103 protein-coding genes (2 of these 103 cut by a window edge) are annotated in these 115,343 nt (G+C 31.8%); 61 read left to right on the plus strand and 42 right to left on the minus strand.

Annotation, left to right across the window (positions count from 1 at the left end; all coding sequences use genetic code 11):
• From H8K90_RS08225 to H8K90_RS08260, 8 genes are all read right to left on the minus strand, one after another.
• Positions 1-242 carry the beginning of a serine hydrolase domain-containing protein gene (locus H8K90_RS08225; RefSeq protein WP_186845482.1) on the minus strand. It extends 886 nt beyond the left edge of the window, so 242 of the gene's 1,128 nt are visible here — the first part of the coding sequence; the start codon lies at positions 240-242; its stop codon lies beyond the left edge, outside the window.
• A 35-nt stretch (positions 243-277) separates the two neighbouring features.
• Positions 278-973: a hypothetical protein gene (locus tag H8K90_RS08230; RefSeq protein ID WP_246457626.1), complete on the minus strand. Its 696-nt coding sequence runs from the start codon at positions 971-973 to the stop codon at positions 278-280.
• Complete coding sequence (locus tag H8K90_RS08235) at positions 960-2,087, minus strand: serine hydrolase domain-containing protein (RefSeq protein WP_186845483.1); 1,128 nt, start codon at positions 2,085-2,087, stop codon at positions 960-962. Before H8K90_RS08235 ends, H8K90_RS08230 begins: the two co-directional genes overlap by 14 nt.
• Before the next feature lie 201 nt (positions 2,088-2,288).
• The gene (locus H8K90_RS08240; protein ID WP_186845484.1) at positions 2,289-2,954 is read right to left on the minus strand and encodes a hypothetical protein; all 666 of its coding nucleotides are present in this window, start codon (positions 2,952-2,954) and stop codon (positions 2,289-2,291) included.
• A 4-nt stretch (positions 2,955-2,958) separates the two neighbouring features.
• Positions 2,959-3,456, minus strand: a complete 498-nt coding sequence (locus H8K90_RS08245) for a sigma-70 family RNA polymerase sigma factor (RefSeq protein ID WP_186845485.1) — start codon at positions 3,454-3,456, stop codon at positions 2,959-2,961.
• A gap of 158 nt (positions 3,457-3,614) precedes the next feature.
• The gene (locus H8K90_RS08250; protein ID WP_186845486.1) at positions 3,615-5,402 is read right to left on the minus strand and encodes a tetratricopeptide repeat protein; all 1,788 of its coding nucleotides are present in this window, start codon (positions 5,400-5,402) and stop codon (positions 3,615-3,617) included.
• 60 nt (positions 5,403-5,462) lie between these two features.
• Positions 5,463-7,205 carry a patatin-like phospholipase family protein gene (locus tag H8K90_RS08255; protein WP_186845487.1) on the minus strand — a complete coding sequence of 581 codons (1,743 nt, stop codon included), beginning with the start codon at positions 7,203-7,205 and terminating at the stop codon, positions 5,463-5,465.
• A 159-nt stretch (positions 7,206-7,364) separates the two neighbouring features.
• Positions 7,365-7,973, minus strand: coding sequence for a peptidase associated/transthyretin-like domain-containing protein (locus tag H8K90_RS08260; RefSeq protein WP_186845488.1), 609 nt, complete (start codon positions 7,971-7,973; stop codon positions 7,365-7,367).
• Between the two features lie 542 nt (positions 7,974-8,515).
• Between H8K90_RS08260 and H8K90_RS08265 the strand changes: the two genes are divergently transcribed.
• From H8K90_RS08265 to H8K90_RS08290, 6 genes are all read left to right on the plus strand, one after another.
• Positions 8,516-8,968 carry a hypothetical protein gene (locus H8K90_RS08265; RefSeq protein ID WP_186845489.1) on the plus strand — a complete coding sequence of 151 codons (453 nt, stop codon included), beginning with the start codon at positions 8,516-8,518 and terminating at the stop codon, positions 8,966-8,968.
• A 271-nt stretch (positions 8,969-9,239) separates the two neighbouring features.
• Entirely contained in the window at positions 9,240-10,556 is a 1,317-nt protein-coding gene (locus H8K90_RS08270; RefSeq protein WP_186845490.1) for a hypothetical protein, read from the plus strand.
• Between the two features lie 117 nt (positions 10,557-10,673).
• Positions 10,674-12,125, plus strand: coding sequence for a T9SS type B sorting domain-containing protein (locus H8K90_RS08275; RefSeq protein ID WP_186845491.1), 1,452 nt, complete (start codon positions 10,674-10,676; stop codon positions 12,123-12,125).
• A gap of 1 nt (position 12,126) precedes the next feature.
• Positions 12,127-14,640: a PorP/SprF family type IX secretion system membrane protein gene (locus H8K90_RS08280; protein WP_186845492.1), complete on the plus strand. Its 2,514-nt coding sequence runs from the start codon at positions 12,127-12,129 to the stop codon at positions 14,638-14,640.
• Positions 14,641-14,711: 71 nt separating this feature from the next.
• Positions 14,712-22,925: a T9SS type B sorting domain-containing protein gene (locus H8K90_RS08285; RefSeq protein WP_186845493.1), complete on the plus strand. Its 8,214-nt coding sequence runs from the start codon at positions 14,712-14,714 to the stop codon at positions 22,923-22,925.
• Between the two features lie 28 nt (positions 22,926-22,953).
• Positions 22,954-23,937: a PorP/SprF family type IX secretion system membrane protein gene (locus tag H8K90_RS08290; RefSeq protein ID WP_186845494.1), complete on the plus strand. Its 984-nt coding sequence runs from the start codon at positions 22,954-22,956 to the stop codon at positions 23,935-23,937.
• Positions 23,938-23,942: 5 nt separating this feature from the next.
• Here H8K90_RS08290 and H8K90_RS08295 read toward each other — a convergent pair whose 3' ends face one another.
• Complete coding sequence (locus H8K90_RS08295; protein ID WP_186845495.1) at positions 23,943-24,809, minus strand: winged helix-turn-helix domain-containing protein; 867 nt, start codon at positions 24,807-24,809, stop codon at positions 23,943-23,945.
• Positions 24,810-24,941: 132 nt separating this feature from the next.
• Here H8K90_RS08295 and H8K90_RS08300 point away from each other — a divergent pair, with 132 nt between their 5' ends.
• From H8K90_RS08300 to H8K90_RS08320, 5 genes are all read left to right on the plus strand, one after another.
• Positions 24,942-25,517 carry a YceI family protein gene (locus H8K90_RS08300; RefSeq protein ID WP_186845496.1) on the plus strand — a complete coding sequence of 192 codons (576 nt, stop codon included), beginning with the start codon at positions 24,942-24,944 and terminating at the stop codon, positions 25,515-25,517.
• Positions 25,518-25,521: 4 nt separating this feature from the next.
• On the plus strand, positions 25,522-26,142 hold the full coding sequence (locus H8K90_RS08305; RefSeq protein WP_186845497.1) for a hypothetical protein: 621 nt from the start codon (positions 25,522-25,524) through the stop codon (positions 26,140-26,142).
• A 141-nt stretch (positions 26,143-26,283) separates the two neighbouring features.
• Positions 26,284-27,132 (plus strand): T9SS type A sorting domain-containing protein, encoded by an 849-nt coding sequence (locus H8K90_RS08310; RefSeq protein WP_186845498.1) that lies wholly within the window; start codon positions 26,284-26,286, stop codon positions 27,130-27,132.
• 159 nt (positions 27,133-27,291) lie between these two features.
• The gene (locus tag H8K90_RS08315; protein WP_222611339.1) at positions 27,292-28,089 is read left to right on the plus strand and encodes a DUF1853 family protein; all 798 of its coding nucleotides are present in this window, start codon (positions 27,292-27,294) and stop codon (positions 28,087-28,089) included.
• On the plus strand, positions 28,089-28,649 hold the full coding sequence (locus H8K90_RS08320) for a pseudouridine synthase (RefSeq protein ID WP_315970269.1): 561 nt from the start codon (positions 28,089-28,091) through the stop codon (positions 28,647-28,649). Before H8K90_RS08315 ends, H8K90_RS08320 begins: the two co-directional genes overlap by 1 nt.
• Here H8K90_RS08320 and H8K90_RS08325 read toward each other — a convergent pair.
• Both H8K90_RS08325 and H8K90_RS08330 read right to left on the minus strand, forming a co-directional pair.
• Complete coding sequence (locus H8K90_RS08325) at positions 28,639-29,382, minus strand: hypothetical protein (protein WP_186845500.1); 744 nt, start codon at positions 29,380-29,382, stop codon at positions 28,639-28,641. The two genes, H8K90_RS08320 and H8K90_RS08325, sit on opposite strands and share 11 nt — an antisense overlap.
• Positions 29,383-29,482: 100 nt before the next feature.
• A complete protein-coding gene (locus H8K90_RS08330; RefSeq protein ID WP_186845501.1) occupies positions 29,483-30,997 on the minus strand; it encodes a DEAD/DEAH box helicase in 1,515 nt (504 codons plus the stop codon).
• Between the two features lie 136 nt (positions 30,998-31,133).
• On the opposite strand from H8K90_RS08330, the gene H8K90_RS08335 reads away from it, so the two are divergent.
• A complete protein-coding gene (locus H8K90_RS08335; RefSeq protein WP_186845502.1) occupies positions 31,134-31,703 on the plus strand; it encodes an ExbD/TolR family protein in 570 nt (189 codons plus the stop codon).
• Here H8K90_RS08335 and H8K90_RS08340 read toward each other — a convergent pair.
• A complete protein-coding gene (locus H8K90_RS08340; RefSeq protein WP_186845503.1) occupies positions 31,696-32,112 on the minus strand; it encodes a 3D domain-containing protein in 417 nt (138 codons plus the stop codon). The two genes, H8K90_RS08335 and H8K90_RS08340, sit on opposite strands and share 8 nt — an antisense overlap.
• A gap of 529 nt (positions 32,113-32,641) precedes the next feature.
• Positions 32,642-34,960: a T9SS type A sorting domain-containing protein gene (locus H8K90_RS08345; protein ID WP_186845504.1), complete on the minus strand. Its 2,319-nt coding sequence runs from the start codon at positions 34,958-34,960 to the stop codon at positions 32,642-32,644.
• A gap of 181 nt (positions 34,961-35,141) precedes the next feature.
• Between H8K90_RS08345 and H8K90_RS08350 the strand changes: the two genes are divergently transcribed.
• Positions 35,142-36,440: a dipeptidase gene (locus tag H8K90_RS08350; RefSeq protein ID WP_186845505.1), complete on the plus strand. Its 1,299-nt coding sequence runs from the start codon at positions 35,142-35,144 to the stop codon at positions 36,438-36,440.
• 229 nt (positions 36,441-36,669) lie between these two features.
• Here the strand turns inward: H8K90_RS08350 and H8K90_RS08355 are convergent, their stop codons facing one another.
• On the minus strand, positions 36,670-38,670 hold the full coding sequence (locus H8K90_RS08355; RefSeq protein WP_186845506.1) for an alpha-ketoacid dehydrogenase subunit alpha/beta: 2,001 nt from the start codon (positions 38,668-38,670) through the stop codon (positions 36,670-36,672).
• A 149-nt stretch (positions 38,671-38,819) separates the two neighbouring features.
• On the opposite strand from H8K90_RS08355, the gene H8K90_RS08360 reads away from it, so the two are divergent.
• From H8K90_RS08360 to H8K90_RS08380, 5 genes are all read left to right on the plus strand, one after another.
• Positions 38,820-39,770 (plus strand): isopenicillin N synthase family dioxygenase, encoded by a 951-nt coding sequence (locus H8K90_RS08360; RefSeq protein WP_186845507.1) that lies wholly within the window; start codon positions 38,820-38,822, stop codon positions 39,768-39,770.
• A gap of 76 nt (positions 39,771-39,846) precedes the next feature.
• Complete coding sequence (locus tag H8K90_RS08365; RefSeq protein WP_186845508.1) at positions 39,847-40,176, plus strand: translation initiation factor; 330 nt, start codon at positions 39,847-39,849, stop codon at positions 40,174-40,176.
• 3 nt (positions 40,177-40,179) lie between these two features.
• Positions 40,180-41,121 (plus strand): DUF1835 domain-containing protein, encoded by a 942-nt coding sequence (locus H8K90_RS08370; protein WP_186845509.1) that lies wholly within the window; start codon positions 40,180-40,182, stop codon positions 41,119-41,121.
• Positions 41,111-41,983: a nucleoside phosphorylase gene (locus H8K90_RS08375; protein WP_186845510.1), complete on the plus strand. Its 873-nt coding sequence runs from the start codon at positions 41,111-41,113 to the stop codon at positions 41,981-41,983. The genes H8K90_RS08370 and H8K90_RS08375 overlap by 11 nt, the downstream gene beginning before the upstream one ends.
• 29 nt (positions 41,984-42,012) lie before the next feature.
• The gene (locus tag H8K90_RS08380; RefSeq protein WP_186845511.1) at positions 42,013-42,867 is read left to right on the plus strand and encodes a substrate-binding domain-containing protein; all 855 of its coding nucleotides are present in this window, start codon (positions 42,013-42,015) and stop codon (positions 42,865-42,867) included.
• 257 nt (positions 42,868-43,124) lie between these two features.
• On the opposite strand, the gene H8K90_RS08385 is transcribed toward H8K90_RS08380, so the two are convergent.
• Positions 43,125-43,805 (minus strand): uracil-DNA glycosylase, encoded by a 681-nt coding sequence (locus H8K90_RS08385; RefSeq protein WP_186845512.1) that lies wholly within the window; start codon positions 43,803-43,805, stop codon positions 43,125-43,127.
• A 106-nt stretch (positions 43,806-43,911) separates the two neighbouring features.
• Between H8K90_RS08385 and H8K90_RS08390 the strand changes: the two genes are divergently transcribed.
• Both H8K90_RS08390 and H8K90_RS08395 read left to right on the plus strand, forming a co-directional pair.
• Positions 43,912-46,083: an endonuclease MutS2 gene (locus H8K90_RS08390; protein WP_186845513.1), complete on the plus strand. Its 2,172-nt coding sequence runs from the start codon at positions 43,912-43,914 to the stop codon at positions 46,081-46,083.
• 41 nt (positions 46,084-46,124) lie between these two features.
• A complete protein-coding gene (locus H8K90_RS08395; protein WP_186845514.1) occupies positions 46,125-46,547 on the plus strand; it encodes a thiol-disulfide oxidoreductase DCC family protein in 423 nt (140 codons plus the stop codon).
• A 592-nt stretch (positions 46,548-47,139) separates the two neighbouring features.
• Here H8K90_RS08395 and H8K90_RS08400 read toward each other — a convergent pair.
• From H8K90_RS08400 to aroC, 7 genes are all read right to left on the minus strand, one after another.
• Positions 47,140-48,300, minus strand: a complete 1,161-nt coding sequence (locus H8K90_RS08400) for a flavohemoglobin expression-modulating QEGLA motif protein (protein ID WP_186845515.1) — start codon at positions 48,298-48,300, stop codon at positions 47,140-47,142.
• Positions 48,300-49,130 carry an N-formylglutamate amidohydrolase gene (locus H8K90_RS08405; RefSeq protein WP_186845516.1) on the minus strand — a complete coding sequence of 277 codons (831 nt, stop codon included), beginning with the start codon at positions 49,128-49,130 and terminating at the stop codon, positions 48,300-48,302. Before H8K90_RS08405 ends, H8K90_RS08400 begins: the two co-directional genes overlap by 1 nt.
• A gap of 1 nt (position 49,131) precedes the next feature.
• The gene (locus tag H8K90_RS08410; RefSeq protein WP_186845517.1) at positions 49,132-49,464 is read right to left on the minus strand and encodes a hypothetical protein; all 333 of its coding nucleotides are present in this window, start codon (positions 49,462-49,464) and stop codon (positions 49,132-49,134) included.
• Positions 49,465-49,466: 2 nt separating this feature from the next.
• Positions 49,467-50,282, minus strand: coding sequence for a sulfurtransferase (locus H8K90_RS08415; protein WP_186845518.1), 816 nt, complete (start codon positions 50,280-50,282; stop codon positions 49,467-49,469).
• Between the two features lie 9 nt (positions 50,283-50,291).
• Positions 50,292-51,329, minus strand: coding sequence for a glutathione synthase (gene gshB, locus H8K90_RS08420; RefSeq protein ID WP_186845519.1), 1,038 nt, complete (start codon positions 51,327-51,329; stop codon positions 50,292-50,294).
• Positions 51,330-51,393: 64 nt separating this feature from the next.
• Complete coding sequence (locus H8K90_RS08425) at positions 51,394-52,719, minus strand: dicarboxylate/amino acid:cation symporter (RefSeq protein WP_186845520.1); 1,326 nt, start codon at positions 52,717-52,719, stop codon at positions 51,394-51,396.
• A 57-nt stretch (positions 52,720-52,776) separates the two neighbouring features.
• Positions 52,777-53,847 carry a chorismate synthase gene (aroC, locus tag H8K90_RS08430; RefSeq protein ID WP_186845521.1) on the minus strand — a complete coding sequence of 357 codons (1,071 nt, stop codon included), beginning with the start codon at positions 53,845-53,847 and terminating at the stop codon, positions 52,777-52,779.
• Positions 53,848-54,056: 209 nt separating this feature from the next.
• Between aroC and H8K90_RS08435 the strand changes: the two genes are divergently transcribed.
• Positions 54,057-54,908 carry a UDP-2,3-diacylglucosamine diphosphatase gene (locus tag H8K90_RS08435; RefSeq protein ID WP_186845522.1) on the plus strand — a complete coding sequence of 284 codons (852 nt, stop codon included), beginning with the start codon at positions 54,057-54,059 and terminating at the stop codon, positions 54,906-54,908.
• Here the strand turns inward: H8K90_RS08435 and H8K90_RS08440 are convergent.
• Positions 54,905-57,835 (minus strand): FAD-binding and (Fe-S)-binding domain-containing protein, encoded by a 2,931-nt coding sequence (locus tag H8K90_RS08440; RefSeq protein WP_186845523.1) that lies wholly within the window; start codon positions 57,833-57,835, stop codon positions 54,905-54,907. The genes H8K90_RS08435 and H8K90_RS08440 overlap by 4 nt on opposite strands.
• A gap of 106 nt (positions 57,836-57,941) precedes the next feature.
• Here H8K90_RS08440 and H8K90_RS08445 point away from each other — a divergent pair, with 106 nt between their 5' ends.
• Complete coding sequence (locus tag H8K90_RS08445) at positions 57,942-58,418, plus strand: hypothetical protein (protein ID WP_186845524.1); 477 nt, start codon at positions 57,942-57,944, stop codon at positions 58,416-58,418.
• Positions 58,419-58,489: 71 nt separating this feature from the next.
• Positions 58,490-60,211, plus strand: a complete 1,722-nt coding sequence (locus H8K90_RS08450; RefSeq protein WP_186845525.1) for an FAD/NAD(P)-binding protein — start codon at positions 58,490-58,492, stop codon at positions 60,209-60,211.
• On the opposite strand, the gene H8K90_RS08455 is transcribed toward H8K90_RS08450, so the two are convergent.
• Positions 60,208-60,981, minus strand: coding sequence for a TIGR03915 family putative DNA repair protein (locus tag H8K90_RS08455; protein WP_186845526.1), 774 nt, complete (start codon positions 60,979-60,981; stop codon positions 60,208-60,210). The two genes, H8K90_RS08450 and H8K90_RS08455, sit on opposite strands and share 4 nt — an antisense overlap.
• Complete coding sequence (locus H8K90_RS08460; RefSeq protein ID WP_186845527.1) at positions 60,982-62,244, minus strand: putative DNA modification/repair radical SAM protein; 1,263 nt, start codon at positions 62,242-62,244, stop codon at positions 60,982-60,984.
• Between the two features lie 265 nt (positions 62,245-62,509).
• Here H8K90_RS08460 and H8K90_RS08465 point away from each other — a divergent pair, with 265 nt between their 5' ends.
• From H8K90_RS08465 to H8K90_RS08570, 22 genes are all read left to right on the plus strand, one after another.
• The gene (locus H8K90_RS08465; protein WP_186845528.1) at positions 62,510-63,019 is read left to right on the plus strand and encodes a DUF421 domain-containing protein; all 510 of its coding nucleotides are present in this window, start codon (positions 62,510-62,512) and stop codon (positions 63,017-63,019) included.
• A 58-nt stretch (positions 63,020-63,077) separates the two neighbouring features.
• Positions 63,078-64,160 (plus strand): glycine cleavage system aminomethyltransferase GcvT, encoded by a 1,083-nt coding sequence (gene gcvT / locus H8K90_RS08470; protein WP_186845529.1) that lies wholly within the window; start codon positions 63,078-63,080, stop codon positions 64,158-64,160.
• A gap of 22 nt (positions 64,161-64,182) precedes the next feature.
• Positions 64,183-65,013 (plus strand): sugar nucleotide-binding protein, encoded by an 831-nt coding sequence (locus H8K90_RS08475; protein ID WP_186845530.1) that lies wholly within the window; start codon positions 64,183-64,185, stop codon positions 65,011-65,013.
• A gap of 94 nt (positions 65,014-65,107) precedes the next feature.
• Positions 65,108-65,395, plus strand: a complete 288-nt coding sequence (locus H8K90_RS08480; protein ID WP_186845531.1) for a 4a-hydroxytetrahydrobiopterin dehydratase — start codon at positions 65,108-65,110, stop codon at positions 65,393-65,395.
• 117 nt (positions 65,396-65,512) lie between these two features.
• On the plus strand, positions 65,513-66,259 hold the full coding sequence (locus H8K90_RS08485) for a YebC/PmpR family DNA-binding transcriptional regulator (RefSeq protein WP_186845532.1): 747 nt from the start codon (positions 65,513-65,515) through the stop codon (positions 66,257-66,259).
• A 169-nt stretch (positions 66,260-66,428) separates the two neighbouring features.
• Complete coding sequence (locus H8K90_RS08490) at positions 66,429-67,205, plus strand: hypothetical protein (protein ID WP_186845533.1); 777 nt, start codon at positions 66,429-66,431, stop codon at positions 67,203-67,205.
• Positions 67,206-67,373: 168 nt separating this feature from the next.
• A complete protein-coding gene (locus H8K90_RS08495) occupies positions 67,374-67,982 on the plus strand; it encodes a hypothetical protein (protein WP_186845534.1) in 609 nt (202 codons plus the stop codon).
• A gap of 167 nt (positions 67,983-68,149) precedes the next feature.
• Positions 68,150-69,151 carry a DUF6438 domain-containing protein gene (locus H8K90_RS08500; protein WP_186845535.1) on the plus strand — a complete coding sequence of 334 codons (1,002 nt, stop codon included), beginning with the start codon at positions 68,150-68,152 and terminating at the stop codon, positions 69,149-69,151.
• A gap of 157 nt (positions 69,152-69,308) precedes the next feature.
• Positions 69,309-70,403 carry a GTP pyrophosphokinase gene (locus H8K90_RS08505; protein WP_186845536.1) on the plus strand — a complete coding sequence of 365 codons (1,095 nt, stop codon included), beginning with the start codon at positions 69,309-69,311 and terminating at the stop codon, positions 70,401-70,403.
• Positions 70,404-70,570: 167 nt separating this feature from the next.
• Positions 70,571-70,999 carry a hypothetical protein gene (locus H8K90_RS08510; RefSeq protein WP_186845537.1) on the plus strand — a complete coding sequence of 143 codons (429 nt, stop codon included), beginning with the start codon at positions 70,571-70,573 and terminating at the stop codon, positions 70,997-70,999.
• Between the two features lie 143 nt (positions 71,000-71,142).
• A complete protein-coding gene (locus H8K90_RS08515; protein WP_186845538.1) occupies positions 71,143-71,589 on the plus strand; it encodes a hypothetical protein in 447 nt (148 codons plus the stop codon).
• A 585-nt stretch (positions 71,590-72,174) separates the two neighbouring features.
• Positions 72,175-72,711, plus strand: a complete 537-nt coding sequence (locus tag H8K90_RS08520) for a DUF2199 domain-containing protein (protein WP_186845539.1) — start codon at positions 72,175-72,177, stop codon at positions 72,709-72,711.
• Between the two features lie 139 nt (positions 72,712-72,850).
• Positions 72,851-73,768: a polysaccharide deacetylase family protein gene (locus H8K90_RS08525; protein WP_186845540.1), complete on the plus strand. Its 918-nt coding sequence runs from the start codon at positions 72,851-72,853 to the stop codon at positions 73,766-73,768.
• 119 nt (positions 73,769-73,887) lie between these two features.
• Positions 73,888-74,571 carry a signal peptidase I gene (gene lepB, locus H8K90_RS08530; RefSeq protein ID WP_186845541.1) on the plus strand — a complete coding sequence of 228 codons (684 nt, stop codon included), beginning with the start codon at positions 73,888-73,890 and terminating at the stop codon, positions 74,569-74,571.
• 141 nt (positions 74,572-74,712) lie between these two features.
• On the plus strand, positions 74,713-75,297 hold the full coding sequence (locus tag H8K90_RS08535) for a hypothetical protein (protein WP_186845542.1): 585 nt from the start codon (positions 74,713-74,715) through the stop codon (positions 75,295-75,297).
• A gap of 816 nt (positions 75,298-76,113) precedes the next feature.
• Positions 76,114-76,872, plus strand: a complete 759-nt coding sequence (locus H8K90_RS08540) for a DUF6090 family protein (RefSeq protein ID WP_186845543.1) — start codon at positions 76,114-76,116, stop codon at positions 76,870-76,872.
• 65 nt (positions 76,873-76,937) lie between these two features.
• On the plus strand, positions 76,938-77,462 hold the full coding sequence (locus H8K90_RS08545; protein ID WP_186845544.1) for a RidA family protein: 525 nt from the start codon (positions 76,938-76,940) through the stop codon (positions 77,460-77,462).
• Between the two features lie 142 nt (positions 77,463-77,604).
• Positions 77,605-78,039: a hypothetical protein gene (locus H8K90_RS08550; protein ID WP_186845545.1), complete on the plus strand. Its 435-nt coding sequence runs from the start codon at positions 77,605-77,607 to the stop codon at positions 78,037-78,039.
• A 341-nt stretch (positions 78,040-78,380) separates the two neighbouring features.
• Positions 78,381-78,524, plus strand: a complete 144-nt coding sequence (locus tag H8K90_RS08555) for a hypothetical protein (protein ID WP_186845546.1) — start codon at positions 78,381-78,383, stop codon at positions 78,522-78,524.
• Between the two features lie 2 nt (positions 78,525-78,526).
• Positions 78,527-78,769, plus strand: a complete 243-nt coding sequence (locus H8K90_RS08560) for a BON domain-containing protein (protein WP_186845547.1) — start codon at positions 78,527-78,529, stop codon at positions 78,767-78,769.
• Positions 78,770-78,778: 9 nt separating this feature from the next.
• Complete coding sequence (locus H8K90_RS08565) at positions 78,779-79,006, plus strand: hypothetical protein (RefSeq protein WP_186845548.1); 228 nt, start codon at positions 78,779-78,781, stop codon at positions 79,004-79,006.
• Positions 78,993-79,235 carry a hypothetical protein gene (locus H8K90_RS08570; protein ID WP_186845549.1) on the plus strand — a complete coding sequence of 81 codons (243 nt, stop codon included), beginning with the start codon at positions 78,993-78,995 and terminating at the stop codon, positions 79,233-79,235. Before H8K90_RS08565 ends, H8K90_RS08570 begins: the two co-directional genes overlap by 14 nt.
• Positions 79,236-79,346: 111 nt before the next feature.
• Here H8K90_RS08570 and H8K90_RS08575 read toward each other — a convergent pair whose 3' ends face one another.
• The 4 genes from H8K90_RS08575 to H8K90_RS08590 all read right to left on the minus strand — a co-directional run bounded on the left by H8K90_RS08575 (position 79,347) and on the right by H8K90_RS08590 (position 81,231).
• Positions 79,347-79,523, minus strand: coding sequence for a hypothetical protein (locus H8K90_RS08575; RefSeq protein ID WP_186845550.1), 177 nt, complete (start codon positions 79,521-79,523; stop codon positions 79,347-79,349).
• A gap of 16 nt (positions 79,524-79,539) precedes the next feature.
• Positions 79,540-79,890, minus strand: coding sequence for a cupin domain-containing protein (locus tag H8K90_RS08580; protein ID WP_186845551.1), 351 nt, complete (start codon positions 79,888-79,890; stop codon positions 79,540-79,542).
• A 434-nt stretch (positions 79,891-80,324) separates the two neighbouring features.
• Entirely contained in the window at positions 80,325-80,570 is a 246-nt protein-coding gene (locus tag H8K90_RS08585; protein ID WP_114309659.1) for a hypothetical protein, read from the minus strand.
• 100 nt (positions 80,571-80,670) lie between these two features.
• Positions 80,671-81,231, minus strand: coding sequence for a helix-turn-helix domain-containing protein (locus H8K90_RS08590; RefSeq protein WP_186845552.1), 561 nt, complete (start codon positions 81,229-81,231; stop codon positions 80,671-80,673).
• Between the two features lie 244 nt (positions 81,232-81,475).
• On the opposite strand from H8K90_RS08590, the gene H8K90_RS08595 reads away from it, so the two are divergent.
• The 4 genes from H8K90_RS08595 (at position 81,476) to H8K90_RS08610 (ending at position 84,842) form a co-directional block, all read left to right on the plus strand.
• The gene (locus H8K90_RS08595; protein ID WP_186845553.1) at positions 81,476-82,651 is read left to right on the plus strand and encodes a DmpA family aminopeptidase; all 1,176 of its coding nucleotides are present in this window, start codon (positions 81,476-81,478) and stop codon (positions 82,649-82,651) included.
• A 238-nt stretch (positions 82,652-82,889) separates the two neighbouring features.
• Positions 82,890-83,384 carry a DUF6653 family protein gene (locus H8K90_RS08600; RefSeq protein WP_186845554.1) on the plus strand — a complete coding sequence of 165 codons (495 nt, stop codon included), beginning with the start codon at positions 82,890-82,892 and terminating at the stop codon, positions 83,382-83,384.
• A 386-nt stretch (positions 83,385-83,770) separates the two neighbouring features.
• Positions 83,771-84,400 carry a hypothetical protein gene (locus H8K90_RS08605; RefSeq protein WP_186845555.1) on the plus strand — a complete coding sequence of 210 codons (630 nt, stop codon included), beginning with the start codon at positions 83,771-83,773 and terminating at the stop codon, positions 84,398-84,400.
• A 91-nt stretch (positions 84,401-84,491) separates the two neighbouring features.
• A complete protein-coding gene (locus H8K90_RS08610; RefSeq protein ID WP_186845556.1) occupies positions 84,492-84,842 on the plus strand; it encodes a ribose-5-phosphate isomerase in 351 nt (116 codons plus the stop codon).
• Here the strand turns inward: H8K90_RS08610 and bshA are convergent.
• From bshA to H8K90_RS08660, 10 genes are all read right to left on the minus strand, one after another.
• A complete protein-coding gene (gene bshA / locus H8K90_RS08615; protein ID WP_186845557.1) occupies positions 84,839-85,975 on the minus strand; it encodes an N-acetyl-alpha-D-glucosaminyl L-malate synthase BshA in 1,137 nt (378 codons plus the stop codon). The genes H8K90_RS08610 and bshA overlap by 4 nt on opposite strands.
• Positions 85,976-86,122: 147 nt before the next feature.
• Positions 86,123-89,044 (minus strand): glycoside hydrolase family 3 N-terminal domain-containing protein, encoded by a 2,922-nt coding sequence (locus H8K90_RS08620; RefSeq protein ID WP_186845558.1) that lies wholly within the window; start codon positions 89,042-89,044, stop codon positions 86,123-86,125.
• Positions 89,045-89,165: 121 nt separating this feature from the next.
• The gene (gene serB, locus H8K90_RS08625; RefSeq protein WP_186845559.1) at positions 89,166-90,389 is read right to left on the minus strand and encodes a phosphoserine phosphatase SerB; all 1,224 of its coding nucleotides are present in this window, start codon (positions 90,387-90,389) and stop codon (positions 89,166-89,168) included.
• A gap of 113 nt (positions 90,390-90,502) precedes the next feature.
• Entirely contained in the window at positions 90,503-90,988 is a 486-nt protein-coding gene (locus tag H8K90_RS08630; protein WP_186845560.1) for an ABC transporter ATPase, read from the minus strand.
• A 34-nt stretch (positions 90,989-91,022) separates the two neighbouring features.
• A complete protein-coding gene (locus H8K90_RS08635) occupies positions 91,023-92,519 on the minus strand; it encodes a PH domain-containing protein (RefSeq protein WP_186845561.1) in 1,497 nt (498 codons plus the stop codon).
• On the minus strand, positions 92,506-93,027 hold the full coding sequence (locus H8K90_RS08640) for a PH domain-containing protein (RefSeq protein WP_186845562.1): 522 nt from the start codon (positions 93,025-93,027) through the stop codon (positions 92,506-92,508). The genes H8K90_RS08635 and H8K90_RS08640 overlap by 14 nt, the downstream gene beginning before the upstream one ends.
• 100 nt (positions 93,028-93,127) lie before the next feature.
• Positions 93,128-93,910, minus strand: coding sequence for a (Fe-S)-binding protein (locus H8K90_RS08645; protein WP_186846183.1), 783 nt, complete (start codon positions 93,908-93,910; stop codon positions 93,128-93,130).
• Positions 93,911-94,003: 93 nt separating this feature from the next.
• Positions 94,004-95,317, minus strand: a complete 1,314-nt coding sequence (locus H8K90_RS08650) for a (Fe-S)-binding protein (RefSeq protein WP_186845563.1) — start codon at positions 95,315-95,317, stop codon at positions 94,004-94,006.
• Between the two features lie 12 nt (positions 95,318-95,329).
• Complete coding sequence (locus H8K90_RS08655; RefSeq protein WP_186845564.1) at positions 95,330-96,271, minus strand: MlaD family protein; 942 nt, start codon at positions 96,269-96,271, stop codon at positions 95,330-95,332.
• Between the two features lie 54 nt (positions 96,272-96,325).
• The gene (locus tag H8K90_RS08660; protein ID WP_186845565.1) at positions 96,326-97,444 is read right to left on the minus strand and encodes an N-acetylmuramoyl-L-alanine amidase family protein; all 1,119 of its coding nucleotides are present in this window, start codon (positions 97,442-97,444) and stop codon (positions 96,326-96,328) included.
• Positions 97,445-97,553: 109 nt separating this feature from the next.
• On the opposite strand from H8K90_RS08660, the gene H8K90_RS08665 reads away from it, so the two are divergent.
• The 4 genes from H8K90_RS08665 (at position 97,554) to H8K90_RS08680 (ending at position 103,388) form a co-directional block, all read left to right on the plus strand.
• Positions 97,554-100,325: a putative LPS assembly protein LptD gene (locus tag H8K90_RS08665; RefSeq protein ID WP_186845566.1), complete on the plus strand. Its 2,772-nt coding sequence runs from the start codon at positions 97,554-97,556 to the stop codon at positions 100,323-100,325.
• 113 nt (positions 100,326-100,438) lie between these two features.
• Positions 100,439-100,819, plus strand: coding sequence for a RidA family protein (locus H8K90_RS08670; protein WP_186845567.1), 381 nt, complete (start codon positions 100,439-100,441; stop codon positions 100,817-100,819).
• 176 nt (positions 100,820-100,995) lie between these two features.
• A complete protein-coding gene (locus H8K90_RS08675) occupies positions 100,996-102,177 on the plus strand; it encodes an acyl-CoA dehydrogenase family protein (RefSeq protein WP_186845568.1) in 1,182 nt (393 codons plus the stop codon).
• A gap of 158 nt (positions 102,178-102,335) precedes the next feature.
• Positions 102,336-103,388 (plus strand): GNAT family N-acetyltransferase, encoded by a 1,053-nt coding sequence (locus H8K90_RS08680; RefSeq protein WP_186845569.1) that lies wholly within the window; start codon positions 102,336-102,338, stop codon positions 103,386-103,388.
• A gap of 298 nt (positions 103,389-103,686) precedes the next feature.
• On the opposite strand, the gene H8K90_RS08685 is transcribed toward H8K90_RS08680, so the two are convergent.
• Positions 103,687-104,556, minus strand: coding sequence for a tetratricopeptide repeat protein (locus tag H8K90_RS08685; protein ID WP_186845570.1), 870 nt, complete (start codon positions 104,554-104,556; stop codon positions 103,687-103,689).
• 171 nt (positions 104,557-104,727) lie between these two features.
• Between H8K90_RS08685 and H8K90_RS08690 the strand changes: the two genes are divergently transcribed.
• The 3 genes from H8K90_RS08690 (at position 104,728) to H8K90_RS08700 (ending at position 107,786) form a co-directional block, all read left to right on the plus strand.
• On the plus strand, positions 104,728-105,498 hold the full coding sequence (locus tag H8K90_RS08690) for a TIGR02757 family protein (protein WP_186845571.1): 771 nt from the start codon (positions 104,728-104,730) through the stop codon (positions 105,496-105,498).
• A gap of 294 nt (positions 105,499-105,792) precedes the next feature.
• Positions 105,793-107,280 (plus strand): S10 family peptidase, encoded by a 1,488-nt coding sequence (locus H8K90_RS08695; protein WP_186845572.1) that lies wholly within the window; start codon positions 105,793-105,795, stop codon positions 107,278-107,280.
• Between the two features lie 200 nt (positions 107,281-107,480).
• Positions 107,481-107,786, plus strand: a complete 306-nt coding sequence (locus H8K90_RS08700) for a GIY-YIG nuclease family protein (protein WP_186845573.1) — start codon at positions 107,481-107,483, stop codon at positions 107,784-107,786.
• Positions 107,787-108,004: 218 nt separating this feature from the next.
• Here the strand turns inward: H8K90_RS08700 and H8K90_RS08705 are convergent, their stop codons facing one another.
• A complete protein-coding gene (locus tag H8K90_RS08705; protein ID WP_186845574.1) occupies positions 108,005-109,897 on the minus strand; it encodes a M61 family metallopeptidase in 1,893 nt (630 codons plus the stop codon).
• Positions 109,898-109,981: 84 nt separating this feature from the next.
• Here H8K90_RS08705 and H8K90_RS08710 point away from each other — a divergent pair, with 84 nt between their 5' ends.
• From H8K90_RS08710 to H8K90_RS08730, 5 genes are all read left to right on the plus strand, one after another.
• Positions 109,982-110,989 carry a glycosyltransferase family 2 protein gene (locus H8K90_RS08710; RefSeq protein ID WP_186845575.1) on the plus strand — a complete coding sequence of 336 codons (1,008 nt, stop codon included), beginning with the start codon at positions 109,982-109,984 and terminating at the stop codon, positions 110,987-110,989.
• An 89-nt stretch (positions 110,990-111,078) separates the two neighbouring features.
• Positions 111,079-113,004, plus strand: a complete 1,926-nt coding sequence (locus tag H8K90_RS08715) for a BatA domain-containing protein (protein WP_186845576.1) — start codon at positions 111,079-111,081, stop codon at positions 113,002-113,004.
• Complete coding sequence (locus H8K90_RS08720) at positions 113,001-114,254, plus strand: dihydroorotase (protein WP_186845577.1); 1,254 nt, start codon at positions 113,001-113,003, stop codon at positions 114,252-114,254. The genes H8K90_RS08715 and H8K90_RS08720 overlap by 4 nt, the downstream gene beginning before the upstream one ends.
• The gene (locus H8K90_RS08725) at positions 114,254-114,586 is read left to right on the plus strand and encodes a hypothetical protein (RefSeq protein WP_186845578.1); all 333 of its coding nucleotides are present in this window, start codon (positions 114,254-114,256) and stop codon (positions 114,584-114,586) included. Before H8K90_RS08720 ends, H8K90_RS08725 begins: the two co-directional genes overlap by 1 nt.
• A 2-nt stretch (positions 114,587-114,588) precedes the next feature.
• Positions 114,589-115,233: an alpha/beta hydrolase gene (locus H8K90_RS08730; protein ID WP_186845579.1), complete on the plus strand. Its 645-nt coding sequence runs from the start codon at positions 114,589-114,591 to the stop codon at positions 115,231-115,233.
• Here the strand turns inward: H8K90_RS08730 and H8K90_RS08735 are convergent.
• Positions 115,230-115,343: the final stretch of a hydrolase gene (locus H8K90_RS08735; RefSeq protein WP_246457631.1), read on the minus strand. 393 nt of this gene lie beyond the right edge of the window; 114 of the gene's 507 nt are visible here — the last part of the coding sequence; the start codon falls outside the window, past its right edge; it ends in the stop codon at positions 115,230-115,232. The genes H8K90_RS08730 and H8K90_RS08735 overlap by 4 nt on opposite strands.

Raw genomic sequence — 115,343 nt, forward strand, 5'->3', positions numbered from 1 at the left:
GTAAACATTTTAGTAACACTAGCTGTATAAAATGGGCTATTGATATTAATACTATCTTCTTTACTTTTGGCAAGTTGCATATCAATATTTTGAGATTCAGAATACACATGTAGCAAACCACTTTTAATATATTCTTTTTCTAATTCGGCAGTAAATAACTTCTGTATTTCTTCAACTTTAGTTTGTTGACAATAACCGAAACATCCTGTTATTAGAATTATTATTAAGTAATTGATTTTCATTATATTAAAATACTTTATTTGAATTAATTATTGATTTAAAATTTAATCCCAATATAGAGGTTGGGTTCAAATAGAAAATGAGATTTCCACTTGTTGTCTAGTTGTTTAAATTCATCTGGAGTATTGGTGTCAATCATCCAATTTTGACAATGAAATTGGGGCTCAATAAAGAATTGTTTCTTTTTACCAAAAGCCAAATGATAACCAATATGATAAGAGGTATACAGTTTAAAACCATTGGCTATTTTTTTGTCATCGAGATCTAAATATGTTTTATACTGTGGTAATATTTCTAAAGACGCAAATAGTCCTTTCCATAACATGCGCTGGTACGAGATACCAATTCCTGTTTCTCTTAAATAACCTGGATAGAATTCGCTTTCAGAGTCTATTTTATCTAATAGTCCGTCCCACCATTGAATGCCCATAGGTTGAAATAAGCGCCAGGTAGCTAATTTTATCCCAATGATATTTTTAGCGTCTAATTCACGTTTTATGTGTAACTCGATATGTTGGGTATTAGTTCTTTCACCTCCTTTGCCAATATTTCCTAAAATGATAGCAGGAAAACTTACTCTATATTTAAGGTTTGTAGAAGTGTCATTTATGACCTTTTGATTGTTTTGACAAAAGCTGTTAGATGTTAATAATGTGAATATTATAATAATCGTTGCTAAACTTCTCATACGTTTATAAATTAATGATTGATGCTTATTTTTAAATAAATTCATATGTTAATAATTGCTGAATTATGGTATTGCGTTGTGCGCCTGTATCATCTTGTTTATTACTTAATAGTACAATGGTTGCATTGTATTCTGGTATAAAGCCAATCATACTCCAATAGCCGTTTATATCTCCACCGTGCCAATACAATGAGGTATTACCTTGCTGTGTAGTGAACCAACCTAGACCAAAATCGACATAGCCGCTTGGGACATCATCAGCCAATATCTCGGTTTTTTCAAGATATGTAAACCAATTGGTTTTAACGGCGTTAGTCCAAGTTTCCATATTTTTTGGTGTACTACTAAAATCTCCTACTCCAAAGGCAATGGTCATTGGGTAGGTGCTATAAATTTGACCTTCATTATAACCTTCGGCATGTATTTCACTATTAATATTATTATTGCCTCTATAGGTCTCTGTCATTTCTAAAGGAGTTAATATGTTTTGCTGAATGTAATCGTGGTAATCCATTTGAGTTAATTCTTCTATCAATAATGCCGCGATAAGAAAATTGGAATTGCTATACTGTTTACTGTAACCAGGAGTGAAATTGAGACCATTCTCAGAAATCATTTCGGCAATAACCATGTAAATGTCTTCTTCATCTAATGTTTCTCCTTGTTCGTAAGCTTCTTCAACTATAAACTGATAATCTGGAATACCAGATTGATGGGATAACAATTGCCTTATAGAAATCTGATCTCCGTTCGGAAATGCGTTGTCAAATTCATCTAAGGTTTGATTAAAGCTTGTAATTAACCCATCGCGTTTTAATTGCACGATAGCTGCTGCCGTTAAGGTTTTGGTGGCAGACCCAATTCTATATGCTAAATCATCATCTTGAGGTAGACCGGTACTTTCATTGGCTAACCCGAAACCTTGGCGCACGAGATCATTTCCATCCTTAGTTATAATAGCATACCCTTGAAAGTTAATTTCGGTTAATAAACTTTCAGCCGTTGTATAATTTAAAGAAGGAACATGGCTGTCATTGTCTTTAGAGCATGCTGATAAAAAGGTGATTAAGCACAGCGTACTTAAAACCGTAAAGCGGTGTACAGCTAATTTTGTGTTAATGATTTTTACCTTTTTGAAGGTTTGGTGAAATGATGTCATAGTTGTTCGTTTTTTAATTTGTTTAAAATATGTTGATAGTGCAAAGTTGATGTATAAGTGGTTTTTAATCGTCCGAGATTATAAATTAGAACGTTCGGAATCACAGCATTAAAGGTTTAATTTAATCCATAGGTATACGTTAAATACCTCAAATAAAAAGGTTGCGAACTATTCTTAAATACTTTAATATACAGGTCGTAATTAGATTTTGTTTTTTTTGAATTCTTGAATGGCATCAAGATATTGTAAGGCCTTGATAACTTGGCTACCATTGCCCTGTAGTAACCAGTTTAGCCATCTTTCGCTAAGGCGTTTTGGATGTAGTGCTCTCAATAAAAACAATGAAATGATTTCTAAAATAACGGTACTGATTCCAAAGGATATGAGCATATTAAAGTTGAGTAAAGACATCACATCGACATTAAAAATTACCTTAAAAAAGAACACAGCTATAAAAGGACCAAATGGTAATAACCAAGCTGCGATTCGTAAGTTTTGAATCACTGAGGTTTTTAGTTCAGCTAACGTTTTTTGAATTTTTATAACCGCTTCAGTATAATCTATAGAAAGTATTAAGTAAAGTTGTTTTAAAGCAACAATAACAAACCAAAATGAAAAGAAAGTAACCACAACACCCGAAAATGCAAAATACCATTGTTCAGAGTGATTTACTGCAAAATATATAGCATAGAACCCCAAAATAATGTAAAATACTAACGTACTTATAGGTAAAAATAGTAATCGATTAAGAGATGATTTTGCTTTACTTAATTTTAATTCTTTTAGTAAAGCTAAGTTTAGCGTTCTGTTTTCTTCTAAGAGGGCTTCGCTTTGTTTCCAAAGCTTTTGAATATCTAATTGTTCCATAATTTTATTGTTTAAATTTTTTCTTTAATTGTGTTTTAATTCGATTAATTTTTGTGCCTACATTGCTCACTGAAATTCCCATGGCTGAAGAAATTTCTTTATGGCTATTACCATCTAAATACATTATAAGAATAGCTTTATGTAAGGCATCAAATTCGTTAATAAATGTTCTTAATTGCGGTATGCGTTCATCGTATTCATTGGTTTCTCTTTCATCTATAACCACTATTTTTGATGGCATTGGTATCATGTGCTTTTGTCTTGTTTTAAGCTTGCGGTAGTACGATATAGCCACATTAAAAGCCACTTTGTACATCCAAGTTGTTACTTTAACATTATGGTCAAAATTTTTGTAGCCTTTTACAATTTGAAAGATGATTTCTTGCATGAGGTCTTCTTGCTCATTAATATGAGAACAATAGCTATTTACTACCTTGTAAATTATTCCTCTATTGGTTTCAATAATTTTTGATATATCAATGACATTTGTTGACTCATTCATAACTACGCTGCTTGTTATTTCATTAATCGTTCTCTCATAAAAAATATCACAGATTTTCTATAAAAAGTTTTCAAACTTAGAAATAAGGCAGTTGCAAATCGTTCTGATATATAATTCAGTACGACTTAAAAAGAATTAAGTAAATGGTTAGTTAACAGTTAGTTGTTTTGGGATTTTACCCATTGGCTAGGAGTTGTACCTTCCGTTTTTTTGAAGAACGTATTAAACACACTTTTAGAATTAAATCCGCTGTCGTAGGCCAATCCCAAGATGGTAATATGTTTAAATTCTGGTTTTATCGCAATGGTTTTAAAGTGGTTGATGCGATACTGATTGATAAAATCGTTGAAATTTTTATCGTATTCGGCATTTAAGAGCCAAGACAATTTATTAGGATGTAGTTTTATACTATTTCCAAGTTCTTTTAAGGATAGATTTGGATTTAAATACGCTTTCTGAATACTTAAAAAATGCTCTAAAGCTGATTTATACTTAATAATTTCGGTTGCGTCTAAGGGTTTGAATACTTCTTTTTGTTGTTCCTGTTGTATTTTCGATTTTATGTCATGGAAACCTGAAGAAATTGTTTGTTTTTCAATCAGCTGAAATCGTTTATGTTTTCTTAAAGGGTCTAAAAACGGATCTAATTGATAATTGATTAGTTGTCCGATTTTTAGTTTCATTTTTTCTTCAAAAATCTTTATCGATTCATCAATTTTACCTGTGTGGATTAAAAAATAGAACTGCCAAGGATAAATACTTTTAAAACTATCTTCAGTATTAATGGATATAGTATTAACCTCAATATTCACAGGTTCTTTATTAATTAAATCAAAAAGAATTTCACAAATTTTAGGATTTATAAGTTGCGGCATTGTTGCGACATATTTTGTGAATTTAGACCGATCATTTAAAAACATAAAACATGCTAATTTCGTCTCAACAGCTAAGCTAAAATTCGGGTCAATTCTTAAACATTCATTTAAGTAATTTATAGCTTTATCATATTCCCTATTAAGAAAATAAATATTGCCTTTTGTAAAATAATGATTAGGCGATAATGGACTAATTTCTATAGCTTTATTAATATTAGACAGAGCTTTGTCTAATTGGTTTGTTGCCATATAGATTTCAGCAATACCTTCATAAGCTATGGCGTAACTAGGATTTTTATTTAAAGTTTTTTTTAAGGATTCTAAGGCTTTTGTATAATTCCATTCATTCCAAAAACTTAAAGAAGATTCCGAAAAATAGCCTAAATAAGATGACGTGTTAATTTTTAAACCTTTATTTAAATAGTTTTTAGCCTTTTCCCAACCATCCTTTTTTTCAATAGCTCCCCAACTAGACAAAATCCCATACGACCTGCTTAGTGCAAAATAGGCATCATAAAAATTAGGATCAATCTCTATACTTTTCTCATAGCAGTATATGGCCTCTAAATAATCCTCTAGATCCCAATTGAGTTGGTAGGCCCTGCCTTTTAAATATAATTTATAGGCATTAATGTTTTTAGTTCCAATGATAGAAATGTGTTTAGAAATATCTAGATGACCAAAATTTTCTCGAATTTGTTCTGCAATAATTAGGCTTATTTCATCTTGAAGTTCAAAAATATCTTCTAATTTTCTATCGAAATTTTGAGACCAGACTTGAAAACCATCATTTGTACGTATTAATTGAATATTAATGCGGATTCTTTTATTAAATATTCTAATGCTGCCTTCTAAGACTGTAGCAACACCCAATTGATTACCAATATGCCTCACATCAGTATTTTTATTTTTAAAGGCGAATGAAGATGTTCTAGCAATTACTTTTAAACCTTTTACTTTAGTTAAGGCATTAATAATTTCTTCAGTAATACCATCGCAGAAATAGTTGTTGTCAATATCATTACTCATATTGACAAAGGGAAGTACTGCTATAGATTTTTGATTAATCAATCTTTAGTTTTGCTATATAAACGTAAAAATATAAAAAGTTGAAGTAAATCTTGTTTTGACTTACATTCCTCGTTTTTTAAAATCTTTTTCAATGGTATTTATTACCCATTTGGTCAATTTATTAGAAACTTTACCTATAACTATTCTTTTAGATAGCCACCACCAAAAACCAGAGAGCTTATTGTTTAGTTCAGCCTTAACAATGGCTTTTATTCTATTTTTTATCGGCTTTTCTAATTGGTAAAATGCTTTAGAGTTAAATTTTGGAAATTCTTGAATTTTATATTTGGTAGGATTGCTTTCATCATTTGGATCTAATTTACTCACATCTGGAATAATTGGCATATAAATTTTGCCATCTACTTCTCTACTAAATTTATCTATAGCTTCTTCACTGACGCCATAAAACAAATTATCTCGATCATTTGGATTACATTCAGTAAAGAAAATACCTCTTAGAAAGTTTTTTGCGTTTTTACGTCCCAAAAAGAAATCGTGCTTTCTAAACTCTATATCCAAAAAACCACCAAAACCACCAATAGCACCTGTTGCTAATGGTGGATGATCGGTTTCTTCATCAATTTGTCCGAGTTTGAGCTTTCTAGGAAATGCCATTAATTTAAACAATCCTGTGCCATAAGTATCACTTTGCTTGTTACGAGCTTGATTTAAAATTGTTGGAATTAAATTACCAACTATGTCCATTATACTGGTCTTTTCAAAATCTGGTGTAGAGTTGATAATTTCATCTTTAAAATTTGGAAATGGATCAATTAAAACCGTTCCATACTTTGGGTTATCTGCATCTTCAGGTCCGTGATTATCTGCTAAGCACCTTAAAACTTCATCAAAGGGTTCGTTATTAATGGTGCCACCATCAACTGCTGTAAATTGGAAATTTCCAGACGTTTCTGTATCAAACTCTACATCCATCTGAGCAGTAAAAGCTTTGCGCTTCTTCAAATTATTATGCACATATTCCATAGGAAACTCAGAATCGAAATAACGTGGTGCTAATCCAATTGGAAATGCACCAGTCGCTTTAGTTACTTTTATTAAAAAATCCTTATTTGATTTTGAATCTAGAGTAGATGACAAAGGTCTAAAAGGTAAAAATTCATTATAATCTATGGTGTCATGGTAATTAAGTTTAAAATGAGCTACAATATCATGATTACTTACACGATGACCTGGAGTAGAATCCATAAATTTAGATTTTATTCTACTCATTTTTACTTTATAATCTAAAGGTCTTAAACTGGTTACTGTCAGCAAAACTCTTAAATCTTTTGAAACATAATTAGGCAAATTAGTAGTACTAGTGGTATTTGGTAATTTATCGAATACCTCTTCAGCTATTCTGTCTATAGGCTCAGAGTTTAATAACGATGGTGCACCTTTCTCTTTTTTAAGATCAGTAGTAGAAAGCATTTTTTCAAAGGTTGTTTTTCCTACTCCCGTTCCATTATAAAGACTATCATCGTCATCTAAGAACACCCAACTATCATATAGGATGTTTCCTGTTTTAGTGTGCGCTACTTCTTTTATAGGTTTTAATTTACCAGCGCAAAGGGCCAAAGCAGTAATCATACTTACCATACCTCCAGCAGAAGCTCCACCTATGGCATCAATTACAACATTATGCTTTGGAATATTACTATTAGGATTATTGGCTTGTTCTTTTTTTGCAGATTCCCATTCTGCGAGTGCTTCTAAAATGTAATCCATAAAGCCAGCTGTATAAGCGCCCGCTGAAACTGCACCTGCCATTGTAAGCCCTAAATGAAATGTTTGTTTACTCATAATCAATAGATATTATAATACATTGAGGGAGGAACATCTAAAGGTAAACTTTTTTGAGAAAGCTACATGTATTCAAAAATTATTATTGTGTAATGTATTAAAATAAAAAAAGTCCTGAATGATTATTCAGGACTTTAAAATGTTTTATAAATAAATATTTTATTCTATGGTTTCAGTATTATTACTTAATACAATGTCTTTTTGAGCTACTAATAAACCATCTACCAGTTTTGGTTCTAAAATCCTTGTAAGATCACTCTTTTTTGCAATTCTCTTACGACAAGCTTTAGATAAAAGAGGATCTTCTTCAAAAAGAAAAGTTTCTAATTGATATACGTCTTTAGATGGCTCCTTTACCAATGGGTATATTTGTTGTAATTGATTATAACGTCTATCATTACCCGGAATAAATGTATAGATGGTGTATTTTCCATCAGCATCTGTCTTTACCCAACTTCTGTGAAAAACATAACGTTCATCACCAGCACGTCTTAAATCAAAATTGCCATCTTCATCAGGTTGTTCTATAAATAGGATAACATCTTTTGCTGGTGTTACACCATCACTCTGATAAATAGTACCTGTAAGTTTTATTTTATTAGATTTTGATCTATAATCTGGTATAGTATCTGTATTTGTAAGTAACTCTGCAGCACGATCATTAATAGGGTTATCATAATCCGAGACAGAATTGAATTCCTGAGCTACAATAGGATTTATTGCTGCAATAAAACAAACGATGCAAATAAATGTAATAAGATTTTTCATTAGGTTAAGCATTAAGATGATGACAAATTTCAACGAATTTTATCGTAATTCCTTAAAAATCACATCAATGCACTATTTCTACGATAAAAAGAGAATTGATTCAAATATTTCCGATGAAATACTATCAATTTTAATTACTTAACAATCTACACTATCGTTCAATTAGTAGTAAAACTTAAACACTGATTTGTTTATTAAAATATGAAGTACAAAATGATGTTAAATTTTAGTGTCTTATTTTGAAAGATTAGTTTAGCATTTTCTATTAAATTTTAGAAATTAATTGGATTTTTCTTCAATAATAAATTGAAAATTATAGGCAATTGTCGTTAAAATTTTGATGCAAATACTATAATTGAGGCACGAATTGATAAAAAGTATTTCGTCGGTAATATTTGCATTTTATCCAGCAAACACGCAGTTTATCCTTAAAATATGCATTTAATATGTATAATTGTTTTACAAAAAAGACCAGAATTTAATTGCTTTTTTTAATAAATTGTATAGATTTGTTCAACTAAGATTAATAAAAAAGAATAAACATGAAAACAAAATATGCTTTATTTAGTGCTGTTTTTTTTCTAATGATAAGTATGAGTTTTGCTCAAAAAAAGGACAAGTCTCAAAGCATTATTAGCGGCAAAGTAAATATATCTAAATATCATAATCGAGAAGAACTAAAAAGCATGAAAAAAGGTGACTTACTAGTTCTTTATATAGAACGAATAGAAGTCATTGTAAATATTTTACCTAACATTGCCTTTGCTACAAAACCTGGCGTTACTATGGAATCTTTAGGTATCCCAGAAACAAAAGAGAACAAAAAAGCATTAGAGGAAAATATTGAGGCTTCTGATGAATATTTTGATAGCACTATTGAATTTCAGAAAAAAATATTACCATATTCTGATACAACAGATTTAATTGCAGCTATTTTGTTTTATGAAGCAACTTTAAAATCATTACATACCTATGATGATTTTAAAAAGGAATAATTAAAATTTTACGTTGTTATATAATAAGAAACCTTGGCAAATATGTTGTCAAGGTTTTTTTTGCGTTTAGGTATTATTAATCAAGTTTTAAAGTATAATTTGATTAAGTGCATAATTTAGTACGATAAACGGTTGTATTATGTAGGAAAAATAATTGTAACATCATTATATCATGCATTTCGTCGATATTATTTGTGTTTCATAGGTATTATTTATATGTTTGAACTAATAGTTTAAAAACCCTTAATCTAAACTAACAAATTTAACTACTATGAAGAAAATTACTCTAACTACGTTTTTCATGTTTTTTGTGCTAGGAAGTATCTTTGCACAACAAGAAAAAGGAATCACTGGCTATAATAATTGGCTAAATTCTTGGACTGAGTTTAAACCTAATCAAGTTGATTATGGTGAAGCTACACAAATACTAAGTGGTGATATTACGGAAGACATAACTTTAACTAAAAGAAATATCTATCTTTTGTTAGGTGATGTTTTTGTAACAAATAGTTCTACTTTAACCATAGAACCAGGTACAGTAATTATCGGTGACTTTAAGACAAAAGGATCACTTACAATAAGTAGAGGTTCTAAAATAATTGCAGAAGGTACACAAACTGACCCTATTGTTTTTACTTCTAGCAGAAGCGATAAAAAGCAAGGTGATTGGGGCGGACTCTTTATTTTGGGAGATGCACCACTCAATACTTTTGGCAAAGTGTCTTCTCTAAACTACGGATTAAACCCATCTTCTACTGAGAGCATAAGCTATGGTGGCGATGATGTATATAGCGATTCAGGGACTCTAAAATATGTAAGAGTAGAATTTGCAGGAAAGAAAACTAAAGAGTTTGGAAATTTTAATGGAATTACTTTAGCTGGTGTTGGTTTAAAAACGACCATTTACAATGTAATGGTAAGTTATTGTCAAGGAAATTCATTTAATGTTCTAGGTGGTGAAGTTGTTTTAGACAAAGCCGTTTCATTTAGATCTAGTAGAAATGATTATGAGTTTAATTATGGAACACAAACCAATATAGTTAATTCTTTAGCTATAAGATCACCATATATTTCTAGTGCTGATGGATCGAGATGTATGTCTATAAACTCATACGATATAAAGGAAGATGCTGACACTAGCAAGAAAGAAACGTTTGTAAATGCAGAAAATCTTACTCTTGTTAACGTGAGTAATGATTTAAAAGGTGACATTCAAGTTGGTCTTGTACAAGAAGCTATATTTATAGGGCCAGATGTATCATTCAATATTCATAAGAGTGTAATTTCTGGTTTTAAGCCAGCGATTATTTTTGATGCACGTATTCCAATTAATAATGAAAACCTTGAAAAGATTAAAGTTACACGTTCTTATTTTAATAACTGTAAAGGAAACATCTTTAGAAAAGGCTACACCAATAATGACGATTTAGAAAGCTGGTACGGAAGTAGAATCTTTGATAATGTATATTCTAAAGGTCCAGACACTGAAACTTTCATCGATTATGGCAATAGTAAACTACCCGATTTTAGATTAAGAATCAATAAAATCATTGCTTCTAATGATTATTTTGATGATGACGATGACTAAAAATACTTTTTAACCAATTAATGTTTATAGCTAAATCAAGCCCCTACTCTTGAGTTAGCTATAAATGTTGTTTAACACCTTAAAAGCTTATAGAGTAAATTATTACACCCCAAACCAATGCTTAAACCTACTATAGCAAATAAAATACTTTTTGGATTATGTTTTCTTGCCCTTTTTGTGCAAGAACAACTTAGTGCACAGATTGTAATTGGTACTCCTAATCTTGGTTTCACTCAAGCTTGTGCAAGTGAATCTTTTAATACATATAGTACTACATTTATTTTTTCACCAGAATCTAGTGTAAATGCATCTAACCAGTTTACTGTAGAAATGTCTGATGCTGATGGTGATTTTTCAAATCCAACAATTGTATTTACTTCTGCTTCTGGCTCTATAACAACATCACCAGCTACTGTAGACTTTTCTATTCCTCTAGATACTGCTGGTGAAAACTACCGAATTAGAATTAAAAGTAGTTCTCCTGCAGCAACTAGTAGTCAATCAATTGCTTTTCCGGCTTATTATAAAAGTCAAGATTCACCATTCTCTATTAATAATTTAGTTTCTACTGGTGCGTATTGTACAGGAGGTAGTTATTTATTAACAATTGATAATCCAGGAACAGGATCTAACGACTCACCACTACTCTATCCAAACCTTACATTTAAGTGGTATAGAGAAACAAGTCCAACAACCTCTGTTTTTGTGGCTGACGGTCCAACTTTATCTGTAAGCGAAGAAGGCACTTATTTTGTTGAAACTAATTATGGAACCTGTACTTCTAACTCATTCTCAAACCGCGTAACAATTAGCGAAGCGGTTTCTGGAGAAGCCAATGCAACTATTGCTTCAAGTTTAGGAAATCCATATTGCCCAGAACAAGGTTTAACAACATTAACTACTATTGGAGGAATAACGTATCAATGGTATAAAGATGGTGTTATTATACCAGATGCAACAGATCAAATGTATCAAACTAACGAATCAGGAACTTTTTCTGTGCAAGTAGATTTAGGAGATTGTTCTGCGGCTGGATCTATTGATTTAGTAAGTGAATTGTTCGATAGTTCTATTGATGTTCCTGAGGTTAATTACATATTTGAAGACGAATCACTTATGGTTACAGTCACAACTACAGCAAGTAATCCTGAATTTGAATGGTATTTAGATAATACGCTAATTGTTGGCGCTTCTGACGACTTCTTTGAAGCTACAGAATTTGGAAATTATAAAGTTATTATAAGTGAAACTACTGGATGTGAAGCCTCAAAAACGTATGAATTTATTGTTGAAGAAGCTCAGGTTGTGGAAAAAATTCCAAATGTAATTAGTCCTAATGGAGATGGTATTAATGACACTTGGGAAATACCTATGCAATACGTTTCTGGAACAAATACTGAAGTAAAAATATTAAATGACCGTGGAAAAGTAATATTTCAAACCATGGATTATCAAAATAATTGGCCACAAAACCAATTAGAACTAACAAGTGTTAATTCACTCTACTACTATATTATAACAACAACAGATTTAAAAACAAGACAAGGTTCTATTACCATAGTTAAATAACATGAAAACACCTCTTTTGGCCATATTGCTCATTCTCTGTTCTATACAGATGGTCTTATCTCAACAAGACGATGGGGTCGTTTCATTAGATTTACCAGTACGAAACTCATTGGTGTTTAACCGTTATGCTATAAACCCAACATTTAGTTTTGTAAGAGAACAAAACAGATTCATTAGTATCAATAATAAACGAGAATGGGTTCAGTTTGATAATGCTCCAGAAACCTACTTGGCTAGTTACTCTGGTCGTTTTGCTGAAAATATTGGTGCAGGTTTAGCGGTTTTTCAACAAAATTATGGTGTATTAACAACGTTTGGTGGCTTACTTAATTTTGCTTACAACGCAAAATTAAATACAAATAGCAATCTTACGTTTGGTCTTAATATTGGAGCTTATAAGAGCGGTGTTAATACTGCCAATACAGTAACTAATTATTCCGATCCATCATTACAAAATGTACCATCAAATTTTTTAATCACAGTAAGTCCTGGAATTAACTATGGTTTAGAGTTTTTAGATTTTGGAGTTTCAGTGAATAATTTGGTTACTTATAATTTAGAAAATTCATTACTAATTGAAGATAATCCAAAACAAGGTATACAAGCACATGTAATGCATACAGGATATTTTAGTGGACGTGGTTTTTTTAGCGATACAAAATTTTCGGCCTTGATAAAATCAGAATTTAGAAAAGATGAAACCATAATTTCTGGACTTGCAATGCTTAATGTTCCTAAAGGATTATGGCTACAGTTAGGTTATAACAATGTATACGGAATTTCTGGTGGTATAGGTCTTAATTTAACCAAACAAATAGCCTTAGAGTATAATATAGAAAAAGCTCTTGGTGAGCTGGTAGAGTTTGGTTCATCACACGATATAACATTGGCTTACAGATTTATTCCAAGAAAAAGATATAAATATAGCGGTGACGAAGAGGTTGACGGATTGTTTACTAAAAAACTAAGTAAAAGACCAGTAGTTCAGCCAACAGCTGCAGAACTTGAAGGTATAAGAGCAAGAGCAGCAGAAAGAAAGGCTAAAGCTGAGCAAGACAAAGATGCCGAGGCAAAAGCGAAATTAGAAGCGGAAGAGAAAGCTAAAAAACAAGCAGAAGAACAAGCTAAAGTTTTAGCCGGGCAAAAAGCTAAAGAGGCAGCTGAAGCAGAGGCTAAAGCCGAGACTGAGAGATTAGCAAAAATAGAAGCCGAGGAAAAAGCTAAAAAGAGAGCAGAAACAAGAGCTAAAATAGAGGCTAGCCAAAAAGCAAAACGAGAAGCTGAAGCTAAGGCAAAAGCTGAACAAGCGGCACAAGCAAAACTATTGGCAGAACAAAAGGCAAAAGAAGATGCAGAACAAAAAGCTAAAGAAGAAGCAGAAACTAAAGCCAGATTATTAGCTGAACAACAAGCAAAAGAGGAAGCAGAAACACAAGCAAAATTATTAGCTGAACAAAAAGCAAAAGAGGAAGCAGAGGTACAAGCTAAGTTATTGGCAGAACTAAAAGCGAAAGAGGCTGCTGAACAAAAAGCTAAGGAAGAAGCCGAATTATTGGCACAACAACAAGCAAAAGCTGAAGCAGAAGCACAAGCAAAATTATTGGCAGAACAAAAAGCTAAGGAGGACAAAATTACAAATCCTACCGACGAGCTTGGTAAATCAATGAAAGCCATAGAAACGCAAACAGAAAACTTTAAGGCTACTCAAAACGAATTATTAAAACAATTTGATGCTATTGTAAATATTAAGGACAAAGACCTTAAAGATTTAAAAGAAGAAAATGATTTAAGTGATCAAGGTATTGCTGTACAACCGAAACCTTTTAAAAGTGTTACAGCTGAGAACAATAAGCTTAGAGCCATTAGATCTGATTTAGATAATGTAATTAAAACAAGAACTGATAAAATAGATGAATTAAAAGCACTTTATGAGCAAAGGACTAGAATTGCGAATACTGAATTAGATGAAGTAAACCTTTATTATAGAAACAAAATTGAGCGTTTATCAGAAGAACAATTAAAGGCAGTACAAGCAAGAGCTCAATTAGATTCTAAGTTAGAAACCATTAGAGTAGCTACAGAATTTGAAAAAAGAAGAAGAATAAAACGTGCGGCTTATGAAAATCAAGAAGATAGATATTCTCAAGATAGAGCAACATTAAAAAACATTAAACAAACAACAACATTAAGTTCTACACCTTTAAAGGCAGAAGATTTTGATTCTGGTGAAGCGTTAGGAAATAATATAAAAATATTAAAAAATATAAAAGATGTAGAAAGTGGTTATTACCTTGTTATAGCTGTGCATAGTAATATAGAAAAACGTAATGATTTTGTTACCAAAGTTGTTGCTTCAGGAAGATCTAATGTAGATTTCTTCTATGATGTAACTACAAGTAAATATTATATCTACTATGACAAATTTGATAGCATACAAAATGCTAACAATGCTTTAAAAACAAAAGGTGATAGACCATATAACCAAAAAATGTCGATAGTTAAGATTGAAAATTAATAGAAGTTAAGCCCCTTTTGTTTCTTGAAATGCCCCGAGTAGCGAAACAAAAAAATTAAAAATAAATAATCATGAAAAAACCTACTTTTTCTAGAATTGCAATCATTGTTGTATTACTCATTTTGGGACAACAAATGTTTGCCCAAAATCTTGTTCCGTTTTCACCTAGATATGACCAGGCCATTAAAGGAGATATTCTCTTAATTGGTAACAGTAATGTAGGATTACATGTTTCCAATCCTTATAATGGAAATGCAACCAATGATAATGCAAATGCAGCAGTATATGTAGATATAGATGGTGACCCTACTACATTCAATTCAAGTAGTGCGGATTTAGATGTCCCTAGTGATGAGAGTTGTTATCAAATTGTACATGCAAGTCTTTATTGGAGTGCAGTGGTTAATGGCTCAGAACCTATTTCTGATATAAAATTTAAAGTTCCTGGTGGTTCTTATATGGACATTACAGGTACAGAGATATATTATCAAAATGCAGGGAATAATAACAATTCAAACACCTATGCCTACCACCATGATGTTACAGATATATTAGCAGCATTACCAAATCCTGAAGGGACATATACTGTAGCTAATATTTCGAGTTTAGTTGGTCCAAAACCAAACTCTGAAGGGCTTTCAGCAGGATGGTCATTGTTTGTTGTTTATGAAGATCCTCTTTTACCAAGTAAGTACATTACATCATTTGATGGATTTACAAAAATCACCAGTACTATTAATGAAACTTTTCCTATTTCTGGTTTTAACACAATACCTACAGGTCCTGTTCGTGCAAAATTTGCTTTCAGTACCATTGAAGGAGATAGAGGCTATTCTGGTGATTATTTAGAATTAAATGGCACGCGTATTAGCGCAACTAATAATGCTGGTACTGTTATCAGACCAACTAATAACTTTTTTAATAGCTCAGTATCAGATATTAATCCTTTAACTAATACCTCAGAACTATTTACTACAAGAAACCCTACCAGTTCAAACACTTTGGGATTTGATGCTGGTATAATAAATATACCTAATCCTGGTAATACATTAATTGCAAATAATGCAACTTCAGCAGATATAAGTTTGGGTAGTAATTTAGATATTTATTACTACTATTTTAGCGCTTTTTCGATTGAAATTATTGCTCCAAATATTGTGTTGACTAAGATTGTAGAAGATGATATGGGTAACGATATTGGTGGAGAACTTGTAGGTTTGGGTGAACCTCTAAATTACATTATAGGCTTTCAAAATACTGGTAATGATAATGCAACAAATTTCACAATTAGAGATATTCTGCCAGTTAATATAATTTACAATCATCCAACTGATTTAGTTTTACCTGCTGGTGTTACAGTAGATAGTTACGACCCTGTTACTAGAGAACTCGTTTTTAATATAGATAACTCATTAGTAGAACAAAATGATCCAGTTTACGAAATTAGGATACATGCGCGAGTTGTAGATGAGTGTAATCAATTGGCAGATGCTTGTTCTAATATTATTAACAATCAAGCTTATGCAACATATCAAGGTACAATAAATCCGGATTTTACAATTACAGATGATCCAAGTTTAAGTAGTAATACTGGCTGTTTAATCTCTCCACAGGCTACTAACTTTTTAGCTGATTTAGATTGTACTTTTATTCAAGATGAAATTCTTTGTGGTGATACTATAGAATTAACGGCTGCTAATGGTTATGATTCTTATGCATGGTCAACCAGTCCTACTGGTACACCTGTAATAGGTAATACACAAACAATTACTGTTTCTTCAAGTGATACTTATTATTCTTATAATACAGCTATTGCACCATGTCAATCTATTGTACAACAATTTAATGTGCAACTTTTTAGTGGAGATATAGAAAATCCTGTAATCCCTTATGCAGATGAAGTGGTTACATGTCCTAACGATGGTAAGTTATTACCAAATATCTTTTTATGTGGAGCAAACGATTCTAGATTTATCGAAACCAATATATCAGATTCTACGTCAATGATTTGGGAGCAATTAGATGAGGCTAGTTGTGCTGCTGTATCAAATCAAGATTGTGCTAATGAAGATGCTGCATGTACATGGAATGAAGTTGGCACAGGTTCTAGCTTTTTAGCTGATTATGCTGGACAATTCCGTTTAACAATTAATTATCCAGGTGGTTGTTTTGTTCAGTTTTATTTTAATGTTTACGAAAATTTATTAGATGCAACTGTTGCTTCGACTGATATTATTTGTACTACAAATGGTAGTATTACAATTAATGGAGTTCCTAGTGGTTATGAATTTAGTATTGATGGTACTAACTACCAAGCAAGTAATGAATTCTCAGTAAGTACAGCAGGAACTTACACTGCATATATAAGACAAACAGGTGCGCCAACAAATCCATGTGTGTTTACGGTTCCTAATATTCAAATTACAGATAGAGATTTTACAGGTACTACTACAGTATCACAACCCTTATGTCATGGAGATAAAGGTGGTATTACCATAGCTGCAAATGATGCCGATCCGCAATATACATTTACATTACACGAAGGAGGTACTTTAGTTAATAGTGTTGGACCAATTGTTGACAATAACTATGCCTTTGATAATTTAAACCCAGGAACATATACAGCAACTTTAGAAACAGAGAATGGCTGTGTATTTTCAGAAGATATTACAATTACAGAACCGCCATTATTAACAGTTACTGCAGCAGTTACTGTTCCGTTAACTTGTAATGATGGTGAAATAACAGTTTATCCTGAAGGAGGAACTCCACCTTACTATTATTTTGTAAATAGTACAACAGATTTTCAGTCTGTACCACAAATAGTTGTTACCTCTGCTGGTATTTATGATATCACAGTAGTTGATGCCAATAACTGTAGTGCAAGTACTACGATTACAATAGATGAAATCCCTGAACCTGATTTTACAATTAATACTACCGATATTTTATGTGGTGGTTCTGGTGATACAGGATCATTGGCTATAAATGTTACTAATTCTTATGGAAGTGCTATAGAATATAGTATTGATGGTGGAACAACATTTTTCAATTCTAATGTTTTTACAGGACTTACAGCTGGTAATTATGATGTTGTACTTCAATACTCTATTGGTTCTTCAGATTGTACAACGGATGTTCAAACTGAAACTATTAATGAAAATGATGCTATTTCTGGAACTGCAGAATTAACAACAGCATTAACCTGTAATGGTGATGGTACTATTACTGTAACAGGCGTTGCAGGCGGTGATGCACCATACATGTATAGTATTGATGGAGCTACATTTCAGTCGAGTAATGTATTTACCGGATTAACTCAAGGAACTTATACTATAACAATTAGAGACGCTAACGATTGTACATCTATTACCAATGACGTTACTTTAGATGCTTTAGATCCACCTACAGACTTAGAATTTAATAGTTCGCCTATAACATGTCCAACAAATACATCGACAGTTACAATCACATCAACAACTGGTGGTACAGGTACTTTAGAATATCAAATTATAGCTCCAACTGGATCAACTACAGCATATCAAACTTCTAACGAATTTACTGGTTTAGAGCCTGGTACTTATACTTTTCAAGTAAGAGATGAGAATGATTGTAATTATGCGGAAACATTTACAATAGACCCTATTCCTACTCCAACTTTAAATGTAGTCTTAACAGAAGATTTAGATTGTACAGCATCCTCTGACGCTGTACTGACTGGTACAATAACTGGTCCGGCTCCATATACTTACGGAGTATCTATTGATGGTAGCGCATATTCAGCTCTTGGAACAACTGGTTCACCTTTTACTTATACCACAGGTACAGCAGGTGATTATCAGTTTGAAATTACAGATGCTAATGGCTGTACTGCTGAATCATCTATAATAACTGTTGAACCATTATCACCACCAGCGCTAAGTTTAGTTGTACAAAATCAACCAATTTTATGTAATGGTGATTCAAATGGTTCTATTGATATTACGATTGATAATACTGTTGGTACACCACCATTTTCAATCAATGTAAACAATGATACAACTAGTACAGATTACGGAACACAAACATCTGGTTTGCCAGCAGGAACTTACACTGTTACGCTTACGGACGCAAAATCATGTACTGCAACAGAAACAATTACTATTAATGAGCCAGATGCTATTTTAGTAGATTACGATGCTATAGATATTACATGTGGTGCAGGAGGTGTCTCACAGGGATCAGTAATTATCAATTCTGTATCTGGTGGTACAGCTCCATATAATTATTTTGTAACTGGCACAAATGGTTATTCAAATTCAGAATTAAATTCTACTGGTTCAACTTCTGTAAGTTTTGATGTTGTTGATTTTGGGTTATACCAAATCAATGTAGTAGATGCTAACGGTTGTTCTATATTAATACAAGATGTACTTGTTGCTTCACCTCCAACAGATTTAGATATTAATATTGTTTCTACTGTCGATTGTTCAACAGGCGGAACAGCTGAAGTTAGTGTAGGGTCTAGTTTAGCTAGTGCTGGTCCTTTTTGGTTTAGTATTTACCAAGGTCCAATTTCTGCCTATCCAAATCCACCAGGATCTTGGATTGCTGGAGATCCATTGACTTTATCTGCAGAATTTAATAATTTAACACCAGGTGTTTTATATACGTTTATAGTATATGATGAATCAACAAATTGTAGTTATTATGAACCAGCTACAACACCAATTCCAACAAATTCAACATTAACAGCTTCAGCTGTAAGTGCAAATAACATTACTTGTACTGGTAGTGATGATGGCAGTGTTTCATTTACTATAAACAGCGTTTATGGAACTTCGGTTGATGTAACTTATGAGATATTTGATTCTTTAACACTAAACACAACTGGTGTTACAGGCTCTAATACCGTACCAGCAAATAGCTCAATAACTGTAAATGATTTAGGGCCACTTCCTTTTGGTAATTACTTCGTTTCTATAAGAGAAACTTCTGGATCTAATTCTGGTTGTGGTGTTGTTACAACCCCTTTTAATATTACAGAATCTGCAATTTTATTAGACTTATCAGTTTCAATGGACCAAAATGCAAATTGTAATGCCGACTCTGGTGTTGTAAGCGCAATTGCTCAACATGGAACTGCACCTTATCAATATCAAATAACAACAACACCTGCAGCTCCTTCTGCAACAGATGCAAATTGGGCTTCAGCAAGTGTGTTTAATGTTGATGCTGGAGATTATTATGTTCATGTTATTGATGCTTATGGATGTATTATATCAAGTGGTCTAGTTGAGGTACCAATGGATGATTCACCAGTAATTTCTGCTGTACTAAATAATCAATGTACCGTTACAGAAGGTAACTACGAAATTGATGTTACTTTAGATTCAGCTGGTATCGCCCCATATAGTTATAGTATTGATGGTGGTGCTTTTCAAACACAATCAGCACCATTTACAATTTCAAACTTATATTCTGGAACCCATACTGTTGAAATAAGAGATGCCAATGGTTGTGGTAATATTGTTTCAGTAGATATTAATGCGCCAATATTAATCACACCAGATGTTACAACATTGCCTTCTTGTAATAACGACGATGGTGAAATAACGATGACCACTTCTGGAGGATCTGGTTCTTACACATATAGTATTTTGCCTAATCCTGCATCAATTAGTATAAGTGGTGATGTGATTTCTGGAGTCCCTTCAGGTTTATACACAATTACAATTACGGACACTGTTACTTCTTGTACTGAAGAGGTTACTGTAACATTACCTGAAGCTATAATTCCTACATTTACATTAATTCCTTCTGCAGTAACATGTTTTGGTGACAATAATGGATCTTTTGATATTAATATTACTAATTACACAGGTGCGTATACATACGAAGTATTTGATAGTTCTAATACATCTGTAACTGGTGTTGTAAATGCAAATACGTCTACAAACCCACATACCGTGACTGGTATGTTGGCTGGCACATACTCTGTAGTGATTACGGAAACTGATATACCATTCTGTTCTAATTCAGCAGATGTAGTAATAACCTCTCCATCTGAAGCTTTAGCGCTTACTATTTCAGAAACATCTAATGTAACATGTAATAATAATCAAGGTACAATAACTGCTGTTGCAACTGGTGGTTGGGGAGATTTTGAATACGAATTAACAGGGTCTGCTTCTGTTGTATATTCATCTAACAATACATTTACAGATTTAGCTGCTGGTATTTACACTGTTAATGTTAGAGATGCAGGTGGTTGTATCGTTTCAGAAAATATTACCTTAGAAGAGCCGACTCCAATTACGGCAACATTTACACCAAGTACATCGACATTATCTTGTTTTGGTGACCAAGATGCTAGTATAACAATTACGAATGTTGCAGGTGGTCAAGGTGCAAATTATGTGTATACTTTAAATACAATTTTACCAACACCAAGTACTTCTGGTCCTCAAACTTCTAATGTATTTACAGACTTAGGACCAGGAACATATTCAGTAACTATTAATGATGGTTTTGATTGTGAGTTAACATCAATAGAAATTGAAATTACTGAGCCAACTCCTATAGAAGCGAGTTTAGTTAGAGCAACTACGCAAACGTGTTTAGTTGAATCTACATTAACTTTAAGTGCTACTGGAGGTACTGGTACTTTCGTATACAGTGATAACCCTAGTTTTTCGACTGTTTTAGGAACATTTACTACTTCAACTACATTTTCAGTTTCAGACGGAACGTACTCATATTATGTAAGAGATGCTAATGGTTGTGTTGCTAATGTGTCTAATGAAATAACTGTAGAACCGCTAGAAGATTTATCACTAACACTTGAGGCCTCTAACCTAACTATTAACTGTGCTGGTGATAATAATGGCTCTATTTCTGCTAATGCACAAGGTGGCTTAGGGAACTATGTTTATACTTTACAGGATAGTTCTGGTAATGCAATTACTGCCACACAAAATACTCCAGGTTATTTTACAGAACTTGTTGCTGGTACATATGTTGTACAAGTAGAAAGTGGAGATTGTATTGAAGCATCTGATCCTATTGAAATTACAGAGCCTACTGCTCCAATAGATGCAACACTTAATGTAAATAATGTAACGTGTAGTGGAAACAATAATGGTTCTGTTGAGATTATTGCTTCTGGTGGTACAGGTGTAATTAAGTACGCTATTTCACCTCAATTAAATCAATTTTTTGATACAAATGTATTTGAAGATTTAGCACCAGGTGATTATGATGTTATTGTTCAAGATGTATTAGGTTGTTATTTAACTTTCAATTTTACTATTTCAGAACCAACACCTGTTATCCTTAGTATTGTTGCAAATTCAATATTCCCTGAAGTTTGTGAAGATGATGAGAATGGTGAATTTAGTATAGATATTTCTGGAGGAAATTTACCATACAGTGTAAGTTTAGATGATTATGAAGGTGTATATACAACTGGTGCAGCTACACAAACAGAATTTGATTTCACAGATTTATCTGGTGGCGATCATATTGTATATGTTAGAGATGCCCTAGGTTGTGAGTCTGAATGGAACATTACATTCCCAGAATCTGTAAGAATTAATCCAGAGATTACCGTAGAAAATATTTGTGACAATAATATACTAGGTAATATGGTTACTGTTAAGGTTGATGATTCTATCACAGATCCTACCGATTTAGATTATTCCTTAGATGGTGGACCTTATCAGGCTAGTAATGTGTTTACAGATGTTCCTGTTGGTAATGATCATTACATTGATGTTAGACATACTAATGGATGTATTAAAACAACAGAATTATTTGATATAGAAAGTTATGACCCTGTAGGATTAACACTGACCGAAGGTGGATTAAACGAGTTTATAGCCAATGCTTCTGGAGGAAGTGGAGAGTATCAATTTACTATGAATGGTGAAGATTATGGTGATGTAAATAGTTATATCATTACCGAATCTGGTCTATATACTGTTACCGTAACAGATAACAGCGGTTGTTTTGCAACAGCTCAAATTCAATTAGAATTTATTGATTTATGTATTCCTAATTGGTTTACACCAAATGGAACTACAAACACAACTTGGGCACCTGGTTGCGCTGATAATTATCCAAATCTTACATTCGACATCTTTGATAGATATGGACGTAAGGTAGCCGAGTACACCTACGGACAGGCTTGGGACGGTAGATATAATGGCACAGAATTACCAACAGGTGATTATTGGTATGTTGTTAGAACTAATGATGTAAATGTAGATAAAGAATTTGTTGGACACTTTACCCTTTACAGGTAAGATAAATAATCATTAAAAGATATTAAACATGAAAAAATTAACACTATATATACTTCTTTTGATTATGTCTTACGGCTATAGTCAAGAATTAAACTTACCTGTATTCACCCAATATCTGGCGGATAATGATTTTGTGATTTCCCCAACTTATGCTGGTATAGGCGATAATTTAAAAATTAGAGCCAACGGACTCACACAATGGGTTGGTATTAAAAATGCGCCCGACAATGCATCCATATATGGGGATTTTAGAATTTCTGATCGTTCTGGTGTTGGTATATCTGCTTACACTGATAAAAATGGTAATACACGTCAAAAGGGAGTGAAATTTTCGTTTGCACATCATTTAACGCTCGATTATAAGTCGAAACAATTTCTGTCTTTCGGAATTTCGTATAACATCAATAGTTTTAGAATAGAAATAGAAAACTTTAACTCTACTCCAAATGCTCCGGTTAACCCAACAGATGTTCCTGATGATAGGTCTACCTCTAACAATAATTTTGATTTTGGGTTTTTATACCGTTGGAAAGCATTTTATCTAAGTATGAATGCCAATAATATAATGAAAAAGGATATAGACCCAGAAAGAGGTGTAGAGCCTAATCAGCTTTTAAACTATCAAGTATATTCTGGGCTTGTACTAAAAAGTAATGATAATAAGGATGTAGAATTTGAGCCTTCTGTTTTTTTCCAAATGTTTGATAGTGATAAGCGATCTAGTACTGATGTTAACTTTAAATATCGAAAATTTAATAGAAAAGGTGATTATTATTGGGTTGGTGGTTCTTATCGTTTTCTTAATGATCAATTCTTTAAACCACTTAATTTAGGACCAATGGCTGGTATTACATTTAATAAATTATACTTTGCTTATTCGTATCAGTTAACGTTTAATGATTTATCTGGATTTAATTCGGGTACACATATGGTAACTGTAGGTTTAGACTTTTTACAAGGTGCTAGTAATTGTGCTTGTACAAAAGGTACGAGTCAGAGTTATTATAGATAAAATACTTAGTCAACCTCTAATTTATAACCAACTCCATGCACGTTGGTGAGTTTAATAGAGGTATCTGCTTTTAATTTTTTACGGAGTTTAGAAATATAAGTATCTAAACTTCTGCCTACAAAAACTCCATTATCTTCCCAAACACGTTTGGTTAACTCATCACGTTTAATAATTTGATTTGGATTGGCTACAAATAGCGCTAAAAGTTCACATTCTTTCTTAGATAAAGCAATTTCCTCAGCTTCTTTTACAAGTTTATTTTGATCGGGATAAAAATAGAAGCTTCCTATTTTTTCACTTGGTACAATTTCTGGTGGTGCTTTTTTAGAATTTTTGGTTTTAATTTTTAAAAAGAATATTAATGAAGCTAAGACTAAAAGTATAATTGTTTTAAATACAACATCATTTATGGATGCTACTTCTACCTTATTTATAAATTTTACATCAATAAGATAACAAGCTTCTGGTAAATATCTACTACCGCATGGAATAATAGTACTTTCCTTTTCAGCACTCATTTGGTAACTGTAAGCCACTTCCCTATCATTACATTGTAAAACTTCTACTAGATAATACTCTGGTAAATTAGATATTTCAATACTTTCTTTTACAATAGACACTAAAGTACTAGGCTCAAAAGACAAAGTCTTACTGAATGCAATTTGAAATTTATTAGTTTCTAATTCAATTATAGGTAATATTAAAGAAGTAGAATCTTGATTAGACAATAACAATTTATGTCCTGCATCTCTTAAGGCAATTTTGGTGCGTTTAGAAAGGTCAACGTTTTGCTTTGTTGTACATGATAAGCCCAATACGATTATTATAAATAGTAGGGCTCTGCCAAATGTGTTAATAATAGCTTGTTTCATAATTTCCGTAAATAACACACAATTCTATGACATTTTACAACTGTTGACACTTCTTTTACATTTTTTTGACACTCTTTGAAATTGCTCTATCTAGTTTTATCAGCATAAAAATTAATCATAAAATTAATCACAATGAAAAAACGAACATTATTAGCATTGATTGCATTAGTATTAATTGCCAACTCTTACGCTCAAAAAAAGGAAATTGAAAATCTAGAAATAGATATTAAAAAGAGTGAATTGAAATGGTCTGGAGAATATGCCTTTTATTTTGGTGGCCATAATGGCACCATAAGTTTTAAGGAAGGATATTTTATAAAATCTAACAATGTTATTACAGGTGGAGAATTTATAATTGATATGAATTCTATAATGTGCGATGATATTGAAGACAATGAGGCAAATGAAAGTCTTGTAAATCATTTGAAAAACGAAGATTTTTTTAATGTAAAAGAGTTTAAAACCGCTAAGTTGGTTATAACTAGTGTAGATTACCACAATGACACACAAATGAAAGTAAATGCAAACCTTACTATAAAAGGTATAACTTTACCAGTGAATTTTCAGGCAGAAGTTAATTATGAAAAGCAACAAATGACCTCAAAATTTAAAATAGATCGACAACGTTGGGGAATTGATTATAACAGTAAATTGAGAGATGGTGCAATTTCCGATGGTATTGGCTTTGAAGTAATTTTAAGTTTATAATCTTATGAAGAACATTATAATTATTGTAATGCTACTACTCCATTCTGTAGTAGCATTTTCTCAAGATGAAAATCGTTTAGAAATTTTAGAAGCTGACAGTACTTGGCTAAAAGAAATTATAAAATTTCCTTTAAGCTTTGCTGAAGATATTAAATATAAAGGTTACGAAGATTTACGCTTTGCTAAGAATTGGAGTCAACCAGAAGGCACAGAGTTTTTTACCTATGCATTTGTTTGGAACATAAATCTTTCTGACAAACCCACAGTGGAAATGATAGAATCAAATACAAAACTATATTACGATGGTTTAATGTCTGCTGTAAATAAAGATAAGGATTTAACTATACCTAAGAGTGTTACAACTTTTAATCTCATTGATGATATAGATGAAAAGTTGCCTTTTTTTTCTGGTGAAATGAAAGTTTATGATTCGTTTTTTACAAAAAAAGTAATTACACTATTTGCACGTGTAGAAAGTATTTATTGCGAAAAACAAAATAAATATTTATTGTTATTTAGGGTATCATCTTTAGAATTTAATAAAGACATTTGGAATGTATTAAATAATATAACACTTAGCGGAGATGCTTGCGAAGTAAATACTTTTGAAGTATCAAATGATTGATGTTTCTAAATATTATTGTTGCTTCATTATCAGTCTTTTAAACGTATAAAATTGCTAAAACTTCTCAACTCAAAGAGTTTATATTCTATTAATCGATTAATAGATTCATTTTTTATTTAAATGCTTAGTTTTATTTTTATTATGAAAGCACTTAAAATTATATCGTTTTTAAATATTTATCTCTCAGTTGTTTTTTTTGGAGCAAGTTTAGGTAATATAAACTCTTATTCTCCTCTAGATCAAAACGGTAAATATGTAACAAGCCATTATACCAATTTAGGTATAACATCTCAAGCTCACTTTGGGTATTTAAAATTAGAATTAAGTTCTAGTTCCTCAAGCTACAGTACCGATTTTTATTTTAACAGTAATGCATCAATAGGTTTAGATCCAGGTTATGATTCTGCAATTTTTGAAGGAAATTTACCAGATTTGGCTATATATTCATATCTCGTTCAAAATAATGATGGTACCACTTTTGCCATTCAATCATTAAGTGATGCAGATATGCAAAATGTTAATATTCCATTAGGTATTAATGCTAGTCAAGGTGAAGAAGTTACCATAAGTATATTTGAAACAGATTTACCCGAATCTATTGATATATATTTAGAAGATACATTAACAAATGAGGTTACATTACTAAATTCTAATGATTACGTTTTTACACCAGCAAATGATATAAGCGGAGAAGGTCGGTTTTTTATAAATTTTCAAGGTGAATCACTAAATATCGAAGAGCCATCATTAACAGATCTTATTATAGCATTTAATTCTAAAGACAAGTCAATTGTTATTAAAGGTCAATTGAAAAGTGAAACTATAATTAAGCTTTTTGATTTAAATGGTAGAATGTTAATTCATGAATCTTTAAACACAACGAGTACACTTCAATCTATCGATGTTACAAGTTTAAGTACAGACATTTACATATTAGAGCTAGTCTCTAGTACAAATGAAAGACGTACTCAAAAATTAATTATAAGATAGTAGGTATAGACAAAGCATAATGCCTATATTTTGGATAATATCTGATTTTACTTAAATAATTAGTGCCTTTTATAAGGTGATATAGCATTAATTTTTTTACTTTTTACGTGTATCTAACGTAAAGCACCATTTGTGCCTCGTTTAACGTGAATTTTAAAAATGAAGCAAAGATTTTTAGGTTATTTAAACACTCCTTTTATAAGTGGAAGCAATAATATTTATGGATTAAAACCATATCTTTTTAAGAATCGAAAAAATTACACATTTACAAATACGTTATTTAATAATCAGCGCTTAGGAAAATTAGTAGAGCAATTTGTATATTTTCAATTACAACAAGATGATAATGTTGAAATTTTAGATACCAACGTTCAGATTAAAGATAACAAACAAACGGTTGGAGAGTTGGATGCTTTATTATTGAGTGAAGGTAAGCCTATTCATTTAGAAGTTATCTATAAATTTTACCTTTATGATACAATTCATAATTATGAAGAACCACTAGCCTATTGGATTGGTCCAAATAGAAAAGACACTTTACTTTATAAATTAGATAAGCTAAAAGACAAGCAATTTCCATTATTATACAATGAATTAACCCAATCGTATTTACAAAAACACAAACTATGTCTTAAGACAATTTCTCAGCAACTATTTTTTAAGGCACAATTGTTTATGCCATATGACCTTCAGGATTTAGATATAACTCCTCTGAATAAAGATTGTATTGCTGGCACTTATGTTTCAATTCATAATATTTCAATATTAAAAGACTTTAAATTTTATGTACCTAAAAAGTTAGATTGGTTAATAGAACCAAACAATGATGTTGACTGGTTAGATTTTTATGTAGCAAAATCTATTATTAAAAATCAAATTGATGAAAATAAATCGCCTTTAGTTTGGTTAAAGATTAGCACTACTGAAATAAAAAAATGCTTTATAACATTTTGGTAGTGAAACAGCAATACTATAAAATATATAAGCCTTACGGTTATTTAAGTCAGTTTGTAAATCATCAAAACAAAAGAAGAAATAAAAAACTTTTAAGCGAGCTTTATGATTTATCAGTGAATGTAATGGCTGTTGGTCGTTTAGACGAAAAATCTGAAGGTCTACTATTATTAACTACTGATGGAAAGTTTAGTAATTATATAACTAGTTCTAAAATTGAAAAAGAATACCATGTTATGGTAGATGGTTTAATTACTGATGAAGCTATTTTAAAATTGCAAAGTGGTGTTGAAATTTCTGTAAATAGTAAACCTTATATAACAAAACGTTGCGACGTAAAAATTATTAGAAACACGTCTCATATTATAGATCGCTTTGTTAGAGATGAAAGACATGGAAAAACATCATGGTTGTCTATAATAATCACTGAAGGTAAATTTAGACAAGTACGTAAAATGACAGCTAAAGTAGGTTTCCCAACATTGAGATTAGTGAGGGTAAGAATTGGAGATTATAAACTAGATACAATGGAGCCTAGTAATATTTTGCCAATTAATTATTAGAAGCAGAATCGTCTTTATCTTCTTCTTTCGCTGTTTTTTCTTTTATAACTACTTTTTCATTATGAAAGATAATAGTTGCTTTTACACCTGTAAGTAGGTTCCATTCTTTAGAAGAAATTACTTTACCCTTATCATCATACACAATAAACTCTGCAGTGTTAGGACCAGATTCTCCTTGGTTTAATGCAATAATATCTACAGTATTTTTTCCTTCAGCTAAGTTAACTTCAACACGTCTGTAATTACTTTTTAGTAACAAATTGTGTTTTACAATGTAGCCATTAAGCATTATTTGTACACGGTCTCCATCTGGATATTCGTGATCTCTACATACAATATTAACAAATTTAGTGTCTACACGATGTTCTCCTAAAAACTGATCGGACATAGTTTTAATTATGCCACCTTTAGCAGCTTCTTTTTTCCAACGTTTTTCGTAAATTTCACTAGGACTTTTTAAACCATCATCATCAATCATAGAAAATGGTTTTTCAGATTCTTTAATAACAAATTTCTTCTTTTCGTTATTAGTATCTTCACTTTTCTTATCTGCCTCTTTAATTGGTTTGGGAGCAACTTTTATTTTTACTAGTGCTGAGTCTTTTTTCTTTTTAGACGGTTCTGCCGGAATTCTAACAGATTTACTCTCTTTATCCTTAACCTTTTTCTGGGCAAAAACCACGCTACTGCAAAGTATGCAGAACAATACTAATATGATTTTAAAGGTTTTCACTTTTATCTAAATAAGTTTTGTTTAACGAGTAATATAAGATACAAAAATCGTACCTATTTCAAAATAAACGTATAAAAATCTAAATCCTTACAAAAAAACGTTAAAACTTACCATTAAAACTAATACGCAATTTTCGGTTATATTCTTCAAAAAGCCAATCTTTATAGTTTTGAGTACTATTCATAATACAATAACAATACTGCTTAATACGATATGCTATTTCATCTTGAAGGTCTTTTATTAACTCTCTTGCATCATAAACATCTTCACTATTTTCTATACATATCTGCGAGTGTTGTTCTATGGAACGCTCTATAACGGTAAAGGATTTTTTTCCTAAACTAATAACATCTTTATAAACTGCTTTTACATCAAAATCTAAGGACTTTGACTTTTTAAACTTAGCTTTTATAGTATCTGGCATGGTATAAACAAAATCGCGTTCTAAAGCTTCATCATCTACCATGTTTTCTAAATAGAAATCTGGATATTTAAAAATATGCTCCCAATCTACTGGCTGATTCCAAGGGCCGAACCTAGCAACATTGTTTCCTAAATCTATAACCTGAAAAGTATTTCTATCTTTATATATACGACTACCACGACCAATCATTTGAAAGTATAAGGTTAATGATCGTGTTGCTCTATTTAATATAATAGATTCAACTGAGGGCTCATCAAAGCCAGTTGTTAAAATACTCACAGAAGATAAAACAGCATCTGGAGTTTTATTAAACCATTCTAAAATTTCTTTTCGCTCTTGTTTACTTGCTGTGTTATCTAGATGCTGTACATTGTATCCTGCCTTTTTAAAGGTGTAATACACTTCTTTTGAGGTGTAGATACCATTATTAAAAATTAGCGTTTTCTTACCCTTTGCTAACTCTTCATAAGCTAATAAAAGCTTAGACTGCATTAAACTATTTGTGTATAAAGCTTCAGACGATTTAACAGTATAATCACCATTTATACCAATCTTTAAAGATGTTAATCCAACATCATAATGATAAATGTCTGCATTTGCCAAAAAACCATTTTTAATTAATGTAGAGATATCATCACCAACAATAAGCTTATTATAATTATCCTTCATCGGTAGCTTAATATTACTACTCAATGGTGTTGCTGTAACTCCTAAAATAAAGGTTTGCTCAAAAAACTTAAACAATTTTCTGAATGAATTATAGTGTGCCTCATCGATAATAACTAATCCTACATCTTTAAGCTCAAAGTCCTTGTCAGAAAGTCTATTGTTTAATGTTTCTACCATTGCTACAAAGCATTGATATTCGTCTTGATCTGGCAAGGTTTTTACCTTACTATTAATTACTTTATTTTTAACATTAAAACCTGAAAGCACATTAGAAGTTTGTTTGCACAGTTCAATTCTATGGGTAAGAATTACTACTTTTTTCTTATGTTGTGCAATGTACCGTCTTACAATTTCAGAAAAAATAACCGTCTTACCTCCACCTGTAGGTAATTGATAAAGGAGGTTAAAATCATCAGACTCATCTCGCATTACATCAAAAATGCGATTAAGATCTTTTATTTGATAGTCATAAAGGCTTTTCTCAGTTACATTTACGTTTATCGATTCTATTTCTATAGACATGTAGTTGTTTTCCTAAACGGTTAATTTTGCAAAAATAGCACATTGTAAGTGTTTTTAAAGGGATTGTTAACAAGATTTAACAAGATTGGTATTGTTATTGTGTTTTATAAATAATTAACATTTAAATAATTATATCATGAAATCATTTAGAAGACATTCTGCGACGGTCAACGCAGGATCTATGGCAGACATTGCCTTTTTATTACTTATTTTCTTTTTAGTGACAACTACAATTTCTGCCGATAAAGGTATTTTACGAAAGCTTCCTGGTGAATGTCCACCCAATACCAATTGTACAGATAAAGTTGCAGAGCGCAATCTTTTGAGAATTGCTATAAATAGCAATCAGGAAATTATGATTGAAAATGACATTGTACCTATTGATGAGATTCAAAGTAAAGTCATAGCTTTTGCAGATAACAATGGTAAATCTAATTGTGATTATTGTGATGGTGAGCAATCTGCTAACCTATCAGATCATCCAAAAGATGCTGTAATTTCATTAAGTCATGATGCTTTAACTAAATATCAGTTATTTGTTTCTGTTCAAGATGAAATTACCAAAGCATATTACGATTTAAGAGCACGTTATGCCAAACAAAAGTTCAATAAGACACCGGATCAATTAACAGAGGCAGAATTAGATATTGTGAAAAAGGCGTATCCATTTGTGGTTTCTGAAATTATGGTAAAGCGTACTAATTAACTATTGAGTCATTTATCTTAGTACAGTACTTAATGTTCAGTTTCTTTTTGCCCCATTTTTTTGCTTTTTTAACATCTGTACCCATATAAATATCTATACGTTTTCTCCAACGTTTGTTCATTTTATCTTTAACCGTGAATAAACTATCAAAGCCTTCAATTTTAACTTTTGTATTATGTACCAGACCAGAATCTAATAAATCTCTCGATACTGCAATGTAAAGTAATCCTGGTTTTAGACTATCACCAAAGGCAGTTATATGTGGATTAGAATTAGTTTGATAAGCTAAAGAGTTATAGGCTGTAGCTGTTACTTTCATTTTTTTTGAAGTACATTCTCCATCTACTGCATCATTACATGCTAGTAATGTGCATATTATAAGAATTATTATACCACTATTTAACTTCATATTATAAATATACTCATAATAGTTAAATTTTGTTAAATTACTACCTTGTTATGCAAAGTACTGTAACAAAACAATTTTTATAGCGTCTATTAAGTATAAATCAATTAAAAAACAAAATCATGAGAACATTAAACAGCAATCAATTATCAAGTAAATCATCAGAATCTAAAAGTTATACTTGGAATAGTAAAAGACGTTATAGATAATTTATCTAAAACAATTCATCAATCAATTAAATCAAAACAATTATGAGAACTTTAAACAACAATCAATTAACAAGTACATCTACAGAATCTAAAAGTTATACTTGGAATAGTAAAAGACGTTATAGATAATTTATCTAAAACAATTCATCAATCAAAAATCAAAAACAATCATGAGAACTTTATCAAAAATTGTCAATACATCTAACAGTTTAGATGATGACTTAGAAACAATTAAAATTTAGTTGAATTCTTAAATAAATTATAAATAAAAAGCCAATTACGATTAAAGTAATTGGCTTTTTATTTAAAGTGAGATAAGCTTATTATTTCTTAACAATCTTTTTGGTTATCGATTGTGATGCTGTTGATAATTTCACAAAATACATACCGCTTAAATACGATGACATATCTATTTGATTAATGCTATTAGAATTTAAACTTCCCGCAGATACACGTTGACCAAGTGTATTAAATATTTGGTAATTCACAGCTTCATTAGCAACGTTTAAGCTAATGTTTAAATCATCTTTTACTGGGTTTGGATAAAAGCTAATTAAACTTTCGAGATCAAATTCATTAGTGCTCAAAGGATTTTGAGCATTGAATAAAACAGATTCACTACTACCAAATTGACCACCATTTATAATTACATTACCATTGGCGTCTTCTAGATTATAAGAACCGTCACCAAAAATACCACAGCAAATACCATCATCAGCCGAATCAAAAATGGTAAATGTGTAACAATCATTAGAAACAGCAGGTATATTTATTATTTCTTGGTATGATGTAGCATCAGCATATGGAAATAATGGGCCATTGCTCACCAAATTATTAGAGCTATCTCTAAGCTCCCATGTGGTTTCATCACCATAATTATCAGTTAAGATGTTAAAAACGACAGTAGAAGTTGTGTAAGATGGTGATACCGTAAAGTTAAATACAAATAAATCGTTATTAGTATTCTCATCTGAAGTTCCGTTTGGGTCACTAACACTTATTGTAAATGAATGAGATCCTGGACTTAAATTACCGTAAGAAGGTGTCGCAACAACTTCTGATGCATTAGTCGCTAAATTTCCAGTCCAATTTACCATTGTGCTAGGATCAGAATCTAAATAATAGGAAACATTTGCAGAGGTTAAGTTTAAGTTTCCAGGATTAATTAATGTTACTTGTGGTGCAAAACTAGCGCCACATAGCTCCGAACTATTAGAACCTGCACTAACCCTTGCATCATTATCATATGTTTCTAAAGGAGGATATTGATTTATCACTTCAACACCAGAATTAGAAGGATCTAACCATTCTTTAAGCCTACTCGATTGTGAGCTTCCAAAATCCCAAGCTACATCAAAACGACCATAATAATCGAAAGCTCCATTGTTTGATGTACCATTACAAGCCGCAGCTCCACCAGAAAGCATACCTATTAAATGTCCTGTTTCATTATATAAAGCTGAACCCGAAGAACCTGGCTCAGTAACACCTAACTCCCATTCATCGATATACCACATTTGCGTATTAGAATTTCCATTAAAACCTACAACTGCTCTATATGCACCATCATCTTCTCTACATACTTTTTGTATATCTCCATTTGGGTGATGAATACCAAAGTTTACTACAGGAACATCTGTAGTAGATCTATTCCAACCTGCCCAAACAACATCAGGATTATTATTAAAGAAATTTGTATCGGTAATTTCTACTAATTCCATATCGGATTGTGAGCTGTTAGCTCTAACAACTGATCCACTTACGGTTTGATTAAATGTACCATTAGTGCTATTTGTATTGGTTGAACATGATGGGTTTGGACTTCTCCAATTAAAGCGAAACGCCCAACCAGCTTCACCTCCACTACAATGATTTGCGGTCATAAAATAAGGTGTGCCATCGTTATTGGTATTGTTAACTAATGTACCAGAACAAATACCTGTACCTCCATTAACAGTTATCATCGCATTAGCTTTTTTTACATTTTCTTTTACTGTATCTAAACCAAATGGATCATTAGGTGGTGTAATATCACAATCAACATCTTGATTACATGCGCCAGAATCGTTAAGAGCTTTTTGATATGTTTCTGCCGTTCTATAACCATGTATCACAGAACCAACAACAATTTTAGCTTTACCAGTAACATGAGCTGGTTGATAGTATTCAATCCATGCTTTATTACCATTAACAAACCAAGTGCCCAAAATTTCTTCAGGATTATTATTATGATGCGTAAATGGTCTTAATAAATCATCTTTTTCATCATTATAAACATAGAGTTTTGCCCCTTCAGGAATCTTAAACACATCGAACATAAAGTTTAAAGTATAAGCATCCTTAGAAGTGTAAGACATTCTCCAAATTTTATCACCATTCTCTAAAGTTGTCCACTCACCTACTTCATTAAAATCATGATCTACATAAATATCGTGACCAAATCTCCATGGTTTTGATTTATCTTTATCATTGATTACATCTTCATCTTGTAATTTCTTTAAATCAAATGAAGGTAATTTATAAGGTTTAACATTAGTTAAATTATCTAAAGTCCAACTTGGTGGCTTTACTTCATCCGGAATTTCTTGTGCAAATGATAGTGTGGTAACCAATGCTAACACATAAAGTAATTTTAATTTCATAACAGCTATTATATTAATTAAGAATTACTAAAATTAATACTTTATAAACGATTAGCTTATTCAATTTTTAAGATTTCCTTAACAGATAGACGAAAAGCGTATAACATCGATAAAAAGCACGAAAGTTGAATAGGCTTTGATTCAAATAAAAATCTGCATACTTTTAAAAAAACTAATCCACATGAAATACAAAACCATTCTTATCTTTTTACTGCCATTGACATTAATAATGAGTTGTAAATCTGAAATTTCTAAAGAAGATCGACTTATTGCTGATGCTAGAGCTATACATAAACGTGTTATTACACTAGATACGCACTGTGATATTAATGTGAAAAACTTTACAGATTCACTTAATTACACACAAGATTTAGATACACAGATTACCTTACCAAAAATGAAAGAAGGTGGTTTAGATGTAGCCTGGTTTATAGTTTATACCGGACAAGATTCATTAACAGAAGCTGGTTATAAAAAAGCATATGAAAATGCTATGTCTAAGTTTAATGCTATCCATAAGTTAGTAGAAGAAATTGCTCCAAATGATATTGAACTAGCTTTAAATTCTGAAGATGTTAGGCGTATTGATGCCAAGGGTAAAAAAGCAGCCATGATAGGTATAGAAAATGGCTACCCAGTTGGTTTAGACCTTAGCAACGTTGAAAAATTCTATAAACTAGGTGCGCGATATATGTCTTTATCTCACAATGGTCATAGTCAACTTTGCGATAGTAATACTGGCGAACGTGATAGTATATGGTTGCATAATGGATTAAGTGATTTAGGTAAACAAGTGGTTACAGAAATGAATCGCGTTGGTATGATGATAGATGTATCACACCCATCAAAAGAATCTATGCGACAAATGATAGAATTAAGTAAGGCACCTATAATTGCTTCGCATTCCTCTGCTAGAGCTTTGTGTAATCACAGTAGAAATTTAGATGATGAACAACTTGGTTGGTTAAAGGAAAATGGTGGCGTTGTACAAACTGTTGCCTTTACATCTTATTTGAATACTGAAAAATATGAAGCTCGTAATAAAGCAATGGAAGATATACGTGGTAAAATTATAGACTCTTTGGATATAACTTGGTACAACTGGAGTGAGTTTAGAGCATTAGATGAACCAACCCAAATGGAATTTGTTGCAAATAGAAAAAGGGTTATGGACATTGCCAATGAAAAAGCTAACCAAATAAAAGATTTCCCAGCAGCAGTAAGTGTAGAAGATTTTGTAAACCACATCGATTACTTAGTAGAAAAAATTGGAATAGACCATGTAGGTATTAGTAGCGATTTTGATGGTGGTGGCGGAATTGAAGGCTGGGGCGACGCTTCAGAAACCTTTAATGTTACTTTAGAACTGGTAAAACGCGGTTATACTGAAGCACAGATAGAACAACTTTGGAGTGGTAATTTACTTAGAGTTTTGGATGAAGTTGAGACTGTAGCTAAGGAGATTCAATCTAAAAGTTGAGAAAAAGAATAAAGAAAATACTGCTTATATGGATAATTGGAAACCTTTTTTTATTATTTAAATATGTGTTCGATCAATATACTCTTCGATGTGAACCGTGTTTATCAAATACAACCTGTTCTTCTTGTCTTACCCAATTTATGGAAGATTTTTTTATTTATTTAATGATATATAATATTATTATCTCAATAGTATTGTTCATTTTTACTAAGAAATAACTTTTATATCCTTAAAAATCTAATAAAGTCCTTAAAGCACGTTCAAATTTACCTTTAGCCATATACTGTTCTTCTAATTGCCCAATAAATGGAATAGGCGTTTCCATACTAGCGACACGCTTTACTGGTGCATCTAAATATTCAAAACATTCTTCCATTAACATGGCAGAGATATCACTGGCAATACCACCAAAGAGAGAGTCTTCTTGTAGAATAATTGCACGTCCTGTTTTCTTTACAGAGTTAAATATTGTGTCTTTATCTAAGGGTTGTAATGTTCTTAAATCAATTAGGTCTGCAGATATTTCCGCATTATTTTCTAGAGTTTCAAGAGCCCAATGTACTCCGGCTCCATAAGTAACAATCGTTACAGCACTACCTTCTTTTAAAAGTGTCGCTTTACCAAATGGTAACGTATAATAATCCGTTGGCACATCTTGTCTAATACTTCTATATAAGGCCTTATGCTCAAAGAACAACACAGGATTTGGGTCATTTACTGCGGTAGCTAATAAACCTTTAGCATCATAAGGAAAGGCTGGGTATACTACTTTTAATCCTGGCGTCTTTGTAAACCAAGCCTCATTAGTTTGTGAGTGAAATGGTCCTGCTGCTACACCTCCACCACATGGCATTCTTAGAACAACATCTGCCTGTTGCTGCCATCTGTAATGAGATTTTGCTAAATAATTAACTACAGGATTAAAGCCAGAGGTAACAAAATCAGCAAATTGCATTTCTACAACAGCTTTAATACCTGCAATAGATAATCCCATTCCAGCTTCAACAATTGCAGATTCACAGATAGGTGTATTGCGCACTCTTTCTTTGCCAAATTGCTTAATAAAGCCTTCTGTTATTTTAAAAACACCACCATATTCTGCGATGTCCTGTCCCATTAATATTAAGTCTTTGTGCTTTTCCATAGATTGTTTTAAACCTTGAGAAATAGCATCAACTAAACGTAATTCTTTTGTTTCTTTATTAGGTGTAACTTCTTTATAATCATATGTTTTATAAACATCATTTAACTCAGTAGTTTCATTCGGAATTATATCCTCTTCAGCATAAGCAGAATCTAAAGCAGCCTCAATTTCAGATTTAATTTCAGCATTATAAGCTTCGTCAATTTCAGTAGTTAATATTTTTTTACTGTAAAGGTAACTTCTATAGTTTTCAATTGGATCTTTAGCTTCCCATTCTTCCATTAATTCCTTTGGAACATACTTGGTGCCACTAGCCTCTTCGTGTCCACGTCGTCTAAACGTTTCAAATTCTATTAAAATTGGTCTTGGACGTTTTCTAATACTTTCTACTAATTTTTTAACCTTGGTGTAAGTTTCAATGATATTATTACCATCTAAAACAAAAGACTCAATACCATAACCTTTTCCTCTATCTGCTAATTGCTTACAATGATATTGCTCACTAGTTGGTGTAGAAAGTCCATAACCGTTATTCTCTATGCAGAACATTACTGGTAATTGCCATACTGAAGCTACATTTAAAGCTTCGTGAAAATCACCTTCACTAGTGCCTCCTTCTCCAGTAAATACTGCCGTAACTTGGCCATTTTGCTTTAAAAGATTAGCTAATGCAATTCCATCTGCAACACCCAATTGTGGTCCTAGATGTGATATCATACCAACAATATTATACTCTTGTGTACCAAAATGAAATGACCGATCTCTTCCTTTTGTAAATCCACTTGCCTTACCTTGCCATTGACAGAACAATCGATGCAAAGGAATTTCTCTAGTGGTAAAAACACCAAGGTTGCGGTGCATTGGTAAAATATATTCACTTGGTTTTAAAGCCATAGTAACACCAACAGAAATTGCCTCTTGCCCGATACCAGAAAACCACTTAGAAATTTTACCTTGACGCAATAGAATTAACATTTTTTCTTCTATAAGTCGTGGCTTAAGCATATTATAATAAAGCTTTAGTAAACCTTTATCACTTAAATTTCGTTTGTCGTAGTCTATATTGCTTTTGGTTATTGTGGGCATAAATTTTTCTTTCAATGATATTCCAAATGTAATAAAATTGCTTCAATAGCGTAGCTAAGTGCTCCGAATTATCAATAAATTGTAACCAATAATTTTAGCTCTATTTTAGTTACATTTGTATATTGACAAAAATTTTAAACACAAATCCAATGGAGAGAATACCTAGCGTAGATTTGAAAGACTTCATTTCTGGTGACCCTAAACGAAAACAAAAATTTATAAATGAAATAGGAAAAGCTTATGTTGATATTGGCTTTGTAGCTCTTAAAGGTCATTTTTTGGAAGATGAATTAGTCGATAATTTATATAAAGAAGTAAAAAATTTCTTTGATTTACCGTTAGAAGTAAAAGAAAGTTATGAAATTCCTGGAATTGGTGGACAACGAGGCTATGTCTCTTTTGGAAAAGAAAGTGCAAAAGGAAAAAAAGAAGGTGATTTAAAAGAATTTTGGCATTTTGGTCAATATGTTGAGGATGATGAAGAGCGTAGAAAAGAATATCCAGAAAATGTTGAAGTAAAGGAATTACCAGAATTCAATAAAGTAGGTAAACAAACCTATGCAATGTTGGAGAAAACTGCTAAGTATGTTTTAAGAGCGCTGGCGTTATATTTAGATTTAGAAGAAACGTATTTTGATAATTATATCCATAACGGAAATTCAATCTTAAGGCCAATTCATTATCCACCTATAACTTCAGAACCTAAAAATGCTGTAAGAGCAGCAGCCCATGGCGATATTAATTTAATCACTTTATTAATGGGAGCTCAAGGTCGTGGTCTACAAGTACAACGTAACGATGGCGAATGGATAGACGCTATTGCAGAACCAGATGAACTTATGATTAATGTTGGAGATATGCTATCTAGACACTCTAACAATAAGCTAAAATCAACGATACATCGTGTAATAAATCCGCCTAGAGAACTTTGGGGAACCTCTCGTTATTCAATCCCATTCTTTATGCATCCAATAAGTGAAATGAAGCTTAATGTTTTAGAAAGTTGTATCGATGAAGAAAACCCAAAGCAATTTGAAGATATTACTGCAGGAGAGTTTTTAAATGAGCGTTTAATAGAACTTGGACTAATTAAAAAGTAGCTTGCAGTCGCCAGTTAACAGTATGCAGTCAAAGCATTACTGACAAACTGCAGACTGAAGACTGAGAACTAAACAAATGGATTTACAAGATCAATTAAAAAACTTATTCCCAGACCATAAACCCGAATCTACTGAAGAAAAAACAGATTCTAGTAAAGGACTGTGGCTTCAAGACGATCCTATAATTTGCAAGTACGAAAAACGAAAAGGTAAACCAATTACTATTCTCGAAGGCTATACAGGTGCAACCGAAGATTTTAAGAAACTAGCCAAAGAACTTAAAACTAAACTTAGTGTTGGAGGTAGTTTTAAGGATGATAAAATTATCATTCAAGGAGATTATAGAGATAAGATAATGGCAATGCTAATAGAAAAAGGGTTTAACGTAAAGCGTGTTGGAGGTTAATATATGGCAAAGAATATTCTTCATATTACAAATGGTAATGCTCTTACTGATTACCTAAGAGATTTAGATTTTAAGGATGATATCTTAACATGGCAAGAAATGCTTTGTGAAGGTCCAACAATTCCTGCTATTAATTCAAGGGCATTTTTGAAACTTCGAACAGATTTTTTAAAAAAATTCTATGACATTGAAGTGAATACTAGAGAAATTTTAGCCGAATTATCTAAACTAGATGATACAGATAAGTATTCAGAAATTAACCTTTGGTTTGAGTACGATTTATTCTGTCATATTAACCTTATAGGTGTCATCAATCTTTTACATCAAAAAGAAATTAAAAAACCCCTTTACCTAATTTGTAGTGGACGCGTGGAAGGTGAAAAGCGTCTAAAAGGTTTAGGAGAACTAAATCCTAAACAACTTAAATTACATTATAAAGAAAAAATTAGATTAACACAAGAAGACATAGATTTAACGATTGCACTTTGGAGAACATATTGTGGTAAAGACCATAATATTTTAAAACCATACATCGTAACTAATTCTAGTTTTAAATATATGAGTAATTGCCTAAAGGCACACTTAAAACGTTTTCCACATCAAAAAAGTGGATTAAATGTTTTAGAAGACAATATTCTAAGAATTGTAAGAGATAATTTTATTAAATCTAAAGGACATCTTTTGGGTTATAGCATTAATTATCAAGGATTTTATGGGTTCGGTGATATACAATTAGAACGCATTATAAACAAGCTCGACATCTTTTTCGATGAAGATAAAACAGGCCTTACACTTAATAGAAAAGGACACGAAGCCTTGTTAAGACAGCATAATTTTGCTTCAGAAATTAATAATGATATGGTATTTGGTGGTGTGCAACGATTAGAATATCAGTTTAATATAAAGCAGAATAAACTTATTAAAACGATAATGAATGCCAATTAAAGATTCAGAATTAATTTTAAATCCAGACGGTAGTGTTTACCATCTAAATCTTAAACCAGAAGATATCTCAGATACCATCATTTTTGTTGGTGATCAAGATCGTGTTGAGAAAATTACACAGCATTTTGATAGTATTGAGTTTAGCACACAAAAGCGTGAGTTTAAGACGCAAACTGGTTATTATCAAGACCGAAGAATTACAGTATTATCTACAGGTATAGGTCCCGATAATATTGATATTGTTTTAAATGAATTAGATGCTTTAGTAAATATAGATTTAAAATCTAGACAACCTAAAACTAAGTTAACAAGTCTTAATATTATTAGGATAGGGACATCAGGCTCATTGCAAGCTGATATTCCTGTAGATGCATTTTTAATCAGTACACATGCATTAGATGTTAATGGGATGTTACATTTTTATCAAATAGATGGTATTAGCAATCCAGAAATAGAAGATGCCTTTATAAAGCATACAGATTGGGATAAAAACAAAGCACGACCAATAATTATAAATAATAGCAAGTATCTCGAAAAGTATTTTGAAAGTAATGAGGTTTTTAAAGGTATGACTGGTACTGCTGGAGGATTTTATGGACCGCAAGGTCGTGTGTTACGTTTACCTTTACACGACCCAAACTTGAATTCTAAATTAGACAATTTTACATATAAAGATTTTAGAATTACAAATTTTGAAATGGAAACCTCAGTCATCTACGGGCTTTCAAAATTATTAGGGCATGAAGCTTTATCTTTGAATGCTATAATAGCTAATAGAGCTACAGGCGACTTTAGTAAAAACCCTAAAAAAACTGTAGAAAAACTAATAAAATATGCCTTAGAGCGCATTGTAAATATTTAGTCGGACACTGTAACAAGTTCAGCATAAAAATGAAGAAAGTAAATATTGGTGGAGTACCAGAACATTTTAATTTAGCTTGGTATTTAACGTTAAAAAATGGCGAATACAAAGAGCAAAACATTAATCTACGCTGGCACGATTATTACGGTGGCACTGGAGCTATGTGTAAAGGTTTACGTAACGGAGATATTGATATCGCTGTAATCCTTACGGAAGGTATTATAAAAGATATTATTGATGGTAATCCCTCAAAAATTGTTCAAACTTTTGTACAAACTCCTTTAATTTGGGGAATCCATGTCGCTGCAGATTCAAAATTTAAAACCATAGAGGATATTAAGGGAACGAGAGCTGCAATTAGCCGTTACGGTTCGGGATCACATCTTATGGCCTATATCAATGCAAAAAACAACGACTGGGATTTAGAAAAAGATCTAGATTTTGAAGTCATTAAAAATTTAAATGGTGCGATAGAAGGACTCACAAATGCTGAAGCAGATTACTTTATGTGGGAAAAATTTACCACCAAACCTTTAGTGGATGACGGCATATTTAGACGCATAGATAATTGCCCATCACCATGGCCTTGTTTTGTTATAGCTGTGCGCGAAGAATTTATAAAAAACAATGAAAATGATCTAAATATTATTTTAGATATTATTAATCAAACTACGGCAGAGTTTAAGTCTATTCCTTCAATTGATAAAACTATAGCTAATCGTTACGAGCAAGAATTAGAGGATGTACAAGAATGGTTGTCTTTAACTGAATGGTCTCAAGAAGTTATTGATAAAAAGACCATAAAAACTGTACAAGAACAATTATTTGATTTAAATATTATTCCTAAAAAAGTGGATTACTCTCAGTTAATACACAAATTATAATTGCAGATTACTTTGCTTTAATTTGTTGTAAAGTCTTACACTTTCGATTTTTTACTTTCTCTATCTCATTTTTTTAGTTATATTTGAGATAGTTATGTCCATACTATTAATAACCCAGATTAATATGATTACAAACATAATTCTGATTTTATCTTCATTAGTTGCTCTCAACTTTGTGTTATTAATATTTAGTTGTAATAAAACCTCTAAAAAGTTAGATAACCGTAAACCTCCATTTATTAAAACATCTAAAAAGCCTACTGAAGTTGCCACTCAATTACCGACGCGTCAACGTCAACTTGCTGCAACTGGGAGTTAGTTTTACTAAAATGTTTATTTCCAAACCAATATCCTCTATTAGCACTCAATGGAGATGGATGACCAGTTTCTAAAACTACATGTTTAGAAGTATCAATAAGTTTCTTTTTCTTTTTTGCAAATCCTCCCCAAAGTAGAAATATCACTTTGTTTTTTTCTGTACTAATCTTTTTAATTACGGCATCCGTAAACTGTTCCCAACCCTTCTTTTGGTGACTACCAGCTTCATGTGCTCTTACTGTTAATGTAGCATTTAACAATAATACTCCTTGTTTAGCCCATGGCATTAGGTTTCCGCTTTTAGGGTATGGAATTCCTAAATCTTGCTCAATCTCTTTAAAAATATTGATCAACGACGGAGGGTGCGAAATTCCATCATTAACAGAAAAACATAAGCCGTTAGCTTGTCCCTCTCCATGGTAAGGGTCTTGACCAATGATTACCACCTTTACAGCATCAAAATGACAATGATTAAAAGCATTAAAAATATTAGCACCTTTCGGAAAACACTTATAGGTTTTATATTCAGTTTTTACAAATTCAATCAAATTTTTGAAATATGGTTTTTCAAATTCTGACTCTAAAAATGGCTTCCAACTGTGGTGTATATCAACGTTCATCTAACTAAAAGTTTTATCAAAAATAGTCAATATTAAAGTATTTGCCATCATTAGGCATATCATTACAATTACCTTAAATTTGCAACTTCAAAATTAAGTTTAACCCATGATAAACATTCATGAAAAGACCTTAAAAGACCTAGAGTTTTTTACGGTTTTAAATCAAGTTAGTGAGCATTCCATTACCGCCTTAGGTAAAGAGGCAGTGTTGGCTATTCTTCCGTTTGCACAAGAAGAACATCTGAAACTTGAGCTTAATTATGTTAACGAATATGTATCGTCTTTTGATAATGATAACCGTATTCCTAATCATGGATTTGAGACTATAGCTAAGGAATTGAAGCTTCTTAAAATTGAAAATACCTATTTAGAAATACCGAGTTTACAAAAAATTGTGAGTATCTCTTTAACTGTAAATACAATTTTAAAGTTTTTAGAAAAATTTGAAGACTATTACCCAAAACTTCGTCAATATTCAAAAGATATTGAAGTCACCAAAGTCATAATAGAGCAAGTAGATGCTGTTGTTGATCGCTTTGGAGATATTAAAAATGATGCCTCTCCTCTACTTTCAGAATTACGAAAATCAATTAATCAATTAAAGGGCAAAATAAACAGTAGCTTCACTGCTGCTTTAAACACTTATCACAACCTCGAATATCTCGATGACATAAGAGAGTCTGTTGTAGACAATAAACGTGTTCTTGCTGTAAAGGCTATGTATCGTAGAAAAGTGAAGGGAGCGATAATGGGTGGCAGCAAAACAGGTAGCATTGTTTATATTGAACCAGAAACGACACTGCATTATTCTAGAGAACTTAATAACCTAGAATACGAAGAGAAAGAAGAAGTTATTAAAATCTTAAAAGAACTCACGGATTTTGTGCGTTTGTTTTCTCCGCTATTAAAGCAGTATCAAGATTTCCTTACTAAAATAGATGTTATTTCTGCTAAAGCAAAATATGCCAGAAGTATGGATGCTATTTTACCAGAATTTTCAAAAGAACGCAGTATGTATCTAAGAGATGCATACCATCCGCTACTTTATTTAACTAATAAAGAAAGTGGTGAAAAAACATTTCCACAAACAATTGGTTTAGAAAACAACAGCAGAATAATTGTAATTTCTGGCCCAAATGCAGGAGGAAAAAGTATCACTTTAAAAACAGTTGGTTTATTGCAAACTATGTTACAAAGTGGCCTGTTAATTCCGGTACATGAGCGTAGTAAGGTATGTTTATTTGATAGAATTTTAAGCGATATTGGAGATAATCAATCAATTGAGAATCATCTCAGTACTTATAGCTATCGTTTAAAACAAATGAATTATTTTTTAAGAAAATGTAATAACAAAACATTGTTCTTAATAGATGAATTTGGTACAGGAAGTGATCCAGAGCTTGGTGGTGCACTTGCTGAAACATTTTTAGAAGTTTTTTATGAACGTGAAGCATTCGGAATAATTACAACCCACTACTCTAACTTAAAATTGTTAGCAAACGAATTACCGTATATGGTTAATGCTAACATGCTTTTTAATGAAAAGAGTTTAGAACCAATGTATAAGTTGGTTATAGGGCAAGCTGGTTCTTCATTTACCTTTGAAGTGGCTCAAAAAAATGGTATTCCGTATAGCTTAATTAACAAGTCTAAAAAGAAGATAGAGCGTGGCAAAGTTCGTTTTGATGCCACGATTGCTAAACTTCAAAAACAACGCAGTAAACTCGAAAAAACAGAACGTTCGCTCAAAGAAAACGAAAAGAAAAAGCTTACTGAAGCTGAAAAGCTAGAAGAGGTAAATGCTAAAGTTCAGAAAAAGTTAGAAAGTTTTCAAGAGTTGTATGATAGTAACCAACGCCTTATATATTTAGGACAAAAAGTCAATGATATTTCTGAGAAATACTTTGAAGACAAAAAGAAGCGCGAATTAATGGCTGAATTATTTAGATTAGTTCAGATTGAAAATTCTAAGCGCAAAAAAGTATCTGCCAAACAAAAGCGAGCTGAAAAAGTAAAAGAAAAGCAGATAAAGCAAGAAGCTGAGAAAAAGGTTGAAGTTATTAGAAAAAAGAAACAAGAAGAGCGAAAAAAGAAAAAAGAAAAGCCAGAAGTACCTAAGCCTATTTTAAAAGTTGGAGATAGCGTTAGAATGCACGATGGTAGAGCTATTGGAAGTATAGACTCTATTGAAAAAGGAAAAGCAAACGTTAACTATGGTATGTTTACAACGAACGTTAGCTTAGATTTATTGGAGTTGGTTGAGGCTAAAAAGAAGTAAATGAAAATAATATATTAATACTTTAGACTTATCTTTGTAATGTGATTAAAGACATCCCTAAAAATAAGCAAGTCATACTATTTGATGGTGTTTGTAACCTTTGTAATAGCAGTGTTCTATATGTTATAAAACGAGATAAAAAAGATATATTCTTATTTGCACCTTTACAAAGTAAAACTGGTATAGAGCTCATCAATAAATTTAATATTGATACCACTAAAACAGATTCAATATTACTTTATAACCCCAAATCGAATTCATTAAAACAAAAATCATCTGCGGCAATTCATATTGCTAAATATTTAGGTTTTCCTTCAAACTTACTCACTGTATTTTTTATAATTCCAACATTTATAAGAAATTGGGTTTATGATTATGTAGCAAAAAATCGCTATAAATGGTATGGCAAAAAAGACGCTTGTATGATTCCTACACCAGAATTACAATCCAAGTTTATAACATAAAAAAAGCCTTTTAGCGTCTATTCTAAAAGGCTTTTTTAAATTAACAACTTACTTAAAACTAATTTAATTTAAACAAAAAAATTAAATCATCAATCGCAAATATTACGAGGGAAAATAATGGATTGGTTAATAGCATATTTTTTTGGTTATAGTAAATATATGTCACTTATTAATTGCAACAGAAAAAACTCGATATAAGACCATATATAATTGATTAAAATGTTAAGATGCAAAAATCATCTGCAAGGTGTATCAATCTTACTCATTTATAAATGACATTAACTCAACTAAAAGGCCAATACACTAAGTATTGGTTTTTTGGGTTCTATATAAAAAGTAATTTAGATCTGAGCTTTTTTAGTTAATGGTTTTAGCTCAAGTTAGTAATTAAACCTCAAAGAAAAATAATGTTAGCTTGACCCTAACTTCAGTTAGTTAGGAACGAGTCAAGTTCTTGTTAAAGGTATAGTCTAACCGTTAATAAGTATCGCAAATGGTTGATGGACAGAACTATTTAGCTTTGAGGTTTTTTGCTTACATCTCGACTATTCTTATGCTAGCGCTCAACGAGACATGTAACATTATAAGAAATCTACTTTAAACTCTTTAAAATAAAATCTAAGTTAGCATCCTTATTATCATTAGTAATATAAGCATCTGTATAATACTTTGGTGGTAATGCTAAACCAAGTTTTTGCATTTTGTTTATGGTTGGTATATATTCTTGACTCACTTTTCCGGTTAATAGAACACCTAAATCTTTTCCTTTTTTAGCATATTTATACACATTACGTAATCCTCTTAAATACAAATGATCTTTTGTAAATCCTCCACCTCTATGCACACGTAATGTAATTCCGAAAGCTTTATCTCTATTGAGTTTATGCTGATTGTGTAATAAATGAAAAGTGTCCGAAAAACTATAGCCTTTATTTAAACTATCTACAGCAATCACTCTAAACGCTAATTCTTTTAAACGTTCAATAGTTAAACAACCGCTCATAAATTCTGAATACACTGCCAATCCTTCTTGAGTTTCAACATTATTTGGAAACCCATTTGAGAATACTTTTAACGGGTGAGACAAACCATTAAATGTTGTCACCATGTGGACTCCAATTTCGTGATTGGTTAAAACTTTTAGCTGATTTTTACTGTACTTCTGACTTTTGCGTAATACTAAAGTTTGTGTGTTATTCAACACCATTGCAGCAGCAGAGAGATTATTAGAAATCTTAATGTTATAATTAAAATCATAACGCTTAGAATAATCATCAAAATAGTTCTTAGCCTCTTCTACATTATAAAGCGGAAGCATTTCTTCATCGAATTCAGAATCATCAAATCGAAGAATAAATTTAGCATTCTCTATATCCTTTTCAGTAGGTGTTCCAAAACTTTTAAGACTATTGTAATAAAACTTTCTGCCTTGCCCAATCGTTTCAATACATTCTATTAAACCAGAGTATTCGTAAATAATATCTTCATATAACTGTCTAATATCCTCGTCTTCTATACGTTCTAAACGCTGAGAAAAAAATAAACGATGCAATTTGTAACCATTAAATCTAATTTTTGGATACTTAAACTGTGGTTCATAATTATATTTAGAAGAATAAAATTTCTTCTTTTCTGATGCTATGTTTAGCGGATTGATGTAATTGAGAAGTTCAATATTTTTGACCAATCGATTAAGGTTGCTATCAATATCAAATAAATCTTGAAACTCTTCTGTAGTTTTAATTTGGGACATTAGTTTTTAAACGTATTATAAAATTCGTCAGCATGTTTTGGTAAAAGCGTTTGTAATTGTGACTCGACTGCAGCAACTACTTCTGGGTAATTAATCCGCTTGTACTCATCACAATACACTTTTGCAATTTCAGTTGCCAAAACTAAGGTATTATTAAAATTATTGGTAATATATTTTAAAAAATAGCCATTACCTTGAAAAGTATCATTGATTTTGGCTGTTTGTTTTATACCATGAGGCAATTGAATACTAGCCAAAGCCTGTCTCCAAGACTCTACCTGTTTACCAAATCTAGTGTTATCTACATTAGAGGTTCCTATATTCCATGTTGGCACTTCCCTATCCCAACGTTGCCAATTATAGCTATGCATATCGTAAACAATGCATACACCAAACATTTCTTCGAGTTTAGCTATTAACGCATGTAATACTTTATAAAAATTGCTATGCTTTTGTAAACTTTTCTTTTTTTCGTTAGCTGGCAAAGGGTTTCTCCAAAGCTGTTTTCCCCAAGCAGTTTCAAAAACGGCATTTTCAGGATCACGATTAAGATCGTATTCAAAACGCGAATCGCATCCTGCAATTACAATTGGATGAGAAATGACCATGTTTTTAGTTTCAGGATCTTCCTCATACCATCTGTCGTATTCGGTATGCAAGCAATTATCCCAAAGATCTTTTCTAAATTGATGGCCATCATGCACTGCAGCACAAGCATAAGGCACGTATGAATCTATTTTTAACGTGAATGCATAATCATCTGACACAGCGTTAAATACTTCTTCATTTTTTATTTTTGAAATTATTGTATCTACAGTAAGCCTTTCCATTTTAATTCTTTAAAAGCTTTTCTAAAAACCTAAGCATATTTTGCTCTAATGTATTGAATTCACCATCAGAAAAGAATAATACTTTAATATCTGCTAATAATATATCAATATCGTCCTTGCTATAATTATGCTGCTCTAAACTTGTCATTATTTTTTTAATGCCTTGATAATCGTTATCATTATCAAATTCATCATGTATTTCTTGAAAAGTTTGCATATCTACTTTAGAAATAATGACATTTCGCTCTTTGTTATCTTCTTTAAAATCTGAATTGGCAGCAAATAATAAAATGTAAGCCACAAGTTCGTCTCTTGTCCAGTCGATTGTTTTCATTGTTATTCTGTTAGGGTTCCATATTCTGTCCATGAGCCATCATAGACTATTAGATTATTATAATTACAAAGTGATGCAGCTAAAGCTAATATGCAAGCTGTAATACCAGAGCCACAACTAAACACAAACTTTGCTTTACCTTCAACTAATTTATCAAAGATTACAGAAAGCTCTGCTTTTGGCTTTAATTTATAACCATTTAGTAACATAGTATAAGGCAAATTCTTGGAATTAGGAATTGTACCTCGTCGTAACCCTTCTCTAGGTTCATCTACTTTGCATTGAAAACGAGCTTCTGAACGCGCATCAATTATTAATGTGTTAGAGTCTTTTCTCAACTCATTGACACCTTTAAAATTGGTCATTAATTCTGAAATGAAATTAGCTTCAAAATTACCTTGAGTATAACTTTCGGTAGTATATTTTTCAACCCTAAAATTCTTGTTTTGCCATTCTGGTAATCCACCATCTAAAACAGCAACATTATTAAATCCAAAGGTCTTTAGTAACCACCAAGCTCTAGCGCTAGAGTAAATACCTTTATCATCATAAACTACAATAGTTGAATCCTGATTTATACCAAGATTTTGAGCTTCAGTTTGAAACTGTTCTTTTGAAGGTAATGTACTTGGAAATGGCGCAGATACGTCGCTGAATTTTTGTTTAATGTCAAAAAACCTTGCGTTTGGTATTCTTATTGAATTTGAGTCAACCACTTTATTAATTGTCGCATCTAACACAATTAGATTTAACGCATTACTATTTTCATTAAGCCATTCTACCGAAACTAATGAAGAATATAGAGGACTTTTTTTCATTTTTAATAACTATGCATCATTGACAGTTTTTCTCAATCGTGTACGTCTATTAAAAGCTTGAAGTTGGTCTACGACTTTACTTTCTAAAAAGTCAATTACCTTTTCTTCTACTTTAGTTTTGTTTTTATAAACCTTGTTAATATATGTGATTCCACCTGGAGACATCACGTTAACTTCAACTAATTTACCTCCAATAACATCAATACCTACAAAGTATAAACCATCTTTTACCAATTTTGGTCCAATCTGCTTACAAAGTGCTTTTTCGGCTTTAGTTAAGGAGTGTTTTGCTATACTTCCGCCAGCAGAAACATTAGAACGATGATCGTCTGAGCCAGGAATGCGTTTCATGGCACCAACCGGTTCGCCATTGAGTAATAAAATTCTAACATCACCTTGGTCTGCACCTTCTATATAATCTTGTAGAATAACATAATTAGATTCACCATCACCAGCAGAAATATAAAAATCTAAAAGTGAATTGATATTATTCATAGCAGATTTTTCAATTAATATCACACCAGAACCACCAAAACCATTTAAAGGCTTTAATATCATCTTATCTGCTTTAGAGTCTTTAATTTGTTGAACTAAATATTTTTTGTTTTTCGACACATGTGTATTTGGTATAATGTTACTATGCGCATCACCAAAAGCAGCTGTATAGAGCTTGTTATTGGCTTCTCGCATACCTTGTAATGAATTAATAATAAACACATCGTCCTTTACCGAATCTAAAAAATTGAGCATCAACGGATCTAAAGGCGGATTTGCTCTAAAGAAAATAGCATCAAAACCAGCCAATGGTAGCATTTCTTCTCTCAGTTTAGCTTTATTATAAAATGATTTTAGAGTTGATGGGACTTTTTCCATTCTACCAACTACATTACAAAATGCATTAGTAACACTATCTCTAATTGTTAGATTTGCTGGTGTACACATGGCTACACCATGACCACGTTTAACACATTCTTTGATTAGTGCTAAACTTGTATCATTTTCTGGGTCAATGTTTTCCCAAGGGTACATTATAAAGCAAACATTCATTTTATTGAAATTTGGTTGGTATTATTTTATATTAAATGTAAGGACTTTTAATGAGGATGAAAAATTATTTTACTTCATCATAATGGTCGTCCCATTCTTTAGCCTTAGGATTGTCGTGTAACTTGCCTAGCGATTTAGCCACAATCATAGAAACTGTAGCATCACCAGTAACATTTACAACAGTTCTGCACATATCTAAAGGTCTATCCACAGCAAATATTAATGCCAGTCCTATTGGTAATAATTCTGCAGGAAAACCAATAGATTCTAATACTATTACCAACATTACCATACCTGCACTTGGTACAGCAGCGCTACCAATGGAAGCTAAAAGTGCAGTTAATACAATTATTAATTGATTCGTAAAGGTTAAACCTTCTGGCCAAATTACTTGCATAATAAATACTGCAGCAATACCTTGATATAAACTTGTACCATCCATATTCACAGTTGCTCCAACAGGTAAAACAAAACCAGAAACTTCTTTATCTACACCAAGATGTTCTTCTACACGTTCCATAGTTACAGGAAGTGTTGCGGCACTACTACTCGTTGAAAAGGCTAATAATTGAGCTGGACTCAGTTTGTTTAAAAACCAAAGAGGTGATTTCTTGGTGACAAATTTTATTAAAAGCATATAGAAGCCAATCATTAGCATAAGGCCAGCAACGACACATAAAGCATATTGTACTAGTTTTAGTAAAATCTCAGTGTCATCAAAAGCAATAATAACATTTGCCATTAATGCAAACACAGCATAAGGAGCAAAGAGCATAATTAAATCTACCATTTTCATTATAACCTCATTGAGCGAGTCGAAAAAGTCCACTAAGGGTTTGGCTTTCTTTTCACCAATTAGCAGAAGACATATGCCTACTAGTAATGCAAAACATATCACTTGTAGCATTTTTGCTTCACCCATAGCTTTAAAAATATTACTTGGAAAAATATCTACTAAGGCTTGTAACGGTCCAGCATCTTGCTGAGCACTTGCTTTAGTTAATTTATCAGTAACTCCAGCGTCATTTTCATATTTGAGTTTTATCTTTTCTATGGTTTCTTGTGGCATTCCTGTACCAGGCTTCACAATATTAACTATAGATAAACCAATGACTATGGCTACTAACGTAGTACCAACATAGATGGCTATAGTTCGCAAACCCATGCTTTTTATCTTAGATATATCTTTTAAATCTGATATCCCTTTTATTAACGACGCTAAGATTAATGGTACTGCAATTAGTTTTAGAAGATTGATAAATATGGTTCCAAATGGTGCTATCCAATCGGTTACAAATTGTTGACCAGAAACGGAATTCATAATAAATCCGAATATAATACCCAGTACCATTCCGATGATAATCTTCCAATGTAATGCTAGTTTTTTCATAATATTTGCCGCGAAAGCGGTAATCTTTTAATTAAACTCATCTAATTTTAGATCAGGCTACCAATCCTGAGACTCCTGCCTGCGCAGGAGTGCATAATCAGCCAAAACCAAAGCAGCCATAGCCTCTACAATAGGCACAGCTCTTGGCACCACACAAGGATCGTGTCTACCTTTACCTTGCATCTCTACCGTTTCACCTTTACTATTTATGGTATCTTGTTTTTGTAATGTTGTAGCTACAGGTTTAAAAGCAACTCTAAAATAAATATCCATTCCGTTACTTATACCTCCTTGTATTCCACCAGATAAATTGGTTTGTGTTGTTCCATCTTCATTGAATTTATCATTGTGCTCACTACCAATCATCTTGGCACCACAAAATCCACTTCCGTATTCAAAACCTTTAACAGCATTTATAGAGAGCATAGCTTTACCTAATTCTGCATGCAGTTTATCAAAGACAGGTTCACCTAATCCTACAGGCACATTTTGCAACACACAAGTTATGGTACCACCAATGGTATCTCCTTGTTTTTTAATAGCTTCTACTTTTGCAATCATTTTTTCAGCAGAAGCTGTATCTGGACAACGAATGATATTAGATTCAATTTTAGAAAAATCTAAATCTTGATAGGGTTTATCAATAAATATATCACCTACCGAAGAAGTAAATGCATTTATTTGAATACTGCTTAACAACTGTTTTGCAATCGCTCCTGCTACTACTCTACTAGCTGTCTCACGAGCTGAGCTACGACCTCCACCTCTATAATCGCGCACACCATACTTTTTATCGTAGGTGTAATCTGCATGACTTGGACGATATACATCCTTTATATGCGAGTAATCTTTCGATTTTTGATTGGTGTTATGGATTACAAAACCAATAGGAGTTCCTGTTGTTTTTCCTTCAAAGATTCCCGAATGAAACTCTACTGTATCTGGTTCTTTGCGCTGTGTAACTATTTTAGATTGTCCTGGTTTTCGTCTGTTTAATTCATTTTGAATTGCATCAAAATCGAGTTGCAAACCTGCTGGACAACCGTCTATAATTCCGCCAATGCCAACACCATGCGATTCGCCATATGTAGTAAGTTTGAATAATTTTCCGAAGGAATTTCCTGCCATTGAATCATATTTTACGCTAATGTAATTGTTCTGTAAGAGAAACAAAAATTGAAATACATTTTTTGCCTTGTTACATTAACGTTAAGTCAATTAATTACCTCTGTTTTCTCATAACATTACGATAACAATTTGCTGATAGTTAATTAATTATACTTTTACTTTTAGTTAATAATTATTTAGGTTCTTTGTACAATAATAGATTTATAGCATTGAATTTAAAACGCAAAGTAGAAATAGCTGTCATATCAGACGTTCATCTCGGCACTTTTGGCTGTCATGCTAAGCAATTGTTAACTTATTTAAATAGCATTGAACCCAAAACTCTTGTACTCAATGGTGATATAATAGATATCTGGCAATTTAAAAAACGGTATTTCCCAAAATCTCATTTAAGTGTAATAAAAAAAATAATGGATTTTACAGCTAATGGCACGGAAGTAATATACGTTACTGGTAATCATGATGAGATGCTTCGTAAATTTGCAGGTACTGAAATTGGTAACATTTCAATTGTTAACAAGTTGGTTCTCAATTTAGATGGCAAAAAAGCATGGTTTTTTCATGGAGATGTATTTGATATTTCCATACAAAATGCAAAATGGCTTGCCAAATTAGGTGGTTATGGCTATGATTTACTTATCCTTTTAAATCGATTTATTAATTGGTGCTTAGACAAACTTGGGAAAGAGCGCTATTCATTATCAAAGAAAATAAAAAATAGCGTAAAAGGCGCTATAAAATATATAAACGATTTTGAAAACGTAGCGACAGATTTAGCTATAGAAAACGGTTATGATTATGTAATTTGTGGTCATATTCATCAACCAAAAATGATTGTAAAAGAGAATAAAAAAGGAAAAACTACCTATCTAAATTCTGGAGATTGGGTAGAAAACTTCACGTCTCTAGAGTATCAATTTAAACGTTGGAAAGTCTATCATTACAATGACGATAAGTTGTCACCATTTTTTGCAGATGAAGATATAAAAGAAATGAATACCCAAGATCTTATTGCTGCAATTACCATTGTAGAGCAACCAAGCACAAAAAAGAATAACTAAGCCAAAGCTTCTCTCAAAATTGTTACAGGATGTTTTGCAACTCTGTCAGTTCCATCTTTAATCTGATGCCTGCAACTTGTACCATTTGCTGCTATAATTGTATCCTCTGTAGCGTTTCTAACTGCCGGAAACAAAGTTTGCTCACCAATTTGCATACTGATCTCATAATGCTTTTTCTCGTAGCCAAAACTACCAGCCATTCCGCAACATCCACTTGGTATTATAGTCACTTTATAGTTTTCTGGAAGGTTTAGCACATCAAAACTCGATTTTTGATTTGCCATTGCCTTTTGATGACAATGTCCATGAAACTTAATTGTTTTAGCTTCGTTTGTAAACTGATTTGCTTTTATATTACCCAACTCAATTTCTTGTTGAAGGAATTCTTCAATTAAAAACGTATGATTTGCTATAGTTTGAGCTGCTACTTTATCATCAGCTAATTTTAGATATTCATCCTTAAAGGTTAAAATAGCAGAAGGCTCGATGCCGATTAATGGAGTTTGTTCCGAAATTAAATTTTTAAATATTAAAATGTTCTTATTTGTTAACGCCTTAGCTTGTTCTAAAAAACCTTTAGACAAGAAACTTCTTCCACTTTCTAAATTGTTAATAATAATTACTTTATAGCCTAATGATTCAAGTAAAAGTTTAGAATCTAAAGCAATACTAGATTCTAGATAATTAATAAATTCATCAACAAATAAATAGACGGTTTTTATATTATTAGCATGACTAGTTTGAACATTAATTTTAGAAAACGGTTTTGATATTTCTGGAAAACTGCGTTTAGGATGAACACCTAAAATTAATTTTAAATAACCAGACATAAACTTAGTTTGAAATAACAGATTTGAAATACCTGAGAATTTAGAAGCTAATCGATTGTACTTTGTAGAATTAGCAAAAAACCGATCCCTAAACTTAAAACCATTAGCCTTTTGGTATTGATATTGAAATTCTGCTTTTAAACTTGCCACATCAACACTACTTGGACATTCAGAAGCACAAGCCTTACAACTTAAACATAAATCGAACACCTCTTTTAACTCCTTATGGTTGAATTTATTTGCTTGTTCAGAATTGGTTAGATAGTCACGAAGTGCATTTGCCCTAGCTCTTGTGGTGTCTTTTTCATTTCGTGTGGCTCTATAACTAGGACACATGGTACCACCAAACTCAGGTAGTTTTCTACAATCACCAGAACCATTACATTTTTCTGCTTCTCTTAAAATACCTTGAGAACTAGAGAAATCTAAAAGGGTTTTAATTTCTGGTTCTACTCTATTGGTTTCGTAACGTAGATTTTCATCCATTGGATAAGCATCTACAATTTTTCCAGGATTGAAAATTGTATGAGGATCAAAAGCAAATTTAATGCGCTTTAATATTTGGTAATTAGCATCACCAATCATTAATGGTATAAACTCAGCTCTCACAATACCATCTCCATGCTCGCCAGACATAGAACCTTTATATTTCTTAACCAATTTAGCAACATCAGTTGTAATTTTTCTAAACAGTTTTACATCTTCTGCTTGCTTTAAATCTAATATTGGTCGTAAATGCAACTCACCTGCTCCAGCATGCGCATAATACACCGCATTTTGATTGTATGTCTTCATTAAAGCAGTAAAATCAGCTATATAGCTATCTAAATCTTTTAGTGCTACAGCAGTATCTTCTATGCAGGCTACCGCTTTTTTATCTCCAATAATGTTGCCCAATAGTCCTAAGCCAGCTTTTCTTAATTCTACAGCTTTATGTATGTCATCATCTCTTAGTATTGGTGCTGCATAACTTAAATTAAGCTCACTAACTGTTTTGAGAAAATTATCAATATCTAATTGAAGTGTTGTTTTAGTATCCGCTCTTAATTCGCACATTAAAATAGCTACAGGATTACCCTCAATAAATTGCCTGTTTTTTTGTTGGGTTTTGTTATGCTTTGTAAGATTTAAGATAGAATCGTCCATCATCTCACACGTATGCAGATTATGCTGCATTAGAGTTTCTACAGACCTCATACATTTAGCTACACTTTCAAAATGCAAAGCAACCATAGCACTTTCTGTTGGAGGCAACTCGTCTAATTGCAGTGTGATTTCAGTAGTAAAGGCAAGTGTGCCTTCACTTCCTGCTAAAAGTTGACACATATTGAAGGCTTCTCTTCGACTACGCTTAGAGACCAGTGAAGGATTCGAAAACACATCAGACTTAATTAACTCATCAATTGCATAACCTGTATTTCTACGATGTATTTCTGGTTTTGGGAAGTTGTCTAGTATTTGTTTCTGAATCGTTTCAGGCTTTAATTCGTTATATATAGTTCTATAAATGTCACCTTCTAGGCTTTCTAATTTTAATTTCTGTTGAAACTCTTCAACTGCTATCTTAGAAAATTCAACTTCACTTCCATCACTTAATAAAGTTTTTAAACTTATAACCTTATCTCGTGTTACTCCATACTGAATCGAGGTTGTACCTGATGAGTTATTACCAACCATACCGCCAATCATACAACGATTAGAAGTTGAAGTATTAGGTCCAAAAAATAAACCGAACGGTTTTAAATAATTATTTAATTCATCTCTGACCACTCCAGGTTGAACGGTTACAGTCTTATTTTTTTCATTAATATTTAAAATGCGTGTAAAGTATTTAGACACATCTACAACAATCCCATCTCCGACACATTGTCCGGCTAAAGAAGTACCTGCTGTTCTCGGAATTAATGATGTTTTATTGATCTTAGCAAATGCAATTAATTGCTTAATATCCTCTTTATCTTTTGGTAAAGCAACAGCAAGTGGCAATTTTCTATACACAGAAGCGTCCGTTGCATATAGCTTTCGCATTAAATTATCGTAATATAGCTCACCTTTAAGTTTTGCTTCTAAAATTTTTAACGGATTTTCTTGATGCATTAAGTTGAATAAATATGTTCATAAAACTATAAAGAATTCTAATATAAATAATGTTTTGGCGTTATTTTTGTAAAGATTATTTCATTCAATAAAAAAACGTAATACAATGAAGAAATTAGTTTTAACAAGTTTAGCAATTTTTGTAGGATTAGCATTTGTAAATGCACAAGATATAGCAGACAATGCTATTGGATTAAGAATTGGTGATAGTGATGGTTTAGGAACCGAAGTTAGTTACCAACGTGCACTTGGTGACAACAATAGATTAGAAGCCGATTTAGGTTGGAGAAGCGGAAAAGGTTATGATGCTTTTAAGCTAACTGGTCTTTATCAATGGGTTTGGCAGTTAGACGGTGATTTTAACTGGTATGCTGGTGCTGGTGGAGGATTTGGATCTATCGGTTTTGATAATAACGATATCGATGGTGAAACATTTTTCTTTGCTGCAGGAGATATAGGGATAGAATACAGTTTTGATATTCCATTACTATTATCATTAGATTTTAGACCAGAACTAGGTTTTGGTGATTTTCAAGATGATTTAGATTTTGATATAGCATTTAGTATTAGGTATCAATTTTAATTCTAACTAAAGAAATTAAAATATAAAAAAACCGTCTTTTACAGACGGTTTTTTTATTAATTTAACCTTTTATGAAGACACTCGCAATTATTGGTATGGGTCCTAGAGGACTTTACGCTCTAGAAAACCTATTAACTCAATTAGCAAAAACTAATCAGGCAATAGAAATTTTAGTTTTTGAAGCTTGTGAACTTCCTGGTTCTGGTAATGTTTGGAATCATAATCAACCAGATACTAACTGGATAAATATTACAGAGCGCGCTTTAAGTGGTTTAAAAGAACGACCACAAATTAATTATAATAACATTTTAATTGATGGGTTTCCTTCTTATCATAATTGGTGTGATTTTTCGCAAACTAGTGAAGACCCAGACCAGTTTCCACCTAGAAGAAAATTAGGGATTTATTTAAACGAACGATTTAATTCTATAGCAAAAGCTCTACGAGCTTACGACAGGTTTAAGGTTATAAACTCTAAAATTATTGCAATTGAGTTAAATGAAAATTATACCGTTAAAATAGAAAGCACAAAAAATACATGGCTATGTAATGATGTACTTTTAACCGTTGGTCATCAACCCACAAAACCTAGTAAGCAACTAGAAAAATGGGAAGCTCATGTCAACACATTCCATGATCTAAAACTTTTTAATGAACCATACCCAGTTACCGAATTAGACCATATTAGAAATAAAGAACATATTGTCATTGGTATTAGAGGTTTCGGACTAGCTATGATTGATGTAATGCGGTATTTAGCAGTAAACAATTATGGCAATTTTAAGGTAACAGATTCTTCTACTTTAGAAACGGTCTATTACAAGACAAAAGAGCAAAATTTAAAACTCGTTCCATTTTCTTTAGATGGTTTACCAATGGGCCCTAAGCCTTTAAATGAAAATATTGATAATTGGTATAAACCAAATGCATCTCAATTAGATTTTATTAGAAATAAAATAGAAGCATTTACCAATACAGAAAAAGATGCTAATACTATTGATTTTTTAATTCAGCCTTTAGCCGAAATAGGAGCTCAAATTTTTGAACAACTCAATAATAAAGCAGTAGACCATAGCTTAAATTCGGATACTCTTAAATCTGTTATTCTAGATTTTTTGTCAGACGCTGATTATAGCCATCACCTAATTCAAAATAGCAATATTTCTACTTACAACTTAATTCGTTCTTATGTCAATATGGCTTTAGGAAATACTAAAATTAGTCTAGATTATTGTATTTGGCAAGTTTGGCGTCATTGTCAACCAATGCTTTATAAAACTATTTCTCATGCTAAATTAAGTAATGAAACAATGAATAAAATTATTGATTTAGACGAGCGCAGCAAACGGTTTTCTTATGGTCCTCCTTTAGAAAGTTTGCAGCAAATCCTTGCGTTAGCAGATGCAAAGGTTTTAGATTTAGACTACACCAATAATCCAGACATTAAACTCACTGAAAACGGTTGGGAATTAAAGAATAAAGCGAACAAAACATTAGTATGTGATATAATGGTTAATAGTGTCCTCGACTCGCCTCAGCTTCTTAAAATAAACTCACCACTTATAGTCAATTTGCTTAAAAATGAGTTAATACAACCAGTACATACAGATTTGGGTATTGAAACTCAAGATGATGGGTATGTTGTTAGCGACGATAAAAATAAACAAGTGCCTATTGCTATTTTAGGCAGAATTGTTAAAGGAAGCGTTTTGGGTGTTGATGCTATTTTAGAATGTTTTGGAAAACGTGTTGAAGATTGGGCAGATGGTTACGTGAAAAGGTTAAATAGTTAATTAGGTTGTTTTTCACTTAAGTATTTCCAATAGCGTTTGGGTACATGCCTAATATGAAGCTTCATATTTTTTCTAGACTCTATATTGGTTGATTTAAAATAATCTTTCCAAAGTTTTTGAAACTCTAATTCGTGTTCTTGAAAAAATTCTGAATCAGTTTTAGTAAATTTAAAATCTGCCGGAAATTCCATGTTAATAATTTCCACTTTATCCAAATCATAATATAAACCATATCCCCTTTTAATATCATAAATTACCCACTTTTGGTCTGCATATCGTCTTTTAAAATGCTTAGATATTAAAGGTAGCACATTAAAATCGGGTTCAATATTTGAAAAATAAATATCATCCTTGGTTAATCTAAAGCGCACAAAAGCCTCCATTCTGTGCTTTTCTCGTCCAACAGATTTAGCAATTTGAGCTATCTTTAAAACAGATGGATGCGAATAATCCTTATCGACGCTCTGAGCATTAGAAAACGCATACGTAATGTAATCTAACAATATGGCCTCTACCCCTTTTTGTTCACTTAAAAAAGCATAGTAGAGCTGATAACTACCCTTTGGAGAAAGTTTTGATTTTACACCTTTCCAAACCCGATTTGCTTTGTCTTCTTCTGTAATAATGGTTTCAGCATCAGAAAACAAACCAAGTTGCATTTCAAATTTATTCTGAATAACTACAGCTCTGAGCTTATGTTCAAAAACAAAGAAAACGGCAGATAAAAAACCATCAAAAGTGCCATCATATATTAAGTTTCTACCTTGCATTTATCCAAATAAATTCAATTGATTACTAAGACTTTGTTGGTATTTACTTTTAGAATTTTGAAGAATTAACCCCTTAATTTTTTCAGAGGTTAAATCGCGTTTTTCAAATTTGCTACTATCGCAAATCATAAAATATTGAGCTCTATTTAATGCAACTCCAATCTTTTTTAAATGCTCCCAATTTAATTTTCTAAAACGCCGAGCATTTAAGATTTTGTAAACCGATTTCATTCCTAAACCAGGTATTCTAGCCAACATACGTTTATCCGCTGAATTAATGTCTACCGGGAATTCGTGTAGGTTTCTCAATGCCCAACTTAGTTTTGGATCTATGTCTAAATCTAAATTTTGATTCCGTTCGTTTAAAATCTCACTAAACTCAAAGCCGTAAAAACGCATTAACCAATCTGTTTGGTACAATCTGTTTTCTCTAAGAATAGGTACTGCACTTCCTATTTGCGGTAAGCGATTATCGTAGCTAATAGGCACGTAACCAGAATAATATACACGCTTTAGATTATAACTTTTATAGAAATAGTTAGAAGTTTGCATAATCTGAAAATCATTCTCACCACTAGCTCCAATTATCATTTGCGTACTTTGACCAGCTGGCGCATATTTTGGTGTACTTTTTATAATCTTTTTTTCTTCTTTAAATTGGATGATTTCATTTTTAACCTTTTTCATTGGTTTAATAAAATCTTCGTGCTTTTTATCTGGAGCTAATTTTTTGAGTCCATCTTTTGTAGGTATCTCAATATTAACACTCAATCGATCAGCGTATAGACCTGCTTCTCGCATTAATTCATCTGAAGCACCAGGAATAGATTTTAAGTGAATATATCCATTAAAATTCTCTTCCGTCCTCAACTTTTTTGCCACTGCAACAAGACGTTCCATTGTGTAATCAGCATTTTTAAATATACCTGAGCTGAGAAAAAGACCTTCAATATAATTTCTACGGTAAAAATTAATAGTTAAGTCTACAACTTCTTGCACTTTAAAAGCAGCTCGCTTTATGTCGTTACTTTTTCGAGTTACACAGTATGCACAATCAAAAATGCAATAGTTGGTTAATAAAATTTTTAATAAAGACACACAGCGACCATCTTCTGTGTAAGAATGACAAATGCCCATGCCAGTAGCATCACCTATTCCTTTATTAGTATTAGCACGTTTACTTCCGCTCGATGAGCATGATACATCATATTTAGCAGCATCAGATAGTATTTTTAATTTTTCTTGGGTACGTTGAAAAGACAATTATTTTCCTCCTTATTATTTCAATTTTCTTCGAACTACAAAAATACTACTATATATAGCTATTGATTGCTAGTGTATGTAGTAATTTAAAATCTTATTAAAACCTTAGTAAATAGAAACACAAATTAGAGTTGAAAGGTAATTTCAATCAAACCAGATTCATTTTTAACACAAATACTATGAATGTTACTCCATTCGATTATAGAATACTTATATCTAATCTTAATTCTTTAACTTTTAATCATAAATAAAAAAAGAACAAATTATGAAGGATTGGTTTAGTACAACGAACGAAAATGTATTAGCAATATTAATAACAACAATTTGCGTTTATATAGCACTCGTTCTGCTAACTAGAATTAGTGGTAAACGAAGTTTTTCAAAATTATCTAGTTTTGATTTTTCAATAACCGTAGCTATTGGATCAATATTAGCAACGGTAATTATTTCAAAATCTGTTTCTCTTCAAAATGGAATAGCAGGACTAGTTGGTATATATGTTATGCAAATGTTTGTTGCTTATGCTAGACGTTGGGACATTATTAAAAAACTTATGGATAATAAGCCTACTCTTTTAATGAAAGATGGCAAGATTATAGAGGCTAATCTCAAAAAATGTAGAGTTACCATTCCCGATTTAAAAGCTAAATTAAGAGAAGCAAATGTTATTCAATTATCTGAAGTAAAAGCAGTTGTTTTTGAGTCTACTGGCGATATTTCTGTAATGCATGGTTCTAAAGACAAAAAAGTTGAAGATTGGTTGTTAGATTTTTAAATATTAAGCCATTAATTTTATGTAATTTTGCGCATCTAAATTTAAAAACAACATCATAATGAAAGATACTGCTTTATCCGCTACTCACGAAGCACTAGGTGCAAAAATGGTTCCTTTTGCTGGCTTTAATATGCCTGTACAATATGAAGGTGTTAACATAGAGCACGAAACAGTGAGAAAAGCTGTTGGTGTTTTTGATGTCTCTCATATGGGTGAATTTTTAATAGAAGGACCTCAGGCATTAGCTTTAATCCAAAAGGTATCAAGTAACGATGCTTCAAAATTAGAAATTGGAAAAGCACAATACAGTTGTTTGCCAAATGATGATGGTGGAATTGTAGATGATTTAATCATTTATAAAATTAAAGACGAAACTTATCTTTTAGTTGTAAATGCAAGTAATATTGAAAAAGATTGGAACTGGATTTCATCTAAAAATGATGTCGGTGCAACCATGCGCGATTTAAGTGAAGATTATTCTCTACTTGCTATACAAGGACCAAAAGCTGTCGAGGCTATGCAATCTTTATCTAGCTATGATTTATCAGCTGTAAAGTTCTACAATTTTGTGGTTGGTGATTTTGCAGGTATTGAGCATGTTATTATTTCTGCAACCGGTTATACAGGTAGTGGAGGTTTTGAAATTTATTGTAAGAATTCTGAAGTAAAACAAATTTGGGATAAAGTATTAGAAGCTGGTGCTGATTATGGTATAAAACCTATTGGTTTAGCTGCCAGAGATACGTTACGTTTAGAAATGGGTTACTGTTTATATGGTAACGATATTGACGATACCACCTCACCTATTGAAGCTGGTTTAGGATGGGTTTGTAAATTCAATAAAACTTTTACAAATAGTGAAGCTTTACAAGCTGAAAAAGAACGCACGCCAGAACGCAAATTAGTCGCTTTTAAATTAGATGAAAGAGGCATACCACGTCAAGGATACGACATTGTAGATGGTAGCGGAAAAACTATTGGAAATGTTACTTCTGGTACTATGAGCCCAATGTTGGGTGTTGGTATTGGTTTGGGTTACGTGCCAAAAGTGTTTTCTAAAGTAGATAGTAAAATTAATATTCAGGTGCGTAAAAAAGCGATTCCTGCAACGGTTGTAAAATTACCTTTTTACAAAGGGTAACATTAGGATTGGAGATTGATTAATGAAGAAAGACCTTAACAAACATCGTGTATTAATTCTTGGAGCCAGTGGCTACCTTGGTAATGCTATTTACAAAGAATTAGGCCCCTATTTTAGAACCTACGGAACTTACAGAACTCCTAAAAAAGAGTACGAAAAAAATAAACAGTTTTTTCATTATAATGTTGAACAAGACGATGTGTACGAAATTTTAGAAGCTTGCAAACCTTCTATTATTATTTCTGCACTTCGTGGTGATTTTAATGCGCAAACTATAGCGCATCAACATATTGCAGAGTTTGCTTTAGAGTTTGGCACTAAAGTTATTTTTATATCATCAGCCAATGCGTTTGATGCCTACAGCAAATACCCAAGTTATGAGCTAGATAAAACCCTTAGCCATAGTATTTATGGCCATTTTAAAATTAAAATAGAAAACATGCTTTTGCGTTTGCCTAAAAAGCAAGTTGCTATTTTAAGATTACCTATGGTTTTTGGAGCTAACTGTCCTAGAATTTTAGAAATAAAGCAATTAATATCAAATAAGGAGTCCGTTGAAATATTTCCGAATTTAATAATGAATGTAACCTTAGATAAAAAGGTAACACAGCAAATTCATTATATCATTAATCGCAATAAATATGGCATTTTTCATTTAGGAAGCACCGATTTAGTGCATCATGATGAATTTATAAAACATATTATCGCATTTATTTCAGAAGGAAAAGTGCAACTTAAGCACGTATTTACTACAAATGAAGACCGTTATTTGGCCGTATTGCCCAAGTATAATAAACTACCTAAACACCTTCAGATAACGAGTCATAAAGTTTTAGAAGAACTTCAAAAATAGTATGTAATCTTTAGTTTAGAAGTAGAAAAATAGACCTTTTTTACTTGTAGTGTTCTAAGGATTTATTTAAATTTAAACACATTAAAATTTAGCTATGAAATTGGACGAATCTACAATTGAAAAAAAATTATTGCATTTTCCAGAATGGGATTATTATGATAATGCCATACATGTAGAATTAGAATTCGATAATTTTAAAGATTGCTTTAGTGCCATGAGCAGAATTGCTTTTGAGTGCGAAGCACAAAACCACCATCCAAACTGGAGCAATATATATAATGTGTTAAAGATTTCATTATCTACACACGATGTAGATGGTGTAACCAACAAAGATTTTAAATTAGCAGAAGCAATAGAAGCTATTGTAGAATCTGACGAATAATTTGGTTTGCAAAAATTAGCAAAAGAACTATATTTGAAATCGACTACAATTTTAGTCCTTTTTAATAAATCGTTTAATAAGATTTCCGTTTTCACGGAAATTAAAATATAATTTTCCATGGGAAGAGCTTTTGAATTTAGAAAAGCAAGAAAAATGAAACGTTGGTCTGCAATGAGCAAAGCCTTTACACGTATTGGTAAAGATATTGTTATGGCAGTAAAAGAAGGTGGACCAGATCCAGATAGTAACTCTCGTTTAAGAGCTGTTATACAGAACGCTAAGTCTGTTAACATGCCAAAAGACAATGTTGAGCGTGCCATAAAACGTGCAAGTGATAAAAGTCAGGGAGATTATAAAGAAGTAATTTTTGAAGGTTATGCACAACATGGCATTGCAGTACTCATAGAAACCGCAACGGATAATAATACGCGCACAGTAGCTAATGTACGCTCTTATTTTAACAAAACAGATGGCAGTTTAGGCACATCTGGTTCTGTAGTTTTTATGTTTGATCATACTTGCAATTTTAAGATTAAGGACAATGATTTTGATTTAGAAGAATTAGAATTAGAACTTATTGATTTTGGGGTTGAAGAGATTTTTGAAGATACAGACGAAGATGAAAATGGTGAAGAACAAAAAAGCATAATGATTTATGCACCATTTGAAAGTTTTGGAAGTATTCAATCTTATTTAGAAAAGAATGATATAGAAATTATCTCATCTGGTTTTGAGCGCATACCACAAGTTACTAAAGCGTTAACGCCAGAACAGGCAGAAGATGTAGAAAAACTTTTAGAAAAACTAGAAGAAGATGATGATGTACAAAACGTATATCATACTATGGAAGAGACGGCAGAATAGAGTTTTGCACTTATATAAAATTAAAATAATATTCGGTTATTAAATGTTTACTGTCGTTTGTAAACATTTACAATCATTTAAAACCGTTTATTTACCTTATTAATACTGGCTTTTTGCTATTCTTAACCAAAATAACTGAAGGTCACGTTATAACGAGTTGGCAATAATAATGAAACAAACATTTAGCATATTAATTATATTTCTGATTTCAATCAGCGGATTTGCTCAATGTGAGGATATTGAAAAACTGGAATTGGGTGGAACTTATCTTTCTCGAACAAGAAACTATATTCCATTTGAAATAAAGCATAAAGATTCAATAGAGCGAGAAAATACATTTTATCCATACGATATTAAACTTATTCAGAAGTATTCTGATTTTATTCTAAAAAAAGCAAAAAAATATATTGTTACACGTGCAAATTTTGACTTTTACAATAGACTGGAAATGGGTGAATTTCAAGTTAATTATTTGGATTCTGTAAAAGCGGAATATGATAATCCTGAATTATATGAGTTATCGAACTATAATGTCACTTATTGGATTCTCTTCACTTATCGGAATAACGGTTTTAAATACGCATTTGGATTGGAATTTGACAAAGACGGAAAAATGGTTTCTGAAAACAAATTTCCTGACTTCTCACTCAATCCTGAATTTGAAAATCTGAATGAACCTTGTCTTGCTTTAGAAAAAGCCAAATCGGACGAGCGTTTTAAAGATAAAAAATTGGACTTTATAGAGTTAGCATATATAGATGATATAAATTCATTTTGTTGGTTGGTAAAAGAAAAAAGAAAGCAAGTAGAAAAGTTGGGAGTTAGTGAATATTCTGTTGACTTATTTTATATCAATGTAAGCACTAACAAAATAGAACTAATTAAAAAAGAAAATGGAACCATTATAGCTTGTGGTTATAAGCTCACAAAGAAAACCAAAGACTAAAAATTACTATTGCCAACAACGTGTATAATTAATTGCTTTGGCAAGTGCTTATTTGGAAAATTCCTTCGGAATTTTCTCGCGCTCGTTTTTGTTTACTAAATTAGTTGCTTAACCACGCAACTAACCATACACAACAACGTTGTAGCCAATTAGAAAATGAAAATCCGAATGATAATTGTTATAGGAATAGTCTTTGCATTTTTTGCGTTTCTTTACTTTACAAAAAAGAATACTGAAAGCCCCAAAACTGAATTGACAAAACAAGAATATCGTGCTAAAGGAACAATTTTCTATCACGAAGATGATTTCTGTCAAATAGAAATAGTTCCAAAAGAAAATCTATCCGAATTAATAAAGCAAGCCGATAATATAAGTGACTTTACATCGGAAAATGGTTATTCAGATATTTATGTCAGGGAAGAAAATAAAGTCAGTTTAAAGACCAAAAATATTAGCAAATCTGAACTTGAAAGTTTGTTAGCGAAACTTGGAACTGAAAAGCATACTGAAATTATAACTGGATACGGAAGTGATTATAGAATAAGAAGTGAAAATACAATCGGATTTGGAAAAGATTATTCAGCAGTTTATTTTGACTTTGAGAATGACATTGTGAGAAATATATGGATTACAAATCTTGACGGACTGAATCACAAAAACGTAATCAATGCGTTTTCGGAAATTGGAGAAAAATGGGATTTAATAATGATGGATTGGAATAGTTCTGAATTAATAGACTTGTCGAATAAGAAAATGATTGAAAAATATTTAAAATAACTGGCTACAACACCGTGTATAATTAATTGCTTTGGTCGTTGCTTATTTGGAAAATTCCTTCGGAATTTTCTCGCGTTCGTTTTTGTTTACTAAATTAGTTGCTGAAATACGCAACTAACCATACACAAACACGTTGCCAGTAATATGAACCGAAACAAACTAGAAAGTTGAGAACAATACAATTCATAATAATACTTCTCTTTTTATATTCTTGTAGCGATAAGCAAAAAAAGGATACCATAAAGAATATTACAGAATCAAATATTCAGTTGTCAAAAATTGATAGTCTCAAAACAAATGATGATGTTCAAAATTTTATTAGAGAATCTAATTCGAGCTATAACGAATTCGAATTGAAAAGAATTCAAGATTTTGATAGAGATTACAAAACAGATAGCATAACCAAGATTATTGCTAATAAATTAGGGATAACGAAACCCTATTACAAAACCGACTTTGACCACAACGGATATACAGACTTATTAGCCATTGGAGATAACAAAGATTGTTGGGGTAAAAAATCTTGTAGTTTTAACTCAATGGTAATAATGAATTTTGGAAATGACAGTTTGAAATATATCAATATAGTAAGAGATAGACACACTTCAATAGTTCCAACGATAGAAAAAAGAAAAAATGAAACTATACTCGTAATTAACAATCCAGACCAAATAAGTTGGAAAAACGAAAAATACAAAGACGGTTCTGTAGACAGCCTCAAATATAGAAATGGAAATTTTATAGAATACAATCCAAAAGTTGTTAAACATAATATTGAGCGAATTGAATTCTCGACTGGTCCTTGTTTTGGGACTTGTCCAATTTTCTCTTTGTCGTTAACAAACAACGGTAAATCTGAATTTTCGCCAGAAGCATATAATTTTGGCGATGATAGTTATGATGAAAATGCTGAAGGTAAATTTATGTGCAACCTAGAAGAAAAAAAATGGAATGAATTGACAGATTTAATTAACTACATAGATTTCACTAATCTAGAAAAGGATTATGCTGTTAATTGGACTGATGACCAAAGTTGTACTTTGAAAATCGTTTATGATGACGGTAAAATCAAAGAAATTAGAGATTATGGTCTAATTGGAACTTTTGGTCTTAAAAAACTATACGACCAATTATTTGAATTACGATTTAATCAAAAATGGAAAAAATAAATACTACTGGCAACAATGGCTATAAGTAATTGCTTGTTCTCGCCTACTTCTGAAAATCCTTTTGGATTTTCAGCTTGGTGTGTACGTGCAAAGTTAAGTGCTAACCCACGCAACTACTCATAGCCGAGACCGTTGGCGGTAATTAAAAAAACACTAGATGAACTATGTTGAACAATATAAAGAACTAAAACCTGTATATGAGGGGTTTTCTCAAAGTCTTCTTGTATTAATTAAGTCTATACTTGATGTTAACGACATTAAATATCACTTAATTGAAGGCAGAGCTAAAGAAATAGAAAGTTTTAAAAATAAAATTGAAATAAAGAAGGGTAAATACGGAAACCCTTTAGAAGAAATAATGGACTTATGTGGAATCAGAATAATTGTATATTATCAAACAGATATAGATAAAATAGATTCATTGATTAGAGACAACTTTGATGTTGACTTGAAGAATTCGGTAGATAAAAGCACTATTTTAAAAAGCAATGAATTCGGCTACCTTTCAAATCACTACATTATTAAAATTAATTCCGTGAGATCACACCTTCCGGAATGGCTTAAATTTAAAGATTTGAAAGCAGAAATTCAGTTAAGAACTGTGCTTCAACACTCTTGGGCAGCTATTTCTCACGAATTAGAATATAAAAGTAATTTTGATATTCCTGATTTACTAAAAAGAAAACTATTTAGGCTCGCTGGATTATTTGAATTAGCTGATGAACAATTTGTTCAGGTAAAGCAAAAGCAATTTGAGCTATCTCAAGCAATAGAAAACAAAACAGATATTGAAAATATTTCCGTATATAATGAAATAAATCTTGATACAGTAAAATATTATTTCAACGAAAACAAGTCGATTTTAGATGATTATTGGGTTTTAGGTCAAAAAGCTGGCTTTGAATATAGTGATACTAATGAAGACAGAACAGATTCTTATTTTTCGCATATTGTGAATATATCAAAACTTTTAGGCATAAATTCCATTGAAACTCTCACCGAGTTTTTAGAAAGTTCAAAAAAATTCGCTGGTGAATATCTTAAGCTTCAATTTTTAGAACAAGAACCTGATGATGAATCTGGAGAAAGGATGTGGCTAGCAGATGGTGCATTTATGATTTATCTCGTACTTATGAGCCAACTTAACGAAAATGAATTAAAAAATTATCAGCCTAGAAACTGGTCAGATGATATTTTAGAGAGAGTTAAAGAAGTAATAGTAAAATGGAAAACGGAAAAGAAGAAAAAATAACTACCGCCAACAACGTGTATAATTAATTGCTTGGGCAATTGCCTACTTGGAAAATTCCTTCGGAATTTTCTCGCGTTCGTTTTTGTTTGCTAAATTAGTTGCTTAAACACGCAACTAACCATACACAAGACCGTTGTGTGTAATTTGACCAAACCGACAGAAATTTAATGAACGAAATAACTTTACCATATCATTTAATAATTCCATCAATAATTTCAATTTTGATTTTAGGAATAATATTCTTGAAAAGAAAGCGAATATTTGGAATCGGAAAACTGAAATGGTTTTGGATAAGTTTGACAGTTTTCTTCCTATTTTACTTATTTATTGTTGGAGGAGCAACTTTTGATGATATTTATGCTCAATGGAATTCGAATAAGTTTGACTTAAATCAAGACGGATTTTTTAGCGGAAATGAAATTACGCCTGAACAGCAAGAAGCAATGAGAAATCTGACAAGTGATACTGGAAGAAATTTTTCATTTATAACTGGATTAATTTTTTCTGGAATTATTGCGCTCTTTGTTTACGGAATCGGAAAAATAACTGAATTAATAAAAAAGAAAAAAACTACACACAACAACGTGTATAATTAATTGCTTTGGTCGTTGCTTATTTGGAAAATTCCTTCGGAATTTTCTCGCGTTCGTTTTTGTTTACTAAATTAGTTGCTTAAACACGCAACTAACCATACACAAAACCGTTGTAACCAATTTGAGAAAAATCCGAACTACAAAGAATGTTATTTATAAAAAGACATAGTTTAGTTTCCGAAAAACCTATCGATATTGTGAGGAGTAATTTAAAATCTTCAAATGAAAAAATAAATGTTACGGAATTGAACGAAACCAAATTAAACGGATTAATGAAAAACAAATACGGAACTGGATATGATATAATATCTGATATTAATTTAGAATCCATTTCGTCTGACAAAACAACTGTTGAAATTAAAAACGAATTTGACTTATTTACAAACTTGTTTCTGATTGCAATGTTCGTTGGACTTTGGGGAATTTCAATTTATAAATTAATCAATGGAGAAAGTATTTTAAGTTTTGAACTAATTTTAATGCTGACTTTTCCAATTATTGGTGCTTTAATCACAAAATCATCTTTCAGAATTTATGACAAGCGAATAATGAAAATTTACTCTTCGTTACTGAATAATGACAAACCGAATTAAAAAATGATTACAGTAACATTAAATTGACTAATACACTTTGAAAAAAACACCAAAAATATTACTGATAATAGCTATTATTTCAGTTGTAAGTTATTTTGCAAAAGTGATTTTTGTGAGAGATAAATTTGAAATAAATCTAATTGCTATATTAATAATGCTTGGTCTCATTCCGATTGCATATTTTTTATGGAAAATTGATGAAAAAAAACGGAATTAAAAACTGGTTACAACACCGTGTATAATTAATTGCTAGGTTCTTCCCTACTTGCGAAAATTCCTGCGGAATTTTCACGGGTTCGTAAAAGTTTGCTAACTTAGTTGCTCAACCACGCAACTAACCATACACAAACACGTTACCCAACATTTAAGAGAAACATTGAGAAAACGAAAAATTATAGGAATTCATTTACTATCATTTGTGATTTTGACAACCATTCTGATTTTTTCGGCAGAATCCATTTTGAATATAATTGCGCCAATAATGCACAATGTTACAATGTGGATTAATTTAATAATTTATGGGACGATTATAATTTTCATATTGACCTTTGTTTCGTGTTTAATTTTTTTAAAATGGAGTAAATAATGTTCTGGAAAAGAAAGAAAAATAAAACGTCTGAATTTAAATGCTCTGAATGTGGACAAGTCCATTCGGATTGGCCAGCATTAGCTTTTAAATCACCAGCTAATTACGATTTCCTTTCCGACCACGAAAAGTCTGAATTTGGAAAATTAGAATCGGACTTTTGCGAAATTCATTATAAAGACCAAATTGACCGTTTTATAAGAGTAACGCTTACTCAAAAAGTAAAAGACGCTTGCGAAACTTTGGAATACGGACTTTGGGTATCATTAAGCGAAAAAAGTTATTTAGATTATAAAGAAAATTATAACAATACGAATCACGAAACTGGATATTTTGGTTGGTTATGCAGCAATATTCCTGAATATGGAGATACATCTTCAATTCCTTGCGATGTAATGACAAAAAGCGGAAATGATAGACCTGAAATTTTTCCTCACGAAGATTTTGACCATCCATTTGTACGAGATTATTATAACGGAATTTTAAAAACAGAAGCGGAAAATAGAATAAACGAAATGATAAAAAACGTTGGGTAACACCGTGTATAATTCATTGCTAGTTAGAGCTTACTTACGAAAGTCCTCGCGGACTTTCTATCTGTGATTTATTTGCTAACTTTAATGCTTAGACCACGCAACGAAATCATACACAAAACCGTTAGCTACAATTTGAAAAATGAAAAGATTAATCATTCTAATTTTTAGCAGTTTTTTGTTTTGCTCATCTTGCAAACAAAAGCCAAGTTTTATTGACTTCACCTATCCAGATGGAAAACACAAGGCTTTGGTATTGAGTTATGATGATGGCACAATTCAAGATATTGAGTTAACTCAATTACTTGACAAACACAAACTAATCGGAACATTCAATCTAAATTCAGGATATATAGGAGTAACACGTGGTTGGCCTCAAAAAAATGGTGATACCATCTATCAAAAATATGTTTCAAAGGATTCTCTATTTATTATTTATAAAAACCATGAAATTGCTGTACATGGTGAATTGCATAAAAACTTTACAGATATTACAAATAAAGAAATTCTTAAGGAAGTCAATACTGACCTTGAAATTTTAACTCAACTCACCAAAAGAGAAATAATCAGTATGGCTTACCCATTTGGCAGTACAAATGATAGCATTGCAAAACTAATTTCCAATACTGGAATAGTAAATGGAAGAACAGTAGCTGATACTTATAAATTTAGTTTGCCGGAAAATTACATGATATGGAACCCAACATGCCACGACAGTAAAGCTTTAGATTATTTAAGTGAATATTTAGAAATGGACAAACAGGAATTATCACTCTTCTACGTTTGGGGACATTCCTGGGAATTTGGAGATACAAAGAGATGGAACAATATGGTTGAATTTTGTGAAAAAATTGGAAAAGCCAAAGATATTTGGTCAGTTGGAAATGGAGAACTTACAAAATATTTAAAAGCTATTGAAAGAGTTGAAATCAATGAAAAGAAAATAATGAACCCTGCAGACAATGAGCCAATTTGGATAAACCTATCAACTGGAATCGAAAAACTTAAAGCTGGAGAGACAATTAAAATAAAAACTGTAGCTAACAACGTGTATAATTAATTGCTTTGGTAAGTGCTTATTTGGAAAATTCCTTCGGAATTTTCCCGCGCTCGTTTTTGTTTACTAAATTAGTTGCTAAAACACGCAACTAACCATACACAAGACCGTTGTAAAACATTATGAAGAAACCTCTTAAAATAACATTAATCTTTCTCGGAATTTTATTTGTAATATATCATTTATTGAGTTGGACAGGTGTTTTTACACTTTATAGTAATCCTACAACATCGAATTCACCAAATTTGGAGTTGGATTCTAAAATGGTCGCTTCGAATTTGGTAGAACCGAAAAATGGAGATTTTGTCTGTTATAAAAATCAAAATGGGAGATTTGGAAATCATATAAGAGTCCATAGACTATGTGGAATGGAAAATGACATAGTTGAAATTAAAAAAGGAACATTATTCATAAACGGTAAAAATGCTGATAAGGGAACTGATTTTGTACATTTCTATGTTTTGACCGAAGAAGAATTTCAAAAATCAAAAACGGGATTAAAACCTGACCTAACTTTTATTTCTAGAGTTGGAGAAAATAAAGATTCAATAATGATTCCATTATCTGACCAATACGCTAAAGCAAATGGATTGGAATTAAGACGCAGAATAGCAAATGAAGTAGATGAAAATTCAATAGTTCAAAAAATATTTAATGAGAATTGGAATTTGGACAATTTCGGACCTCTTAAAATACCTTCTAACAAAGTGTTTGTTTTAGGAGACAATAGAGATATTGCAGAAGATACCAGATTTGTTGGATTTATTGACAAGTCCGACATTGTTGGAACAGTAATAATAAAATAACGTTTTACAACACCGTGTATAATTCATTGCTAGTACTCGCCTACTTACGAAAATCCTCGCGGATTTTCTATTCGGTTTGTATTTGCTAATTTAGTTGCTGAAACACGCAACGAAACCATACACAAAACCGTTACCCACAATATGAAGAAACCTATGGCTTACATTTTAATTGCAGTAATTCTAATAGTCGGAATTACTTTATTTATGAAATCTTCGAAAAAAGAAAAAACAGAGATAGTGGAACAAAATTCGACTGAAACTCAAATTGAACAAAATCCTTTTACTGATATGCGGAATATGGCATTTACCGTTACTTTAGAACAATTAGGTTTAGAAGGAATTGGGGAAAATGTTGTTTATGGAATCGTTTCGGAAATGGATATGAATGGAGCGACTGCAACTGTTGTGACTTTCTTATCTGGAGACACAAGTCTATACTTGAGTTCAGGTGGTGGATTTATTGGAGCTGGACAACACGAAAGCGTTCAAAAAGTTGTGAAAAAATATGTAGAAAACGGACAAAAATACATTGGGAAAGCGACTAAAATTGAGAAAGCTGAATTACCTAAAAATGGAATGACTAACTTTAATTTTCTGACTGAAAAAGGAATTTATAGCATTTCTGAAAGTTTGAGTGAACTTGAATCTGGAAAATCGGAATATTCAAATTTGTTCATTGAATTGAATGAAGTAATAGCGCAAATCCGAACGAAAAGCGGAGAATAAATACTGTGGGTAACAACGTATAAAATTAATTGCTTGGTTATAGTCTACTTACGAAAGTCCTCGCGGACTTTCTATCTGTGATTTATTTGCTAAATTTAGTACTTAAACCACGCAACTAATCTTATACAACAACGTTACAGCACATATGAGAAAAACCATCGGTAAAGACATAATTCCACTTCTGATTTCAATAATTCTTTTGATAATCTCAATCGGAATTACATTTTTTACGGATTATACTCTGAATTATAAGCATTACGTGGGAATTGGATTAATTGGAATTTCAACGCTTTTGTATTTTAAGAACAAAAAGCTATTTGTTTATATATTCGGACTGACTTTGATTCTCGGAATCCTAAATCTGATTGATATTTATTATTCAAACATAATATTCGGAATTGGACCAATTAAGTTCAATCCAATATTTCTGACTTTACTGATTATTTTCTTGGCTTTGAATAAGGAACTGCTGAACAAAATGTTTCCTGAAAAAGAATTGGCGGAAAAAAATGCGGAAAACATAAAGCTGATTAAACATTACGAGCAAAAATTCGAATCGAAAACCGAATCGGAATTGAAATATATTGCGGACGAAAAAAGTGGATACGTGAACGAGGCGAAAATTGCTTCGAAAAATATTTTGCGAAATAAATACGTGCTGTAACACCGTGTATAAAAAATTGCTATTTTTAGCTTACACAATGTTAGTTGCTTTGTTTGCTAGCGTCTGATTTTCCTTCGGAAAATCCTCGCACACAAACACGCAACTTTTCATACACATAAACGTTGTGCTTCATTATCAGAAACCGCTAACCAATGATAAAATTCTTTAGAAAAATTAGGCAAAAACTACTCTCTGAAAATAAGTTCAGTAAGTATCTGATTTACGCAATCGGAGAAATTATTCTTGTCGTTATTGGAATCTTGATTGCACTTCAAGTCAACAATAAAAATCAAATCAGAAATGAAAACCAAGCATTAAAAAATTATTTAGAAAAAATCGCAATTAACGTAAAAAATGATATTAAAGTTTCGGAATTTATGATAAAGTCAAGAACGCAACAATCATTATTGTGTGCACAGGCTACAGAATTGATTTCCAAAAAAGATTGGAGTGACCAACGAAAAATCACCAACGCTGTATTTGCAATGATAATAGAGCAACCTTTGAATTTTAATCGTAGTGGGTTTGAATCTTTAAAAAACTCTGGATATTTGCAACACCTTGACGACTCTGAAGTAGAAGAATTGATATACAAATATTACAATTCAGTTGACAAAGTAATATTTGAAGAAACAAGTTTACAAGTATGGGCAAATGATTTGGATTTGGAATTGCATAAAAGCGGGTTCTTTTCAAATTGGTTAGAACTCGAAAAAAGACCAAATCAGAAAATGCGAGAAGCATTAGGGAATTATACGGATAAGTTAACCGAACACAAGGGAAATGATATAGTATTATCAATTTTATATAGAGGTTTTTTGTTTACAGCAGAACTCACAGGCTTTTATGAAGAACAAGTAACCTTTGGAAATGAATTATTAATAGCAATAGATAATTATAATAAAAAATAATAAAACGGATAATAAAAACGGGAAAGCCGAAAACCGACTAATGTAGGCACTAAACAATGAGAATTATGATAAAACTAATCAACCGATTGACTTTACTCGCAACACTTTTTGCATTGGCTGTTGTATTCCAAAGTTGTGAACAAAAACAAAAGGAAGAAACTAAAGAAGTAGAAAAACAAGAAATCGTTGAATCCGAAAAACCTGAATATTTTCTCTTACGTCCAGAAGTAGAAAAAGTATACGGATATTCACACGCTGTGAAAATTGGTAATAGCATTAAGATTTCTGGAGCAGTAAGTATGGACGATGAAGGAAATCCAACCGCAGTTGGAGATATAGAACAACAGATGAAAAACTGTTATGCTGATTTAGAAAAAATATTAAAACACTTTGGTTGCACTTTTGACGATGTTGTAAAAGAAGACATTTTTACAACTGACATGGCTCAAATGCTGGACAAATCAGCATATCGTGCCGAAATATATAAAAATGGATTTCCGACTGGTTCTTGGCTTGAAGTAAAAGGATTAGCACTACCTGAATTTATGGTTGAAATCGAACTTGAAGTACATAAATCGGAATTAAAATAACGAAAGCACAACAACATATATAATTTATTGCTAGTTCTTGCCTACTTACGAAAATCCTATTGGATTTTCTAGTTGGTTTTTATTTACTAAATTCAGTACTTAAAACACGCAACAAATCATATATAAAAACGTTGGCAAACATATGAGAGAAACAGTATTCTTAACATTTTGGGTTCTTCTTTTTACAACCATTACGAGTTGTACAGAAGAATATCCAGAAAACCTGAAAGTTGGAACATTTAAAACTACGACTGAATTAAATACTGTGAAATATTTATATCGGAATTTTGATTATCAATACATTTATTCGGAATCTCATCCTGGAGGAAATAAATTATCGAAAATAACGTGGACAAACTCTGGTTATGAACTGGAAACTATAAATAAAACCAGCAAATTTGATTCCTTGATTCGGACTGTCGTTCTTGATAAGCACGAAAAGAATAAGTCCTTTACCGAAACAACTTTTACAGACGGAATTGGACTGAAATTCACAACTGAATGGATTAGAATTGACCAATCACCTGACCAAAAGTTGACTGAAGTAATGAAAGAAAACGGAATTAAACTGAAATAAATACGATTTGCCAACAACGTGTATAATTAATTGCTTTGGCAAGTGATTATTTGGAAAATTCCTTCGGAATTTTCTCGCGTTCGTTTTTGTTTACTAAATTAGTTGCTGAAACACGCAACTAACCATACACAAAACCGTTAGCTGTAATGTAATGCACCCTTTCTCATTATAGACAATGTAAATATCTGTTTTTCAGAACAACAGAATATTACTCTTTCTAAAAAATCCTTCAAATTAAAAATTTAAACAGGTATTAACTTAAGTTATGTCTTTTGTGACAGTATTGGCAATGTTTAAGTATTAAAGCTGTATACTATAAATGAACAATTAAAATAATAAACATGGGAATGATTAAAGATAGAAAGAAATTTAAAAGAACAAAAGAACAGACTCATCCAACAAATCCAACTGGTAATATTAACCAACAAACTAGCCATTTTAATATTGATGATACTAGTATTAAAAAACAACAAAATAAAAAATAATAATGATGAAAAACAATGTAGAATTACAATCTGATGTAATAGATTCCATTAAACAAAAGGAGGTTAAAAATGCCCTTAGACGAAGTTCTATTAATCATAATGATATAAATATAAAAGTGTCAGGCACCGCAGTAACACTTTCTGGAAAAATAATTTCTTTATATCAAAAAGATAAGGCAGAACACATAGTTGGAAAAACACCTGGAATCTGGCATGTAAATAATGACCTAGAACTTAATTTTTAAAGTGTTAAAATGAAATCTCAAAATAATCTTAATGATAAAATCCGATTGACAACTATAAAAATTCAAGAGGAACATCCTGAACTGATTGAATACATAAATGAAATTCCCAGTACCTTCCTTTGTACAACTGAAAAAAAAGTAAGTAACAAAGCACTAAAAGGATATTTAGATTCCCTCGATCAAATATTCAAAAAATATTCAAAAAACACAAAAATTCAACACCATGAAAACGAATAATAATTTAGGTATCTGGATGAATCATTCAGTTGCTAATTTGATTGATTTAAAATCAAAAAAAGAATGCCGTTCTATTGTATCAAAATTCACTTCAGAAACCAAGGAAGAAGCCTTGATTCGAAGCGAAAGTCTTATGCATAATAAAAGACAGCAAATGAATAAAATACGTGTACCAACAATGTATAAAAACAATTGCTCAATTTTGGGCTTAACCAAAGGTCGTTGCTAGTTTACTACGTCTGATTTTCCTTCGGAAAATCCTCGCACTTAAACCCGCAACTATTCTTATACGAGATCGTTACCCAACATTACCAAAAGAACGTTACGAATTCAACTATATCTAGTTTTTATTTTTATAAAATTCAATTTCTCTTTCAAAATAAACTTCTTCTTTTTCTTCTGGTTGATTATATACATCACAATAGTATACTTTTCTAGCAAAAATTCTAACTTTTAGAGATTTTGTAGGATTAACTTTTGCACACACTATATCACCTGATTTAAATAAACTACTCATAATTATTGATTTTATTCTATGGTTCTAAATCATCATAGCCACTTTTTAAAATGATTGAAAGCATCTTAAATCTTTCATTTGCTTCTATTGTATACAAAACATGACCTGGAATAATCATAGAATCATTCTTTTGTAAGTAAGTAGATATATCGTCTACCACAATTTCTGCTTTTCCTTCAATGACATTCACAAAAGTTGAAAAAGGTGTTAGTTTGGGCTTATACACTTTACCATAGTCCAACGCTAAAGCCATTATATTGCCTGTTTTTTCATTTAAAATGTGTTTAACAATTATAGTATTTGAAACATATTTCAGCTTATCGCTAATATTGAATGCCTTAAGGTTTTCAAATTCATAATTCTTCATAACACAAATTCTATTTACTCGTTATTTTTGATTCGTCTCTTTTCTGCTTTAGCTTGTTTCTTTTCTTTAGCTGTCCTAGTTGGTGCTGTTTTGCTGTTTTTAGCTTTACCGCTTTTTTCTTTTGACATGATTATAATTTTTAAATATTAAATAATAACAAGTAATAGTTTATTTAATTGACAAAGACAGTTTTATGCATCATTTGTTTAACCAAAACAAGAAAGCAGACTTAAAAGTCTGCTTTTCTAATTCCAGATAAATAAATCATCTGGACTTCCCTAACTGATTAATAGCCTTACAAAGATAACTAAGAGTTAATATAATTAGTTATACACTTTTTTGCGATAGTTACATAAATCACTGATTTAAAGTTTGCAAATAAAAAAAACAGTTTATTTAAAAACTGTTCTTAATGAGTAGACTCAACTTATATTTTAGATTGCACTTGCAACGCTTTTAAAATTTGATTTCAAGATACCTACAACTTCATTTCTGTCCTTATGTAACTTGTTTTCTAATCTCTTGATTAAATCTAATTCTTTACCACTTTCAAATTTTACATCTTCAGAAGATAATTTTGGATATTTTACTTTCAATGCTTTTGATTGTTTGTCCCAATCACCACTAAATTTAAATAGCTCACTTGTCTTTTTCTCACCTTCTTTGTTCTTGGTTTCCATAATTATGTATTTAAAGTAGTGCTTAATTGTACTACTATCACAAAGATGAGAACTAATACCTCGAAATGTGTTACAGAACAGACATATATGTTTACACATGTCACAGGTTTTCTAAATTGCTCTTTCTTTTTTTTCCTATTTTTTTATAAAATGAAGGTGTGTGTCCAGTAACTTTTTTGAATTGGTGAGACAAATGAGCTACACTACTGTAATTTAATTTATAGGCAATTTCAGTGAGATTAAGTTCATCATAAAGAATCAATTCTTTTGCCCTTTCTATTTTGTGCTTAATAATAAAATGCTGAATCGTAATTCCTTTTACTTCAGAAAACAAGTTTGATAGATACGTGTAATCATATTTCAATTTTTGTGCTATATAATCTGAATAATTAACTTTTGGGACTTCATCAGAATAATGAATCATTTCTATAATCACGTTTTTTATTTTATCTATAAGAATACTTCGTTTATCATCCATTAACTCTAACCCTGATATAGCTAAATTTGATTTTAATTCTTGTTTTTGAAGTTCAGAAATATCTTCTTTTATTTCTATCATTCCAAGCTCAACACTTGTATAATGTAAGCCCAGTTTCTCTAACTCATATTTGACAAAAAGCTTACATCTTAAGCTTACCATATATTTTATATAGAGTTTCATTAATATTTACGATTTAAAAAGCATTCTTATTTAATTAAAGATAAACTATATAAGTCATCATGTATGGAAAGTTGACTGAAATAAAAAACGTTGGGTAACACCCTATATAATTTATTGCTGGTTCTAGCCTACTTGAAAAAATCCTCGCAGATTTTCTATTGGGTTTTTATTTGCTAAATTAGGTGCTTAAACCTCGCAACAAACCATATATAAACACTTTGTACCGTATTAAAAACCAACCAATATGAAAAGAATATATATACTTTTTTTAATAATACTAATTAGTTCTCAATCTTACGGACAAAAACCGAGAGCAAGAGATTTAGGAGTTCCGTTTGTTGGCAAAACTGGAGAGTTTAATGCAATTACAGATGTTAAAGGTGTCGAAGTAGGTTATAGTACTATAATTTCTGGAGAAGGAAAAAACATTTTTGGCAAAGGACCTATAAGGACTGGAGTTACTGCAATATTTCCCAGAGGAAAGGCCAAAAAATTTAGTCCAGTTTATGCTAACTGGTATAGTCTTAATGGAAATGGAGAAATGACTGGCACAACTTGGGTTACCGAATCAGGATTTTTAGAAACACCCATTATGATTACAAACACCAATAGTGTTGGAGTTGTTCGAGACGCAGTATTGAAGTGGTTTGTAGATACAGATTGGTATAGCGGAGAAGATTGGTGGTACACTTATCCTGTAGTAGCTGAAACTTATGATGGTTTTCTAAATGATATATATGGTTTTCACGTCAAAGAAGAGCACGTATTAGAAGCTATAGAAAATACCTCAAGTGGAAAGATTGCTGAAGGAAATGTTGGTGGAGGAACGGGAATGATGTGCTTGGGCTATAAAGGGGGAACAGGAACATCTTCTAGAGTTTTTAAAATTAAGGATTCGACATATACAGTTGGAGCAATTGTACAATCCAATTTCGGTGCCAAGAGAAATTTATCAATAGCAGGAGTTCCAGTTGGAGTTGAATTAAAAGACACTTTAAACTACAAGTTTAATGCACCACCGAAATCAAGGAGACAAGAAGGAGATGGTTCAATTATAGTAATTATAGCAACAGATGTGCCTCTTTTGCCTCATCAATTAAAAAGAATCGCTCAAAGAATTCCATTAGGAGTTGGAATTGTTGGCGGACGAGGAAGTAATGGCTCTGGAGATATTTTTTTGGCATTCTCAACTGCAAATGAAAACGCATTTAATCGAGATGAAACCACAACTGTTGAATCATTACCTAATGATCAACTAATGCCAGTTTTTGAAGCAACTGTGCAGGCTGTAGAGGAAGCGATTATCAATGCAATGGTAGCAGCTGAAACTATGGAAGGAATTAACGGAAATAAAGCCTATGCTTTACCACACGATTTGCTTATTGAAACCTTGAAAAAATATAATCGCCTGAAAGAATAACGTTGTACAACACTGTATATAATTTATTGCTTGGTCGCTACCTACTTACGAACATTCCTGCGGAATATTCTATCTGTGATTTATTTGCTAAATTAGTTGCTTAACCACGCAACTAACCATAACACGTTGTGCAAAATTTAAAAATAAAACCTAAATGAAATTCTATATTATTTTGAGTTTCTTGAACACGAAATACCGCAACTGAAAATATAATGGGAGCAAAAAAATAAATAGACTTATGACCTTAGAAAAACGAATAGCAAAAATATTCAAACTTGATGGGGAGAGCTGGATGAAGCATACTAATCCTTGGTCTATATGGACAAGGTTTACGACATTGCCTTTTATTATTTTAGCTGTATGGTCGAGAGTTTGGATTGGATGGTATTGTCTAATTCCAATTGCGATTCTTGTTGTTTGGATAATTATAAATCCAACCTTATTCAAAAAGCCAAAAAGTATAGATAATTGGGGTGCAGAAGCTGTATTAGGAGAAAGGTATTGGGCCGAACGAAAGACTTTTCCAGTGCCAAAACATCACTCAACACCAATTCTTATTCTAACCGTACTACAAACTATAGGCGGAATTGTATTAATAATTGGTTTATGGAAATTGGAAATAAATTTAACAATAATGGGTTCAATTACTGCATATATGGCTAAGATGTGGTTTTTAGACAGAATGGTTTGGATATTTAAAGAAATGAAAACGCACAAACAACACAGTATTTAGTGCATACCCTTTGGGATGCGTACCTTACAAAAATTGTTGTAACACATTTAATGAAAACCCAAGAAACACTTACAAACGATTGGAGGATTGATTTAATCAATTCTCTTATGGATTTTTTTCAGAGCCTTAAAATTCGTTTTTAATAAATCAAAAGACACAAAAGATAATATTAAAATTTCTGCAATTTATGCGCTAACTTATACTCTACTCTATGTTGGTTGGATTTTCGGAATCGTTTATCTAACTGAAATAATTAAATAAAGCTAGTTAGTATTATAGTATATAATCGATGTCTGTGCTTGCCTTCTTACAAATGTTCTTGTATAATATTTTATTTGATATATAAATGCTAAATTAGAAGCTGATCCAAACAACCTCGTTTAAATATGAATGTTATAGAGAAATTAAAATATCATGAAGAAGATGAACTCGAAGAATGGCTTAACAGTGATGATAAGGAGTCTCGTAAATTTTTAAAAGAGTTGGTTAAATACTCCAAAGACAACTTAAATGAAATTAGACAACATTGTGTTAATACTATTCCGAGTGAATTTTCAAGTTTAAGTATTATCTACGAGGCGTTTTCAGAATATTCAATTGATTTTAATGAGTTTTTGTTTGAGGAAATTCAACGTGTAGTTAAGCTTGCGAAAAGCAAAAGAATTAAGCCGAAATATTTACAAGTTCTTACCGACATTGAAACTGAAGATATTTATTCGAAAACTGAAAATATCTATATCGCTATTATGGAATTTTTAACGTCTAATCTTAATTTACAAAATGAGCCAAATTTTAATGTAGAACTTTTAGATGTTGTTAGTTGGTACTTAATTGAACTCGATGAAGATGATGAAATTTTAGAATCCAATAAATGGATTAGTCGAATAACAGAACTAGCGAATAACGCCGATGTAAGTGTAAAAATTAAAGCTCGAGAAGTCCTTAAGGAATTAGATATTTCTAGTTCTTTAAATCCGCTTTCTTTTTTTGAAAAACTTAAAGGCATGTTTAAATAAGTAGTATAACTTATTGTTTATAAAACTATTACATGGAATTTCTTGTGCAAATCACTATAGCGTCCGTTTAGACCAGTTATAGATATACCTTATGGCAAAAACCCTTTATTACATATATGTTATAGAACTATCTAAACGAGTTTTTACAGAAAGCGCTAAGTTTAGAAAAGCCAACCCTCAATTTAATGGTGTGCTACAATGCCTATATGTTGGTATGACAAGTAAACTTCCTAAAGAGCGTTTTGAGCAACACAAAACGGGTTACAGAAATAAAAAAGGACATAAATTATCTTCTAATATTGTAGAAAAATATGGTCTGTATTTAAGACCTAGCCTTTACAATCATATAGATCCATTTTTTACGAGAAAAGAAGCACTAATTGCTGAAGAGCAAATAGCTTTAGAATTAAGACGTGAAGGTTATGCAGTATGGTTTAACTAATGAACCAAAAACTTCTTTAAAGTTTCTTCATAGATCCTCTCATACATTGGTACAACATTATGCAAATCGAATTTTTGAGACTGCACTTTTGCATTCGCTTTAAACTGATTAAGCGTATCTACATTTTTTAAAATTTTAATGGCATTGGCAGACATATCCTCCACCGCATTAACATCACTTAAATAACCAGAATAACCATCTTCATTAACTTCTGGTATACCTCCTGTATTGGTTGATATAACAGGAACACTACTGGCCATAGCTTCGAGAGCAGCTAAACCAAAACTTTCAGTTTGAGATGGAAGTAAGAATAAATCACTAAAGCATAATATGCGATCAATTTCATTACTATTTCCAAAGAAAACAACCTTGTCTTGTATGCCTAGTTTTTCTACTAACTGTTCCGCTCCCTCTTTTTCTGGTCCTTCTCCAACCATCATTAATTTAGCAGGCAATTCTTTTTGAATATTGTAAAATATCTTTATTACATCTGGTATTTGCTTTACTTCCCTCATATTACTTATATGAGTAATAATACGTTCATCTTCATTTGCCATCATCTCTCTTTGACAATCTGTAAAACTATGTAAGTGCTTTTCTAAATCAATAAAATTAGGTACCACATGTATATCCTTTTTTATATCAAATAGACGCATAGTATCTTTCTTTAAACTCTCTGAAACAGATGTAACAGCGTCAGATTTATTGATACTAAAAGTTACTGCAGATTTATAAAACGGATGGCTTCCTACTAAAGTAATATCTGTACCATGCAGTGTGGTTACTATAGGAACTATAATACCTTCATCTTTAAGCATTTGTTGAGCCATATAAGCTGCATATGCATGCGGAATAGCATAATGTACATGTAATAATTGAATACCATGTAACTTTACCATATCTACCAATTTGCTCGATAAGGCCAATTCATAAGGTTGATAATGAAATAATGGATATTCTGGCACATGTACTTCGTGGAAATGTACATTATTACTCAACAATTCTAACCTAACTGGCTGACGATAAGTTATAAAATGAATTTCGTGACCACGCTTTGAGAGTTCTAGACCTAATTCTGTGGCTACTACTCCACTTCCGCCAAATGTTGGGTAACAAACAATTCCTATTTTCATACTAAGTTATAATCTCAAAATTTTGAATGCTTAAAGTTAGCTGTTTTGCTTTATTAGATCTCAAACTAAAGTGCTTTTTAACTTAAAATTAATAAGCATTTTGATATATGTCTGAAGTAATTCTTAAAGCTTACAGTCTTTTAAAATTTACTCGATAATGGACTCGTAAATTAAACGTTGAATTTCTGTTCTAATGTTTTCTCGTAATAATAAGTTTTTACCGGCTTGAGGATAGGTACGATTAGCCAAAAAAACATATACTATTTCCTCTTCAGGATCGGCCCATGCGTAAGTACCTGTAAAGCCTGAGTGTCCAAAACTTGTCATAGACAAACATCCACAAGTAGGACCTTCTTCACCTAATTGAGGCTTGTCGAACCCAATACCTCTTCTATTATCTGCATGACAATAATGGCATTTGGTAAATTTTTCTAAGGTTTCATTTTTAAAATATCGTTTTCCGCCATAATAGCCTTTTTGCAAAAACATCTGCATTATTTTGGCAACATCATTAGCGTTACTAAAAATACCTGCATGGCCACCTACTCCACCTTGCATTGCGGCTCCCATATCGTGTACATAACCATGCACTTTTTTATAGCGATAATAATTATCTACTTCAGTAGGTACTATATCCTTTAAACTAAATTTTTTTCGTGGGTTATAAGTCGTATAATTGGCTCCTAAAGATTTATAAAAACGATCTTGAGTTATTTCACTCAATGGCTTGTCATAAAAGCCTTCAAGATAATTTTTAAGAATATAATATGGCAAATCGCTATAGCGATAGCGTAATCTCGTTAGTAACTCACTTTCTTTAATGATTTCTTGGATAGAATCCTTATAGTCATCGCGCATAAATAATGTGTTAGTCACCTCTACATTAAATCCTTTAGTTCGCTTTGTTCTGTAGTATTTAGGATCTGGCTTTTTAGTAACAGTATCTAAAGTTGCATAGTAAAATGGAATCCAAGGTCTCAATTGCGCATAATGCGATAACATTTTTTTGAGCGTTATATTCTTTTTATTAGAATTTTTATATTCAGGTATCAAAGCACCTAATTTAGAGTCTAGAGATATAGAACCTTGTTCCTCTAATTCCATTAGCACAGGCAATGTTGCTAATATTTTAGTTAATGACGCAACATCGTATATATCATCAAAGTCAACTTTGTTTTTTTTTGAATAGGTATGATAGCCAAAATTCTTATTATAAACCACTTTTCCTTTACGCGCCACTAATAATTGAATACCAGGTGTCATTTTATTATTAACTGCATAATTTGCAATGGAATCTATTTTAATTAACCGCTCCGAGTCCATTCCAACACGTTCAGGTAAGCTGTATCCTAAACTTAATATAGAATTATACGTTTCACCTGTTCCTGCAGGAAAAAATTGACCTGCAGTAACTGGTAGTTTTCCTTTGGCACCAATGGCACCAAAAATTAATTGTGCAGATTTTTCTTGAGCTATTCGGCTATTTTGATAGCTCATCACTATGCCTTCAATATTTTCTATTGAAAGAATATCATTTAACGCGTAAGGTATAGCAAACACATCTAAAATTACAGTATTGGTTCTTGCTATTTCGTATAACCATGTTAATTCTTTTTGAGAAAATTTATATTTCGCCCATGGATTGTCATTCGATTTATGAAATCCAATAATTACAGTATTATAATTTTGAAGCTGATTTATAGCTCCGTCTAGCTTCTCAGCTTTTATTTGATGAACTTTAGTGTACTTTTTTAATTCATCTAAAAATACTGAACCATTAGCATCACCAAAAGATACATAGGCTATTTTCTTAGTTTCTAAATCTCGAAGAGGTAAAAGTGAATTTGTGTTTTTTACCACTGTTATTGCACTTTCCATGAGGTTTTCGTAAAGTAAATCGTCTTTAAGTCTATTTAAATCTTTACCCAAATTATACAGCCCAACAGGTGAATAATTATGAAGACCCACTTTATATTTTGCCATTAAAATTTTCTTTACAGAATGAGCTAATCGTTCTTCTGTAATTTCACCATCATTATAAGCTTTTAAAATCTTTTTAGTACCAATGGCAACATCTTCGGACATGAGCAAAACATCATTACCAGCCTTAAATGCAGCTAAATCTATGGCTCCAGTTTCGTTAAAATCTGCAGCGCCTTTCATGGTTAATGCATCAGTAAAAATTAAGCCATTAAACCCTAATTCTCCTTTTAAAATATCAGTTACAATATGTTTTGAAAGAGATGAAGGTAAACCCGCCTTTTTCTCTAAACTTGGCACGTTTAAATGCGCTACCATAACACTAGAAAGGCCCTCTTTTATGAGTTTTCTGTAAGGATACAACTCTATTGAATCTAAACGTTCTTCACTAAAACTAATAGTAGGTAATTTGTAATGTGAATCATCAGCTGTGTCACCATGACCAGGAAAATGCTTGGCATTAGCTAAAGTACCGGTACTTTGCATACCATTCATAAGAGCCAGACCTTTATCTGTAACATTGTCTCTATCTTCACCAAAAGATCGATTACCAATTATTGGGTTTTCAGGATTAGTGTTAATATCTACAACGGGAGCAAAGTTAAAGTGAACACCAAGACGCTTGCAGTGTTCTCCCATAAGCTTTCCCGTTTGTTCAACAAGATTGTTGTCGGCAATTGCCCCAAGCGTCATATTCCAAGGAAAAGCGTAGGTAGAATCTAATCGCATACTCAAACCCCATTCTGCATCCATACCAACCAAAAGCGGAATTTTAGATGCTGCTTGTAATTTGTTATTTAGTTTGGCTTGTCTGTATGGTCCACCACTTGAATATATAACTCCTCCAATATGCTGATTTTTTATAAGGTTAACGACTTGGTTGTTCACCTTATCACTATTCTTAGACATAACTTGGACCATATAGAGTTGCCCAATACGCTCTTCTAAGGACATTGAGTTATACAAACTATCAACCCATTGTTTTTGTTTAACAGGATCTTCAGAAAGTAATGGATTAACGATTGGGTCCTCTTGTGCAAAATTGATTTGAAAACAAAAGCTTATAATTATAAGGGGCAAATATCGCATTAGTCGTCTTTTTTATTTAATTAATAGTAGTATCGAATACTATGCCAAAATAGCATAATTAATAAGAAGTAAAAAGACTTTAGGATACTTTTATAAACTGCTTAATTAACAGTTTAACATCTTATTCTAATAAATCGATTTGTCGATCGTGATAGCCTAATAAATATAATACACCATCTAAACCTATACTAGAAATAGAACTTTGAGCATTATCTTTTACCTTAGGTTTAGCATGAAAAGCAATACCCAATCCAGCAAGATTAAGCATTTGTAGATCGTTAGCACCATCTCCAACTGCTATAGTTTGGTTTATATCTATTTGCATATTTTCTGCGATTAACTTAAGATATTCTGCTTTTTTATTTCCATCTACAATATCTCCAATATAACCACCTGTTAAAACCCCATTTTCTATTTCTAGTTGATTGGCATAAACATAGTCTATATCTAGTTTTTCTTGTAAATAATGTCCAAAATAAGTAAAACCACCAGATAAAATTGCTGTTTTAAAACCATAGCTATGCAACGTATCAATTAATCGTCTAGCTCCTTTAGTTATAGGAAGATTTTTGGCTACATCTTTTAAAACATCTTCGCTCAACCCTTTTAGGAGCTTCATACGTTTTTTAAAGCTTTCATTAAAATCGATCTCACCTTGCATTGCAGATTCCGTAATGGCTTTTACTTCATTTCCTACACCAGCTCGTTCAGCTAATTCATCTATAACTTCGGTTTGAATTAATGTTGAATCCATATCAAAACAAACCAAACGTCTATTTCGTCTAAATATATTATCTTCTTGAAATGCAATATCCACATCTAATGCTCTAGATATTTCCATCATTTTCCCAGTAAAATCTGTTTTATCGTCTATTTTTCCTCTAATTGATAACTGTATAGAAGCTCTAGGATATTCTACTTGTTTTACTAGAGATAATCGGCCTGTTAGGCGTTTTATAGAATCTATGTTTAAATTCTTTTCAGAAATTACCTTAGTCACCTCTGAAATTTGTTGAGCTGCTAATTTTTCACCAAGAATAGTAACAATATATCGATCCTTGCCTTGTTGGTTTACCCAATCTTCATAGTCTTCGAGAGTAATAGGTGTAAATTTAGCAGTTATTCCAAGTTCGTATGCTTTAAACAATAAATCCTTTTGAACAGCCGAGGATTTCTCTCCTGAAGTTATTTTAAATAACATACCTAAAGACAAGGTATCATGTATATTAGCTTGTCCGATATCTAATATTTTAGCTCCGTATTCTGCCAAAACACTAGTAAGACCAGATGTTAAACCAGGCTTGTCTGGTCCCGAGATATTTAATAAGAAAATGTCTGTTGCCACGATAAAATTTTTACTGTCGTAAAAATCATTATTCTATTTGATATATGGAAATTATTAAGGCTGAGAAATTTATAATAATATTGCAATAATGCTGAAATATTCGCAACGTCTTTTTATTTAATAAAACGACTATGCCAGCTTTCACTTGCTGGTACTTCCCAATTATTATTAAATTCAGCAATATTGGTAACCAAATTATTAAAAACAATGGTGTTTTTAGAAACTGCTTTTTGCTGAGCCATTTTTTTGAAATCAATTAAAGGCTTATAAGCTATAAATTCTCCTTGCTTGTAAGACACATTCATTTTATCCATTAAATCTACATTGTACTGCTTCTCTAATTCTTGTATAAAATGAACTGAAGCATCAATAGAACAACCTGTAGCTGTATTTAAGTTTTGATTTAAAGCAATTACTATAAAACGCTTATAAACAATTTTATAGCCAGCTTCTAAATCTTTACCATGAGCTGTCCATGCTTCAATAAAAGTATTGAGTTGTTCTTTTAATTGAATAATTTCATTATCAGAAAACGAACGGTTAGCTTGGTATATCCAAACTCTAGATTCTTCCGGTAATGTATTAAAATCTACTAGCATATTACTCCTTTTTTCTGAATGCAAAAATACGTTATTACATCCAATCTTTATCCTGAGATTCTACCTTAAATAATAGAAAATTATAGATAGATAAAGCTTCATGTTTTGATATATACGGAATTTTTACAGATTTTGAAGCTGTAGAAATTACTACTGAAGCAATATCTCTTCGTCTCTGAAATATCGTTTGTTTAATTTTTATACCTTGAATTTTATGAGTCTCAAGAATATTGGTTGTGGTATCAACGACACCACTACCAATGGTTATAAACTGATCTGAAATTTTATAATAAGCTTTCTTATATGCAAAGTATACATACAATGATGCAAAAGGAATTAAAACAGTATTAATCCATAACAAATCTTTTCCGAATAAAAACAAAAACAATGCATTGATAACTAAACCAAAAAACAACATTTCTAATGTAGAAATTAACATAAAATAAGGTCTCGGTTTAGCAGTTACACTTTCATCTTCATTATAATTCAGCAAGAGCTTATTGAGTAAATAGTTCAGTTGCACCTTTTCTAAAGCTACGATATTAAAATTCTTTTGTTGTTTTACGTTTACCATAGCTTGCTTTACAGATAGACTATGTAATCCAAAATATTGTTTTACACGATTGGTTTTTATAACCAAATTCTGAATACGACTTGGCGTTAAACTTAATGATACTTTGTTAAACAAACCTTTATTAATTTCTACAGTTTTTTGGTGTTCAACTACTTCGAGATTAAAATTGATAATAAAGGTTTTTACAACTGAAAACAACAAGGAAAATAACACAACACTTAGAATAATAAACACATTGGTTATCAGCAAACTTAAGATTGTATCCTCATCAAGCTTTATAAAATCGTCTATTCGCTGCTTTAACTCTAATTCAATTAAAAAATCTTTAAATTCATTATACAAGCCAAAAACGAAAGTTAGTATTAATAAAAAGCTTTTAAAGTGATTTTGCGACAAGCCTTCTAAAAGTAACCGTTTTGGTGTGACTTTAAAGAAAACTTCGGGCTCACTTATAGAATCAATAGTTTCATCATTTGCAGATGCTTTATGGAACAATTGCTTTTTAAGTAATAATGCAGTAGGTTTATCTAATGCGCTTATTTCAATTTCAGATTTTTTATCACCAGCAGTTTCAATTTTAATGGAAACTACATTTATTATTTGCTGCAGAAAATTTTGTTTTATATAAACATTTTGAATTTTTGATTTTGGAATTATCGTTGTGTCTTTATTGATGATGCCTGTTGATAAGTGGAAATCATCTTTGCTTAAATGAAATTTAAAATTGAGGTATTTTAAAATTGTAATGACAAGAATTAAGAGTAAAATACCAATAAAACCTAACAACATCATCGTTGGTGTAATATTGGCAAAAGATTTTCGGCGAATTAATGAAAGCCCAAAAGCAATAAAAAGAACAAAAAACTTCTTAAAAAACTTAAATACATTAAACGCAAAAATGACAATAATGCCTTTAGATGACTGTCTTATGGGTTGCGAAAAATCAGTTAATTCCATTAATTTTATCGCTAATAATTTCCTTAATCTGTTTGGCCTCGAGATGTGGCAATCCCTTAATACTTAAGTCGCTTCCAGCCTCACCTGCTGTAAATATTTTTAGCGTAGATAAGCCAAAATGCCTTGCTAACCAGCTTCTAGATTCTTCTACATGCTGTATTCTAGATATTGGCACTGTAACCATAGAATGCACAATTAAACCTTTAGAATAAATAACATCGTGCTCTCTAATGGCATATTTTCTTTTTTTGAAAGCTAATAACCCAACAGTATAATTGATGACACAAAACACTAACACGACTAAAAGGATATACCAGATATTAATCTGAATATCTTCTTTTTCTTCTATGACATACTTTAATAAAAATGCTAAACCAATAAGCACAGCATAAATAGCGAATTTATTCAGTGTAATAATTTTAAAATAGGATTTTGAAATCGGTTTTAGAACGACATCTTCTATTTTCGGAATGCCTTCTATTTGCATTTGTAGGTTGGTGAAATTCATTTCTTTACTTAGTTTTTAACATTTAAAGTAAAACCTAACCTGTAAACTTACTAAACTGAAATATTTAAGAACAATATTATAAGTAAGTAGTTTTTTAAAATTAAGCATCAGCAATCAGTTCAGCAATATCCATCACTGAAATTTCACTTTCTTTTTCTTTAAACTTTACACCATCAGTCATCATGGTATTACAGTAAGGACAACCCGTAGCAATGATTTCTGGATTTGTTTCTAATGCATCTTGAGTTCTTAATACATTAATATCCATATTCCCTTTTTCAGGCTCTTTAAACATTTGCGCTCCTCCTGCTCCACAACAAAGTGCTGTGCCTTTGTGACGTTTCATTTCTGTTAAAGTGGCATTTGTCTTCTTTAAAACATTTCTTGGAGCGTCGTACACGTTATTTGCGCGTCCTAAATAACATGGATCATGAAATGTAATCCGTTTTCCTTTATAAGTATTCCCCTCTATAGTAAGGCGTCCAGTTTCAATTAATTCTTGTATGAATTGTGTATGATGTACTACATCGTAATTACCACCTAAGCTAGGATATTCGTTTTTTATACAGTTAAATGAGTGTGGATCGCAAGTTACAATACGTTCAATTTCATAAGCATTAAGCACTTCTATATTCATTACAGCTTGCATCTGAAACAAAAACTCATTACCAGCACGCTTAGCTACGTCACCCGTATTACTTTCTTCTGTACCTAAAACAGCAAATTCTACATTAGCCTTATTTAAAACCTTAACAAAAGCCTTTGTAATTTTTTTTGCTCTATCATCATAACTACCAGCAGAGCCTACCCAAAATAAAATTTCTGGTTGTTTGCCTTCTGCCATAAATTCTGCCATAGTTGGCACTTTTAGTTGCTCGCTCATTTCTATAGTTTGTTTAGTTAAAAAATTTGAAAGCATTAAAGTTGATTTATAACCTTTACACTTAATAGCTTTAAAACATTTTAACTTGATATGTTATTCATCTTTCCAATTCAATCGGTCCATTTGGTTGTAAGGCCAAGGTGCTCCGTTGTTTTCAATATTAGTCATCATATTATTTAATTCCATTGGTGCAGCACTTTGCTCCATCACTAAATAACGACGCATTTCTAATATAATAGATAATGGGTTAATGCTAACAGGACACTCTTCTACACAAGCATTACATGTAGTACAAGCCCATAACTCTTCGTTAGTAATATAATCACCAAGAAGTTGTTTACCATCATCCTTAAATTCTCCCTTATTGGCATCTATATTTTTACCAACTTCTTCTAAACGATCACGAGTATCCATCATAATCTTACGAGGTGATAATTTTTTACCAGTAAGATTTGCAGGACAAGCAGATGTACAACGACCACACTCTGTACACGTATAGGCATTGAGTAACTGAATTTGGCTTAAATCCATAACATCACTTGCACCAAATTTTGCAGGAGCTTCCTCTTCGGCAGTTTCAGCTGGTGCAGCATAAGGATCGGCATCTGGATCCATCATTAACTTTACTTCGTTAGTAACAGCTTCTAGGTTATTAAATTTACCTTTTGGCTCTACACTACCTAAATACACATTAGGGAACGCTAATAGAATATGTAAATGCTTAGAGAAGTATAAATAGTTTAAGAAAATTAAAATACCAACAATATGTAACCACCAAGCTGTACGCTCAATTATATGTAGTGTCTCGGCAGAAAAACCTTCAAACCAAGGTGCAATAAATTGCGATATAATATTACCCGAAGCCATACTTTGAAATGAAGTATCTGTAGCATTCATTACCAAGAATAAACACATTAAAACCACTTCAAAATATAGTATAATGTTACCATCGTTTTTTGGCCAGCCTTTCATTTCAGAACTTAAAAAACGTTTTATTTTAATCACATTTCTACGCAACCAAAAAAGCGTAACCGACACTAAAACTAAGACCGCTAATATTTCAAAAGCACCAATTAAAAAGCCATAAAGTGCCGTTGGAAGATACTCTTGACCTATTCTATGTGTCCCAAACAGACCATCGATAATAATTTCTAAAACTTCAATATTTATTATGATGAAACCAACGTACACAATTATATGCAGAAAACCAGAGACTGGTCGTTTTACCATCTTGCTTTGTCCTAAAGCAATATATGCTAAATTCTTCCAACGTTGAGATTTGTTATCACTAGCATCAATTTTTTGACCTAGTTTTATATTACGTATTATCTTCTTAATATTTCTAGCAAAATAGCCTATTCCTAATACAAGGATTGCGGCAAAAAGTATATTTGGTAAGTATTCCATAGTTGAAATAATCTAGTTCTTTTGGTCTTCGGTTGGTGGTGTATAAGGAATCTCTTTTTTAGATAAAATACGTCTGTATCTCGCAGGATGCAGCTTTATATCTAATAATAATAATTCCATTTCTTTAGAAGCACCTTCAAGGTTATTATAAAGTGCATCATCCTTTAAAAGTTTACCAATTGTTCCGTCACTACTATCTATGCTTGCAAGTAAACTTTGCATACTACCAAGAGTTTTATTTAATTCTTCTATTGTAGTAGATAGACCAGCACTTTTTAATTCTGTGGTAAGTTCATTTAAATCTTTACTGGTTTTGTCAAAATTATCTAAAATAGAGGCAATCTTTTGATCGTTATCTTTTATTAGATTATTGGTAGAAATAGCAACACTTTTAAAAATTCTTAATGTTGAGTTTAACTCAGCAATAGTAGCCTTTAGACCTTGATCAGAATCATCTATTACTAAATCATTTAAACTATTTACTAAAGTATCTGCAGAACGCAATGTACCATCTAATCCAGCAGTAACTTTAGGTAAGTCACTTTCCATAGAAGATATTAAACCTTGTTTAATCTCTGAAGCAATAAAATCTCCTGGCTTAGCCAATTGACCATCATTAGCGTCTATAATGGCTAAGGCGTTGCCACCCATTAAACCTGTAGCGTACAATCTAATCTTGCTATTTTTAGAGAATTTTAATTTTGGATTTACCGAAAATTCAACGCGGGTTTTACCAGAGTCAAAATCGTAACTAATACCCTCAACTTTACCTATTCTGTTACCTTTTACTGTAATAGGTGCTGAAGGTGATAATGAATTATAATCGAATTCTGTATAATAGGTTTGTTTATCAGAAAAAATATCTTCACCTTTTAAATATGAAAATAAATATATAAAAAGAGCAATGCCAGATAAGACTAATATTGCTGTTTTAACTTCTCTTGAAATTTTCAATGGGCTTTTCTTTGGTTAGAAACAAAATTAGGAATAAATATATGAATAATATACCTAATCTGAAGCAGATTTTAAGGCTTCGTCCACATCAATTTTATTTCCAGCTTTGTAGGCTACAATAAAAGCATCCGGATAACCAGTTGATCTCGCTTTATTTTGAAGTTCTTTAGCTTTGTTATAATCTGAAGTATTTCCGCTAAAGTATTTGTAAATATTTCCTGTTTTAATTTTAGAAATATCTGATAAGCCTTTAAAATTATATGATTTTGGTTCTATATCTTTAAAACTAGCTGCAATCTGCACCTTAAAAGTCACATTATCAATAACCATAGGCTTAGTTACCGTTTCTGGTTTTACTTCTGGCTCTATGCCAATGATATGGGTCCCAACATTGAGATCTAGTTCTTTTTTATAAGCGACAACAGCATCTTTAATCGCAGTTGCAATCTGAGTTTGCCCATTTTTAGAGTTTAAAAAAGCGCCTTCGTTTTTATTGGTAATAAACCCTGTTTCAATTAAAACACTAGGCATATAAGTATTATGCAAAACCCATAAGCTCAATTGCTTTATACCTCTACTCTTGCGTTTTAGTTTCCCTTTAAAATTATCCTCAACCTTACGTGCTAAAATTACGCTTTGCTCTACATACACTTCTTGTTCAATACCAATTGCAATACTAGATTCTGGTGAGCTTGGATCAAAACCAGCATAGTTTTCATGATAATCATCTTCTAAAAATATCACTTCATTTTCTGCCTTTGCTACTGCCATGTTTCGTTCAGAGTTTTTTGCTCCTAAGACATAGGTTTCGGTGCCATAGGCTTGTGAATTGTGTGCGTTACAATGCACTGAAATAAACAAATCTGCATCAGCTTTATTCGCAATTGCAGAACGTTCGTGCAGTTCTAAAAACACATCTGTTTTACGTGTGTAAATAACTTTAAACTCTGGATTTCTCTCTAATTGTTTACCCAATTCTAAAACTACCTTGAGCGCTATATCCTTTTCTTTGTAACCGTTTTTTGTTGGTCGTCCAGGATCTTTGCCTCCATGACCAGCATCTAAAACAACTACAAATTTATCCTCTTGGGCATTTAATGAGGCAGTAGATGTTAAAGAAGTGATAAATGTAAGTACTATAAATACTATTATATATTTCGGCTTCGTTTGCATATTTAATCTAACGGTTTATAGGCTTGGATTATTACTCGTTTTTATAAGTAAATCAATATTTTTAAAGTTTATTTTTTTAATAATTTAATCACAAAAAATATCTTTACTTTTGGCGTTTCAAAAACCGAGCCATACTTTTACAAAAATACATTTAAAAGGATTGCGTACAAATAGTCTTTATATACTTTTTGCTTTGAGTTTTACAGTGTTTATCAACACTTTTAGCTTCGCACAAGAATTACCAAAAAAGAACAAGGTAATACCTCCTGTACAAACGAAAGATTCAGCAAATGTTTCTATAGATTCTCTTTTCAACAAACCTATAAACTCCAAGACAGTAGATTCTACCAAGCAAGACTCCGTTAAACCTAATGAATTTTTAAAGGGTATTGTTACTTATAAGGCTACTGATTACGTGTCTATAAATCAGAAAAAACAGAAAATCTACCTTTATAATGAAGCCGAAGTTTTATACCAAGACATGGAAATTAAAGCTGGTGTCATTGTTATTGATTATAGTAAAAACTTAGTTTATGCTGGTAGATTAAAAGATTCTACTGGCTATTCTCAAAAACCTGTATTTACACAGGGAGCCAATATTATTGAGCCAGATTCTATAATATTTAATACAGAATCTAAGAAGGCTTTAATTTACAACTCAGTGACCGAACAAAGTGGTGGTACCATTATAGCTGAGAAAACTAAAAAAGAAAACGATTCCGTTTATTTTATTCATAGAGGAAAATTTACGACCTCCGAAAATTTAGACGACCCAGAATATTACATTTTAATGAATAAAGCTAAGATTGTACCTAATAAGAAGGTCGTTACCGGCTTTAGTCAAATGTATATATACGATGTACCCACACCTATAATGATGCCATTTGCATTTTTTCCTATGTCTAAAAAGCAAACATCAGGTATTATTTTCCCTTCTTTTGGTGAAGATACAGGTAATGATCGCGGCTATTTTTTACAAAATGGAGGTTATTATTTTGCGATAAGTGACTACTTAGATTTAGCTGTTTTGGGAGATTACTACACCAACGGTAGTTATGGTCTACGACTAGAAAGTAATTATGCTAAGCGCTATAAATTTAGAGGCAATTTAAGTTTTAGGTACGAAAACTTACTTACGAGTGAACGTGGTTTTCCAGACTTTGCAAAACGAAGCATTTATAATATTAGATGGTCGCATAGTCAAGATGGTAAAGCCAACCCTAGTTCGCGTTTTTCTGCTTCGGTAAACTTAGGAAGTAGTCAATATTACCAACAATCTGTTAACCAATTAAATCAAGCCAACTTTTTAAATAATACATTAGCGTCTTCTGTATCGTATTCTAAATCTTTTCAAGGCGAACCTAGTGTTAATCTAAGTTTATCTGCAACGCACTCTCAAAATACCAATACAGAATCTGTAAATATAACCTTGCCAACTTTGCAAGCCTCCATGAGTAGAATTTACCCATTCGAACCAAAAAACGGGACTAAAAAGGGAGCTATTCAAAATATAAATTTTCAGGTGAATACTAGAGGTGAATATCGCATTAATACAACGGACTCCTTATTTGGGAAAAGTGAAATGTTTGATAGTGCTTTGGCGGGAATGCGACATAGTATTCCCTTAACTACAAATTTTAAAATATTCGATTATTTTAGCGTAAGTACTAATGCCAATTTTGAAGAAACCTGGACATTAAAAACAGTAAACAAATCTTACGACCGAGTCAACCAAGAAGTAGTATCTATAGATCAAAACGGGTTTGACCGCTTTTTAACCTATAATTTTGGAGCAAGTCTCGGTACAACCATTTATGGTATGTACGATTTTAAGAAAGAAGGAAAAGATCCTAAAATACAAGCCATACGCCATGTAATGCGACCTTCTTTAAGTTATTCTGTGAGTCCGGCTTTTGATCAATACTATGAAACTTATGATGTTATTGATGCGGATGGCACTACTACAGACCAAGTAGAATACACGCGTTTTGAAAATTCTTTATTTGGTAGTCCAGGTAATCGTTATTCTAGCAGTATAGGTATTTCCGTAGCTAACAATATTGAAGCAAAGGTACGATCTAAGGACTCTACAAAAACTGAGCCTGAAAAAATATTTTTACTTAACAATTTAAACTTTTCTACATCTTATAATTTAGCGGCAGATTCACTTAACTGGAGTCCTGTGCGTGTTTCTGGAGGTACGCAAATTTTAAATAAAAAAATGAGTATTAACTTTGGGATGACACTAAATCCATACGCTTTAGACAGCAACAACAACGTTATCAATACTTTTAATATAGATAATGGTGGAAGTTTGTTTCGTTTAACTTCTGCAAATATTAACATGAGTTATACCTTATCTAATGAGAGTTTTTCAGGAGGCGAATCCGAAGAGGATAAAGCTTCTGCTCAAGAAGCTGCACGTTCTGGTGGTAGAACTGATGGGCTTTTTGGTAAAACTCAAGATTTTGCAGATCAAAGACTTTCTGATAAAAGCAAAGGAAATAAAGACGAGGAAGAGAATAATGAATTTTACAATTACAAAATGCCATGGTCCATTCGCTTTGCTTATTCTGCTAATTATACTAATACAAGACGACAAGACCAAATATCATCGCATTCGTTAATGTTTTCTGGTGATGTAGAACTTTCTCCGCGTTGGAGTGTTGGTGCATCCTCTGGATATGACTTTTTAAACCAAGGTTTTACATATACACAATTACGTTTTGAGCGCGATTTGTTAAGTTGGCGAATGAATTTTAGTTGGGTACCATTTAGTGAACGTTCTTCGTGGAATTTCTTTATTGGAATAAAATCTAGCTTACTTAAAGACCTTAAATACGATCAACGTCGTCAGCCAGACCAAAGGGTTGGAAATTAATAAGTGATATGAGCATATAGCGAATGCAACAATCTCTTTCTTAGAAAAATTATCTTAAATTTGATTTATTGTTTAACCTTTAATAAGATTTCCATTTTTACAGGATCTAATAGATGAAAAAAATAATCAACACCACAAAAGCACCTGCTCCAATAGGCCCTTATAACCAAGCAGTATTAGTAGGAAACACATTATACACCTCTGGGCAAATTGCTTTACATCCACAAACTATGGAATTGGTTTTAGACGACATTAAAACTGAAACTAAACAAGTAATGGAAAACATGAAAGCGGTTTTAGCGGCAGCTGATATGACCTTTGAAAATGTGATTAAGACTTCTATATTTATTAGCGATATGAATAATTTTTCGGAAATAAATGACGTTTATGGACAATATTTTGATGAAGCAACTGCACCAGCAAGAGAAACCGTAGAAGTAGCTAACTTACCTAAATTTGTAAATGTTGAGATTAGTATGATTGCTGTAGTATAATCTTATAACTCGATGCTTTTTTCCATTATTTATCGTAAAAAACACGAAATCCCCTTATCAATTATTTTTGCAGTTAATCTATTAATTATCAAGTGGTATGTTAGTTAGTAGTACTTTTAGCCAGAATTATATTTATTATTATTAAAGCATATTCAAAACCAAATCAAATTTAACCTATGAAAAGCTCACCTTCATTAATATCAGCAATGACATCGCCTGTTGAGGCAGCCAAAGAAATATACGATATTGCAATTGCCCATAGAGAAGAAACAGAAAGTTTACGTAGAATTGCTCCTGCTGTTCTAGAAAAACTTAAAGATTCTCAACTCTTTAGAATGGGTTTACCTAAATTTTTAGGTGGTTGGGAAGACAACCCGGTAGAAGTTTTAAAAGCTTATGAATTATTGAGTAGCGCAGAAGCTTCTGTTGCATGGTCTGTATGGAATAATCATTTGGCATGTACATTTGGCCGTTTTTTAGATGAAGACAGCATGAGAGAAGTGTATAGTGAATCTTCTCATGTGTACGCTAACTCTGCACGTCCCGAAGGAATTGCAGAAATTGTACCTGGTGGTTATAAAGTTTCTGGTCGTTGGAGTTTAGTATCTGGTTGCGAAATTTCAGATTGGTTTGCTATGCGATGCCTTGTAACTTCAGATGATTTGCCTTCAACATTAGGTCCTGGTGCTTTATTGAAATTGTTTTTTATTAAAAAAGAAGACATTAAAGTAATCGATACATGGCATGTAGGAGGACTTAGAGGTTCTGGAAGTCATGATATAGAAATAAAGGATGTTTTTGTAAAAGAAAGCTATGCCATAGACTTTAATAGTCCTGTGAGTATCGATAATCCTTATAGTCGTTTACCCATCGGTTGCTTAAATTCTGCTGGTAACGCTTCTATTGCTTTAGGATTGCTAAAAGCTGCTATGGACGAATTAATTAAAATGTGCCACGATAGAGTAACACCTGGAAAAAATCCAGATTTAAGAGATCGATTAACCATACAAACCGCAGTTGCTAAAAGCAAAACAACTTTAGATGCTAAGCGAACGCAATTACACAATAGTGTTTCAACCATTTGGGAAGAAGCGCAAAAAGGTAACACTTATACTGACGAGCAGTTAGCAGACGTTTGGGCAGCATCAGTAGAAGCTGCTACCGCTGCCAGATCAATGGTAACCGAAATTTTTGCAGTAGCTGGTACCGCTTCATTATATACTAAATTCAGAATAGAACGTGTACACAGAGACATTCATGCTGTTTTACAGCACGGAATAATTCAACCACATTGGTTGAATCAAGCTGGTATGGCTTACGTAGGCCTTAAACCAACTGGTGCAATGTTTAGAATATAATTACTTAGACAATACAACTCTCAAGAAGTTGAATTACGCTGTATTTTAAACACAAAAACTCAACAATTACAAACAAACAATAGCATTTAATATTTCAAACAAAAAATAGGAACTGCTTATTTTTTAAAATTACTTGCTAAAAAAATAGTTATCTCAAAATGATAGACATTATAAAAGATAAGAAAACGTGGAATGAAAATTTGGCTTTAGCTAAAGATTCTGATTTTTATTACACTTACGACTACCATCACCTTTCTAAAACAGATGATGAATCTCCAGTACTTATAAAATATACTGAAGGTTCAACCACTTTGGTTTTACCATTATTACTTAGAGATATAGAAAATTCTGATTATAAAGATGCAACCTCTGTATATGGTTATGCTGGTGTTTTAGCATTGCAACTTGATAATAGTTTTAATAAAGCAAACTTTCATAAAGAACTTAATGCGTTTTTTATTGAAAATAAAATTGTTTCTGTATTCTCAAGGCTTCATCCTTATATAGATAATCAAGAAACTTTATTAACGGGTTTAGGTGAGGTTAAAACAATGAGTGATGTTGTATGTATTGATTTAACTGACACTATTGAAAATCAAAGAGCTAAGTTTAATCGTCGATTAAAAACATACTTAAATAAATCACGTAAATCTTGTACTGTTATAGAAGGTAATGTCGATGAACATCTTGAGACTTTTGTGGAGTTGTATCATGAAAACATGAGACGTGTAGACGCAGATGATAGTTACTTCTTTTCCGATAAATATTATCGTGAAATTATGACCAGTAGTGACTTTAAATCGGAATTAATGCTTTGTGTACATAACGAAACACAAACGATTATTGGTGGTGCTATTTTTATAAAAAAGGGAGATATTGTACAATATCACCTCTCAGGATTAAGTGAAGCTTATTTTGACTTAAACCCTATAAAACTGGTTATAGACGAAGTTCGTATTAGAGCTACCGAAGAAGGTTATAAATATTTTAATCTTGGTGGCGGAAGAGGTAGTAGTGAAGATTCACTATTTAGATTTAAAAGTGGCTTTTCTAAAGACTTTAAAAAATTTAAAGTGTGGAAGTATGTAGTTAACCAAGACGCATACCAAGCACTAGTAGAACAAAATCTAGATAAACAACTCGATGGTGACGATCTTTACTCTGGTTTCTTTCCTGCATATCGTAAACCGATTGAAGTTTCTGCTAGTTAATCTATAATTTAAAAATATCTGTAAAATAAAAACGACTTGGCTTTCACCAAGTCGTTTTTGTTAACTAACATTAATTTACCCCTAAACTAAATAATTTATTATCATAGTAAATACTATGATTAAAAAAACAAAGTAGGTTAAGTTCAAATAGAATCATAAACTTACTTGCCCTTTTATTTAAAACAACTAAATCTTTAATTGTCCCAAGAAAAATTTAAAAAAGATGAAATTTTTATGTAAAATCCTGCAATTGGATAATAAAAGAAGACCAACTGAATAGTTTATCCATTATATATAATTAGTTATTGTTCCAATTTTGCTCAAATTGTTTAATGTATTCAACATATCTTGAATCTTTCTCGGCATATTTCCTCGTCAATTTTGCCCATTCATCAAATTTTATCCTGTCTTTTAATTTAAAATATGCTTGCGCCATATTTATTGCCATTTCACTTTTTTCAAAGTCATTATCAGACATCTTTATTCCTTTTATATAGGTGTTTTCTGCTTCTTTTATTCTGTTTAAATTGACATAGGAAAAACCTAATTCTCTATAGAAATAGTAGTTTTTAGGATTGTTCTGTATTGCTTTTTTTATAATTGGAATTGCCATATCGTATTGTCCTAAATGATTATAAGCATAAGACAATTCAAATTCTAGTCCATCAAAATGTGGTTCTATTGTATAGGCTTTTAACAAAGGAATTAGAGCTAACTCGCATGCACCGACGTGATTGTAGTGATAGCCTTCATTTTTAAGATATCCAACTTGATCAGAGTCTTTTTTGTAAATCTTCAGCCATTCAGGTTCTGGTGGTAAATTTAGTGCAGAGACTTGATCTTTATTAAGGATAGAAACTAAACTGGTATTAGGTGCTAGTCTATATTTCATTGAACCTATGGTTGAATCTTTTGGTGTTATTATTAAGCTACCTTCTTTGATTTTAAATTGTGTTTCATAATTAAAAGTAAAACCAGCTTGATTATCTATATAAATAAATCCATAAGCATAAGTAGAATCAACATCTTTTTTTGGAAAAACAACCCATTTATCAACAGCCTCATAATATTTTGTGTCAAATTTAAAAACGGTTAGATTCTCTTGGGTAAATCCAACATTTGAAATTAATATTAAAGCCAAAATTGTTATTCTTAAAGTTTGTTTCATAATTAATTACAATAGGTTTATATAAAAGTTAGTGAGTTTAAATATATTAAATTTAGTCTAGCTTGCATAGGTCTAAAACAAAGCTAAATGCTATCATACGCATTGTCAATACGTAACTTTACGTATTTTATAAGATTAATCTTATTTTTACTTTTCTAATAGTAGCAACCATTGAAACTCAAAAAAGCAGAACTCAAAGATTTCTTAGACGAAAAAGTTATTCTCTATAACAACCCAAAATTTATTGAGAGTGACCCTATACAAGTGCCGCATCGGTTTTCTAAAAAAGAAGATATTGAGATTGCCGGGTTTTTAACAGCTACCATAGCATGGGGAAATCGTAAAAGTATTATCAATAATGCCAACAAAATGATGGAGTTACTAGACCACTCCCCTTTTGAGTTTATAATGCAGCACCAAGACACAGATTTAGAAAAGCTAATGCCTTTTGTACATCGTACTTTTAATGGATATGATTTTATACAGTTTATAAAAAGCTTACAGCATATTTACCAAAACCATAAAGGTTTAGAAGCCCTATTTGCTAAAAACGCTAAAGATGGGTCGCTACAAAACAGCATCCATGAGTTTAAAAACGTCTTCTTTGAAATTCCACATTTAGAACGCACCAAAAAGCATGTTAGTGATCCTTTAAAAAATTCCGCGGCTAAGCGCATTAATATGTTTTTACGTTGGATGGTACGTAATGATAATAATGGTGTAGATTTTGGTATTTGGCATAGCCTCTCACCTACCCAACTCAGTTGTCCGCTAGATGTACATTCTGGTAACGTAGCTCGTAAATTGGGGTTATTAAAAAGAAAGCAAAATGATGGTAAATCCCTAGCAGAATTAGATACTAGCCTTAAACAATTAGATCCGAATGATCCCGTAAAATATGATTTTGCATTATTCGGTTTAGGTGTTTTTGAAGGATTTTAAATTCGTCTTCTATTTGCTATCTTTAAGTTTTGTAAATAGTTTCTGAACTTGGTTCAAACCATAATTTTTAATTGTTGTCATGCTGAACTCGTTTCAGCATCTTAAACTAAAATATAAACTAACAATGAACTAGATTCTGAAATAAATTCAGAATGACAAGATATAGGGTTTTGGTTTTCAATAACTGAATGCATAAACCTAAATCATTGTCAAACTTAACTTGACTCAAATTTTAATTTTAATTATTGTCATACTGAACTCGTTTCAGCATCTTAAACTCTAAACAATACACCTATGAAAATTAGACTTACACTTCTATCATTATTCAGTTTAGCACTCAGCTTTTCACAAGATTTAAAAATTCCTGTGGATACGGCTTATGTCTCTAATAATTCGGTTACAATTAAAGGGAAACAGATTAATTATAAAGCAGAAACTGGTTTTCAGCCGGTTTGGGACGATGAAGGGAAAACCATTGCCTCATTGTACTACACATATTACAAGCGCACCAACGACGCAAAAGGCAACAAAAGACCAATTATCTATTCGTTTAATGGTGGTCCTGGTTCCGCTTCCGTTTGGATGCATATTGCTTATACAGGCCCTAAGATTTTAAAGATTGATGATGAAGGTTATCCTATACAACCCTATGGAGTAAAGGATAACCCAAACTCTATTTTAGATGTTGCAGATATTGTATTTATAAATCCTGTAAATACAGGCTATTCAAGGAAAATTGCTGATAAGAACGGGAAAATGCCAGACGATAAACTCTTTTTTGGTGTGAATGCAGACATTAAATATTTAGCGAGTTGGATGAACACCTTTACGACAAGACACAACCGCTGGGAATCACCAAAATATATTATCGGAGAAAGCTATGGTGGCACACGCGTTATGGGTTTATCCTTAGAATTGCAGAATAGCCAATGGATGTATTTAAATGGCGTAATTATGGTATCTCCTGCAGATTATAAAGTGTTACGAGTTGGTGGACCATTATCATCTAGTTTAAATTTACCGTATTATACTGCTGCTGCGTGGTATCATAAGATGCTACCACCTGCACTTCAGGGTAAGGACTTGTTAGAGATTTTACCAGAAGCTGAACATTTTGCCATCAATGATTTAATGCCAGCGATTGCCAAAGGAGGTTTTATTACTGATGCAGAAAAGAATGCTATTGCAAAACAAATGAGTTATTATTCGGGCATATCAGAAAAAGTGATTGTACAACAAAATTTAGATGTTCCAAATCGGTTTTTCTGGAAAGAACTTCTTAGAGATAAAACGGGTGAAACAATTGGTCGATTAGATTCGAGATATATTGGTTTTGATAAGGTTGAAACAGGCATAAGTCCAGATTATAGCGCGGAATTAACGTCTTGGCTGCATTCTTTTACTCCAGCTATCAATTATTACGTAAAAAATGAATTAGGCTTTAAAACAGATGTTAAATACAATGTGTTTGGCAATGTTGGTAATTGGGATAGAACAAATGATGACACAAGAGAAAATCTACGACAAGCTATGGCTCAGAATCCTTATTTAAAAGTACTAACACAATCTGGATATTACGATGGAGCTACAACTTATTTCTCGGCAAAATATTCCCAATGGCAAATAGATCCAAGCGGTAAAATGAAGGACCGATTTTCTTTTAAAGGTTACAGAAGTGGTCACATGATGTATTTACGAAATGAGGATTTAATAAAAGCCAATGAGGATTTAAGGGTATTTATTGAGAGTTCGCTTCCTAAAGGGAAATCGGCTAAGTATTAATTTGATAATGTTTATGCGGAACTTGTTTCAGTATCTAAAACTTTAAACGAACTAACAATCTATTAGATTCTGAAATAAATTCAGAATGACAAAATAGAGACTTTTGTTTTCATTAGTTGAACTTTATTAAAACTATAACTTTAATGTTGTCATGCTGAACTTGTTTCAGCATCTTAAATATTCTCACATCAAACTATACCATGCCAAAACGTGATTATCATAACTACTGGGTTTACATCATCACAAACAAACCAAACGGCGTCTTATATACCGGATTCACAGGTGGAATAGATGACAGAATGGAAAAGCACACTGAAGGCATAGGTAGTTATTTTACATCGAAGTACAAACTAAAGAAATTGGTTTATTTTGAAGAGTTTCAATATGTTGAAGATGCGATAAAAAGAGAGAAACAGATTAAGAATTGGAAACGTCAATGGAAAATCAATTTGATTGAAGAGACAAATCCAAGTTGGGAAGATTTGTGGGACAGATTAGGTTCTTAAACGTTATAAACAAAATCGTTGTCATGCAGGACTTGGTTCAAACTATAATTTCAATTGTTGTCATGCTGAACTAGTTTCAGCATCTTAAACATAAAACAAACTAACAATAAACTAGATCTTGAAACAAGTTCAGGATAACAAAACAAAAAAAAGCTTCCAAATTGGAAGCCTTTTTTAAATAAGAATAAGATTCTTCGCTACGCTCAGAATGACATAATTTATCCTTTTAACCAAGCAGCTCTTACAGCCGTTTGGGCTTCAGTAGCATTTTCGTCTTCTATTAAACCTTCACTCTTAGCGGTTGCTTTAGTTAAAGTTGCTTTAATCACTACCGGCTCACCATTACGCTCTAAGTCCATTGTTATTTCTTGTCCTGGTTGCCACATAAACATACCACCTATAACTTGTTGTGCATTTTCTAAAGTTAATTCTGAACCATCTACTTTCTTAATGATATCACCTGCTTGTATACCTTGAGATTTCCAAAATGAATTCTTTAAAGCCATTGGAGAAAAGAAAATTTGACCTTTCTCTTGGTCAGCATCAAAAATTATATTTTGTCCACCAGCAAAAATATAGTTTGTGTCTACTTCAGCTTCACCTAAAGTTAAACCAACCATTTCAAAAAACTCATTGTAGTTAATTGGTACATCACCTTCTACATGTGTCTTTAAAAATTCACCAACACTTGGGTAAGTCATTGCTGTAATTTCAGCAATGAGATTATCATCTACAAATGGTTTTTCTTTACCATATTTAGCAGAAAGTTCTTTCATTAAAGATAACATGCTTCTGTTACCATCACTTTCTTTACGCATTAAAATATCAATACACATACCAATTAACGCACCTTTCATGTATACATTATAATATTGTGAGGCATAAGGCTCATCCAATACATTTTCACTCATTATAGTAAAACTCATCGCATCATCTAAATTTTTAGAGGTGCCAATTTTTTGCATAATTGTATTGTAAAATGTTGGCGCATCTACCAATCCTTCATACACTTGAAAGTGTTGCGCAAAATACTCAGTTACACCTTCGTACATCCATAAATGCTTAGAAAAGGTTGGTTTATTATAATCAAAATAATGTACATCTTCAGAATGTACAGATAATGGTGTTACAATATGAAAAAACTCGTGCGCAACTACATCTATAATTGAAGATGCTAATCCTTCTTTAGAAGAAGATTCTGGTAATACCACTACTGTTGACGTATGGTGTTCTAAAGCTCCAAATCCTTTTGGTGCTGTTTCAGAACCATCCGATAAGTACAAGTATATATCATAACGAGGAGTACTATTTACATCTCCTAAATACTCTTTTTGAGCTTGCATCATTTTATATACAGTCTCTTTCTGGCTCGCAGCAGTATGTACCTTATTTGGTGAATATACACTTAATACAATTTTAATATCACCAACCATAAATTCTTCAACATCTAAATTTCCATACATCATTGGGTTATCTGTAATGTCAAAATAACGTTGTGCAAAATAGCTACTTGTAATAGATTTACCATCAGCACTAGATTTAGTTCCTTTATTTTCTAAAGCCGAAGTTCTTACAAAAGTAGCTGGAGCTGTAACATCTAGAGCATATTGATTATTTTTTAAAGAATCAAAATAACCTATAAAACCATGAAGATTTAAAACGTAATTGTCTTCTTCTATATTAGTACCCGATGGAGAAAATGGTTGCTCACCTCCTATTCCACCTGTAGATTCTATATCAAAAGTATCATTAACATAATACTCAATCTTATCTAATTTAGTAGCGTCAGTAATGGTCCAAGTATTGGTATCCACTTTAGAAACAGTTAATTCATTTCCGTCGTAATCTAAGGCCTTAAAATCATCTACATACTTTCCAAAATCACTTACAGAATATGTTCCTTGTACTACTCTTGGTAATCTATATGTTACTGTTTCTGTTGTAAAACGTCCTGGATTAATAGTTACTGGCACTTTATCATCAACCACTGCTGTTAAATCTAAAGCGGTTTCAATTGGATTGCTTACTGCTAAATCATCTACTTTTGGTTTGGTAGATCCACAGCCTACCAAAATTACACTTAAGCCAAGTATGGCTAAATAATTCTTCATGTTTAAATTTTTATTTTTTTACTAGTCTTGCAAATCTACAATCTGTTACCACTTAAAATCTAAAGGTTTTGTTAAATTCGCACCATGTCAGAGTCTCTAGTTAGCATATTAGTTCCATTTAAAAATACAGAAACCTTTATACGAGAATGTGTTGAGTCCATTATTTGTCAAACATACCAAAACTGGGAAGCTATTTTTATAGATGATAACTCTGATGATTCTTCATTTAAAATTGTCGATCATATTGCGCAGCAAGATAAAAGAATAAAACTTTATAAAAATAATAACTCAGGCATTATTTCTGCGCTTCAAACTGCCTACAGCTATTCTCAAGGTGTTTATATTACAAGAATGGATAGTGATGATGTAATGACATCTATTAGGCTTGAAACTATGGTTAACAATCTTAAAAAATATGGCAAAAACCATTTAGCAGTTGGAAAAGTAAAATATTTTAGAGCCGATGGTCTTAGTGATGGCTTTGCACGTTACGAGCAATGGTTGAATACATTAACCCAAACTGGCAGTAATTATTCTGAAATTTATAAAGAATGTGTTATTCCTTCTCCATGTTGGATGCTACATCGCGATGATTTTGAAGCCTGTGATGGTTTTAACCCTAATCGTTATCCCGAAGATTACGATTTAGCGTTTCGGTTTTATAAAGCTGATTATACTTGTATTCCTTGTGACAAAGTGCTACTGTATTGGCGAGATTATAGTACGCGCACATCGCGAACACATATTCATTATGCAGAAAATTCGTTTCTCGATCTTAAAGTACTTTACTTTTTAGATTTAAATTATGATGCCTCAAGGCCACTAGCAATTTGGGGAGCTGGTGCAAAAGGAAAAACACTTGCAAAAATACTCATTGAAGAAAAAATACCATTTTACTGGATTTGCGACAACCCTAAAAAAATAGGAAAACACATTTACGATCAGAAACTTTTAAATTTTGATTATCTCACAGAACTTAAGAATCCTCAAAGCATTGTGACTGTTGCAAATAATGATGCACAAACAGAGATAAAAACTTATTTTGAAACTCAAAATATGCGGCCAATACTAGATTATTTCTTTTTCTGTTAAAATTCTCAAAAGCTAAATGTAGTTATCGCTTTGCATTTTCTATATTTGATGCATTCAGACTTTATAGGTCTCCAAACATAAAATCAGGAATGCAGTTTAAACACCCAGAATTACTTTACGCCTTATTATTACTGGTTATTCCTATTCTTATTCATTTATTTCAACTACGTCGTTTTCAAAAAGTTGAATTTACTAATGTAAAGTTTCTAAAGTCTGTAAAACTTCAAACTCGAAAAAGCTCTCAATTAAAAAAATGGTTAACCTTACTCACTAGGATGTTACTATTAGCTTGTGCAATAATTGCTTTTGCTCAACCATTTATTCCAAATACCGAAGATTTTAATGACACTCAAGAAACGGTTATATACTTAGACAATTCATTTAGTATGCAAGCTAAAGGCAGTAACGGCACTTTACTTAATGAAGCTATACAAGATATTATAAACACCTTGCCAGAGGATGAAGTTATTAGTCTATTTACTAATGATGAAACCTACACAAATACTACTGTTAAGGCTTTAAAAAATGATTTAATACAATTAACGCATTCACCATCTCAACTTAATTATGATGCCGTTTATTTAAAAGGAAAACAGTTGTTTTCTAAAGATGAAGCTGCTACAAAAAATCTGGTTTTGGTATCCGATTTTCAACAGAATGGAAATCCATTAAAGTTTCAACCAGATAGTACGTTGCAATTAAAATTAGTACAGCCAAAATCAAATTTGGTTTCTAATATTAGTATAGATAGTCTTTACGTATCAAACGTATCAGCTGAAACTCTGGATGTTAATGTAGTGTTATCCAACCAATCCTCTCCTATAGATAATATTTCTGTTTCGTTATTTAATGATGATATTTTACTTGCAAAAAGTGCTATTAGTATTGATAAAAAAGAAGAAACGACCTTTACTGTACCTAATAATACTATTATAAACGGCAAACTTGTTATTGATGATGCCAATTTACAATACGATAATACCTTTTATTTTAATATCAATTCTAAACCAAAAATTAAGGTTTTAGCAATCAATGGAAATTCAGACGATTCGTTTTTAAAACGCATTTATACAAATGATGAATTTGACTATAAAAGTTTCAAATTAAATGCGCTTAATTTTAATCTAATACCAGATCAAAATTTAATAATTATTAATGAAATTGATATTGTTTCAGATGCACTTATAACTGCTATTAACGCTTTTAAAAAAGACGGAGGTTATACTTTAATTATCCCTTCAAAAAATATTGACTTAAAATCTTACAATCAAGTATTTAACAACTTAAATATTTCTAATTACGCAGCCGTAAACACCAATGAAAAACGAATTACAAGTATTAATTATAACCATCCACTTTTAACTAATGCATTTTACTCTAAGGTCACTAATTTTCAGTATCCAAAAGTAGATATGTCTTATCAATTTTCATCTAACGCAAATAGTGTTTTATCTTATGAAGATGGCTCACCTTTTTTAGTTGGAAACGGTCATAATTTCGCTTTTTCTTCGGCATTAAACTCAGATAATTCAAATTTTAAAAACTCTCAGCTTATTGTTCCTGTGCTATATAATATGGGTTTACAAAGTTTAAAACTCTCTAAATTATATTACACCATTGGAAAACCTAACTCAATAGCAATCAACACGGTAATTGGACAAGATGATATTTTAACGCTTGCTTCTAATGAAGAATCAATCATTCCGTTACAAAAAACTTATAGTAAATCTGTGGTTATGGAAACTGACGATTTACCAAACAAAGCAGGTATTTTTAGCGTAAAAAATAAAGACGTTACACTTCAAAACCTTAGCTTTAATTACAATAGAAGTGAAAGTAATCTCAGCTATTATGACTTAAACCAGTTAGAAAATGCTTCGGTAGATTCTAATCTAGCCACAACCATTAATACTATAAAAAGTAGCACAACTATTAATGCGTTATGGAAATGGTTTGTTATTTTTGCGCTAGTATTTTTAATTATTGAAATACTATTACTAAAATATCTTAAATGAACGCACTCATAAAATCTGCAACCATAGTTGATTCTAAAAGTGATTTTCACAATGAAACGGTTGATATTTTAATTGAAAAAGGACGCATTACCAAGATTTCTAAACGCATTCCCAATCCCAAAAATTACAGAGAAATAAAACTAGATAACTTGCATGTATCACAAGGTTGGTTTGATAGTAGTGTATCTTTTGGTGAACCTGGCTACGAAGAACGCGAAATAATAAGTAACGGCTTAAAAACGGCCGCTAACTCAGGATTTACTTCTGTAGCACTTAATGCAAATTCTAATCCTGTAATAGATAGCTATGCAGATATAACATTTGTTAAGTCTAAAGCAAATGACAATGCCGTTAACCTCTATCCTATTGGTGCATTGACACAAGGAAGTAAAGGAGAAGATTTAGCTGAATTATTTGATATGACAAATGCAGGAGCTGTTGCGTTTTATGATTATCAAAATCCAATATCTAATCCAAACCTTATGAAGATTGCGTTGCAATATGCGAGTAATTTTAATGGATTAGTATGTTCTTTTCCACAAGAATCTAAAATCTCTGGAAATGGTGTTGCCAATGAGCATATTAATAGCACTAAGTTAGGATTAAAAGGAAATCCGGCTCTAGCGGAAGAATTACAAGTAGCTCGAGACTTGTTTCTACTAGAATATACAGAAGGCAAACTTCACATACCTACAATTTCTACTGCAAAGTCTGTTGAATTGATTAAAGCTGCAAAAGCAAAGAAACTGAATGTATCTTGTAGTGTAGCTATTCATAATTTAATTTTAACTGACGATAGTTTAGATGGTTTTGATACGAGATACAAAGTATTACCACCATTACGTACACAAACAGATTGTAACGCTTTAATTGAAGGTTTAAAAGATGGCACCATAGATATGGTAACTACAGACCATAACCCAATTGATATAGAAGATAAAAAGATAGAGTTCGATTATGCTAAATATGGCACCATTGGTTTAGAGTCGGCATTTGGTGCGCTTCAAACTTTATTTACAACAAAAAAATCTATAGCCTTATTAACTCAGGGAAAATCTAGATTTGGCGTTTCAGAATCTACCATTAACGAAGGTGAACAAGCTGACTTAAGCCTGTTTAATCCAGATATAAATTACGAGTTTAATAAATCGCACATTACTTCGAGATCTAAAAATAGTGCATTTTTAGGACAGACTCTAAAAGGCAAAACTTACGGCATTGTTGCCAACAATAAAATTGTTTTAAAATAATGGACCAGAATACAGTTGAAGATGGTAAGCAAATGAGCATCATTGCTTACATAACATTGATAGGTACTTTAATTGCTTTTTTTACAAATCAAGAAAAACGTAATGCTTTCACTTCTTTTCACATAAGACAAGCACTTGGCTTATGGCTTTTATTTATGGCTATGGGATATGTTGTCGGCATTTTTGATAATTGGAATATCACATATTCTTGGTGGATCTTTTTCTCGGTACTATTTATTTATGGTATTATCGGAGCAATTAATGGCAAAGCCAATAAAGTTCCTTTGCTTGGTGACGTATTTCAGAAAATTTTTAAATCTATAGGACAATAAACATGTCGAACCTACACTATATTACAAGACCATCGTCTTTAAAAGAAAACGCTCCCTTACTAATTATGTGTCATGGTTATGGTAGTGATGAAAATGACTTGTTTTCATTTGGCTCAGAATTACCAGAAGAATTAATGATTATTTCTTTAAGAGCACCATATGCTATGCAACCTTACGGAAATGCATGGTATGCTATTAATTTTGATGCAGAAAAAGGAAAATGGAATGACAATGAACAAGCAAAGCAGTCCGTTGATTTAATTGCAGAATTTATTGATTATGCTTGTAAAACTTACGCTGTAGATTCTAATAACGTTACACTATTAGGTTTTAGTCAAGGTACTATTTTAAGTTATGCTGTAGCCTTAACCTATCCTATTAAAGTAAAAAATATAGTAGCCTTAAGCGGTTATATTAATGAAGACATTTTACCTGATTCTATTAAAAATAATGATGTTTCTCATTTAAATTTCTTCTGTTCTCATGGATCAGTTGACCAAGTGATACCTGTTGATTGGGCAAGAAAAGCACCAGAGTTTTTAAAAGCTTTAAATATCAACCATACTTATTCTGAATATCCTGTAGGACACGGAGTGGCTCCACAAAATTTTTATGACTTTAAGAATTGGTTGATTACATATATCTAACCCAATTTTGGATACATAAAATACTCTACAAGCTTGTATTTTAAGTTATTTTCTTCGTCAATAGAATAGGTTACAAAAATTTCACCCCAATATTCACCATCAGTAAAGTT

The sequence above is a fragment of the Winogradskyella echinorum genome (assembly GCF_014297365.1).
Lineage (GTDB): Bacteria > Bacteroidota > Bacteroidia > Flavobacteriales > Flavobacteriaceae > Winogradskyella > Winogradskyella echinorum.

What these genes read in the sequence shown, in the direction of transcription:
- H8K90_RS08230 (WP_246457626.1), bottom strand. Translation starts at nt 973, where the DNA reads ATGAATTTATTTAAAAATAAGCATCAATCATTAATTTATAAACGTATG.
- H8K90_RS08235 (WP_186845483.1), bottom strand. Translation starts at nt 2,087, where the DNA reads ATGACATCATTTCACCAAACCTTCAAAAAGGTAAAAATCATTAACACA.
- H8K90_RS08240 (WP_186845484.1), bottom strand. Translation starts at nt 2,954, where the DNA reads ATGGAACAATTAGATATTCAAAAGCTTTGGAAACAAAGCGAAGCCCTC.
- H8K90_RS08245 (WP_186845485.1), bottom strand. Translation starts at nt 3,456, where the DNA reads ATGAATGAGTCAACAAATGTCATTGATATATCAAAAATTATTGAAACC.
- H8K90_RS08255 (WP_186845487.1), bottom strand. Translation starts at nt 7,205, where the DNA reads ATGAGTAAACAAACATTTCATTTAGGGCTTACAATGGCAGGTGCAGTT.
- H8K90_RS08260 (WP_186845488.1), bottom strand. Translation starts at nt 7,973, where the DNA reads ATGAAAAATCTTATTACATTTATTTGCATCGTTTGTTTTATTGCAGCA.
- H8K90_RS08265 (WP_186845489.1), top strand. Translation starts at nt 8,516, where the DNA reads ATGAAAACAAAATATGCTTTATTTAGTGCTGTTTTTTTTCTAATGATA.
- H8K90_RS08270 (WP_186845490.1), top strand. Translation starts at nt 9,240, where the DNA reads ATGAAGAAAATTACTCTAACTACGTTTTTCATGTTTTTTGTGCTAGGA.
- H8K90_RS08275 (WP_186845491.1), top strand. Translation starts at nt 10,674, where the DNA reads ATGCTTAAACCTACTATAGCAAATAAAATACTTTTTGGATTATGTTTT.
- H8K90_RS08280 (WP_186845492.1), top strand. Translation starts at nt 12,127, where the DNA reads ATGAAAACACCTCTTTTGGCCATATTGCTCATTCTCTGTTCTATACAG.
- H8K90_RS08285 (WP_186845493.1), top strand. Translation starts at nt 14,712, where the DNA reads ATGAAAAAACCTACTTTTTCTAGAATTGCAATCATTGTTGTATTACTC.
- H8K90_RS08290 (WP_186845494.1), top strand. Translation starts at nt 22,954, where the DNA reads ATGAAAAAATTAACACTATATATACTTCTTTTGATTATGTCTTACGGC.
- H8K90_RS08295 (WP_186845495.1), bottom strand. Translation starts at nt 24,809, where the DNA reads ATGAAACAAGCTATTATTAACACATTTGGCAGAGCCCTACTATTTATA.
- H8K90_RS08300 (WP_186845496.1), top strand. Translation starts at nt 24,942, where the DNA reads ATGAAAAAACGAACATTATTAGCATTGATTGCATTAGTATTAATTGCC.
- H8K90_RS08305 (WP_186845497.1), top strand. Translation starts at nt 25,522, where the DNA reads ATGAAGAACATTATAATTATTGTAATGCTACTACTCCATTCTGTAGTA.
- H8K90_RS08310 (WP_186845498.1), top strand. Translation starts at nt 26,284, where the DNA reads ATGAAAGCACTTAAAATTATATCGTTTTTAAATATTTATCTCTCAGTT.
- H8K90_RS08315 (WP_222611339.1), top strand. Translation starts at nt 27,292, where the DNA reads ATGAAGCAAAGATTTTTAGGTTATTTAAACACTCCTTTTATAAGTGGA.
- H8K90_RS08330 (WP_186845501.1), bottom strand. Translation starts at nt 30,997, where the DNA reads ATGTCTATAGAAATAGAATCGATAAACGTAAATGTAACTGAGAAAAGC.
- H8K90_RS08335 (WP_186845502.1), top strand. Translation starts at nt 31,134, where the DNA reads ATGAAATCATTTAGAAGACATTCTGCGACGGTCAACGCAGGATCTATG.
- H8K90_RS08340 (WP_186845503.1), bottom strand. Translation starts at nt 32,112, where the DNA reads ATGAAGTTAAATAGTGGTATAATAATTCTTATAATATGCACATTACTA.
- H8K90_RS08345 (WP_186845504.1), bottom strand. Translation starts at nt 34,960, where the DNA reads ATGAAATTAAAATTACTTTATGTGTTAGCATTGGTTACCACACTATCA.
- H8K90_RS08350 (WP_186845505.1), top strand. Translation starts at nt 35,142, where the DNA reads ATGAAATACAAAACCATTCTTATCTTTTTACTGCCATTGACATTAATA.
- H8K90_RS08355 (WP_186845506.1), bottom strand. Translation starts at nt 38,670, where the DNA reads ATGCCCACAATAACCAAAAGCAATATAGACTACGACAAACGAAATTTA.
- H8K90_RS08360 (WP_186845507.1), top strand. Translation starts at nt 38,820, where the DNA reads ATGGAGAGAATACCTAGCGTAGATTTGAAAGACTTCATTTCTGGTGAC.
- H8K90_RS08365 (WP_186845508.1), top strand. Translation starts at nt 39,847, where the DNA reads ATGGATTTACAAGATCAATTAAAAAACTTATTCCCAGACCATAAACCC.
- H8K90_RS08370 (WP_186845509.1), top strand. Translation starts at nt 40,180, where the DNA reads ATGGCAAAGAATATTCTTCATATTACAAATGGTAATGCTCTTACTGAT.
- H8K90_RS08375 (WP_186845510.1), top strand. Translation starts at nt 41,111, where the DNA reads ATGCCAATTAAAGATTCAGAATTAATTTTAAATCCAGACGGTAGTGTT.
- H8K90_RS08380 (WP_186845511.1), top strand. Translation starts at nt 42,013, where the DNA reads ATGAAGAAAGTAAATATTGGTGGAGTACCAGAACATTTTAATTTAGCT.
- H8K90_RS08385 (WP_186845512.1), bottom strand. Translation starts at nt 43,805, where the DNA reads ATGAACGTTGATATACACCACAGTTGGAAGCCATTTTTAGAGTCAGAA.
- H8K90_RS08390 (WP_186845513.1), top strand. Translation starts at nt 43,912, where the DNA reads ATGATAAACATTCATGAAAAGACCTTAAAAGACCTAGAGTTTTTTACG.
- H8K90_RS08400 (WP_186845515.1), bottom strand. Translation starts at nt 48,300, where the DNA reads ATGTCCCAAATTAAAACTACAGAAGAGTTTCAAGATTTATTTGATATT.
- H8K90_RS08405 (WP_186845516.1), bottom strand. Translation starts at nt 49,130, where the DNA reads ATGGAAAGGCTTACTGTAGATACAATAATTTCAAAAATAAAAAATGAA.
- H8K90_RS08410 (WP_186845517.1), bottom strand. Translation starts at nt 49,464, where the DNA reads ATGAAAACAATCGACTGGACAAGAGACGAACTTGTGGCTTACATTTTA.
- H8K90_RS08415 (WP_186845518.1), bottom strand. Translation starts at nt 50,282, where the DNA reads ATGAAAAAAAGTCCTCTATATTCTTCATTAGTTTCGGTAGAATGGCTT.
- gshB (WP_186845519.1), bottom strand. Translation starts at nt 51,329, where the DNA reads ATGAATGTTTGCTTTATAATGTACCCTTGGGAAAACATTGACCCAGAA.
- H8K90_RS08425 (WP_186845520.1), bottom strand. Translation starts at nt 52,719, where the DNA reads ATGAAAAAACTAGCATTACATTGGAAGATTATCATCGGAATGGTACTG.
- aroC (WP_186845521.1), bottom strand. Translation starts at nt 53,847, where the DNA reads ATGGCAGGAAATTCCTTCGGAAAATTATTCAAACTTACTACATATGGC.
- H8K90_RS08440 (WP_186845523.1), bottom strand. Translation starts at nt 57,835, where the DNA reads ATGCATCAAGAAAATCCGTTAAAAATTTTAGAAGCAAAACTTAAAGGT.
- H8K90_RS08445 (WP_186845524.1), top strand. Translation starts at nt 57,942, where the DNA reads ATGAAGAAATTAGTTTTAACAAGTTTAGCAATTTTTGTAGGATTAGCA.
- H8K90_RS08450 (WP_186845525.1), top strand. Translation starts at nt 58,490, where the DNA reads ATGAAGACACTCGCAATTATTGGTATGGGTCCTAGAGGACTTTACGCT.
- H8K90_RS08455 (WP_186845526.1), bottom strand. Translation starts at nt 60,981, where the DNA reads ATGCAAGGTAGAAACTTAATATATGATGGCACTTTTGATGGTTTTTTA.
- H8K90_RS08465 (WP_186845528.1), top strand. Translation starts at nt 62,510, where the DNA reads ATGAAGGATTGGTTTAGTACAACGAACGAAAATGTATTAGCAATATTA.
- gcvT (WP_186845529.1), top strand. Translation starts at nt 63,078, where the DNA reads ATGAAAGATACTGCTTTATCCGCTACTCACGAAGCACTAGGTGCAAAA.
- H8K90_RS08475 (WP_186845530.1), top strand. Translation starts at nt 64,183, where the DNA reads ATGAAGAAAGACCTTAACAAACATCGTGTATTAATTCTTGGAGCCAGT.
- H8K90_RS08480 (WP_186845531.1), top strand. Translation starts at nt 65,108, where the DNA reads ATGAAATTGGACGAATCTACAATTGAAAAAAAATTATTGCATTTTCCA.
- H8K90_RS08485 (WP_186845532.1), top strand. Translation starts at nt 65,513, where the DNA reads ATGGGAAGAGCTTTTGAATTTAGAAAAGCAAGAAAAATGAAACGTTGG.
- H8K90_RS08490 (WP_186845533.1), top strand. Translation starts at nt 66,429, where the DNA reads ATGAAACAAACATTTAGCATATTAATTATATTTCTGATTTCAATCAGC.
- H8K90_RS08495 (WP_186845534.1), top strand. Translation starts at nt 67,374, where the DNA reads ATGATAATTGTTATAGGAATAGTCTTTGCATTTTTTGCGTTTCTTTAC.
- H8K90_RS08505 (WP_186845536.1), top strand. Translation starts at nt 69,309, where the DNA reads ATGAACTATGTTGAACAATATAAAGAACTAAAACCTGTATATGAGGGG.
- H8K90_RS08510 (WP_186845537.1), top strand. Translation starts at nt 70,571, where the DNA reads ATGAACGAAATAACTTTACCATATCATTTAATAATTCCATCAATAATT.
- H8K90_RS08515 (WP_186845538.1), top strand. Translation starts at nt 71,143, where the DNA reads ATGTTATTTATAAAAAGACATAGTTTAGTTTCCGAAAAACCTATCGAT.
- H8K90_RS08520 (WP_186845539.1), top strand. Translation starts at nt 72,175, where the DNA reads ATGTTCTGGAAAAGAAAGAAAAATAAAACGTCTGAATTTAAATGCTCT.
- H8K90_RS08525 (WP_186845540.1), top strand. Translation starts at nt 72,851, where the DNA reads ATGAAAAGATTAATCATTCTAATTTTTAGCAGTTTTTTGTTTTGCTCA.
- lepB (WP_186845541.1), top strand. Translation starts at nt 73,888, where the DNA reads ATGAAGAAACCTCTTAAAATAACATTAATCTTTCTCGGAATTTTATTT.
- H8K90_RS08535 (WP_186845542.1), top strand. Translation starts at nt 74,713, where the DNA reads ATGAAGAAACCTATGGCTTACATTTTAATTGCAGTAATTCTAATAGTC.
- H8K90_RS08540 (WP_186845543.1), top strand. Translation starts at nt 76,114, where the DNA reads ATGATAAAATTCTTTAGAAAAATTAGGCAAAAACTACTCTCTGAAAAT.
- H8K90_RS08545 (WP_186845544.1), top strand. Translation starts at nt 76,938, where the DNA reads ATGATAAAACTAATCAACCGATTGACTTTACTCGCAACACTTTTTGCA.
- H8K90_RS08550 (WP_186845545.1), top strand. Translation starts at nt 77,605, where the DNA reads ATGAGAGAAACAGTATTCTTAACATTTTGGGTTCTTCTTTTTACAACC.
- H8K90_RS08555 (WP_186845546.1), top strand. Translation starts at nt 78,381, where the DNA reads ATGGGAATGATTAAAGATAGAAAGAAATTTAAAAGAACAAAAGAACAG.
- H8K90_RS08560 (WP_186845547.1), top strand. Translation starts at nt 78,527, where the DNA reads ATGATGAAAAACAATGTAGAATTACAATCTGATGTAATAGATTCCATT.
- H8K90_RS08565 (WP_186845548.1), top strand. Translation starts at nt 78,779, where the DNA reads ATGAAATCTCAAAATAATCTTAATGATAAAATCCGATTGACAACTATA.
- H8K90_RS08570 (WP_186845549.1), top strand. Translation starts at nt 78,993, where the DNA reads ATGAAAACGAATAATAATTTAGGTATCTGGATGAATCATTCAGTTGCT.
- H8K90_RS08575 (WP_186845550.1), bottom strand. Translation starts at nt 79,523, where the DNA reads ATGAGTAGTTTATTTAAATCAGGTGATATAGTGTGTGCAAAAGTTAAT.
- H8K90_RS08580 (WP_186845551.1), bottom strand. Translation starts at nt 79,890, where the DNA reads ATGAAGAATTATGAATTTGAAAACCTTAAGGCATTCAATATTAGCGAT.
- H8K90_RS08585 (WP_114309659.1), bottom strand. Translation starts at nt 80,570, where the DNA reads ATGGAAACCAAGAACAAAGAAGGTGAGAAAAAGACAAGTGAGCTATTT.
- H8K90_RS08590 (WP_186845552.1), bottom strand. Translation starts at nt 81,231, where the DNA reads ATGAAACTCTATATAAAATATATGGTAAGCTTAAGATGTAAGCTTTTT.
- H8K90_RS08595 (WP_186845553.1), top strand. Translation starts at nt 81,476, where the DNA reads ATGAAAAGAATATATATACTTTTTTTAATAATACTAATTAGTTCTCAA.
- H8K90_RS08600 (WP_186845554.1), top strand. Translation starts at nt 82,890, where the DNA reads ATGACCTTAGAAAAACGAATAGCAAAAATATTCAAACTTGATGGGGAG.
- H8K90_RS08605 (WP_186845555.1), top strand. Translation starts at nt 83,771, where the DNA reads ATGAATGTTATAGAGAAATTAAAATATCATGAAGAAGATGAACTCGAA.
- H8K90_RS08610 (WP_186845556.1), top strand. Translation starts at nt 84,492, where the DNA reads ATGGCAAAAACCCTTTATTACATATATGTTATAGAACTATCTAAACGA.
- bshA (WP_186845557.1), bottom strand. Translation starts at nt 85,975, where the DNA reads ATGAAAATAGGAATTGTTTGTTACCCAACATTTGGCGGAAGTGGAGTA.
- H8K90_RS08620 (WP_186845558.1), bottom strand. Translation starts at nt 89,044, where the DNA reads ATGCGATATTTGCCCCTTATAATTATAAGCTTTTGTTTTCAAATCAAT.
- H8K90_RS08630 (WP_186845560.1), bottom strand. Translation starts at nt 90,988, where the DNA reads ATGCTAGTAGATTTTAATACATTACCGGAAGAATCTAGAGTTTGGATA.
- H8K90_RS08635 (WP_186845561.1), bottom strand. Translation starts at nt 92,519, where the DNA reads ATGGAATTAACTGATTTTTCGCAACCCATAAGACAGTCATCTAAAGGC.
- H8K90_RS08640 (WP_186845562.1), bottom strand. Translation starts at nt 93,027, where the DNA reads ATGAATTTCACCAACCTACAAATGCAAATAGAAGGCATTCCGAAAATA.
- H8K90_RS08645 (WP_186846183.1), bottom strand. Translation starts at nt 93,910, where the DNA reads ATGAGCGAGCAACTAAAAGTGCCAACTATGGCAGAATTTATGGCAGAA.
- H8K90_RS08650 (WP_186845563.1), bottom strand. Translation starts at nt 95,317, where the DNA reads ATGGAATACTTACCAAATATACTTTTTGCCGCAATCCTTGTATTAGGA.
- H8K90_RS08660 (WP_186845565.1), bottom strand. Translation starts at nt 97,444, where the DNA reads ATGCAAACGAAGCCGAAATATATAATAGTATTTATAGTACTTACATTT.
- H8K90_RS08670 (WP_186845567.1), top strand. Translation starts at nt 100,439, where the DNA reads ATGAAAAAAATAATCAACACCACAAAAGCACCTGCTCCAATAGGCCCT.
- H8K90_RS08675 (WP_186845568.1), top strand. Translation starts at nt 100,996, where the DNA reads ATGAAAAGCTCACCTTCATTAATATCAGCAATGACATCGCCTGTTGAG.
- H8K90_RS08680 (WP_186845569.1), top strand. Translation starts at nt 102,336, where the DNA reads ATGATAGACATTATAAAAGATAAGAAAACGTGGAATGAAAATTTGGCT.
- H8K90_RS08685 (WP_186845570.1), bottom strand. Translation starts at nt 104,556, where the DNA reads ATGAAACAAACTTTAAGAATAACAATTTTGGCTTTAATATTAATTTCA.
- H8K90_RS08695 (WP_186845572.1), top strand. Translation starts at nt 105,793, where the DNA reads ATGAAAATTAGACTTACACTTCTATCATTATTCAGTTTAGCACTCAGC.
- H8K90_RS08700 (WP_186845573.1), top strand. Translation starts at nt 107,481, where the DNA reads ATGCCAAAACGTGATTATCATAACTACTGGGTTTACATCATCACAAAC.
- H8K90_RS08705 (WP_186845574.1), bottom strand. Translation starts at nt 109,897, where the DNA reads ATGAAGAATTATTTAGCCATACTTGGCTTAAGTGTAATTTTGGTAGGC.
- H8K90_RS08710 (WP_186845575.1), top strand. Translation starts at nt 109,982, where the DNA reads ATGTCAGAGTCTCTAGTTAGCATATTAGTTCCATTTAAAAATACAGAA.
- H8K90_RS08715 (WP_186845576.1), top strand. Translation starts at nt 111,079, where the DNA reads ATGCAGTTTAAACACCCAGAATTACTTTACGCCTTATTATTACTGGTT.
- H8K90_RS08720 (WP_186845577.1), top strand. Translation starts at nt 113,001, where the DNA reads ATGAACGCACTCATAAAATCTGCAACCATAGTTGATTCTAAAAGTGAT.
- H8K90_RS08725 (WP_186845578.1), top strand. Translation starts at nt 114,254, where the DNA reads ATGGACCAGAATACAGTTGAAGATGGTAAGCAAATGAGCATCATTGCT.
- H8K90_RS08730 (WP_186845579.1), top strand. Translation starts at nt 114,589, where the DNA reads ATGTCGAACCTACACTATATTACAAGACCATCGTCTTTAAAAGAAAAC.